The 109,412-nt window shown below is 63.3% G+C and carries 127 protein-coding genes and 1 tRNA gene (2 of these 128 running past the window's edge); 70 read left to right on the forward strand and 58 right to left on the reverse strand.

Annotated features, from left to right (window positions below; translation table 11 throughout):
- Together mutS and mutL are read left to right on the forward strand one after the other, a co-directional pair.
- Positions 1-550 carry the end of a DNA mismatch repair protein MutS gene (gene mutS / locus HKK80_RS01480; protein WP_411797839.1) on the forward strand. It extends 2,147 nt beyond the left edge of the window, so the window shows 550 of its 2,697 coding nt (coding positions 2,148-2,697); its start codon lies beyond the left edge, outside the window; its stop codon occupies positions 548-550.
- A gap of 29 nt (positions 551-579) precedes the next feature.
- Positions 580-2,247 carry a DNA mismatch repair endonuclease MutL gene (gene mutL, locus HKK80_RS01485; protein ID WP_411797840.1) on the forward strand — a complete coding sequence of 556 codons (1,668 nt, stop codon included), beginning with the start codon at positions 580-582 and terminating at the stop codon, positions 2,245-2,247.
- Here mutL and HKK80_RS01490 read toward each other — a convergent pair whose 3' ends face one another.
- The 7 genes from HKK80_RS01490 to HKK80_RS01520 form a co-directional block, all read right to left on the reverse strand.
- Positions 2,248-2,508, reverse strand: a complete 261-nt coding sequence (locus tag HKK80_RS01490; RefSeq protein ID WP_411797841.1) for a hypothetical protein — start codon at positions 2,506-2,508, stop codon at positions 2,248-2,250. It lies immediately after the preceding gene.
- Between the two features lie 326 nt (positions 2,509-2,834).
- Positions 2,835-4,511 (reverse strand): lysine--tRNA ligase, encoded by a 1,677-nt coding sequence (lysS, locus tag HKK80_RS01495; protein WP_411797842.1) that lies wholly within the window; start codon positions 4,509-4,511, stop codon positions 2,835-2,837.
- Positions 4,508-5,227, reverse strand: coding sequence for a UMP kinase (gene pyrH / locus HKK80_RS01500; protein WP_411797843.1), 720 nt, complete (start codon positions 5,225-5,227; stop codon positions 4,508-4,510). Before pyrH ends, lysS begins: the two co-directional genes overlap by 4 nt.
- A gap of 78 nt (positions 5,228-5,305) precedes the next feature.
- A complete protein-coding gene (locus tag HKK80_RS01505; protein ID WP_411797844.1) occupies positions 5,306-5,845 on the reverse strand; it encodes a hypothetical protein in 540 nt (179 codons plus the stop codon).
- 70 nt (positions 5,846-5,915) lie between these two features.
- The gene (locus tag HKK80_RS01510) at positions 5,916-6,218 is read right to left on the reverse strand and encodes a hypothetical protein (protein WP_411797845.1); all 303 of its coding nucleotides are present in this window, start codon (positions 6,216-6,218) and stop codon (positions 5,916-5,918) included.
- Positions 6,218-6,562: a helix-turn-helix domain-containing protein gene (locus HKK80_RS01515; protein WP_411797846.1), complete on the reverse strand. Its 345-nt coding sequence runs from the start codon at positions 6,560-6,562 to the stop codon at positions 6,218-6,220. Before HKK80_RS01515 ends, HKK80_RS01510 begins: the two co-directional genes overlap by 1 nt.
- A 147-nt stretch (positions 6,563-6,709) precedes the next feature.
- Positions 6,710-6,922, reverse strand: a complete 213-nt coding sequence (locus HKK80_RS01520; RefSeq protein WP_411797847.1) for a hypothetical protein — start codon at positions 6,920-6,922, stop codon at positions 6,710-6,712.
- A gap of 129 nt (positions 6,923-7,051) precedes the next feature.
- Here HKK80_RS01520 and HKK80_RS01525 point away from each other — a divergent pair, with 129 nt between their 5' ends.
- On the forward strand, positions 7,052-7,972 hold the full coding sequence (locus HKK80_RS01525) for a hypothetical protein (RefSeq protein WP_411797848.1): 921 nt from the start codon (positions 7,052-7,054) through the stop codon (positions 7,970-7,972).
- 41 nt (positions 7,973-8,013) lie between these two features.
- On the opposite strand, the gene HKK80_RS01530 is transcribed toward HKK80_RS01525, so the two are convergent.
- Both HKK80_RS01530 and HKK80_RS01535 read right to left on the reverse strand, forming a co-directional pair.
- Entirely contained in the window at positions 8,014-8,403 is a 390-nt protein-coding gene (locus HKK80_RS01530) for a hypothetical protein (RefSeq protein ID WP_411797849.1), read from the reverse strand.
- Positions 8,400-9,404: a PGF-CTERM sorting domain-containing protein gene (locus HKK80_RS01535; protein ID WP_411797850.1), complete on the reverse strand. Its 1,005-nt coding sequence runs from the start codon at positions 9,402-9,404 to the stop codon at positions 8,400-8,402. Before HKK80_RS01535 ends, HKK80_RS01530 begins: the two co-directional genes overlap by 4 nt.
- Positions 9,405-9,524: 120 nt before the next feature.
- Here HKK80_RS01535 and HKK80_RS01540 point away from each other — a divergent pair, with 120 nt between their 5' ends.
- The 3 genes from HKK80_RS01540 to HKK80_RS01550 all read left to right on the forward strand — a co-directional run bounded on the left by HKK80_RS01540 (position 9,525) and on the right by HKK80_RS01550 (position 13,782).
- Positions 9,525-10,367, forward strand: a complete 843-nt coding sequence (locus tag HKK80_RS01540; RefSeq protein WP_411797851.1) for a molybdopterin synthase — start codon at positions 9,525-9,527, stop codon at positions 10,365-10,367.
- 74 nt (positions 10,368-10,441) lie between these two features.
- Positions 10,442-11,584 (forward strand): site-2 protease family protein, encoded by a 1,143-nt coding sequence (locus tag HKK80_RS01545; protein WP_411797852.1) that lies wholly within the window; start codon positions 10,442-10,444, stop codon positions 11,582-11,584.
- A 266-nt stretch (positions 11,585-11,850) separates the two neighbouring features.
- Positions 11,851-13,782, forward strand: coding sequence for a PAS domain S-box protein (locus HKK80_RS01550; RefSeq protein ID WP_411797853.1), 1,932 nt, complete (start codon positions 11,851-11,853; stop codon positions 13,780-13,782).
- Between the two features lie 224 nt (positions 13,783-14,006).
- On the opposite strand, the gene thiL is transcribed toward HKK80_RS01550, so the two are convergent.
- On the reverse strand, positions 14,007-14,903 hold the full coding sequence (gene thiL, locus HKK80_RS01555; protein ID WP_411797854.1) for a thiamine-phosphate kinase: 897 nt from the start codon (positions 14,901-14,903) through the stop codon (positions 14,007-14,009).
- 92 nt (positions 14,904-14,995) lie between these two features.
- Between thiL and HKK80_RS01560 the strand changes: the two genes are divergently transcribed.
- The 9 genes from HKK80_RS01560 (at position 14,996) to HKK80_RS01600 (ending at position 21,212) form a co-directional block, all read left to right on the forward strand.
- Entirely contained in the window at positions 14,996-16,036 is a 1,041-nt protein-coding gene (locus tag HKK80_RS01560) for a lysylphosphatidylglycerol synthase transmembrane domain-containing protein (protein WP_411797855.1), read from the forward strand.
- A 111-nt stretch (positions 16,037-16,147) separates the two neighbouring features.
- Positions 16,148-16,603 carry a 30S ribosomal protein S19e gene (locus HKK80_RS01565; RefSeq protein ID WP_411797856.1) on the forward strand — a complete coding sequence of 152 codons (456 nt, stop codon included), beginning with the start codon at positions 16,148-16,150 and terminating at the stop codon, positions 16,601-16,603.
- A gap of 74 nt (positions 16,604-16,677) precedes the next feature.
- Positions 16,678-17,031: a DNA-binding protein gene (locus HKK80_RS01570; protein ID WP_142443304.1), complete on the forward strand. Its 354-nt coding sequence runs from the start codon at positions 16,678-16,680 to the stop codon at positions 17,029-17,031.
- Positions 17,031-17,624: an asparagine synthase-related protein gene (locus HKK80_RS01575; protein ID WP_411797857.1), complete on the forward strand. Its 594-nt coding sequence runs from the start codon at positions 17,031-17,033 to the stop codon at positions 17,622-17,624. The genes HKK80_RS01570 and HKK80_RS01575 overlap by 1 nt, the downstream gene beginning before the upstream one ends.
- Before the next feature lie 70 nt (positions 17,625-17,694).
- Positions 17,695-18,576 carry an EamA family transporter gene (locus HKK80_RS01580; protein WP_411797858.1) on the forward strand — a complete coding sequence of 294 codons (882 nt, stop codon included), beginning with the start codon at positions 17,695-17,697 and terminating at the stop codon, positions 18,574-18,576.
- A 48-nt stretch (positions 18,577-18,624) separates the two neighbouring features.
- Positions 18,625-19,020 carry a universal stress protein gene (locus HKK80_RS01585; protein ID WP_411797859.1) on the forward strand — a complete coding sequence of 132 codons (396 nt, stop codon included), beginning with the start codon at positions 18,625-18,627 and terminating at the stop codon, positions 19,018-19,020.
- Between the two features lie 76 nt (positions 19,021-19,096).
- Positions 19,097-20,395, forward strand: coding sequence for a histidine--tRNA ligase (gene hisS, locus HKK80_RS01590; RefSeq protein WP_411797860.1), 1,299 nt, complete (start codon positions 19,097-19,099; stop codon positions 20,393-20,395).
- Positions 20,396-20,482: 87 nt separating this feature from the next.
- The gene (locus HKK80_RS01595; RefSeq protein WP_411797861.1) at positions 20,483-20,785 is read left to right on the forward strand and encodes a DUF6516 family protein; all 303 of its coding nucleotides are present in this window, start codon (positions 20,483-20,485) and stop codon (positions 20,783-20,785) included.
- On the forward strand, positions 20,778-21,212 hold the full coding sequence (locus tag HKK80_RS01600) for a transcriptional regulator (RefSeq protein WP_411797862.1): 435 nt from the start codon (positions 20,778-20,780) through the stop codon (positions 21,210-21,212). The genes HKK80_RS01595 and HKK80_RS01600 overlap by 8 nt, the downstream gene beginning before the upstream one ends.
- A 60-nt stretch (positions 21,213-21,272) precedes the next feature.
- Here the strand turns inward: HKK80_RS01600 and HKK80_RS01605 are convergent, their stop codons facing one another.
- On the reverse strand, positions 21,273-22,547 hold the full coding sequence (locus tag HKK80_RS01605; protein ID WP_411797863.1) for a HEAT repeat domain-containing protein: 1,275 nt from the start codon (positions 22,545-22,547) through the stop codon (positions 21,273-21,275).
- A 297-nt stretch (positions 22,548-22,844) separates the two neighbouring features.
- Here HKK80_RS01605 and HKK80_RS01610 point away from each other — a divergent pair, with 297 nt between their 5' ends.
- Positions 22,845-23,816: an NOG1 family protein gene (locus HKK80_RS01610; RefSeq protein ID WP_411797864.1), complete on the forward strand. Its 972-nt coding sequence runs from the start codon at positions 22,845-22,847 to the stop codon at positions 23,814-23,816.
- Positions 23,817-23,843: 27 nt separating this feature from the next.
- Here HKK80_RS01610 and HKK80_RS01615 read toward each other — a convergent pair whose 3' ends face one another.
- Positions 23,844-24,554, reverse strand: a complete 711-nt coding sequence (locus tag HKK80_RS01615; protein ID WP_411797865.1) for a 5-formyltetrahydrofolate cyclo-ligase — start codon at positions 24,552-24,554, stop codon at positions 23,844-23,846.
- A gap of 299 nt (positions 24,555-24,853) precedes the next feature.
- Here HKK80_RS01615 and engB point away from each other — a divergent pair, with 299 nt between their 5' ends.
- The 3 genes from engB (at position 24,854) to HKK80_RS01630 (ending at position 26,238) form a co-directional block, all read left to right on the forward strand.
- A complete protein-coding gene (gene engB / locus HKK80_RS01620) occupies positions 24,854-25,480 on the forward strand; it encodes a GTP-binding protein EngB (RefSeq protein WP_411797866.1) in 627 nt (208 codons plus the stop codon).
- 168 nt (positions 25,481-25,648) lie between these two features.
- Positions 25,649-26,035: a DUF2178 domain-containing protein gene (locus tag HKK80_RS01625; RefSeq protein ID WP_411797867.1), complete on the forward strand. Its 387-nt coding sequence runs from the start codon at positions 25,649-25,651 to the stop codon at positions 26,033-26,035.
- A gap of 5 nt (positions 26,036-26,040) precedes the next feature.
- Positions 26,041-26,238, forward strand: coding sequence for a helix-turn-helix transcriptional regulator (locus HKK80_RS01630; RefSeq protein ID WP_411797868.1), 198 nt, complete (start codon positions 26,041-26,043; stop codon positions 26,236-26,238).
- Between the two features lie 113 nt (positions 26,239-26,351).
- Here HKK80_RS01630 and HKK80_RS01635 read toward each other — a convergent pair whose 3' ends face one another.
- The 3 genes from HKK80_RS01635 to HKK80_RS01645 form a co-directional block, all read right to left on the reverse strand.
- On the reverse strand, positions 26,352-27,398 hold the full coding sequence (locus HKK80_RS01635; protein WP_411797869.1) for a two-component system sensor histidine kinase NtrB: 1,047 nt from the start codon (positions 27,396-27,398) through the stop codon (positions 26,352-26,354).
- A 219-nt stretch (positions 27,399-27,617) separates the two neighbouring features.
- Positions 27,618-28,448 (reverse strand): sulfite exporter TauE/SafE family protein, encoded by an 831-nt coding sequence (locus tag HKK80_RS01640; RefSeq protein WP_411797870.1) that lies wholly within the window; start codon positions 28,446-28,448, stop codon positions 27,618-27,620.
- A 2-nt stretch (positions 28,449-28,450) separates the two neighbouring features.
- Positions 28,451-29,143: an SCO family protein gene (locus tag HKK80_RS01645; RefSeq protein WP_411797871.1), complete on the reverse strand. Its 693-nt coding sequence runs from the start codon at positions 29,141-29,143 to the stop codon at positions 28,451-28,453.
- A gap of 156 nt (positions 29,144-29,299) precedes the next feature.
- Here HKK80_RS01645 and HKK80_RS01650 point away from each other — a divergent pair, with 156 nt between their 5' ends.
- Positions 29,300-29,920 (forward strand): nitrous oxide reductase accessory protein NosL, encoded by a 621-nt coding sequence (locus HKK80_RS01650; protein WP_411797872.1) that lies wholly within the window; start codon positions 29,300-29,302, stop codon positions 29,918-29,920.
- 4 nt (positions 29,921-29,924) lie between these two features.
- On the opposite strand, the gene HKK80_RS01655 is transcribed toward HKK80_RS01650, so the two are convergent.
- The 5 genes from HKK80_RS01655 to HKK80_RS01675 are packed head-to-tail and all read right to left on the reverse strand — an operon-like array spanning position 29,925 to position 33,278.
- On the reverse strand, positions 29,925-30,590 hold the full coding sequence (locus HKK80_RS01655; protein ID WP_411797873.1) for a hypothetical protein: 666 nt from the start codon (positions 30,588-30,590) through the stop codon (positions 29,925-29,927).
- A 23-nt stretch (positions 30,591-30,613) separates the two neighbouring features.
- On the reverse strand, positions 30,614-30,832 hold the full coding sequence (locus HKK80_RS01660; RefSeq protein ID WP_120084387.1) for a hypothetical protein: 219 nt from the start codon (positions 30,830-30,832) through the stop codon (positions 30,614-30,616).
- Positions 30,829-32,616, reverse strand: coding sequence for a b(o/a)3-type cytochrome-c oxidase subunit 1 (locus tag HKK80_RS01665; protein WP_411797874.1), 1,788 nt, complete (start codon positions 32,614-32,616; stop codon positions 30,829-30,831). Before HKK80_RS01665 ends, HKK80_RS01660 begins: the two co-directional genes overlap by 4 nt.
- On the reverse strand, positions 32,616-33,119 hold the full coding sequence (locus tag HKK80_RS01670; protein WP_411797875.1) for a cytochrome c oxidase subunit II: 504 nt from the start codon (positions 33,117-33,119) through the stop codon (positions 32,616-32,618). The genes HKK80_RS01665 and HKK80_RS01670 overlap by 1 nt, the downstream gene beginning before the upstream one ends.
- The gene (locus HKK80_RS01675) at positions 33,120-33,278 is read right to left on the reverse strand and encodes a cytochrome oxidase (protein ID WP_411797876.1); all 159 of its coding nucleotides are present in this window, start codon (positions 33,276-33,278) and stop codon (positions 33,120-33,122) included. It abuts the gene before it with no gap.
- A gap of 106 nt (positions 33,279-33,384) precedes the next feature.
- On the opposite strand from HKK80_RS01675, the gene HKK80_RS01680 reads away from it, so the two are divergent.
- Positions 33,385-33,570, forward strand: coding sequence for a cytochrome-ba3 oxidase subunit (locus tag HKK80_RS01680; protein WP_411797877.1), 186 nt, complete (start codon positions 33,385-33,387; stop codon positions 33,568-33,570).
- Between the two features lie 65 nt (positions 33,571-33,635).
- Positions 33,636-36,059, forward strand: coding sequence for a heavy metal translocating P-type ATPase (locus tag HKK80_RS01685; protein ID WP_411797878.1), 2,424 nt, complete (start codon positions 33,636-33,638; stop codon positions 36,057-36,059).
- 307 nt (positions 36,060-36,366) lie between these two features.
- Here HKK80_RS01685 and HKK80_RS01690 read toward each other — a convergent pair whose 3' ends face one another.
- Positions 36,367-36,690, reverse strand: a complete 324-nt coding sequence (locus HKK80_RS01690; protein WP_411797879.1) for a hypothetical protein — start codon at positions 36,688-36,690, stop codon at positions 36,367-36,369.
- Positions 36,691-37,050: 360 nt separating this feature from the next.
- Between HKK80_RS01690 and HKK80_RS01695 the strand changes: the two genes are divergently transcribed.
- The 3 genes from HKK80_RS01695 (at position 37,051) to HKK80_RS01705 (ending at position 40,717) form a co-directional block, all read left to right on the forward strand.
- The gene (locus HKK80_RS01695; protein WP_411797880.1) at positions 37,051-38,964 is read left to right on the forward strand and encodes a right-handed parallel beta-helix repeat-containing protein; all 1,914 of its coding nucleotides are present in this window, start codon (positions 37,051-37,053) and stop codon (positions 38,962-38,964) included.
- Positions 38,965-39,041: 77 nt separating this feature from the next.
- Positions 39,042-39,899 carry an ABC transporter ATP-binding protein gene (locus HKK80_RS01700; protein ID WP_411797881.1) on the forward strand — a complete coding sequence of 286 codons (858 nt, stop codon included), beginning with the start codon at positions 39,042-39,044 and terminating at the stop codon, positions 39,897-39,899.
- Complete coding sequence (locus HKK80_RS01705) at positions 39,896-40,717, forward strand: ABC transporter permease (RefSeq protein ID WP_411797882.1); 822 nt, start codon at positions 39,896-39,898, stop codon at positions 40,715-40,717. Before HKK80_RS01700 ends, HKK80_RS01705 begins: the two co-directional genes overlap by 4 nt.
- Before the next feature lie 21 nt (positions 40,718-40,738).
- Here HKK80_RS01705 and HKK80_RS01710 read toward each other — a convergent pair whose 3' ends face one another.
- From HKK80_RS01710 to HKK80_RS01735, 6 genes are all read right to left on the reverse strand, one after another.
- Entirely contained in the window at positions 40,739-41,437 is a 699-nt protein-coding gene (locus HKK80_RS01710) for an ABC transporter ATP-binding protein (RefSeq protein ID WP_411797883.1), read from the reverse strand.
- A complete protein-coding gene (locus HKK80_RS01715; protein ID WP_411797884.1) occupies positions 41,434-42,207 on the reverse strand; it encodes an ABC transporter ATP-binding protein in 774 nt (257 codons plus the stop codon). The genes HKK80_RS01710 and HKK80_RS01715 overlap by 4 nt, the downstream gene beginning before the upstream one ends.
- Positions 42,204-43,388: an urea ABC transporter, permease protein UrtC gene (gene urtC / locus HKK80_RS01720; protein ID WP_411797885.1), complete on the reverse strand. Its 1,185-nt coding sequence runs from the start codon at positions 43,386-43,388 to the stop codon at positions 42,204-42,206. The genes HKK80_RS01715 and urtC overlap by 4 nt, the downstream gene beginning before the upstream one ends.
- A complete protein-coding gene (urtB, locus tag HKK80_RS01725; RefSeq protein WP_411797886.1) occupies positions 43,385-44,338 on the reverse strand; it encodes an urea ABC transporter, permease protein UrtB in 954 nt (317 codons plus the stop codon). The genes urtC and urtB overlap by 4 nt, the downstream gene beginning before the upstream one ends.
- A 3-nt stretch (positions 44,339-44,341) precedes the next feature.
- On the reverse strand, positions 44,342-45,625 hold the full coding sequence (locus HKK80_RS01730) for an urea ABC transporter substrate-binding protein (RefSeq protein ID WP_411797887.1): 1,284 nt from the start codon (positions 45,623-45,625) through the stop codon (positions 44,342-44,344).
- A 559-nt stretch (positions 45,626-46,184) separates the two neighbouring features.
- On the reverse strand, positions 46,185-46,601 hold the full coding sequence (locus HKK80_RS01735) for a CopG family ribbon-helix-helix protein (protein ID WP_411797888.1): 417 nt from the start codon (positions 46,599-46,601) through the stop codon (positions 46,185-46,187).
- A gap of 125 nt (positions 46,602-46,726) precedes the next feature.
- Between HKK80_RS01735 and HKK80_RS01740 the strand changes: the two genes are divergently transcribed.
- The 12 genes from HKK80_RS01740 to HKK80_RS01795 all read left to right on the forward strand — a co-directional run bounded on the left by HKK80_RS01740 (position 46,727) and on the right by HKK80_RS01795 (position 55,475).
- Positions 46,727-47,383, forward strand: a complete 657-nt coding sequence (locus HKK80_RS01740; RefSeq protein ID WP_411797889.1) for an energy-coupling factor ABC transporter permease — start codon at positions 46,727-46,729, stop codon at positions 47,381-47,383.
- A complete protein-coding gene (locus tag HKK80_RS01745) occupies positions 47,380-47,679 on the forward strand; it encodes a PDGLE domain-containing protein (RefSeq protein WP_411797890.1) in 300 nt (99 codons plus the stop codon). The genes HKK80_RS01740 and HKK80_RS01745 overlap by 4 nt, the downstream gene beginning before the upstream one ends.
- A complete protein-coding gene (cbiQ, locus tag HKK80_RS01750) occupies positions 47,676-48,488 on the forward strand; it encodes a cobalt ECF transporter T component CbiQ (RefSeq protein WP_411797891.1) in 813 nt (270 codons plus the stop codon). The genes HKK80_RS01745 and cbiQ overlap by 4 nt, the downstream gene beginning before the upstream one ends.
- Positions 48,476-49,276, forward strand: a complete 801-nt coding sequence (locus HKK80_RS01755; RefSeq protein ID WP_411797892.1) for an energy-coupling factor ABC transporter ATP-binding protein — start codon at positions 48,476-48,478, stop codon at positions 49,274-49,276. Before cbiQ ends, HKK80_RS01755 begins: the two co-directional genes overlap by 13 nt.
- 267 nt (positions 49,277-49,543) lie before the next feature.
- Positions 49,544-49,927 carry an urease subunit beta gene (locus HKK80_RS01760; RefSeq protein WP_411797893.1) on the forward strand — a complete coding sequence of 128 codons (384 nt, stop codon included), beginning with the start codon at positions 49,544-49,546 and terminating at the stop codon, positions 49,925-49,927.
- Positions 49,924-51,636 (forward strand): urease subunit alpha, encoded by a 1,713-nt coding sequence (gene ureC, locus HKK80_RS01765; RefSeq protein ID WP_411797894.1) that lies wholly within the window; start codon positions 49,924-49,926, stop codon positions 51,634-51,636. The genes HKK80_RS01760 and ureC overlap by 4 nt, the downstream gene beginning before the upstream one ends.
- Positions 51,633-51,959 (forward strand): urease subunit gamma, encoded by a 327-nt coding sequence (locus HKK80_RS01770; protein WP_411797895.1) that lies wholly within the window; start codon positions 51,633-51,635, stop codon positions 51,957-51,959. Before ureC ends, HKK80_RS01770 begins: the two co-directional genes overlap by 4 nt.
- Positions 51,959-52,579 carry an urease accessory protein UreG gene (gene ureG / locus HKK80_RS01775; protein ID WP_411797896.1) on the forward strand — a complete coding sequence of 207 codons (621 nt, stop codon included), beginning with the start codon at positions 51,959-51,961 and terminating at the stop codon, positions 52,577-52,579. The genes HKK80_RS01770 and ureG overlap by 1 nt, the downstream gene beginning before the upstream one ends.
- Positions 52,580-52,674: 95 nt before the next feature.
- Positions 52,675-53,565, forward strand: coding sequence for an urease accessory protein UreD (locus tag HKK80_RS01780; RefSeq protein ID WP_411798003.1), 891 nt, complete (start codon positions 52,675-52,677; stop codon positions 53,563-53,565).
- The gene (gene ureE, locus HKK80_RS01785; RefSeq protein ID WP_411797897.1) at positions 53,562-54,227 is read left to right on the forward strand and encodes an urease accessory protein UreE; all 666 of its coding nucleotides are present in this window, start codon (positions 53,562-53,564) and stop codon (positions 54,225-54,227) included. The genes HKK80_RS01780 and ureE overlap by 4 nt, the downstream gene beginning before the upstream one ends.
- Positions 54,224-54,940 carry an urease accessory protein UreF gene (locus tag HKK80_RS01790; protein ID WP_411797898.1) on the forward strand — a complete coding sequence of 239 codons (717 nt, stop codon included), beginning with the start codon at positions 54,224-54,226 and terminating at the stop codon, positions 54,938-54,940. The genes ureE and HKK80_RS01790 overlap by 4 nt, the downstream gene beginning before the upstream one ends.
- Before the next feature lie 286 nt (positions 54,941-55,226).
- The gene (locus HKK80_RS01795; protein WP_411797899.1) at positions 55,227-55,475 is read left to right on the forward strand and encodes a hypothetical protein; all 249 of its coding nucleotides are present in this window, start codon (positions 55,227-55,229) and stop codon (positions 55,473-55,475) included.
- Positions 55,476-55,480: 5 nt separating this feature from the next.
- Here the strand turns inward: HKK80_RS01795 and HKK80_RS01800 are convergent, their stop codons facing one another.
- Together HKK80_RS01800 and HKK80_RS01805 are read right to left on the reverse strand one after the other, a co-directional pair.
- On the reverse strand, positions 55,481-55,696 hold the full coding sequence (locus tag HKK80_RS01800; protein WP_411797900.1) for a DUF2892 domain-containing protein: 216 nt from the start codon (positions 55,694-55,696) through the stop codon (positions 55,481-55,483).
- A gap of 162 nt (positions 55,697-55,858) precedes the next feature.
- On the reverse strand, positions 55,859-57,100 hold the full coding sequence (locus HKK80_RS01805) for a translation initiation factor 2 (protein ID WP_411797901.1): 1,242 nt from the start codon (positions 57,098-57,100) through the stop codon (positions 55,859-55,861).
- Between the two features lie 169 nt (positions 57,101-57,269).
- Here HKK80_RS01805 and HKK80_RS01810 point away from each other — a divergent pair, with 169 nt between their 5' ends.
- Entirely contained in the window at positions 57,270-58,037 is a 768-nt protein-coding gene (locus HKK80_RS01810; RefSeq protein WP_411797902.1) for a coenzyme F420-0:L-glutamate ligase, read from the forward strand.
- Positions 58,037-59,023, forward strand: coding sequence for a 5,10-methylenetetrahydromethanopterin reductase (locus HKK80_RS01815; protein ID WP_411797903.1), 987 nt, complete (start codon positions 58,037-58,039; stop codon positions 59,021-59,023). Before HKK80_RS01810 ends, HKK80_RS01815 begins: the two co-directional genes overlap by 1 nt.
- A 91-nt stretch (positions 59,024-59,114) precedes the next feature.
- Here the strand turns inward: HKK80_RS01815 and HKK80_RS01820 are convergent, their stop codons facing one another.
- Positions 59,115-59,342 carry a hypothetical protein gene (locus HKK80_RS01820; protein ID WP_411797904.1) on the reverse strand — a complete coding sequence of 76 codons (228 nt, stop codon included), beginning with the start codon at positions 59,340-59,342 and terminating at the stop codon, positions 59,115-59,117.
- Between the two features lie 121 nt (positions 59,343-59,463).
- On the opposite strand from HKK80_RS01820, the gene HKK80_RS01825 reads away from it, so the two are divergent.
- The 5 genes from HKK80_RS01825 to HKK80_RS01845 all read left to right on the forward strand — a co-directional run bounded on the left by HKK80_RS01825 (position 59,464) and on the right by HKK80_RS01845 (position 65,721).
- The gene (locus tag HKK80_RS01825) at positions 59,464-61,299 is read left to right on the forward strand and encodes a site-2 protease family protein (protein WP_411797905.1); all 1,836 of its coding nucleotides are present in this window, start codon (positions 59,464-59,466) and stop codon (positions 61,297-61,299) included.
- Between the two features lie 61 nt (positions 61,300-61,360).
- On the forward strand, positions 61,361-62,209 hold the full coding sequence (locus HKK80_RS01830) for a TdeIII family type II restriction endonuclease (protein WP_411797906.1): 849 nt from the start codon (positions 61,361-61,363) through the stop codon (positions 62,207-62,209).
- A gap of 43 nt (positions 62,210-62,252) precedes the next feature.
- Positions 62,253-63,623: a DNA cytosine methyltransferase gene (locus HKK80_RS01835; protein WP_411797907.1), complete on the forward strand. Its 1,371-nt coding sequence runs from the start codon at positions 62,253-62,255 to the stop codon at positions 63,621-63,623.
- 74 nt (positions 63,624-63,697) lie between these two features.
- Entirely contained in the window at positions 63,698-65,227 is a 1,530-nt protein-coding gene (locus tag HKK80_RS01840) for a heme-binding protein (protein ID WP_411797908.1), read from the forward strand.
- A gap of 59 nt (positions 65,228-65,286) precedes the next feature.
- Entirely contained in the window at positions 65,287-65,721 is a 435-nt protein-coding gene (locus tag HKK80_RS01845; protein ID WP_411797909.1) for a VOC family protein, read from the forward strand.
- 3 nt (positions 65,722-65,724) lie between these two features.
- Here the strand turns inward: HKK80_RS01845 and HKK80_RS01850 are convergent, their stop codons facing one another.
- The gene (locus HKK80_RS01850; protein ID WP_411797910.1) at positions 65,725-66,183 is read right to left on the reverse strand and encodes a DoxX family membrane protein; all 459 of its coding nucleotides are present in this window, start codon (positions 66,181-66,183) and stop codon (positions 65,725-65,727) included.
- Between the two features lie 160 nt (positions 66,184-66,343).
- Here HKK80_RS01850 and HKK80_RS01855 point away from each other — a divergent pair, with 160 nt between their 5' ends.
- Positions 66,344-66,697, forward strand: coding sequence for a winged helix-turn-helix transcriptional regulator (locus HKK80_RS01855; RefSeq protein WP_411797911.1), 354 nt, complete (start codon positions 66,344-66,346; stop codon positions 66,695-66,697).
- Between the two features lie 41 nt (positions 66,698-66,738).
- On the opposite strand, the gene HKK80_RS01860 is transcribed toward HKK80_RS01855, so the two are convergent.
- Positions 66,739-67,152 (reverse strand): hypothetical protein, encoded by a 414-nt coding sequence (locus tag HKK80_RS01860; protein ID WP_411797912.1) that lies wholly within the window; start codon positions 67,150-67,152, stop codon positions 66,739-66,741.
- A 136-nt stretch (positions 67,153-67,288) separates the two neighbouring features.
- Between HKK80_RS01860 and HKK80_RS01865 the strand changes: the two genes are divergently transcribed.
- The gene (locus HKK80_RS01865) at positions 67,289-67,786 is read left to right on the forward strand and encodes a metal-dependent hydrolase (RefSeq protein WP_411798004.1); all 498 of its coding nucleotides are present in this window, start codon (positions 67,289-67,291) and stop codon (positions 67,784-67,786) included.
- Between the two features lie 3 nt (positions 67,787-67,789).
- Here the strand turns inward: HKK80_RS01865 and HKK80_RS01870 are convergent, their stop codons facing one another.
- The 3 genes from HKK80_RS01870 to HKK80_RS01880 form a co-directional block, all read right to left on the reverse strand.
- Positions 67,790-68,470: a hypothetical protein gene (locus HKK80_RS01870; RefSeq protein WP_411797913.1), complete on the reverse strand. Its 681-nt coding sequence runs from the start codon at positions 68,468-68,470 to the stop codon at positions 67,790-67,792.
- 132 nt (positions 68,471-68,602) lie between these two features.
- A complete protein-coding gene (locus HKK80_RS01875; protein WP_411797914.1) occupies positions 68,603-69,676 on the reverse strand; it encodes a glycosyltransferase in 1,074 nt (357 codons plus the stop codon).
- A 119-nt stretch (positions 69,677-69,795) separates the two neighbouring features.
- Entirely contained in the window at positions 69,796-70,764 is a 969-nt protein-coding gene (locus tag HKK80_RS01880) for a glycosyltransferase (RefSeq protein WP_411797915.1), read from the reverse strand.
- A 136-nt stretch (positions 70,765-70,900) separates the two neighbouring features.
- On the opposite strand from HKK80_RS01880, the gene HKK80_RS01885 reads away from it, so the two are divergent.
- From HKK80_RS01885 to HKK80_RS01895, 3 genes are all read left to right on the forward strand, one after another.
- Positions 70,901-72,286: a sulfatase gene (locus tag HKK80_RS01885; protein WP_411797916.1), complete on the forward strand. Its 1,386-nt coding sequence runs from the start codon at positions 70,901-70,903 to the stop codon at positions 72,284-72,286.
- A gap of 113 nt (positions 72,287-72,399) precedes the next feature.
- Positions 72,400-73,443, forward strand: a complete 1,044-nt coding sequence (locus HKK80_RS01890) for a lysylphosphatidylglycerol synthase transmembrane domain-containing protein (RefSeq protein ID WP_411797917.1) — start codon at positions 72,400-72,402, stop codon at positions 73,441-73,443.
- A 132-nt stretch (positions 73,444-73,575) separates the two neighbouring features.
- Positions 73,576-74,637, forward strand: a complete 1,062-nt coding sequence (locus HKK80_RS01895; protein WP_411797918.1) for a LolA family protein — start codon at positions 73,576-73,578, stop codon at positions 74,635-74,637.
- 374 nt (positions 74,638-75,011) lie between these two features.
- On the opposite strand, the gene HKK80_RS01900 is transcribed toward HKK80_RS01895, so the two are convergent.
- Positions 75,012-76,700 (reverse strand): ATP-binding protein, encoded by a 1,689-nt coding sequence (locus tag HKK80_RS01900; protein ID WP_411797919.1) that lies wholly within the window; start codon positions 76,698-76,700, stop codon positions 75,012-75,014.
- 117 nt (positions 76,701-76,817) lie between these two features.
- Here HKK80_RS01900 and HKK80_RS01905 point away from each other — a divergent pair, with 117 nt between their 5' ends.
- A complete protein-coding gene (locus tag HKK80_RS01905; protein WP_411797920.1) occupies positions 76,818-77,366 on the forward strand; it encodes a hypothetical protein in 549 nt (182 codons plus the stop codon).
- 41 nt (positions 77,367-77,407) lie between these two features.
- On the opposite strand, the gene HKK80_RS01910 is transcribed toward HKK80_RS01905, so the two are convergent.
- A complete protein-coding gene (locus tag HKK80_RS01910) occupies positions 77,408-77,827 on the reverse strand; it encodes a hypothetical protein (RefSeq protein ID WP_411797921.1) in 420 nt (139 codons plus the stop codon).
- A 191-nt stretch (positions 77,828-78,018) separates the two neighbouring features.
- Between HKK80_RS01910 and HKK80_RS01915 the strand changes: the two genes are divergently transcribed.
- The 3 genes from HKK80_RS01915 to HKK80_RS01925 all read left to right on the forward strand — a co-directional run bounded on the left by HKK80_RS01915 (position 78,019) and on the right by HKK80_RS01925 (position 79,639).
- Positions 78,019-78,405, forward strand: a complete 387-nt coding sequence (locus tag HKK80_RS01915) for an RDD family protein (RefSeq protein ID WP_411797922.1) — start codon at positions 78,019-78,021, stop codon at positions 78,403-78,405.
- 53 nt (positions 78,406-78,458) lie between these two features.
- Entirely contained in the window at positions 78,459-79,112 is a 654-nt protein-coding gene (locus tag HKK80_RS01920; RefSeq protein ID WP_411797923.1) for a PH domain-containing protein, read from the forward strand.
- A gap of 128 nt (positions 79,113-79,240) precedes the next feature.
- Positions 79,241-79,639, forward strand: a complete 399-nt coding sequence (locus HKK80_RS01925) for a PH domain-containing protein (RefSeq protein WP_411798005.1) — start codon at positions 79,241-79,243, stop codon at positions 79,637-79,639.
- Positions 79,640-79,696: 57 nt separating this feature from the next.
- Here the strand turns inward: HKK80_RS01925 and HKK80_RS01930 are convergent, their stop codons facing one another.
- Positions 79,697-80,491, reverse strand: a complete 795-nt coding sequence (locus tag HKK80_RS01930; protein WP_411797924.1) for a DUF6498-containing protein — start codon at positions 80,489-80,491, stop codon at positions 79,697-79,699.
- A gap of 277 nt (positions 80,492-80,768) precedes the next feature.
- On the opposite strand from HKK80_RS01930, the gene HKK80_RS01935 reads away from it, so the two are divergent.
- Positions 80,769-81,722, forward strand: coding sequence for a hypothetical protein (locus HKK80_RS01935; RefSeq protein ID WP_411797925.1), 954 nt, complete (start codon positions 80,769-80,771; stop codon positions 81,720-81,722).
- 21 nt (positions 81,723-81,743) lie between these two features.
- Here HKK80_RS01935 and HKK80_RS01940 read toward each other — a convergent pair whose 3' ends face one another.
- Positions 81,744-82,163 (reverse strand): DUF5518 domain-containing protein, encoded by a 420-nt coding sequence (locus HKK80_RS01940; RefSeq protein ID WP_411797926.1) that lies wholly within the window; start codon positions 82,161-82,163, stop codon positions 81,744-81,746.
- A 192-nt stretch (positions 82,164-82,355) separates the two neighbouring features.
- Here HKK80_RS01940 and HKK80_RS01945 point away from each other — a divergent pair, with 192 nt between their 5' ends.
- Entirely contained in the window at positions 82,356-83,528 is a 1,173-nt protein-coding gene (locus HKK80_RS01945; protein ID WP_411797927.1) for a PQQ-binding-like beta-propeller repeat protein, read from the forward strand.
- A gap of 134 nt (positions 83,529-83,662) precedes the next feature.
- Here the strand turns inward: HKK80_RS01945 and HKK80_RS01950 are convergent, their stop codons facing one another.
- Positions 83,663-85,210: a hypothetical protein gene (locus tag HKK80_RS01950; protein ID WP_411797928.1), complete on the reverse strand. Its 1,548-nt coding sequence runs from the start codon at positions 85,208-85,210 to the stop codon at positions 83,663-83,665.
- Positions 85,211-85,323: 113 nt separating this feature from the next.
- On the opposite strand from HKK80_RS01950, the gene HKK80_RS01955 reads away from it, so the two are divergent.
- The 4 genes from HKK80_RS01955 to HKK80_RS01970 all read left to right on the forward strand — a co-directional run bounded on the left by HKK80_RS01955 (position 85,324) and on the right by HKK80_RS01970 (position 88,307).
- Positions 85,324-85,449, forward strand: a complete 126-nt coding sequence (locus HKK80_RS01955) for a helix-turn-helix domain-containing protein (protein WP_411798006.1) — start codon at positions 85,324-85,326, stop codon at positions 85,447-85,449.
- Positions 85,450-85,517: 68 nt separating this feature from the next.
- Positions 85,518-86,594: an AI-2E family transporter gene (locus HKK80_RS01960; RefSeq protein ID WP_411797929.1), complete on the forward strand. Its 1,077-nt coding sequence runs from the start codon at positions 85,518-85,520 to the stop codon at positions 86,592-86,594.
- 76 nt (positions 86,595-86,670) lie between these two features.
- A complete protein-coding gene (locus tag HKK80_RS01965) occupies positions 86,671-87,345 on the forward strand; it encodes an HAD family hydrolase (protein WP_411797930.1) in 675 nt (224 codons plus the stop codon).
- Positions 87,342-88,307: a phosphotransferase family protein gene (locus tag HKK80_RS01970; RefSeq protein ID WP_411797931.1), complete on the forward strand. Its 966-nt coding sequence runs from the start codon at positions 87,342-87,344 to the stop codon at positions 88,305-88,307. Before HKK80_RS01965 ends, HKK80_RS01970 begins: the two co-directional genes overlap by 4 nt.
- Positions 88,308-88,324: 17 nt before the next feature.
- On the opposite strand, the gene HKK80_RS01975 is transcribed toward HKK80_RS01970, so the two are convergent.
- Positions 88,325-88,546 carry a hypothetical protein gene (locus HKK80_RS01975; protein ID WP_411797932.1) on the reverse strand — a complete coding sequence of 74 codons (222 nt, stop codon included), beginning with the start codon at positions 88,544-88,546 and terminating at the stop codon, positions 88,325-88,327.
- A 100-nt stretch (positions 88,547-88,646) separates the two neighbouring features.
- Positions 88,647-89,282, reverse strand: coding sequence for a hypothetical protein (locus HKK80_RS01980; protein WP_411797933.1), 636 nt, complete (start codon positions 89,280-89,282; stop codon positions 88,647-88,649).
- Positions 89,283-89,470: 188 nt separating this feature from the next.
- Here HKK80_RS01980 and HKK80_RS01985 point away from each other — a divergent pair, with 188 nt between their 5' ends.
- From HKK80_RS01985 to HKK80_RS01995, 3 genes are all read left to right on the forward strand, one after another.
- Positions 89,471-89,617, forward strand: a complete 147-nt coding sequence (locus HKK80_RS01985) for a hypothetical protein (RefSeq protein WP_411797934.1) — start codon at positions 89,471-89,473, stop codon at positions 89,615-89,617.
- A 512-nt stretch (positions 89,618-90,129) separates the two neighbouring features.
- Positions 90,130-90,591, forward strand: a complete 462-nt coding sequence (locus tag HKK80_RS01990) for a hypothetical protein (RefSeq protein ID WP_411797935.1) — start codon at positions 90,130-90,132, stop codon at positions 90,589-90,591.
- Entirely contained in the window at positions 90,588-91,247 is a 660-nt protein-coding gene (locus HKK80_RS01995; RefSeq protein ID WP_411797936.1) for a hypothetical protein, read from the forward strand. The genes HKK80_RS01990 and HKK80_RS01995 overlap by 4 nt, the downstream gene beginning before the upstream one ends.
- Positions 91,248-91,345: 98 nt before the next feature.
- Here HKK80_RS01995 and HKK80_RS02000 read toward each other — a convergent pair whose 3' ends face one another.
- Both HKK80_RS02000 and HKK80_RS02005 read right to left on the reverse strand, forming a co-directional pair.
- The gene (locus HKK80_RS02000) at positions 91,346-91,792 is read right to left on the reverse strand and encodes a Mut7-C RNAse domain-containing protein (RefSeq protein ID WP_411797937.1); all 447 of its coding nucleotides are present in this window, start codon (positions 91,790-91,792) and stop codon (positions 91,346-91,348) included.
- 36 nt (positions 91,793-91,828) lie between these two features.
- A complete protein-coding gene (locus tag HKK80_RS02005) occupies positions 91,829-92,038 on the reverse strand; it encodes a hypothetical protein (RefSeq protein WP_411797938.1) in 210 nt (69 codons plus the stop codon).
- Positions 92,039-92,228: 190 nt separating this feature from the next.
- Here HKK80_RS02005 and HKK80_RS02010 point away from each other — a divergent pair, with 190 nt between their 5' ends.
- Positions 92,229-92,813 (forward strand): LURP-one-related/scramblase family protein, encoded by a 585-nt coding sequence (locus tag HKK80_RS02010; protein WP_411797939.1) that lies wholly within the window; start codon positions 92,229-92,231, stop codon positions 92,811-92,813.
- A 6-nt stretch (positions 92,814-92,819) separates the two neighbouring features.
- Here HKK80_RS02010 and HKK80_RS02015 read toward each other — a convergent pair whose 3' ends face one another.
- The 4 genes from HKK80_RS02015 to HKK80_RS02030 form a co-directional block, all read right to left on the reverse strand.
- The gene (locus HKK80_RS02015; RefSeq protein ID WP_411797940.1) at positions 92,820-93,245 is read right to left on the reverse strand and encodes a type II toxin-antitoxin system VapC family toxin; all 426 of its coding nucleotides are present in this window, start codon (positions 93,243-93,245) and stop codon (positions 92,820-92,822) included.
- Positions 93,242-93,511 carry an AbrB/MazE/SpoVT family DNA-binding domain-containing protein gene (locus tag HKK80_RS02020; protein WP_411797941.1) on the reverse strand — a complete coding sequence of 90 codons (270 nt, stop codon included), beginning with the start codon at positions 93,509-93,511 and terminating at the stop codon, positions 93,242-93,244. The genes HKK80_RS02015 and HKK80_RS02020 overlap by 4 nt, the downstream gene beginning before the upstream one ends.
- 246 nt (positions 93,512-93,757) lie before the next feature.
- Positions 93,758-93,831: transfer RNA gene (locus HKK80_RS02025), tRNA-Ile, on the reverse strand.
- A gap of 107 nt (positions 93,832-93,938) precedes the next feature.
- Positions 93,939-94,550 carry an FxsA family protein gene (locus HKK80_RS02030; protein ID WP_411797942.1) on the reverse strand — a complete coding sequence of 204 codons (612 nt, stop codon included), beginning with the start codon at positions 94,548-94,550 and terminating at the stop codon, positions 93,939-93,941.
- 80 nt (positions 94,551-94,630) lie between these two features.
- Between HKK80_RS02030 and HKK80_RS02035 the strand changes: the two genes are divergently transcribed.
- On the forward strand, positions 94,631-96,298 hold the full coding sequence (locus HKK80_RS02035) for a DUF255 domain-containing protein (RefSeq protein WP_411797943.1): 1,668 nt from the start codon (positions 94,631-94,633) through the stop codon (positions 96,296-96,298).
- 41 nt (positions 96,299-96,339) lie between these two features.
- The gene (locus tag HKK80_RS02040) at positions 96,340-97,155 is read left to right on the forward strand and encodes a TrmB family transcriptional regulator (RefSeq protein ID WP_411797944.1); all 816 of its coding nucleotides are present in this window, start codon (positions 96,340-96,342) and stop codon (positions 97,153-97,155) included.
- Positions 97,156-97,161: 6 nt separating this feature from the next.
- Here HKK80_RS02040 and mptA read toward each other — a convergent pair whose 3' ends face one another.
- The 5 genes from mptA to HKK80_RS02065 all read right to left on the reverse strand — a co-directional run bounded on the left by mptA (position 97,162) and on the right by HKK80_RS02065 (position 102,169).
- Positions 97,162-98,094, reverse strand: a complete 933-nt coding sequence (gene mptA / locus HKK80_RS02045) for a GTP cyclohydrolase MptA (protein WP_411797945.1) — start codon at positions 98,092-98,094, stop codon at positions 97,162-97,164.
- Positions 98,095-98,189: 95 nt separating this feature from the next.
- Positions 98,190-99,221, reverse strand: a complete 1,032-nt coding sequence (locus HKK80_RS02050; RefSeq protein WP_411797946.1) for a sodium:calcium antiporter — start codon at positions 99,219-99,221, stop codon at positions 98,190-98,192.
- A gap of 70 nt (positions 99,222-99,291) precedes the next feature.
- Positions 99,292-100,362 (reverse strand): S1C family serine protease, encoded by a 1,071-nt coding sequence (locus HKK80_RS02055; protein WP_411797947.1) that lies wholly within the window; start codon positions 100,360-100,362, stop codon positions 99,292-99,294.
- Positions 100,363-100,430: 68 nt separating this feature from the next.
- Complete coding sequence (locus HKK80_RS02060; protein ID WP_411797948.1) at positions 100,431-100,844, reverse strand: hypothetical protein; 414 nt, start codon at positions 100,842-100,844, stop codon at positions 100,431-100,433.
- A gap of 80 nt (positions 100,845-100,924) precedes the next feature.
- Positions 100,925-102,169: an NAD(P)/FAD-dependent oxidoreductase gene (locus HKK80_RS02065; protein WP_411797949.1), complete on the reverse strand. Its 1,245-nt coding sequence runs from the start codon at positions 102,167-102,169 to the stop codon at positions 100,925-100,927.
- 232 nt (positions 102,170-102,401) lie between these two features.
- Between HKK80_RS02065 and HKK80_RS02070 the strand changes: the two genes are divergently transcribed.
- From HKK80_RS02070 to HKK80_RS02080, 3 genes are all read left to right on the forward strand, one after another.
- The gene (locus HKK80_RS02070) at positions 102,402-103,019 is read left to right on the forward strand and encodes a DUF6149 family protein (RefSeq protein ID WP_411797950.1); all 618 of its coding nucleotides are present in this window, start codon (positions 102,402-102,404) and stop codon (positions 103,017-103,019) included.
- 54 nt (positions 103,020-103,073) lie between these two features.
- Complete coding sequence (locus tag HKK80_RS02075) at positions 103,074-103,607, forward strand: DUF5815 family protein (protein ID WP_411797951.1); 534 nt, start codon at positions 103,074-103,076, stop codon at positions 103,605-103,607.
- 157 nt (positions 103,608-103,764) lie between these two features.
- Positions 103,765-103,989, forward strand: a complete 225-nt coding sequence (locus tag HKK80_RS02080; RefSeq protein ID WP_411797952.1) for a hypothetical protein — start codon at positions 103,765-103,767, stop codon at positions 103,987-103,989.
- 14 nt (positions 103,990-104,003) lie between these two features.
- On the opposite strand, the gene HKK80_RS02085 is transcribed toward HKK80_RS02080, so the two are convergent.
- The gene (locus HKK80_RS02085) at positions 104,004-104,159 is read right to left on the reverse strand and encodes a rubrerythrin-like domain-containing protein (protein WP_411797953.1); all 156 of its coding nucleotides are present in this window, start codon (positions 104,157-104,159) and stop codon (positions 104,004-104,006) included.
- 268 nt (positions 104,160-104,427) lie between these two features.
- Between HKK80_RS02085 and HKK80_RS02090 the strand changes: the two genes are divergently transcribed.
- Together HKK80_RS02090 and cutA are read left to right on the forward strand one after the other, a co-directional pair.
- Positions 104,428-104,604, forward strand: coding sequence for an HEWD family protein (locus HKK80_RS02090; RefSeq protein WP_411797954.1), 177 nt, complete (start codon positions 104,428-104,430; stop codon positions 104,602-104,604).
- A gap of 1 nt (position 104,605) precedes the next feature.
- On the forward strand, positions 104,606-104,908 hold the full coding sequence (gene cutA, locus HKK80_RS02095) for a divalent-cation tolerance protein CutA (protein ID WP_411797955.1): 303 nt from the start codon (positions 104,606-104,608) through the stop codon (positions 104,906-104,908).
- 16 nt (positions 104,909-104,924) lie between these two features.
- Here the strand turns inward: cutA and HKK80_RS02100 are convergent, their stop codons facing one another.
- From HKK80_RS02100 to HKK80_RS02115, 4 genes are all read right to left on the reverse strand, one after another.
- The gene (locus HKK80_RS02100) at positions 104,925-105,602 is read right to left on the reverse strand and encodes a phosphoglycolate phosphatase (protein ID WP_411797956.1); all 678 of its coding nucleotides are present in this window, start codon (positions 105,600-105,602) and stop codon (positions 104,925-104,927) included.
- A 71-nt stretch (positions 105,603-105,673) separates the two neighbouring features.
- The gene (locus HKK80_RS02105; RefSeq protein WP_411797957.1) at positions 105,674-105,970 is read right to left on the reverse strand and encodes an HPr family phosphocarrier protein; all 297 of its coding nucleotides are present in this window, start codon (positions 105,968-105,970) and stop codon (positions 105,674-105,676) included.
- Positions 105,971-106,026: 56 nt separating this feature from the next.
- A complete protein-coding gene (locus tag HKK80_RS02110; protein WP_411797958.1) occupies positions 106,027-108,762 on the reverse strand; it encodes an extracellular solute-binding protein in 2,736 nt (911 codons plus the stop codon).
- 83 nt (positions 108,763-108,845) lie between these two features.
- Positions 108,846-109,412, reverse strand: the final stretch of a protein-coding gene (locus HKK80_RS02115) for a Cdc6/Cdc18 family protein (protein WP_411797959.1). Its footprint extends 597 nt past the window's final position; only the last 567 of its 1,164 coding nucleotides appear in the window; its start codon lies off the right edge, out of view — the gene reads right to left on this strand; its stop codon occupies positions 108,846-108,848.

Consider the following 109,412-nt stretch of genomic DNA (forward strand, 5'->3'; position numbering starts at 1 on the left):
CCTCGCCATCGCCCAGGCGACCACCGAGTTCATCCACGACGAACTCGACGCGCTGACGCTGTTTGCGACCCACTACCACGGCCTGACTGATCTCGCCGACGAGCGCGAAGGCGTCCACAACCTCCATTTCGCGGCGACACGCGAGGGCGACGACGTGACCTTTCTGCATCGGGTCGCGCCCGGCGCGTCGTCGGCGTCCTACGGGATCGAAGTCGCACGGATGGCTGGCGTGCCGACACCCGTCGTCGACCGCGCCCGCGAAGTGGTGGAAACGACAACCGGTGAGGCCGCAGCTGCGCAATCTGCGAGCGACGACGCAGAACGCGACAGCGACGCTTCCGAGCCCGCAATCAACGGCACACAAGCCGGTGACTGCGACGCAGACGACGTGCTCGCCGACGCGCTCGACGGGCAGGCCCTCGACGCCGACAGCGTGGCCGCCGTGGCGACCGAGCTCCACGAGCTCGACATTGCGACAATGACGCCGCTGGAAGCACTCAACACGCTGGACGAGCTTCGCTCGACGCTGGAGGCGTCCCGAAGCCGATAAGCCACTCGGGGTGTGGCCTTCCGACACGAATGGCACCGTCGCTCACCCGGCTCGACGAGACGACCATCGCCGAAATCGCGGCCGGCGAAGTCATCAGCCGCCCGGCCCGCGTCGTGAGCGAACTCCTCGACAACGCACTCGACGCCGGCGCGAGCCGGATCGATGTCGCGGTCGACGGGGACGGCACCGAGCGGATTCGCGTCGAAGACGACGGCCACGGCCTCTCCCGCGAGGACGCCACCCTCGCCGTCGAGCGACACACGACGAGCAAGCTCCCCGCCGACGCGAGCGACGCACTGACGGCGGTCTCGACGCTCGGCTTTCGCGGGGAGGCCCTGGCCGCGATCTGCGATTGTGCGACGGTCGAACTCGTGACCAACGACGGCGACGCCGTCGGGACGAAGCTCCGCGTCGAGGACGGCGAGGCGACCGTCAGCGACGCCGCGCGCGGGCAGGGAACCACCATCACTGTCACCGATCTCTTCGCCGACCGCCCGGCGCGCCGCGAGTCGCTGGCCGGCCCCGCCGCCGAGTTCGGCCGGATCAGCGACCGCGTCGCGGCCTACGCGCTCGCCCGCCCAGAAGTCCGGTTCTCGCTGGGCCACGACGGGACGACGACGTTCACGACGACCGGCAACGGCCCACGCGACGCGCTGCTCGGCGTCTACGATGCTGACCTCGCCCGCCAGGCGACCGTGGTCGAACACGCGACCGATATCGACACCGCCGAGGGCACCGGCTCGCTCGATCTCCGGGGAATCCTTGCCTATCCATCGGTCACGCGGGCGAGCCGCGAGCACGTCCGGGTCGCTGTCGATGGACGGCCGGTCGCGGACAGCGGCCTGCGGCGGGCCGTGATCGACGGCTACGACTCGCTGCTCGCAGGTGACGACTACCCCGTCGCTGCTATCGACGTGCGACCGCCGGCCGACGCCGTCGATCCGAACGTCCACCCGGCGAAACAGGCGGTCGGCTTGCGGTACCGGGAGGCCATCGAAGCCGCCGTCGAGACGGCTGTCGGCGACGCGTTGGCGACTGCCGACGCGCGCCGAACCGAGGCTGCGGCGACCGATCTCACGACCGAACTCGACAGCGTCGACCGAAGCGATCCCTTCGCCGACCTGCGGGTCATCGGCAGCTTCCGCGAGCTCTACCTGCTCTGTGAGGACGACGACCAGTTGCTCGTGGTCGATCAGCACGCTGCCCACGAGCGAGTCAACTACGAGCGATTGCAGGCCGCTGTCGGCGACGACGCGGTGCCGACCGCGACGCTGGAGCCGCCGGAATCCGTGTCGGTGTCGCCCGCTGCGGCATCGCTGGCCGAGGCTCACGCTGACTTGCTCGATTCGCTTGGGTTCGGGATCGAGGCGTTCGGCGGCGGCACGCTACGGGTCTCGGCGGTGCCGGCTCCGTTCGGTCGCACGGCCGACGCCGCGGCGTTGCGAGCGACGCTCGACGGGATAGCCGCCGATGAGACGCCGGATGATCCGCGGGACGCGCTGCTGGCTGAGCTGGCCTGTCAGCCGTCACTGAAAGCCGGCGACTCGCTGTCGACTGACGATGCCGAACGGCTGCTGGATCGGTTAGGTGAGTGCGAGCAACCCTTCGCTTGCCCGCACGGGCGGCCGACAGTCTGCTCGATCGACGAGGCGACGCTGGCAGCCGGGTTTGACCGCGGGTCGACGCGGTTCGATTAGCTACCACGATTTGCAGTCCGGACAGACGAACCCCTCGTCGTCGCGCCACTGTCGCTCGGTTGTCGCGCCGCAGGCCGCGCAGGTCGCGCCCTCTGGCTGCCAGCGGTAGGTCGGGATCGCTGGCTCGGCCTCAGCATCGACTGGAGAATCGGCAGCGTCGTCAGCGGTGGGCTCGTCGGTATCGTCGCTATCGATGGCTTCGTCACCGTTGTCGTCAGCATCGTCGGCAGCGAACTCGGTCAGCGGACGATCCTCGCTCATCGGTCGCTGTTGGGGTGGTGGCGTACTAAAACGGCCGGTCGGCTGAGATTATCATGTTCTGGACACCAGAGAAGTTGGTACTGTCTCGAAAGCCCCGAGCCGCTCCGGTCGAGGGCCTCGCTGCGCGCCTCGTCACTCGCTTCGCTCGTTCCTGCGGTGCTTGCGTCGGCCGTCTTCCCGGAGCGACTCGCCCCTTTCAGTCCCGCCCGACTGCGGCTGCTCGACCTGCCGACGTAGGTAGGAGTGAAAAAAGCAGCGGCTTTCGGGCTGTGCACGACCCAATCGCGCTACTCTGAACAGCACTGTCGGGGCCTCCCAAGCGAGGACTATCGCTCGCGGCGGAGCCGCCCGACGACGAACTCCTGTTCGAGGTCACCGAGGAACTCGCCGAGCCGCGGCCCCTGGGTCTCGTCGAAAAACAGCCGGTAGCCGGCCTCGAAGAGGTCGCCTGGCTCGATGTCGTGCTCGCGGGCGGTGTCGTAGATCTCCGATTGGATCGTCTCGCCGTCGTGGCCTGCGGCGACGACATCGGCCAGCGCGCCGAGGGCGTCACTCGTCGCGTCGTCGAACTCGGTGTCGGGGAGGTCGGCCTGCAGCCGGTAGTTGTAGGCGTTGTCCATGCGCTCGGCCCAGGTGCGGGCCTGCTCGACGCGGGCGAGGGCGGCCTCAACGGTTGCGGCGTCGGCGTCGTCGGGGATGTGGCCCTCGTCGCGGGCCAGCTTCTCGCGGAGCTCCCGATCCTCGACCATGCCGAGGACAGCCGCGAAGGTGTACGGCAGCCGGATCGGCCGCTCGTCGGCCACATCGTCGACGACATAGGGATACGCCGCCTCGGCGAAAGCAGTCACCGACTCGTCGTCGACACCCGCGTAGTAGGCTTCCTCGAAGCGGTCGAAGTCGTCGACGAGTTGGTCGAGCCGGGAGAGATCGAGATCGCGGGCCTTCTTCGGGTGGAGCGCGAAGAAGTAGCGGATGACCTCGGGTTCCAAGAGTTCCAAGAGTTCGGGGACGGTGACGATGTTGCCGGCCGACGACGAGAGGGCCTCCCCGTTGAGTGTGAACCACTCATAGACCATCGGCACCGGCGGCTCGATACCGAGGACGTTCTCGGCGATGTCGACGCCGGAGGGCCAGGAGCCCTCGGCGTGATCCTTGCCGAACGGCTCGAAGTCCACATCCAGCACCTGCCACTGGCCGGGCCACTCGAACCGCCAGGGGAGTTTGCCCTCCCGGAAGGTGGCGGTGCCCTCGTGACCACAGCCCTCGATCGTCTCGTCGCCGACCTCCATATCGGTACAGACGTAGTCGACCGTCTCGGCGTCGAGATCGATGTCGGTGACCGTCTCAGTCAGCTTGCCGCACTCCTCGCAGATCGGATTGAACGGGACGTAGTCGTCGTCGGCCTTTGCTTGGTACTCGCTGAGTACCTCGCGGGCGGTGTCGGCGCGGTCGAGGACGTGTTTGACCACGGGATCGAAGGCTCCCTCGGCGTACAGCGCGGTGTTGGAGTACATCTCGATATCGACGCCGAGCCGCTCGGCATCGGCTGCCAGCAGCGCGGCGAAGTGGGCGGCGTAGGAGTCGCGTTCGCCGAATGGGTCGGGAATGTCGGTGTAGGGTTTGCCGAGGTTGCGGCCGAGCGCGCCGGCATCGACCTCGCCGAGGCCGACGATCTGTCCGTCGGCGTTGGCGAGTTTCCGGGGGAGTTTCCGTAGCGGGTCGCGGTCGTCGCTGGTGAAGACCTGTCGCACCTTGTGGTCGCGATCGCGGAGGGCTTCGGCGACGAAGTAGCCGCGCATGATCTCGTTGACGTTGCCGAGGTGGGCGACGCCCGAGGGCGACACGCCGCCCTTGATGACGATCGGATCGTCGGGGTCGCGTTGTTCAATCTCGTCGGCAACACCCTCGGCCCAGAAGTCGTGGTGGTCGTCGGTGGCGGTGTCGTGGGCGGTCGCAGGCGTCGGGTCGTCGGCGTCTACATCGCCCGGCTCGTCGGTGCTCATTCTGTCGTGATCCACTCCGCGGGTTCATCGCTTCCCTTGGGGATGATGTCGGTGCCGGTGTGGCTCCCGTTGAGCAGCGCGTCGGTGATATCGCCGGGGTCGGTGCCATCGAAGACGATCGCGCGCATCCCGGCGCGTTCGATCAGCTTTGCAGCCAGCAGATCGACCGGTGCCGACGAGCCCGCATCCCGGCTCATCGGGACGACCAACTCGACGAGTTCCGCCGGCGACATCGTCGTATAACGGATCGCCTCGGGATCCTCGTGGGGGTCGGCGTCGTAAACGCCGTCGGTGCTCGTCGCATACGCCAGCAGGTCGGCGTCAACGTACTCGGCGAGGCCGGCAGCGACGGCGTCGGTCGTCTGGCCGGCCATCACCCCACCCATGATCGCCACATCACCGCGGTTGAGCGCTTCGCCGGCGTCGGCGTAATCCTCCGCGGGTGTTGGGTTCGTTTTGATATCGAGGGCAGCGATCAACAGCCGGGCGTTGAGCCGGGTGGCTGCGATCCCGAGCTCGTCGAGTTCAACCTCGTTGCCGCCGAGTTCGCGGCCAGCCGCGATGTAGTCGCGGGCGACCTCGCCGCCGCCGACGACGATCCCGACCTCAAAGCCGGCGTCGACAAGCGATTCGATGGCGTCGGCGTGGGCCGCCACCTGATCGGCGTCGAGATCCGGTGCGAGGACGCTGCCGCCGAGTGAAAGGATGACCTTCATTGCCATCTGATTCCCCCGAGTCGGCCTTAAGCGTTCTCACACGGGGAGACGCGACCGACGCACAGCGGCTGTCAGACCCTATCCGTCGTCGCCGAACCGATCGGCGAGATCGCTGAACTCATCGATGACGAGGATCTCGATCGGGCTCGGCGCGCCGTCACCCCCGAGGGCGACGATGATGTGTTGTTCCTCGGTGTTGTCGACGGTGACCGTCGCCTCCCGGCTGCTGGTCTCGTTGATCGCGCTGTCGAGTTCGACCGTCACGGTGTACTCTCCGGCGTCGGTGAACACATCGCCGTACGCTGGCGTTGAGCTCGGCCCATCCGTGTCTTCCTCGTCGTCGCTGTCGCTTGGCGCGACCGTGAACGATTCCTCAAGCTGGGTGTCGCCGTTCGGATCGACGACCGTGACGGTACCGCTCCGTTCCTGATCGGTGCCGTTGAGCACGTTGACATCCTCAAGGATCGCCCCGGCGATGGCGTTCATGATGTCCATACAGCCGGCCAGGCCGGCGAGAGCCGTCGCGCCACCAGCGGCCAGTAGCCGCCGGCGGGTCGTCTTCGTGGCTGTGTGGTCGGCGGGCGAGGCGTCACCGCATGCGGGATGGTTCGGATCCATTGCTAGCGACGTGCCACTCCCACCTGAAAAACCGGGAGGGGGTGTTTCTCGGCGTGAAACACCGGTGGTTCTACCCCCGGTACAGCGAGTAGATGATGAGGCTGAGCCCGCCGATCTCGACCAGTCGGCTGGCCAGTGGCAGGACGTACGACATCAGGAGGTCATCGCCCGGCACGACCAGCGTAAACACCAGCGAGAGGGCAAACGGCGCGACGATGATCAGCCCGAGGCCGGCGGCCAGATACAGCATCCGTTGGCTATCGTTGCGCCGGTACCCCCGGTAGGCCTGAAAGACGATCAGCAGGCCAAGCGCGGCGGCGATCAGCGTCGCTGTCAACACCAGAAGATAGAGGAGGGATTCGGCGGCGACCATCAGATCCCCTCCCAGAGTTCGGTGAAGCGGTCGGCAGCGTCGGTCGGTTCCCGCGATACATCGGCCGTGAGCTCGCCGTCGGTGAGGTCGATGGCGACCGATTCCAGCGTCGCCTCGTAGCTGCTGTAGTGGTGGCCATCCTCGTCGAGTTCGGTGTGTTCGGCCAGCAGGTCGTGGTCGGTGAGGCGGTTGATCCGTCTGTACACCGTCGGCAGCGACGCGTCACAGGCCTCGGCTAGTTGGTTCGCTGACATTGGTTCCGTGCTCGTGGCGATGAGGATCGCTCTGGCGTACTCGTCATCGAGGAGCGACAACACCTCCTCGACCGGGAGCTCCTCACTCACACCCCGACCACGCCCGGCTGGCCACGTATAGGCTACCGGTCGTTTTCAGGGTCGGAAACTCGGTGAGCGATCACAGCCACAGTAGCGGTAAAACACGGAGCGTCCGGTAGGTACCGCGGTCGCCGACAGCCGACAGGTGGGTTCGATTCATTGTGACGACGGCCCCACGCGGCGGGCGAGTTCGTAAGCGAGCGTGGCGGGCAGGGTGATGGTGAGCCCGACGACGACGACCTCATCGACGGTCAGCCCCGCGTCGGTGAGCGCGCTGTAGAACACGAGGCCGCCGGTGGCGAGGACGGCAACGATGGTGGCGACGTATTCGGGCATCGTCCACGCTGGCGTTGGAGGATCGGCGGACATACGACACCGGTAGGGAGCTGTACTCCCCTCAATGTGTCCATTGGTTCCGTTGGAATACGTTCTATCGACAGTTTCTGAGCGTGAAAATCGGAGCGACACCTAAACCGATAGCGAATCGAGGCGGAAGCAATGCCCCTCCACGTTCGATCTGTTGTCGGCGACGGGCTCCGCGTGGCTGTCTCACGGAACGGAGCCGTCTTTGCGGCGGTCTTTCTCGCCGTCGAAACGCTGAGTCTGCTGTTGGTGCTTGTCGCGGGGACGACCTACGTGCCCGTCGATCTCGGCGCGGGCATCGATCCGACCGGCGGGATCGCCGCCGGCAGCCAGCTCTCGGAGCTCACCGGTGCTGCCGCCATGCTGCTTGTCGGCGCGTTCAGCGCGGTCGTCACCGTCCCGGTTTCGATCATTGCCATCCGGACGTTTGTCGCCGGTGCGACCGACGCCATCCCCGAGGCCGCGCTGTTCAACGATCTCGGGTGGGCGACCGCCCGCGGCCTCGTCGCCACCCTCTGTTATACCGGCCTCCTGTTCCTGCTGCCGGTTGCTGCCGGTCTTGGGCTTCTCGCTATCTTGTTTGGCCTCGGCGCAAGCGGGCTCTCCGGTTGGATCGCGGGGGTCGTCGGTCTCCTGTCGGGTGGGCTCCTGTTGGCGATCCTTCTGGCCGTCGGCGTCGTCGTCTGGCTTCATTTCCTCTTTTTGCTCCACGAGATCGGTGTTCGCGAGCAGGGTGTCCTCGACGCCTTCCGGGGGAGCTGGGCGACCGTTCGGGGGAGCCGGCTCGAAGTCGGCGTGCTTGCGTTTCTGCTCACGTCGCTGCGAACCGGGGTCGGCTGGTTCAGCGCGCCGCCGGTCGACGGTTCGTGGACGCTGCTGCAGGCCGTTGCCACCCCTGTGTCGCTGATCGGTTCGGCGGCTATCGGCGTTGTCACCGTGGCGATCCTCGCACGGGCCTACCGCGACCTCCGGCCCGAGGTCGATCCTGACGGGCCGTCCGGGCGGGCGGAACCGGCCGACGCCGACTCGCCGCAGGGTGAACCGAACCCCCAGTAGCGACGCCGTCGTCGGCCGTGTATTTGGCCGGCCGCGACACGCTAGCGGAGTTCCCGTGCCTGCCAGAGGATTCCGGCCCCTGACAGCAGCAGGATTGTGAGGTTGAACAGGGCCTGAAACAGCGACTGGTACGCCGGTGCGATCAGCTCGTTGATCGTCGCCGAAGCGGCGAAATAAAACCGGAGCAGCGCGATGAGCGCCAGCAACGCCAACGCGGCAACGACGAAATACCGGAGTTTGCGCTCGATATCGTCCGGGAGCCAACTGGGATCGGGGTCGTCGAAATCGTCTGCGTCGTCGAACTCGTCCGAATCATCGAACTCGTCCGCGTCGTCGAACTCGGTAGCCTCGGCCGCCGGCTGCGTATCGGCCCAGCCGTCAGTCGTTTCCTGTTCGTCTGTGGTCGTGGTGTCGTCGGGCTCAGTAGTCATGAGAGACGCCTCCGTGCGAACAGTCCGCCAAGTGCGAGCGCGAGTGCCGCGACCGGAACCCCGAAGCCGGGGGTCGCCGAGCCGCTGTCGCCTTCCATCTCCGCGCCATCGTCGGCTCCGGCCGTCGGTCGGTCGCGTTCGAAGTCACTGACTTCGAGGGCAACATCGCGGCTGGTCTCGTTGACCGCGAGCCGCTCGCTCGGATCGAGATTCACGGCCGTCCGGGTCGTATCGACGATGACGCCGTCCTTTCGCAGCACGCCGTCGATGTAGTAGTTGTACTCGCTCGGCACCGAGACGGTCATCGCCGTCTCGGCGGTTCGGCCGGGACGGATCGCGGCAACGTCGGCACTCGCGCGGTCGGCGACGAGATTCGAGTCGGCCTGCCGGACGGTGAGCTGTACGCTCACGTTTGCCGGCTGTGTCGACCCCTGATTGGTCAGGAGCGCGGTGGCATCGAGGGTGGTTCGATCACCGCTTGCCTCCCGCACCGCGACGCCGAGCGGCGGGAGCGTCCGCTCGTCGGCGAATGTGATCGGGGTGCGAGCGTAGGCAGGCACCAGTGCTTGCAGCCCGCTGACCCGCTGGCGGCCGGTGTCGACCCGCCGGCCGTCCTGATAGACGACGGTCTCGATGCGGTAGCCGCCCTCGCGGTCGACGCTGAGCGTCGCGGGGACGATCCGCTCGCGCTCGCCGCGCAACTCGCCGACCGAGACCGTTTGGGTTGTCGCCAACAGCCCCGACTCGGCGTCGATAGCCTGAAGACGAACGCTGACGTTCCGGGTCGGGTTGCCGCGATGCCGGAGCGTCGTATTGACTCGCAACTCGACCGTCTGCCCGCCGATGTCCTGTGGCTGGATGGTGGCATCGGCGATGTCGACGCGGCCGGGATCGCGCTCGGCGGGCGGCCCCGAGAGCGTGCCCGGCGCGAGGAGGGCGACGAGGAGTGCCACCACGACCACGCCGCCGGCACCGGCCGCGAGCGTTTCGATGCGATCCATACCGACCGACCCGCCGCGCCTGATAAGTGTCTTTGGGACGTTACAATCAGATTTCACGTCACCCGGTTAGAACGACGGTTCAGCTAAACACTCAAGTTCGCCGGGCGTCCGAGCCAAGGTATGCAGACGCTCTGTGTCGTCGGCGACGCGGCCGGCGCGGTCGTCGACGAACTCGTCGCCGCCATCGCCGAGCACCACGACGGCCGGATCGCCACTGTCGACTACGACGACGGAGACGCCGTCGCTGGCGACGTTGCTGTCGGCGACAACGCTGTCGACAGCGAGGTATCGACCGACGCCGACGGCCAGTTCAGCCTCACAAGTGACGGGCGGTGGGTCGGCCGCGGCGACGACCGCTCGCTTGTCGATCTCCTTGATTCGCTTGCCCCCGACTACGCCTACGCCGTCGTTGCCGGCGCGAGCCACCACCGACTGCCGACCGTCGTCGTCGGCGACACCGACCCCGAGCCGGCGAACGTCGTCGCCAACGCGCCAACCGCCGACGGCGTCGACATCGCCGCTCTCGCCGCCCGGATCGACGACTTCGGGCCACACGTTACCCTCCAGACGCTGATCGACCGGGCGGCGGCCTCGCCGCTGGCCGAGCGATCGGGGGCGATCGCAACGTTCACCGGCCGGGTGCGCGTGAAAGACAGCCCCGACGACGACCGCACCGAACAGCTCGCCTTCGAGAAGTACGAGGGCGTCGCCGCCGATCGAATGGCCGCCATCAGCGACGAGCTCACCGACCGCGAGGGCGTTTTCGAGGTGCTGATGCACCACCGCGTCGGCGTCATGGGGCCGGGTGAGGACATCGTCTTCGTCGTCGTGTTGGCGGGCCACCGCGAGGCGGCGTTTCGGACGGTCGAAGACGGGATCAACCGCCTGAAAGACGAGGTGCCGATCTTTAAGAAGGAAACCACCGAAAGCGAGGCGTTCTGGCTCCACGAACGGGGGTGCTGAGAACCCGGTGGTGCAACAGGAACGGCGGCGACGACAAGCGTTTATGCGGTTCAGTCACGTATAGCCGCCAATGGGTGACGATGGCTGAGTCGAACTCGGTTCCCCGTCCCGACGAGCTTGAGACGTGGTACCAGCTTGAGGATGTGCGGATCGACGGCGACCGGATCGTCTACTACGGCGAGCCGCTGATCCCCGAAAAACGGCTCCACCGCGAGCTGTGGCCGGCGTTTCAGGATGCGGGCTACGAGCTCAAGCTGGCCCGACGCGGTGAGGGTGGCACCGCCCTCGTTGCGATCCCCGCCGAGACGGTCGGTAGCCAGGGGATCCCGTGGACGAACATCGCACTGTTTGCGGTGACCGTCCTGTCGACGCTGTTCGTCGGTGCCACCGGCTGGTACTTTGTCCCGTTTTCGGAGATCGCTGCCAACCCGCTGGCGATACTGGAGGCGTGGCCGTTTACCGCCGCCGTCCTCGGCGTGCTCATGACCCACGAGTTTGGCCACTACGCGATGGGCCGGTACCACGATGTGACCGTCTCGTTGCCGTATGTCATCCCCTTCGTGTTCCCGTTTGGCACGCTCGGGGCGATCATCAAGATGAAAAGCCGGATGCCGGATCGGAAAGCCCTCTTCGATATCGGGGTTGCCGGCCCCATCGCCGGCCTCGTCGCAACTGTCGTTGTCACCGCGATCGGGCTCACGTTAGGGCCGGTCGAACTGCCGGCTCGGGTTGTTGAACAGTCCCAATCCGCGGAGTCGATCGTGTTTAACAACCCGCCGTTGATGGATCTCATCGCGTGGGTGCTCGGCGAGCAGGTGGTCTACAACGATCCGTCGCTTAACCCCCATCCGGTCATCATCGGTGGCTGGGTCGGGATGTTTTTCACCTTCCTCAATCTGCTGCCGGTCGGCCAGCTTGACGGCGGCCACATGGTGCGGGCGATGGTCGGCCGGCGACAGGAGACGATCGCCGCGTTGGTGCCGGTCGCATTGTTCACGGTCGCCGGCTATCTCTACTACGTCCGTGATCTCGGGCTCAACGACTCGGTTGGGCTGTGGGCGTTTTGGGGGCTGTTCTCGTTGGTCATCGCCTACAAAGGGCCAGCTGATCCGGCCGACGAGACTCCTCTTGGGCGACCGCGGCTCCTTGTCGGCATGGTAACGTTCGCGTTTGGCCTGCTGTGCTTTATGCTTGTGCCGATCCAGCTTGTCGGCTAAGAGCAGGGCGGTACTGTCGATCAGCTGATCGCATTCCTAATAGTATCGATCAGCCCCCCACGAGGTGCCGATCGAGATCGGTAGGTGGCCGCCTGCTGTGGCTCCGATAGAAGTGAGCGGCTGTAAACTGCCGCATGGTACACATTTTTGTTTGTTGCCTAGTAATTGTGATATGCTAGCATGACTTTGCGTCCCCGATGGTATCACACACGGGTCGGCAGAAATGGTGTGGAAGTTGCTGCGCCACAGCAGTTCGGAGGGGTTGTATGACAGCCCCTGACGACATGCTGGCCGCACAGCGACAGCTCACCGAGATCTTCCGACAGGCGTGCCCGTTCGATCAGAAGGTTCGTGATGCCCTCCAGCTCGGTGTGTCGTATCTCGGCGTCGACAACGGCCATCTCACCCGGATCGACACCGCGACCAACGACTGGCAGGCGATGGTCAGCACCGACGACGCCGACGGTCACACCCCGCCGGAGCTCGAACTTGATCTCCGCGAAACCTACTGTCGGCGGACGATCGATGCGGGCGAACAGCTCGCTGTCCCCGAGATCTCGGCCAGCGAGTGGGCCGACGACCCGGCCCACCAGAGCCGCGAGCTCGACTGTTATCTCGGCACGCCGATCGTTCTCGACGGGGAGCCCTGTGGCACCGTCTGCTTTGTCGCCGCCACGGGCTGTGAGCCCTTCACCGACGCCGACCGTCAGTTCGCCGACCTGCTGGCCTGTCTGTTGGAACGCGAGCTCGAACGGGAGACGGTCGCCACCGCACTCACCAATCAGACGACGCTGGCGACGGTGCTCAACCGCGTGCTGCGGCACAACCTCCGCAACGAGATGTCGGTTATCCGTGGGTTCACACAGCTCATGGCCGAGGAGCTGGAGGCCGACCGCGCCGAGAGCACCCACGCTGAGACCGTCTTCGAACATATCGATGATCTGCTGGGGCTCTCGGAGAAAGCCCGGGAGCTCGAACGGATCGTTACCGCCGACGCCGACCGTACCGCCACCGACATCGGGGCCCTCGTTGAGCGACTTGTCGACGATGTCGCCGCCGACTACCCCGAGGCGTCGATCTCGGTTGTCGCCGCCGGCTCGGTCACGACAGCCGTGCTCCCGAGCTTCGAGCGCGCGCTGCGGGAGCTGCTCGACAACGCCGCCAAACACGCCGGCAGCGCGCCGACGATCACCGTGACCGTTGAGACCGTTCCCGACGCCGTCGAGATCGAGATCACCGACGACGGCCCCGGTCTCAGCAACCAGGAGATCGACGTGTTGGACACCGGCACCGAGACGCCGTTCACCCACGGCAGCGGGCTTGGCCTCTGGCTGGCTCACTGGATCGTCAGCAGCCACGAGGGGACGATCGATGCGGTGGCGACCGACTCGGGGACGGTGATGACCGTCTCGGTGCCACGGAAGCCGGCGGCGGGTATCAGCCCGGAGCTGCCGGAGCTCACCCGGGCTCGTGACACCTACCGGGCGGCCGTCGAGGGCGCCCGCGATGCGATCATCGTCGTCACCGATGACGGCCGGATCGTCGAAGCCAACCCCGCCGCCGGTGAGCTCTTTGGCCTCGACAACACCGATCTCCGTGGGCGGGTCATCACCGAGCTGTTTTCGGAGTCAATCCCTGTCGAGGAGCTCTGGGCCGATGCCGATCCCAGCGAGCGGGCGACCGTTACCGCCGTTGACGATGCGGGCTCCGAACGCGTGATCGAGTACACCGCGACGCCGGAGATCGTTGCCGACCACCACCTGTTTGTCGGCCGCGATGTGACCGAGCGCGTCGCCCGCGAGGCCGAACTCAGCCGGAAGACACAGGCGATGGATGCCGCCCCGATCGGTATCATCATCGCCGACCATACCGCCGAAGACAACCCGATCGTCTACGCCAACAATGCGTTCTGTGAGCTGACCGGCTACGAGGAACGCGAGGTGCTCGGCCGGAACTGCCGGTTCCTCCAGACCGACGACACTGACCCCGGTCGCATCAGGCGACTCCGCGAGGGGATCGATGCCGCCGAAACGGTGTCGGTGACGCTGCGAAACCGCCGGCAGGATGGACGTCTGTTTTGGAACCACGTCACCGTCGCGCCGGTCGAGGCCGGCGGCGAGCAGCTGCTGGTCGGCTTTCAGGAGGATGTAACCGATCGGATCGACCGGCCGCTGTCACCTGACGGGGCACCGAACTGACCGGCGTATCGAGCAGCTGATCGCGCTGTTCAACCGCGTGCTGCGACACAACTCCACAGCGACATGGGGAAGATCATCGGGGTCGCAACCCTCAGCAACGTCGCCGAGACCGACGGCGACGCGAGCGGGACGAAGCGACGCTTCGGCTGCCGGCGATCACCGACGACGACACGATCGAAGCGGCGGCGCGACGACCGACGGTGCTGTTCAGCTCCCCCGACCAGTTAGCCGTGCGTATAGCCGCGATCGGCCAGCGGATCGCCGTCGGCCGTCACGCCTGCCCCGCTTTCGACAACGTGGCCGATCTCGGTCAGCGGCGTCGGCGATGCTTCTCGCACACTGTCGAGCCGCGCGGCCGGCACCGTCGCCACGAGTTCGAAATCCTCGCCGAAATGGGCTGCTGCCTCCCAGCGATCGTCGGCGTCGTCAGCGACCTCGTCGAGCGCGTCGGCGACGGGGACGGCCGCGCGGTCGATAGCGAACCCACAATCGCTGGCCTCGGCGAGTTGGTGCAGCGACCGCGCCAGTCCGTCGCTTGAGTCCATCATCGCTGTCGCCGCGCCAGCGAGCGCGCGGCCGGCGTCAACCCGCGGGGTAAACTGAAAGAGGTCGTTGGCGCGTTCGATCGCGTCGTCGTCATCCGCTGTTCCGCGCTCGAAATACCGGAGGGCGGCCGCACTCCGACCGAACGCGCCGGTGACGACGACGCGGTCGCCGGGCGTCGCGCCCGCGCGGTCGACCGATTCATCGACCGTCCCGATAGCGGTCGTCGCCACGGTGAACTCGCTGTGGTTGTCGAGGTCGCCGCCAACGTAGTCGGCACCGACGGTCTCACAGACCGCCTGCGCGCCGTCGACGAAATCGGCGAGGGCGTCGGCGTCGAAGGTGGTGTCGGCGTAGGCGGCGACCGCCGCCGTTGGGGTCGCGCCGACAGCGGCGAGATCCGACAGCGAGGCGGCGACCGCCCGCCAGCCAGCGGTGTAGCGGGTCGTCCCCGCCGGGAAGTCCGTCGTCTCGTGGAGCATGTCGGTCGTGATCGCCGTCCCCTCGATCACGGCAGCGTCGTCGCCGGCGTGGGGGAGGGTCGCCGCGAGCTGTCGGAGGGCCGCACGTTCGTCCATCGCGTTGCCGTCAGTTTTGCCGGTGGCGACAAAAGCGTGTGCTATTTGGCGGCTATCGGAGCGTTGATTGTCGCCGCCGCCGACCGCCCGGCATGGCCAGCGACCGGCTGCGGACGACGCTGCTCGGCTTCCTGCTGGCAGCGGCTATCATCGCCGCACTCGCGTGGCTCGTCGGCATCGAGGACGTGGTACGGTCGCTCCGTGAGGCTGACCGCCGCGGTGTCGCCACGGTCGTCGTGTTGGTCGCCGGCTGGGTCGCCTGCTGGGGGTTGGGGATGCGGGCGGCTCTCCGAAGCTACGGCGCGTCAGTCTCGCCGTGGACGGGGCTGTTGCTGTCGGCCGGCGCGGGCTTCGCCAACAACATTACCCCCTTTGGCAACGCCGGCGGCGAGCCGCTGACGACGCTGTTGGTCGCCGAGCGAACGGATGTCCCCTACGAGCGGGGGCTGGCGGCGATGGCCGCCGTCGACGCCGTCAACATCGTTTCCTCGGTCTGTTTCGCGCTGCTCGGGTTTGTCTGGCTGGCGGTCGACGGCAGCCTCGACGGCCAACTCACCGGCGTGGCGGGGGCCGTCATCGTCGCGGGTGTCGTCGCCGCGGTCGCCGCTCGCGCGGTGTGGCGTCGCCGTCGCGGCGTGACCGCCCGGCTCACCGGCGGCGTGGCCCGCGGGCTCGCGTGGCTGGAATCGCATCTCCCCCGGCTCTCGACGCCGGATCGAGCGGCACTCGCTCGTCGGGTTGAGGGGTTTGTCGACGATCTCGAACAGATCGCGGCCGACCGCCGGACGCTCGTGGCCGTCGGCGGCTACTCGCTGGCCGGCTGGCTGTGTCAACTGGCGGCGTTGTGGGCGGCTTTTGCGGCTATCGGTGAGCCGATCCCGCTGCTGGCTGTCTTCGTCGCAGTGCCGCTGGCGTCGGTCGCGTTGGCCCTCCCGCTGCCGGGTGGCGCGGGCGGCATCGAGAGCGCGCTGGTCGGCGTCCTCGTCGGGACGCCGTTGACGACCGTCTCGCCCGCCGTCGCCGTCGCCGGCGTCGTCCTGTTTCGCGTGGCTGTCTTCTGGCTGCCGACGACGCTCGGCGGGCTGGTGTTTGCCGAATCGGCCGTCCACTGGCTTCGGCAGTCGCGTCGGTGAGCCACTCGCAGGATCGTTCGCGTGTGATCGGTTCTCACGAAAACAGCCGGCAGACGGCGGCTGCGGCGGCGATACGATGCCTTTAAACGCGCCAAACCGGAACACGGCCCTATGGTAACTCTCTACGACGTGCCGACCGAGGAGCTCATCGAGGAGCTCACCGACCGGCTCGCCGACCGGCTCGAAACGCCGGAGTGGGTCGAGTACACGAAAACCAGCCACGACCGCGAACTCCCGCCACAGCAGGAGGACTTCTGGGAGCGACGCGGCGCGAGCCTGCTCCGGAAGGTCGCCATCGAGGGCCCGATCGGCGTCGAACGGCTCTCGACGGGGTACGGCGGCACGAAGGGCGGCTCCAACCGCTATGCGGTCGCGCCAGCCAAACAGGTCGACGGCTCCACAAAGATCATCCGCGAGCTCCTCACCCAACTCGAAGACGAGGGGCTCGTCCAGACCGCCCAAGGCGAGGGTCGCCGGACGACCGCCGACGGTGACGCCTTCCTCGACGAGGTCGCCAAGGACGTTTTCGACGACCTCGACAACCCTGAGCTCGAACGCTACGCCTGAGCAGGGAGCCGTCGTAGACGGCTGACACGAGCCGGCCGAAACCGTTTTTGGGGCTCCGCGACGACACAACACGTATGAGCAACAGCCCTGACGACGACCGACTCGAAGAACTCCGCGAGCAGAAGCGCAAGGAGCTCAAACAGCGACAGGGTGGCGAGGGCGACGCGGCCGAACGGCAACAGGCCGCCCAAGAGCAGGCCGAGGCCCAACGCGAGGCCGTCCTCAAACAGCACCTGACCGACGGGGCTCGCCAGCGGCTCAACGCTGTCGAGATGTCGAAACCGCAGGTCGCCAAACAGGTCAAACAGCAGATCGTCGCCCTCGCCCAGAGCGGCCGCGTCCAGGATCAGATCGACGAACAACAGATGAAGGAACTGCTGAAGGAACTCCAGCCGGACTCGCAGTCGTTCGACATCCAACACCGCTAATGGAGTTGGCGTTGCTGTACAGCGGCGGGAAAGATTCCTCGCTTGCAGCCCTCCTTTTGCACGAGTTTTACGACGTGCGGCTCGTGACCGCCCACTTCGGCGTCACCGATGACTGGCAACACGCCCGTGACGCCGCCGACGCACTTGGCTTTCCCTTCGAGACGGTCAGCCTCGATGAGTCGGTCGCTCACGAGGCTGTCGCACAGATGGTCGACGATGGCTTTCCGCGCAACGGCATCCAGCAGGTTCACGACCATGCCTTAGAGCAGGTTGCCGACCTCGCTGTCGACGCCATCGCCGACGGCAGCCGCCGCGACGACCGCGTGCCGACGGTCTCGCGGGCCGCAGCCCAAAGCCTCGAAGACCGCCACGGCGTCGACTACATCGCGCCGCTGTCTGGCTTTGGCCGCCACGCCGTCGACGACCTCGTGGCCGCGAACTTCGCGGTCGAAACCGGCCCCAGCGAGGAGGTACCAAAAGCCGACTACGAAGGGGAGTTGCGCGCGGTGTTGGCCGACCGCCACGGCGACGAGGCCGTCGGCGACGTGTTCCCGGCGCACGACCAGACGTACGTTCACGGTCGGCGTGAGTGACCGACGACTCGCTGAGAACGACAACCGCAGACCGAACCGTTGAACCCGCCGCCGGGCGTCGACCCAGCACATGGACGGAGGCATTGGCATCGCCGTCGGGGCCGCCCTCGTGTGGGGTGGCTACCTTTTTTATCTCAAACGTGCCTTCGATGACTACCCTGCGTCGCTGCTCACCGTCTCGATCAACAGTTTCGCGTTGGTGTGGTATCTCCCGGTCTTTCTCACGAGCATTGGGCCGGGCGGGGCGAGCGACGCGCTGGCGGCGTTTGGCGTCGAACAGATCGCGGTCGTCGCCCTAACTGCGGTGATGGTCGCCGGCGCGATGATCGCCTTCCTGCGCGCGCTGGCGGTCGGGGAGGTCTCGTATGTCGCGCCGATCAGCAAGATCGTCCCTGTCTTCGTCCTCCCGATCGAGATCATCGCCCTCGGGCAGGTGTTGACGCCGCTGGAGGTCGCCGGCGTCGTCGTCGCCACCGCCGCGGTCTACGTCGCCAACTTCCGCGGCGGCGCGCTACTCGATCCGCTCCGGCGGGCGGCCACGTCGACGGCCGCGCGGTTGGCCCTCCTGAGCGCGATGGCCTTCGCCGTCAGCGACGTGGCCAGACGGGTCGGCCTCCAGGAGTTGGCGATCCCGGTTGGGCTGTGGGTGCCGCTGTTGATCGGCGGCGTCGCCGTCGTGTTGTTGCCGGCGGCGATACGCGCGGAGACGCCGGCGACGCTTCGGGCCGATCTCCCGAGACTCGCAGCCGGTGGGCTGTTTGTCGCTGCCGGCGAAGGATTGACCAACACCGCGTTCTCGCTCGTGCCGGCGAGTATCGCCTCACCGATCATCAACACCCAAGCGGTCGTCGCTGTCGTCCTCGGCGGGCTCCTGCTGAACGAACAGCAGTTCGGGGTTCGGCTCGTCGCTGCCGCCCTCGCCGTCGTCGGCGTGACGATGATCGCGGTGTAGCATCGTCTCGAAAGGAAGAGAGATATACCCCGTTCGCCAACTGGAGCCATGTCGACTACGCTCGTTACGGTTCGGTATCCGTTGACTGCCGATAGCCACCGAACCATCGAGCGCGGGCTTGCGGGCCACGCTGACGGCGACTCGTTGATCGTTCTCCACGTTTCACTGCTCCAGAACGGCGACCGGATCAGCCGGGGAACGCTCCAGGCTGCGGTCGAAGCCGAGTTCGGCGAGATCCCCGCCCATTACGTTGTCCGCCGCGGCTACGTTCTCGAAGAGGCCATCGTCGACGAAGCCGCCAGACAGAACGCCGATCACGTGTTGGTCGGCAAGAGCAAACGCGGCCGGCTGCGACGCTGGCTCGGTCGGCTGCTCGGCCTGTATCCGGATATCGAAGCTGAGCTTACGAAGAACCTCAACACCAAACTCGAAATCGTCGACTGAGCGGCCGACGAGCGGGAGTTGGCGACGGGGCCGCCAAAGGACAGCATTCAAGCGCGGGCCTCCCAAACCGCTCGCCATGTACGACCGACTCAAAGGTTTTCGTGACTTCTACCCCGACGAGATGACCGCTCGGCGGGAGGTCATCGACACCGTCGAGGACACGGCCGCCCGTTATGGGTTCCGCGAGATCGGGACGCCGACGCTGGAGGCGACCGAACTCTACACCGACAAATCCGGCGACGAGATCGTCGACCAGCTCTACAACTTTACCGACAAGGGTGGCCGCGAGGTGACGCTGACGCCGGAGTTGACGCCGACAGTCGCGCGGATGGTTGTCGCCAAACAGCAGGCCCTCGCCAAGCCGATCAAGTGGTACTCGACGCGGCCCTTCTGGCGGTACGAACAGGTACAGCAGGGCCGGTTCCGGGAGTTCTACCAGACCAACGTCGACATCTTCGGTTCGGCTGAACCGACCGCCGACGCCGAGATCCTCGCCTTCGCCGCCGACGCACTCACTGATCTTGGACTGACGGCCGACGACTTCGAGTTCCGCGTCTCCCACCGCGATTTACTGGGCGGCCTCCTGAACGCTTTCGACGCCGAGGTTGACACCGAGGCGGCGATCCGTGCGGTCGACAAATCCGAAAAGATCGACCGCGAAGAGTACTACGGGCTGTTGCAGGACGCCGGCCTGCGGTACGATCAGGCTGAAACCTTCGATGATCTTCTTGGGACTGATGACCTCGACGACCTCGTCGCCTTCGCCGACACCGACCGCGTCGCCGACGCCGTCGCCAACCTCCAGGCTGTCCTTGAGGCCGCCGACGACTTCGGCGTCCGGGAGTTCTGTGACGTATCGCTGGAGACCGCCCGCGGGCTGGACTACTACACCGGCGTCGTCTTCGAGTGCTTCGACTCGACGGGCGAGGTCTCCCGATCCGTCTTCGGCGGCGGCCGCTACGACGACCTCATCGAGAGTTTCGGCGGCCAGCCGACGCCCGCCGTCGGCGTCGCGCCCGGCCACGCCACCCTCCAGTTGCTCTGTGAGCGCGCTGGCGTCTGGCCCGCAGAAGCACCGTCGACCGACTACTACGTCCTGAGCGTCGGTGACACCCGCGCGGTCGCCAGCGAGGTCGCCCGCCAACTCCGCGAGCGCGGGCACGTCGTCGAAAGCGACGTGTCGGATCGAAGCTTCGGCGCGCAGATGAACTACGCCGACTCGATCAACGCCGAGACGGTCGTCATCGTCGGCGAGCGTGACCTCGAAAACGGCGAGGTGACGGTGAAGGATATGGCAACGGGCGATCAGACGACCGCACCCATCGACGACTTCCCTGGTGATCTAGAGCGGCCGACCTACGAGGACTGGGAATAGGTCGGCCTCGTGTCGGTAGGCGTGTCTTGGCTTATAGGCTATAACCCAATACATTTATCTTCTATTGGTTCGTATCCAATAGTACGGATGAGCGACGGCGATGTGCTCGTTGACACGGCGACAACACTGCCTGACGGCAGACGTGTCAGGCTATTCGCTGTCGAAAGTTCGAGCTATCCCGGTGGCGTGAACTACCGGTTCCAGTATTACGATCCTGAGACTGGAGCTGAGTTCCTCCGCTACGATAATTCGCGGGTGCCGACGCACGGCGCGGGGCACCACCATCGGCACGTCTGGATCGACGGCGAGGAGTCGGTGACGGCCATCGGGTTCGTCGATCTCGAAACCCACATCACCCGCTTCGAAACGGAGTTACGAGACCATGACTGAAACAAATCCTACGGAACTGGCTGCGAACGGTGCGGAAAGCTACCCTGAGACGCTTCGCATTACAGTCGGATCGGTGGCATCAATGGTCGACGCGGCGGTTGCCCAACTCGACGGCGACGGCCCCGCGGAAGAAGCTGTTCGCGCCTTCGACAGCGTGGCCGACATCAGACAGTTACTCACCGATCGCCGGCTCGAAGTCATGCGCTCGATCATGACCGCACCCCCGGATAGCATCAGCGACCTCGCCGATCGACTCGGACGCAATTATTCGGATGTCCACGGCGATGTCGAGGTGCTTGCCGACCACGATATCGTCTACTTTGATACTGACGGCCGAGCGAAGCGGCCCGTCATCCCCTACGAACGCGTCCGCGTCGATATCGAAGTCGTCGGCGACGCCAGCAGCGAGCACGCCGCGATCTCGTGACCAACACCCAGCCGCTGTCGATCCCACGGCGGCTGTATCGCGCTGCTGTGTGGTGGCCCCTCACTCGGAGGATGTGTAATCGCTGGGATCGGCGACACGGGTATACTCGACCATCTCTTTTTTTGCCTCCTCGCCGCTGCTGTGGAGCACCGACTGGACAAACGAGGCGAGCGTATGGGCTTCGGAGTCCTCATCGACACTGTCCAGAAACGAGTCGATCTTCTCGTCGACATCGGATTGATCAAGCTTTGTGAGGCTTGCCGAGGCGATCTTCCGCAGATTGTCGTCCTCGTCGTTGAGTGCCGAAACCAGCGTGTCGATGGCCTCGGGGTTCGATGTTTCAAGCTGGCCCAACAGCCAGGCGGCGTTTCGCTGCTCTGAGCTGTGTGGTGACTCCTCGATGATCGAGGCGAACTCCTCGGAGACATCGGTCGAGATCTCCTCGGCCATCTTTTCGATCGCCTGCTGCCGAACCGCACCCCCCTCGTCGAAATCCGTTTCAGTAAACGTCGTGATGACCCCTGCTGCTGCTTCCTCGCGTACCGTTTCGTTATCGTCTTCATCCAGCTTGTCGACAACGAGATCAACCGTCTCTTGGGCCCCGAGCCGGCCGATCTCGCTGACGACATGGCCTTTGAGCTCGTCATCGGTGCTTCTGGAGGCTGACACGAGCGCCTCGTAGGCGGCATCGGTGCCGATCTGGACAAGTGATTCGACCGCGGCCTCCCTGACACGCTCCAGCTGTTCGTCGCTGACAGACTGATGAAATTCCGATCCATCGGCCCGGAGATACTCCTGGATCGGCGAAACAAACGTTTCGTCGCCGACTGTGCCGGCCGCCTCGATCGCCCGCTTGACCACCCGAAAATCGGTTTCGCGTTTGAGCACCGTCCGTAGCTTGGCGATGGTGCTTTGGCTTCTGACTCGGCTGAACCCGACGACAGCAAGATACCGCAAGGACGGTCGATCCGACGACTGCCATTTTGTGAGGATCAGCGGATACGGGGTGTCGGTCGGTGTCGACTCCGGCTCAGCCTCCAACCGCGTGATGATGGTATCGAACGTGGATTCATCAACGGTTAGCAGGACGTTGAGCACGTTGGCCCGGACGGCATCGCTCGGCTCGGTGAGCACACAGTCGATAAGCGCCTGCTGTTCCTCCGGGGTGACCTCCTCGGCAAACTCGTCGGCGGATTCAGCCAGGATCCCGGACGCCCCGTAGCGGACGTGCTGATCGTTGTGGTCTCGGATATGGCGGATCAGCTCCGCGTACTCGCCGCGATCCGCAAGCGAGTACAGATAGTCCGCCGTTCGCCGATCCGGCGACTCCGCCATTTCCTGCTGCTATGCCAGTAATAAGTAAAAAGATAGTGATTACCTGCTAATTTGTTTTAGATTGATGATTTCCCACCGCCGCTTCGACACGCTGAGACAGCTGTTGTGGTTCGGTGAGTACCTCCTGCCCGGTGGCGTCTCAGCGGCCATCCGACCGCGATCATCGACGCGGAGGCTCCCTCACGATGAGCGGACAACCGGATTGCGGGGACGGGTCTGGCTGCCACACACCCCACGAATACGCCATAGAAAGCCAAACGAACGCGCTTTTCCCTTGCCGTCGCATGTGTCCAGCAAATGATTTTCGAGAATCTCCCCACAGCTCCCCGGTCGGAGGAGCTCCTTGACAAGGCCTTCTCGCGGGCCGCCCGCGCCGGCAACGCCAAAGGCGGCCTTGAGGCCCAGCAGTCGATGCTGACCGTCGCGGTCAACATCACCTCCGACAACCTCGAAAACGTTGTGACGGCGTGGCCGGATTTCGACTACGTTGACCCCTTCTACTACGAGCTCGCCGACGCCATCGTCGATGTCGACGAACTCCGGCAGTCGCTCTCTGAAGTTACGTGGGCCAGCCGCCAGATCGATGAACTGGGCCGGGAGTATCAGTCCAAACTCCGCAAAACTGATCCTGACACCGCCCGCAAACACCGCAAGCAGGCCTTCGCCCGCATCGCCGATATCATGGACGAGATCAAAGACGACCTCCGGGCGGTCGGCGACGCCCGCGACGCGCTCAAGGATCTTCCGGATATTCGGCCCGACGAGCCAGCGATCGTCATCGCGGGCTACCCAAACGTCGGCAAATCCTCCTTTGTCAACCACGTCAGCCGCGCCTCAAACGAGATCGCGGAGTATCCCTTTACAACTCGTGGCGTCCAGATCGGCCATATCGAACGCGACCATATCCGATATCAGCTGATCGACACACCCGGCCTCCTCGACCGCCCCGAGGACGAGCGCAACGACATCGAGCGACAGGCCGCCGGTGCGATCGAGCATCTGGCCGATACGATCCTCTTCTTTGTCGACGCCTCCGGCGACTGCGGCTACCCGCTGGACGTGCAGTTGGCTCTGCGGGACGACCTCGTCGACCGCTTCGCTGACCGCGATGTTCCCGTGTTGACGATCTGCAACAAGAGCGACCGCTCGACCGATGTCGAGGCCGACGCCTATATGAGCATCACCGAGGAGGAGGGAATCGAGGAGGTGCTCAGTATGGCGGTCGACGCCGTTGGCTACGAGCCCGATCTTCCCTCGCGGGACGCCTGAAATCGGGGGCGTCACGCCGGCAACTCTCTACTCCGGCCGTAGTCGTTGGAGCACCGGAATCTCGTCGATCTTCTCCGCGGCGAGGTCGTCCCAGTAAAGCCCGTCAGGCAGATCTGCGACAGCGTTGGTCTCGACCGTTCGCGTCGGCGTCACGATCAGATCCAGCGGTACGTCGTGGCGGTCGGGCTCGATCTCGCCGTCGTCGACGACTTGGCTGTCGTGGACAGTGGTGGCAACAGTGGTGTCGTCGTCAACGCGGTCGAAGCCGCGCAGAACGGCGAACTCCAGATCGCTGAACCCCTCGCCTTTGCCGACGCGGTTGCCAGCGGCGTCGACGGCGACGCTGCCGGCGACGATGAGATCGATGGGAGGCATCGCCTCGGGATCGACGGGGACGCCGTGTTTGGCGGAGCCGGAGACCGTCGTCGCGTCGTCGATGTCGTCGACTTCCTTGGGTGCGAGTCGCAGAAACGGCTTTGGTTCGCTGAGTCGGGGGACAGCCATGTAGAGCGTTTTCCCCTCGCGGAGGGCCTGCCGGCGCACCGGCAACTGCGGGGCGTCAGGATTGCACTTGAGCGTGTCGGCGGCGGCCCACGCGTCGGTGTCGGCCAGTCGGTCGGCGGCGTCGCTGGCGTTGGCGAAGTTGGGGATGCGGCCGTGCGGCGGGAACGGAAACCGGGCGATCCCCTCGGTTTCGAGGTGATCCCAGATGCGTTCGCGGAGATCGTCTTTGGACATAGCTCAGTGTCAGCGTGATCGGTGAAAACTCCGGGTGGTCGGCACGGAATTGAACAGTTGAGATAGATTTAGAAAGCCCTCAGCACGCTCGACTCCCGGGACTCGCTGCGCTCCTCGTTCGCTCCGCTCACTGCGGTGCTTGCATCGTCCGGGTTCGCCGAGCGTGCTTCGCCCTTTCCATCCGCCAGGGATCCGGTTGATCGGCTGGCCGATCCACCTGTTTGCTTGCTCTTATTTACCTAACCTCGGCCCGGCCTGCTGAACGCAAACCGTTTCCCTGCCGGTCGCCGAAAGCGGGTATGTTCGAGGATCGCCCCGACCGTGACGACGAGATCGTACTCGTCGGGCGGTCAAACGTCGGGAAGTCGACGATCATGCGGGAGCTGACCGGCCACAGCGTCCCGACCGGCCAGAAACCTGGGGTGACACGCGAGCCGAACCACTTCGATTGGTCGGGCCAGAGCTTCATGTTCACCGACCTACCGGGGTTCGGCTTCATGTCCGGCGTCGAGGGCGAACACCGCGAGGCGATCCAGACCGACATCGTTCGCTACATTGAGAACAACGCTGAGTCGATTCTGGCGGCCGTCCTCGTCGTCGACGGCAAGAGCGTCATCGACATCATCGACCGCCACAGCGACCGCGGGGAGATCCCCCACGACGTGGAGATGTACCACTTTCTGGAGGAACTCGGCGTTCCGACCGTCGTCGCGGTCAACAAGATGGACAAGGTCGACGACAAAGATGAGCGACTCAACGACCTCTGTGACCGTATCGGCCTGTTTCCGCCGTGGCAGCAGTGGGATGAGGAGGTCATCGCACCGATCACCGCCAAAGCCGGCCGGATCGACAGCCTGCGAACCGCGCTGCAACACCATATCCGGGCTGCCAAACGTGACGAGCTGTTGCAGTTCGTAACGGCGTAGCCGACCACCCAAACGCGGGGGTGTTCGGAGTTATCCCGGCAGCCAAAGCCGAGAGCGTGCTGTGTGTCCCCGGTACCGCCGCTGAACCTCGAGCCACCAGACACCCACGACACAGTGGTGTCAAATCAACACGACTAAATGGAAAGAGAACTTTACACACGGATAGCGATGCAGACAGAACACATGCTGCCGATCGGTGTCGCCGGGCTTGGCGTGATCCTGACAGGCGTCGGGGTCACAGCCGCCACCGGCGTCGTCCTCGAAACAGGGGCGGTCATCGCGGGGATCGCCATGTTCGGTGCCGGCTACTGGTGGTATCACCGACAGTGGGAACGGGCAGATGAGGTACGGATCGACGAGCGGCTCAGACAGGTCGCCGAGCGCTCGGGGGAACTGTCGTTTCGGGTCTCGCTTGCTCTTGCGATGGGGCTGTTTCTCGCAGTCGAGGCCGACAGCGTGCCGGTGACCGCCGGCGACGGCCTCGTGTTGTTGATCGTGGGGATGGTCATCGCCCGGTTTGGGCTGTACGGCTGGGTCAGACGACAGTCGGTGTGAAACCCGTGGAAAACGATCTCACGGTGCGGCGCGCCGAGGCGGATGTCACGCAAAAACAGCTCGCCGATGCCGTCGGTGTCAGCCGCCAGACGATCAACGCCATCGAGCGCGGCCGGTATGATCCCAGCTTGGAGCTGGCCTTCGCGCTCGCGTCGTTTTTCGACTGTTCGATCGAGGCGATCTTTCAGCCCGAGTCGGAGTGATCCGACACCAGACAGTCAAACAGCCGCCGGCCGTCGGTGATCACAACAGAGCGATGTGAGGGGGACGGTGTTGTGCCACCGGGCGTACCTATCCACAGCGGCACAACCAGCGGCTACGTGTCGGCGTCGGCTGGCTCAACGACCGGGAGTTCGACGATGAAGACGGCCCCCTCGGGTTCGTTGTCCTCGACCCACACCGAGCCGCCATAGCTGTCGACAAGCGTGTAGACGAGATAGAGCCCGATCCCTGACCCCTCGCTTTCCAACCCTTTCTCGCCTTTGCCGAAGATCTCCTCGCGTTGGCTCTCGGGGACGCCCGGGCCGTTGTCGGCGACCGAAACCCGGACGGTGTCGTCGTTGCGGTCAACGCTGACGGTGACCTCCGGTACCTCCGTGTCGTTGTGTTGGATCGCATTCTGGAGGAGATTCCGAAAGACCGCATCGAGCAGCTCATTGCCGTAGACGCGCACCGATGGGATCGAGCCATCGACGTTGATCACCGCGGCGGCGTGGGCCGATCGGATCGATTCGATCTGCTGTTCGAGCGGTCGACCAAGCGCGATCGTCTTCCGGTCGTGCTGTTGGAGCATGACGTTGGCAAGATCGCGGGCCGTCGCGGTGAGATCGACCGCGTTGCGCGCACTTTCCCGGATCGACTGCAGATACTCCTCGGCGTCATCGTCGACCTTCCCCGCCAACATCTCGCTGTAGGCGACGACGATCTGGAGATCGTTGCGGATGTCGTGCCGTACCACCTGGTTCAGCAGTTCAAGCTTATCGCGTTGTTCCTCCAGTCGCTGCTGGTACTGCTGTCGATCGGTGATATCCCGACAGATGGAGACGGCGGCGGGCTCACCCTCGTAGTCGACGCGGCTCACCGACAACTCAACCGGCACCAGTTCGTCGTCGGCTCGCTGTAGCTCGATCTCATACTGGTTGGGGGCGGTATCGCCGCTCATCCGGGCGACATGGTAGCTTTCGACCAGCTCACGATCCCCCGGGGCGATGATCTCCATCTTCGAGGCACCAACGAGCGCGGTTCTCTCATACCCCGTCAGCTCACACAGTCGCTGGTTGGCGTAGACGATCTCGCCGTCCTGGGCGACGAAGATCCCGTCGTTGCTGTGTTCGACGATCGATTCGTACACCGGATCGCTCATACCCGCCGTTGTCTGGGTATGGTGATAACCACCATGGTTTGTTGGCCGACGCGGTAAAGCCGGCAGCATTGACATGATCCGCTGAGCCTTAACACCTCCAACAATAGGGCATAGATGGTCGCCCCGCTAGCCCGAGGGGAGCGACCGAGATCCGAAGTTTCGTCGTGCTTCCCCGGCTGGAGCCGCGGTTCCCCTCCCTCCGGGGGTTTCGAACACCCCTCACAGCGGCTGGTAGAACGGTACCGGCAGGTGTGGCAGTTGGATCCCCATGAGCATCAGCGCGTGTTGGAACGGAATGTATCCTAACACCAGGAAGCCAACGCCGAGTACCCGGTGGAGCTTCACCCGGGTCGACACCGACACCGACTGAAACAGCGTCCCATAGAGAAACAGCGACGGGATCGTCCCGACCCCCAGGGCGGCCAGCGACAGCGCGCCCCGAACCGGTGCGGCCTGGGCAAACGCGTACAGAAACGCCGGATACAGCAGCGGACACGGCAACAGCCCATGGATCCCGCCGAGCAGCGCGATCCGCGGGCCGCCAACGTAGTCGTCGACCCGCGCCATGAGCCGCGATTGCACCGCTGTCGTCACCGGCGTCACCAGCGACTCGCCGGGCAGCGACATAACCTGGCCGCGAATCAGATAGCTCACGCCGGCAGCCATGATGAGCACGCCGATCGTGAAGCCGACGACGATATTGAGCTCGCGGAACGCTGTCGTCAGCTGACCCGCCGAGACGACGACCAGCGAGCCGGCCAGGCCAAAGAGGCCGCCGATCAGCGTGTAGCTGACCGCCCGCCCGAGATTGAACAGCCCGTGTTGTTTGACCATCCCGACAGAGAGCCGGCTGCCACCACGGCCGCCACCGCCGTCGTCCTGGTCGCGCATCCGATCGGCGTAGGTCGTCACTAACGGCCCACACATCCCGAGACAATGGGCTCCGCCGAAGAGCCCGATCAGCAGGAAGACGCCGAGGCTCACCGGCTGGCCGGCAAGGCTGCTCGCCGAACTTGGCGCACTACAGGTGTGTTGGAGAAGCAGGCTCACGGTCAGGTATCTTGGCTATAGGCGTCCGCCACCGTGAGACTGTCGTCGACGAGCCGCTCAACATCGGGCTGTTGGCCCCGATAGGCGCGCTCGACCATCCCGTCCGGGTTGACGAGGAAGGTGATGCTGATGTGGTTGAACTCGTAGGCGTCGCCGTTGACATCGCCGATCTTCTCGTAGGCTAATCCGAGCTTCTCCTCGACAACCTGTTTGGCGGCGTCGGCCGATTCGGGTCGCAGATAGTACCACATCGGATGCTCATAGTTGATCCCCCGCCGGTCGGCGTTCGTCCGCAACGCCTCAGGGGTGTCGCGTTCGGGATCAAACGTGATCGCCACGAGGCCGATCTCGTCGGCCCGATCCGCTTCGAGCAGCCGCGCCTGCACCTTCGCAAACGAGTTCAACAGCAGGATACACTCGGCGGGACAGAACGCATAGAAGGCGGTGCAGAGAAACGGCTGCTTGAAGTCGGCGACCGAAAACGGCTCCTCGGCGAACGGATTTGGCAGCGTAATCGCCGGAAACGACTCACCGTAGGCCGGATACGCCAGCGAACTGCTCTCGGCGAGTTGGTCGTCCGGTTCGGATAACACAACGTTTTCCGGGCCGCTATCGAAGAGGCCGCCAAGACAGCCGGCTGTCGATGCACCTGCGGCCATCGCCGCGCCTGCACGGAGATACGACCGTCGATTCATTACCAATCGCTACCGTCGCAACGCGAAAGTAGCCTCTGGTGTGGGCCTCGAAGTAGCTCCGTCGCGTCTCGTGGTGGTCGCTGCCACCACCGACATCGACCGCTGTTTGATGGCCACACCAGACGGATTTTGCTCGACCGGTCCATACCAGCCGGTATGTCACACCCGCCCGATCGATCGATCCCCGACCGCTCGCTGTCGACACCGCTGTCCCGGCGGTCGATGGTCGCTGCCGGTGGTGGGCTGGCAGCCACCGCCTTCGCCGGCTGTCTTGGTGGCTCCTCGGCTGGCGGCGAGGTGCCAGCCCCAGTCTCACTCGATGAGGGCCAGGCCTGCGATGAGTGTGGGATGATCATCCAGGACTACCCCGGCCCCACCGGCCAGGTCTACTTCGAATCGCTGCATGACGACCGCGACGGCCCGGCGTGGTTCTGCAGTGGGATCTGTGCCTACAGCTATCGCTTCGACCGTGTTGAGGCGGGTGCGACGCCGATCGGCACCTATCTCACCGATTACAGCCCGATCGAGTACGACCTCAGCGACGACAGCGAGCCCTTCATCTCGGCGGCACTCGCCGCCGACACCTTCGCGCTTGAATCCGAACTGTTCGTTGTCGCCGGCAGCGAGGTGCGGGGCGCGATGGGGCCGGACGTGATCCCGTTTTCCGTCCGCGAGGACGCCGACTCGTTTGCAGCAGCTCACGGGGGGAGCGTCCGGCAAGCGACCGACGTTGACCGCGATCTGATCGACGGTATCAAGGCATCAACCGGTCGGTAGCTCCTTAGCCGGTCGCCTGCTGTCGCGCGACGACCGCGACGAGTAGTCCGAACGTCGTCACCAACGCCACCGTTGCGATGTCGTAGCCGACGGTTGCCACCGCGGTCGTCGCCTGCGTCCCACCGATTGCGCCAATGACAGCGACCAGCAACGGGCCGGTGCAACTCACACAGGAGAACACACCGAGGGCCGCCGCTCGGATCGAGCCCCGGTGGGCGGCCACAAGGGCGTAGATGACGTAGCCTAAGGCGAGATACGCGATCAGTTTGAACGGGACGATCGACAGCCGAAGCAGGCCGCTGTCATAGAGGATGATCGGCCCCCATCCCGGCGGTGCCGCATGCACCCGCAGCGGGAAGCCGCCGGTCGTCGATCCGACCAGGCCGGTGAGCCAGGCGATCATCAGCGTGTAGCCGCCGCCGACAGCGATCCCCCGCCACCGGCGCGGGCGACCCTGCACTGTCTGCCCGATCCAGACCGCCGCCGCGAGGCTGACGCTGATCCACACAACCGGATACGCCAGCGATCGTAGCTCGGTAATCGCCGCGTTGGTGCCGTTGAGATACGCCATGATCGCCGCCACGAGCATCACCACCGCGACAACGGCGGTGCTCACCGCGGTACCGACCGGCGATCGCAGCGGCGACCAGATGGATGCTGTCTGCGACATGAGAAGGGGTCGTCGACCCTTGGTTAGGATCGACGCTCGTTGAACACCATCGCCGACACCTGAAACAGCCCGACGCTCAGGCCGAAGGCGACGAACGCAACGACGATGACCGTTCCGATGAAGTACGCCGCACCGTTGGTGTCGACGCCGGCCAGCAGGCCGAGCGCGCTGCGGATCTCCCAGAGAACCACAAACAGGACGCCGCTTCCGAGCAGGATGCCGCCGGGGGAGGCGTCTCTCATGGAACCACCCCCACGATCGCCACACTCAGACGGCTGACCGCCTCAGTGACCGCAGTAACTGGATTGAGCCCTGATGCGCTCTCGATCATCATCGGTGCCGCGGAGACACCACGGTCAATGATACCACTGTCGCCGACAATACTGGCCAGCGGGAGCATGTACGCCAAGACGACTAACACCATAGCGATCCCAAACCAGAGCTTGAGATTGTCCAGCACCTCCGGTGAATCAGCCGCCGGCGACAGCGGTTTCGGGAGCGGCTGTCCGAGCCCTGTCCGCGTCGGCGACCCGGTTGAGAGTGCGATGTTGCTCACGAACAGCACCGTTGAGATGAACAGCAGGGTCGCCCCGAGGGCAAGCTGCATTCGCAGCTCGGTAATCGAGCCGAAGGAGGCGACGAACTCAAAGCCCTCGTACTGTGGCTCGGCGGTACGCCGTGGGACGCCGAACAGCCCCATGACGTGCATCGCATTCGACATCAGTGCCATGCCGACAAACCAGACGACAGTTTGGGTCAGCGCGATCGGTCGGCTGAACAGCGGTTTGTTCGTGAGCTGTGGCCACAGCCAGTAGGTCGCTGCCATGAACGTTAGGGCAACTGCTGTCCCGACGGTGAGGTGGAAGTGGCCTGGTACCCACAGCGTGTTGTGTATGAGATAGTTGATGTTCATCCCGGCGTTGATCATCCCGCTGAACCCACCGGCAGCAAACATCAGTCCGGCAAGAGCCATCCCCGTAAAGGCCGGATTTCGCCACGGCAGTGCGCGAAGCCAGCCGAAGAGGCCAGTGCCGCCGCGCTGTCGCGCGCCGTGTTCCATGCTGGCGACGACAGTAAAGGCAGTCAACAGACTCGGCAGCAGGAGGAACATCGTGTTCGTCATTGCGATCAGCTTGAACCCTTCTGCGATGCCCGGATCAACGTACTGGTGGTGGATGCCAACCGGCGTCGACAACAGGAGGAACAACACAAAGACGACGCGGGCGAGTGGGTCGCTGAACAGCCGCCCACCCGAGACACTCGGCAGCACCGTGTACCACAGCAGGTACGCCGGCATCAGCCAGAAGTAGACCACCGGGTGGCCCCAGAACCAAAACAGCGTTCGGGTCAACAGTGGATTCACACTCTCGATGAGGCCCAGCGACCACGGCAGCAGGAAGCCGACGACGGCGATCGCAATCCCGATCGTGGCGATATACCACATCAGCATCGTCGTCAACACCATAAACGTCTGCAGCGGAATGCGTTCGTCGGGATGCTCCTGTTTCCAGGCGTACCACGACCGGAACCAATCAGCCCCGGCGAGCCAGGTGCCGATGATGAAGATGGCTAACCCGCCGTAAAACAGCGGATGGGCTTGGAGCGGTGCATAGAACGTGTACAGCACGTCGGCACTCAGCTCCGTTGAGGGGACAAACCCGCCGAGAATCGCCACAACGGCCATCAGTGTCCCAACGACCATCAGGCCATACCAGGCCCACGTGTAGCGGATATCTTCGACCGGCCGATCAAGACTGCGGACAACGGCCCAGGTGAAGATCCCAACGAGGAAAAAGATGGTAAACGAGACGACCATCAGCACACCGTGGGCTGTCAGCACGGTGTAGTAGTACTGTGAATCAAGGAACCGAAACACATCGGTTCGGTGTAACCCCTGAATGATCCCAAACACCGCGCCAAGGAACAGCGCGATAAACGAGCTTGTCAGGGCAGCTTTGACGACCGATGCCTCCTGTGGGAAGCGATCAACGAAGCTTGGTGTGCCGGTTTCGAGTGCTGACCCCATTATTCGTCACCTCCGGATTCAAATTCATCCTCGGGTTGTACCACAACGGAGCCTTCCATCGTGTGGTGGCCGCTCCCACAATACTCGTGACAGACGACGCCGTACTCCCCGGGTTCATTGAAGTTGACCGTGATCTCTGCGACCTGTCCGGGAATGACCATCGTGTTGGCGTTTGTGCCGACGATCTCGAAGCCGTGGATCACGTCCGGCGAGGTAATAAAGAACGTCACCGTGCTGTTGGCCGGCACCGTGATCGGATCAGGTTTGAAGATGTACTGCTGGGCGATGACATACGCCTCGTACTCGTTGTCACCAACCCGTTCGACCCGTGGCTCGCTAAACCGTGGATCCTCATCGAGCGCGCTTGCATTGACTGTGCCACCCTCATCGTCGACCATATCAATCCCGACGGCCGTCGCGCCGTACGTGACCGTACTGATGAAACCGACGATCAGTAGGATCGCGACCACCAGCCAGATCTTTTCGTAGCTGTGAATGTTCATTTATCCCACAACCGTTAGTTCGTTGCCGAGGAACTCGACGAAGTACATAAAGACCCACATCGCGAGTAGGATCAGGAAATACACCGTGATGAGGGCCAGTGTCCCGTTTGGATCGAACTCGTCGTGGCCGAGTTCGCGAACCGTTTGTTCCTCCTCCATATCACGCCCGTCTTGTAGAATCCAACCAATAAATGTAGCGGCCGTCGCTCACTGAGTAGGAACTGGCACAAAGAGTTAACACCGATGAGAGCCAATCCCGCTCAACATGGTTTCACCACGGGTTGGCACACTGGTCGCGCTCACCGCGCTGCCGGCGATGGGATACTATGCGGTTGTCAAAGAGCAGATTGCTGTCATCTCGCTTCTCAATGTTGCGATCATCGCCGCCGCGCTGTTTATCGCCTTTGGGCCGCTGTCCGGCGATGGACAACACGGCCACGACCACGCATAACGGCCGTTGTCCGCGGCTGACCGCCGGCGTCGGTCGTCATCGAACGGCAACCGCCACACCACCGCATGACCACCTGTTCGCTCTGTGAACTGCCGACGCCTGACCCGCCGATCACCGACGAGGCTGTCGACGGTGAGTTCTGTTGTCACGGCTGTCTGGAAGTTGCGCGCTCGGTTGGCTCTCTCGAAGCGACAAGCCCGGACGACGCACGCGAGGAGCTCCGGTCCGACACCGATCCCGACGACCTCCCGGACGAGTACGACGAGCAGTATCTCCACGTTGATGGCATGCACTGTGCGACCTGTGAGGCGTTTCTCGAATCGACCGCCGTCGAGAATGACGGCGTCGGCGCGGCGACAGCCAGCTACGCGACGGACACGCTGAAACTCCACTACGATCCTGATGCTGTCGACAGCGACCGGCTGCCGGCGTTGGTTTCGGGGTACGGCTACGACGCCACCGAACGCTCGCTTGAGGAGGATTCGGCTGTCGCCGGCGATGTCGCCGTCGCCAAGTTCCTCATCGGTGGCGGCTTCTTTGGGATGATGACGATGATGTGGTATGTGCTGTTCATCTATCCGAAATATTTCGGCTTCGAGCCGCTGATCGATCTCAGCGGGTTTGACGGCCTGTATCTGTTTACCCAGCTGTGGCTGTTGGCGTCGCTCGTGTTGTTTTACACCGGGTATCCGATCCTCCGAGGGGCGTATGTCAGTCTCAAAGCCGGCGAGCCGAATATGGATCTGCTTGTCGCGGTCGCCGCGCTGGGCTCGTATGGCTACAGCACGCTGGCGATGGGGTTGGGTCGCACCGACCTCTATTTCGATGTCACCGTCGCCATCATCCTGGTTGTCACCTTCGGCAACTACTATGAGAGCCGGATCAAACGCCGGGCGTCGGATCTGCTCTCGGAGCTGACGGCGATTCAGGTCGATGAGGCCCGCCGACCTGACGGCACAACTGTCCCTGTCGCCGAGGTGCAGCCGGGCGACGAACTGCTGGTGCGTCCAGGCGATCGGATTCCGGTCGATGGGACGGTCGCCGAGGGGGTCGCCGCCGTCGACGAGGCCCTGGTCACCGGCGAGTCGATCCCGCGCACCAAACGCCCCGGCGACTTCGTCCGCGGTGGCACTGTCGTCACCGACCAGCCGCTGACGATCGAGGCCGGTGAGGACGCTGATAGCACGCTGGATCGCCTCGTCGAGCTGTTGTGGGAGATCCAGAGCAGCTCCCCCGGCGTCCAGCGATTCGCCGACAAGCTGGCGACGATCTTCGTGCCGCTCGTGTTGACGATCGGTGCGGTTGCCACGGTCGGTCTGATCGCAACCGGCGCGTCGCCGGCGGCCGCCCTGCTCACCGGGCTGACCGTGATCATCGTCTCCTGTCCCTGTGCGTTGGGGTTGGCGACGCCGCTGGCGGTCGCTCGTGGGATTCAGACAGCCGCCAATCACGGGCTGGTTGTCGCCAGTGACACCGTCTTCGAGCGCCCGATCGATCTCGATGCGATCGCCCTCGATAAGACGGGCACGCTGACGACCGGCGAGATGGAGGTCACCGAGACGGTCGCCGACGACCCCGAGGCCGTGCTGTCGGCGGCTGCCGCCCTCGAACGCGCCGCGGCCCACCCAGTTGCTGATGCGATCGTTGCGGCAGCCGCCCCGGAGACAGCGGCAGCAAACGAACACAACGAGGCGGATCGCTCAGCGATGACTGACGGCGGCGTTGCCACCGCCGGCTGGGCCGACAGCGCGGCCTCGATGGGGACAGTCGACACCTTAGAGCGCGGCGTTCGCGGCGAGGTCGACGGTGCGGACACACTCGTTGGCCATCGATCACTGTTCGGCGAGGGGGAGTGGAACGACCCCGAGGAGTATCTCACTGCCGCCGACCGCATCGCCGCGGATGGGGCGGTCGCCGTCGTCGTCGGCTGGTCGGAGACGATCCAGGGGGTGATCGCCGTCGGCGACGAGCCGAAAGCCGACTGGGAGGGCGTCGTCAGCGAGCTTGCGGCTGACGACCGCGAGATCGTCGTTCTTTCCGGCGACAACGAGGCCGCAACGCAGGCGTTCGGCGAGCATCCCGCTGTCGATCAGGTCTTTGCAGGCGTCCCACCGGAGGCGAAGGCGGCGACCGTCCGAGAGCTTCGCTCAAAGGGGCGGGTGGCGATGATCGGCGACGGCAGCAACGACGCCCCGGCGTTGGCGACGGCGGATCTCGGGATCGCCTTGGCGACGGGAACCAAGCTGGCAACCGAGGCCGGCGACGTGATCGTCGCCGATGGGACGCTTGAGGCGGTGCCCTCGTTGCTGACGATCATCGAGAAGACCAACAGCCGGATCACCCAGAACCTCGGCTGGGCGCTCTGTTACAACGCGGTGGCGATCCCGCTTGCGGTCGCCGGCCTCCTGAATCCGCTGTTGGCCGCGGTGGCGATGGGAACCAGTAGTCTGTTGGTCGTGGTGAACTCAACGCTCCGATCGCTGGACTGATCGGCCACAGGTGGTCGGAGGAGTATGACACAGCCGTGTGCGTCGTGTCGCTCTGTTCGGCTGTGGGTTCGGTGCCGCGTTTCCCACAGTCCGAGCACTTCTCAAAACCGACAAACACGGATACGTCAACCGATCGAACCTCTCAGCGTATCCCCGACAGCAACGACAGATAACGATCTGTTCTGATGAAATTGTGGGCAAGAGACTTCGGTCAACGATTGGCGAGTATTTGTTTTCCCAGTAGCGATTACGCCCGTTAGCCACGGCTTTTCGTCTGCGACGACACTGTCGGGGTACCACCGTGTGCTTACGCTACTTGCTGCCAAGACGGATTCGCTTCGAGTTTTTGCATAGCGGATTCGAGTTCAGACTGCATCGCTCCGTAAAATCGTTCTCGACCCACAGGAGTCCGGATACAGATAATGACTGTTTCACTCGTAACCTCGAAAATCGACAACTGCCACTGGTCTGTCTGATGGATCCATCTACTACGTGTCGCCGCGTGTTCGTCCTGAACGGTGGCTTTTCCCAACTCCCAACTCTGTCGGGTTAGATGAGATAAGTCGAAGGGTACCGCATCAGGTAACGCGGCACAGCCCTGATTTCCGCCCCGGTTGTTGCGGATTGCCATAGCACAATATCTGGAATCGGTCAGCAAAAATGTGTCTATTTTCAGAGTGGGCGGTGACCGCGGTTCGGAGTTTTCAAACCGGTGTCGAACAGCACACACGCACTCATGAGTATCCCCAACACGCCCCAGCCACCCTGGTGCTGAAACCGATCGCGGTTTAATACACGATCATGACCCACGACACACCGAATCAGGACAAAACGCTTCGCTGGTGTCCTCACTGTCAACTCAATGTCGAGCCAAACGATGAGCCGAACCCAACATGTCCCTCCTGTGGCCGCGACCTCTCGTAACTCGACACTGATGGTTCTTCGGATGCTATACCACACGTGCTAAGTCCGCGAGGCGATGAGTCGGGGTATGGACTGGCGGCTCCCCCGGCGGTGGAAGATCGGGCTCACGCTGTTCGTGCTCGCCGTCGTCATTCCGGTCGCGCTGTTCGGGGTTTCCGTCGACTCTGCGGCCCCGGAGCCCGTTCCCTTCCAGGACACCCGCGCGATCGGGGTCGCCTCCGCCGAGGAGATCGCTGCCGACGACACCGCGGCGATCCCCCGCGTGCAGGTGTTTTACTCACAGTACCAGTATGTCATCGGCTACTACGGGCTCCCGACCGCGCTGGCGGCGATCAATGAGCCGGCGACCCAACAGCAGTACGGCCACCCGCTGGTGACCTACGTCACCGACTACAGCAACACGGCCCCCAGCGTCGGCGACGATGGCCGGATCGACACCGAGCGACTGCCTGATTGGACGGCCGCCAGCGACGCCGTCTTCGTCGTCGACAGTGGCGCGACAACGCCGGTTGGCGAGGCGATCGTCCCGTTTAGCGACCGCGATGACGCCACCGCATTCGCCGACGACACCGGCGGGCGGGTCGTCTCGTGGTCGACCCTCGGCGAGCAGTCCTTCGAGACCGACGACGGCGCGGTTGTTCGTGACCGCGTCGCGGAGCAGCGGGCTGACGCTGACGCATGGGTGGCTGACAGAACCGAGCTCCTCGACCGAGAGCGATCGGTCACAGTCAGGCCGGACGATGACCTCCAGGCCGCCATCGACGACGCGCCAAACGGGACAACGGTCGCCGTCGCCCCCGGCCAGTATCCGGGCCCCATCGAGATCGATCACCCGATCACGCTTCGCGGGCCGGGCGCGACGATCACCGGCGACGGTGAGGGCAGCGTCGTCAGCGTCACCGCCGACAGGGTTGCGATCCAGGGGGTGACCGTCACCGGCGTTGGCAACCAAACCCGGAACCCTGATGCCGTCGCCGGCGACAGCTGGGACGCAAATATCGAACTCGGCTACGGCCACGGCGATGCCGCGATCAAAGCGACCGGCGCGAATGACTTGCTCATCGCCGACGTGACCGTGCCACACACGCCCGCCAACGGCGTGTTGTTGCGACGCAGCCCCGGCGGGGTCGTGACGAATCTCTCGGTGGCTGGCCCCGAGGATTGGCACGACGGCTTCATGGGCGTTATCGCGATGTATTCGCCCACGGTGATACAGGACTCCACAGTCACCGATGGACGCGACGGCGTCTATCTCCACCGATCGGATGGGACGATTATCCGCAATAACACGTTTCAGGACAACCGCTACGGCGTTCATCTGATGTATAGCTCCGAGACGCTGGTCGCCGACAACCGCATGGCCGGCCAGGAGTACGGGGGGATCACGGTGATGACCGATCCAACCCGCAACGCCATCGTCGGCAACCTCGTTCGCAACACGGCGACCGGCATCTCGACCAGCGGCTCGAACTCTTATATCGCCCACAACGGCGTCACCGACAGCCGGATCGGGATCACGACGACCGCGATCAACTCGCTGTACGAACACAATGTCGTGCGACATAACAATCAAGGAATGCGAACCGGCTCCGTGGTGGCGACCAGCGAGGTGACCGCTAACGACTTCATCGACAATGATCGCCACGCCGGCGCGAGTGCCGGCCCGCTGCGGGTCTGGCGCGGCAACTACTGGGAAGGAGCGCTGACGACGCCGAGCGGTCGGACGGCCGACCGGGCGTATATGCCGACCGATCCGGTCGATGGCCAACGACACCGCTCGATGGCCCGCCGGACGGTCGCCGCCTCGCCGGTATACCAGGGGCTCCGCGAACTCACCGGTTCCTCGCCAGGACTTCGATCCGGGAGCATCCTCGATCCAGATCCAGTCGAGACCCCAGAGAATCCTGAGCTTGTTGAGACAACAGCGACCCTCCACACCGACGGGCTTGCTGGCGTCTCCGCGACAGCATCACCACCCTAACCAATGATACCACTCCACAGTAGCGATGGCACCGGCACGTGCGAAGATCGCGCGCAGCACGCACACTCTCATCTCTCATGACTGACGCTGACGAAGCCACAGCGAAGGACGCACCGGGCGACAGCGATGGAGACACATCGGTCGTCACGACCACAGGACTGACGAAAGAATACGGGGGCCGACCCATCTTCGAGGGTGTCGACCTCGATATCGCCCCCGGCGCGATGACCGCCGTGATCGGCCCCAACGGGATCGGCAAAACAACGTTGTTGAAGACGCTGTTGGGCCATGTCGATCCCACCGCCGGCACGGTGACCTACACCGGCCCAGACGTGGATCGACCGATGGGGTATCTGCCACAGGAGCCGGCGTTTCGGCCGCAGTTCACCGTCAGCGAAACCGTCGACTTCTACGCCTCGTTGGTCGACACCGCCGTTGACACGGAAGCCCTCCTGCGTGAGGTCAATCTCTATGAGGCCCGAACCCGGCGGGTGTCCGCGCTTTCCGGCGGGATGCGTCGACTGCTGGCGGTCGCACAGGCCGTTCTTGGCGATCCACCAGTCGTCTGCTGTGATGAGCCCGCCAGCGGCCTCGATCCAAGCATGGCCAGGCGGGTCTTCGAGAGTCTCGCCGGGCGGGCCGCCGACGGAATGGCGGTCGTCGTCGCCTCTCATACCCTGTCGTTGGTCGAAACGTACGCCGATCACGTCGTTATCCTCGAATCAGGCGGTGTTGCCGCGGCTGGCTCACCTCAGGAGTTGATCGAGCGGTACGACGCCGCTGATCTCTGGGCGGTGTACGATGCTGTCATCGACCCGCAAGCCGGCGACGAGCCGGCGACGACTGTGGGGGCTGCTCGTCGTGGTGATGACAGTAGTGCGGAGCGAGACGCGGCGGCGTCCGATGCACCCAGTGACTCGGGAGGGCAGCCATGAGCTCGCTATCCCTCGTTACGACGTTGATCGGCCGCGAGCTCCGCACGGCTGCCCGCACACGGAGCTACTACCTGCTTGGCCTTGCGGTCGGTGGGATTCTGCTCGGGCTAACGTTCGGCGGCGGTGGGGCCGCCACGGGCTACATCCCGACTGTTGTCGATCTGCTGTTGCCACTGGAGGTGCTCGTTCCGATTGTCGCGGTCGCCATCGGCTACCGGGCGATCCCGTCGGATCTTGACCGCGGCGAGGTGGCGATGCTGGATACCTACGCTGTGTCGCCAGCTACCTATGTTGGCGCGGTCTATCTTGGTCGGGCCGCTGTGTTGTCGGCCATTGTCGGCGTCGCCCTTCTGGTCGTTGGGCTTGTCGTCGCCCTCGTCGCTGCCCCGGATACCGGTGTGTTTGCGACACACTCGGGGGTCGACTCGCCGATCCTCTTTGGGCGGTTTCTCGTGGTGACGCTGGTGTTTGGCAACGCGCTTGTGGCTGTCGTCCTCTTGGCTTCGATTGTTGTGTCCACCGCGCGAACGGCGATTGTTGCCGCGATCGCTGCGGTGCTCGCTGTCGTTGTCGGTGGTGAGGCGGCGATTGTTCTCGGTGTGCTTGACGGCGTCTTTACCGAGACGACGTTGCAGCTGGCCCTCGGGTTCATCCCAAACAGTGCCTACCGGGGGCTTGTCTTTGAGACCGTCATCGGTGTGCTGTCGGCCGGCGAGTCCGGCTACGCGTTGCCGCTGGTCAGCGCGGTTGGCCTGCTGTTGTGGACAGGTGGCTCACTCGGGGCGGCGGCCGGACTCCTGCGGTGGCGAGTCGGCTGAAAAAACCGCGGCAGCGGCCGGTTAGACGACGAGATACTCTTCGAGTTGGTCACGCTCGGAGACCGCGTCGCCGGTGATCTCGTCGACGATGGTGCCGTGATCGATCGCGTAACACCGCTCGGCGAGCCCCTGAATGACCGACAGGTTCTGCTCGACAAAGAGGATCGTCGTGCCGAACTCGTCGTTGATCTGTTTGAGATCCTCGGTGATCGACTGGACGATCGATGGCTGGACACCCTCCGAGGGCTCGTCAACCAACAGCAGGTCGGGGTCGCCGACGAGCGCGCGAGCGATAGCGAGCATCTGCTGTTGGCCGCCGGACATCGTGCCGGCGTCCTGGTTGGCGCGCTCTTCGAGGATCGGGAAGTAGTCGTAGACCTGCTCGTAGCGCGTCTCGTCGTCGCCGCCGACTGACTCGCCGACCAGCAGGTTTTCCTTGACCGTTAGATCCGGGAACACGTCACGACCCTGTGGGACGTAGCCGATACTACGCTTTGCGCGTTCGTCAGGTGAGCTGCCGGTCAGCTCCTCGCCGTCATACCGGATGCTCCCGGTTTCCGGCTCAAGCAGCCCCATGATCGACTTGAGCAGCGTCGTCTTGCCGACGCCGTTGCGACCGACGATGCCGACGATCTCGCCGTCGTCGACGGTGAACTCCACGTCTCTGAGGATCGGTGTCTCGCCGTAGCCGGCGTTGAGATTCGAGATCTCCAGGCTCATGCGTTCTCACCCAGGTAGATGCGGCGAACCTCTTCGTCGGCCTCGATCTCCTCGATCGGGCCCTGCGTGAGAACCGATCCCTGGTTCAACACGGTGACTTGCTCGGAGATCTTGCGGACGAACTCCATGTCGTGTTCGACGACGAGGAACGTCATCCCGTCGTCGTGCAGCGAGCGGATCAGCTCGGCGATATCGTCCGTTTCGTCAACGGACATCCCGGCGACCGGTTCGTCGAGGATGATAAACGTTGGATCGAGCGTGACCGCCATCCCGATCTCAAGCCGCTGTTTCTCGCCATGGGAGAGATCGCTGGCCGGCTCATCGGCCTTCTCGGCCAGTGCGATCCGGTCGAGCGTGCGCTCCAAGACGGCCTCGATATCGCGGTCAGTTCGATTCAGCGGCACCCGGAGATTTTGTTCGACCGTGAGACTCTCGTAGATGTGTGGTGACTGGAACTTGACGCTGATCCCGGCGTCCATCCGCTCGTGTGGTTCCAGATCGCTGAGATCGATCCCGTCGAAGTACACGTCGCCATCAGTTGGCGACAGCTGTCCCGTGATCAGCTCAAGCAGCGTCGATTTGCCGGCCCCGTTCGGGCCGATCAGACACCTGATCTCACCTTCCTCGACGGTGAAGTCGACGCTGTCGACGGCGGTGAGGCCGCCGAACTTCTTGGTGAGCCCTTTCGTCGAGAGGATGGCCTCGCGGCTGGTTCCGGTGGCGGCAACCGCGGGCTGCTCTCTGACGTTTGGATCCTGTGGCGTGCTCATTCACGAACCACCTCCGAACTGGGTGGGGTCTCTGTGTCGGATTGTCCAATCCCGAGCGACTGCAACCACGCCTGGATGCGTGTTTGAATCGTTACCCGGCCGTGTTCGATCCCCTCGCGGATGCCGTGCTCGCTGAAGAACACGTAGCCATCTTTGATCCCGGGGAGAATCCCCCGCGGAACCAGTAGGACTGTTGTCATCAGGATCACGCCAACAAAGACGATCGCAAACTCCGAGGCGTTAATCGAGAACCACAGTCGGAGCCGCTCGATGATGATCGTGCCGACGATCGCGCCGAGCAGCGATTCACGGCCGCCAAGGGTGACCCAGACGATGGGGATCGTCGCAAACACGAGCGAGAACACGCTCGGATCCATGTAGTTCCCCCATGTCGCATAGAGGACGCCGCCGAAGCCAGCCAGCGCGCCCGACAGCGTAAAGACAGCGAGTTTCACTCGCTTGACGTTGTAGCCGAGCATCGCGGTTCGTTCGGCATCCTCGCGGATCGCCACCAGCGCGTAGCCGTATTTGCTGTTGACGAGCACCCTTGCACCGAGATACGCGAGCAGGAGGACGCCCAACACGAACCAGTAGAACCCCGACCCGGAGAGGGAAATCGAGGCCCCCTCGACACCGAGTGCGAAGTTTCGGATCCCGGGGATGCCGTTGAACCCGCCGAGTGCGACCGTACCGATCGACCACTCCGAGCCCGCCGTCTGTGCCATGAACGTTTCGAGGACGAGCGTCACGACGAGCGTGAGGATCGCCACGTACACGTCTTGGACGCCCCCGTAGAACATGAAGTAGCCGAGGACGAACGCCGACAGCGTTGCGGCGGCGATGGCGACGGGTAAGGCGACCGTCTGGCCGAACGCCCCGCCGAGATTGAGGCTCACGATGGCGTAGGTGTAGCCGGCGATCCCGAAGAAGGCGACTTGGCCGAAGCTCAGAATGCCGGTGTATCCCCAGATGAGCGACAGCGACAGCGCGAGCAGGCCGTAAGCGAGAAACAGCGAGAACTGGCCCGCCGCATAGGAGCCCCGGACAAGCGGGTAGGCGGCCATCACGATCATCCCGACCGCGAAGGCGGCCCAGAAGGCACGGGAGTTCCCGAGCGTGTTCGGCCCGTTCAGTTTGTTCCCGATGCGTTTGAGTCGTGGTGGCAGCGTTACGTCCATCATTGCCGTTCACCCAGTTTATCACGGATCGTGTGTGCGAGACCGGTCAACCCATCCGGCAGGAGGCGGATCACGATGATCGCCGTGAGCAGCAGCGCGATCTGCCCGATGAAGTTCCCGTAGAGGTTCGAGAAGACCGCGTCGATCGTGCCGAGCACACCGCCGGCCAGCGTCGTCCCGAGCAGGACGGTCGAGCCGCCGGTAACGACCGTGACGAACGACTCGACGAGGAACGACTGGCCCATCCCCGGCACGATCGTCGCCGAGGGCGCGTACAGCGCGCCGGTCAACCCGGCGAGCCCGGAGCCGATGGCGAAGGTGACGGTGTACATCCGGTCGGTATCAACACCCATCGAACGGGCGGTTTCGGCGTCCTGAATCGTCGCCCGCGCCTGAATCCCGAACTCGGTGCGGGTAAAGACGAGGTACGCCCCACCGAGGACGGCGATCGCGGCAAACAGCAGCAGTACGCGGTACGCCGAGTAGGTGTATCCCGGAACGTTGCCGAACGGCGTGCCGATCGACTGCAGGGAGTTGCCGAAGATGATCCGGGTGCCCTGTGTCAGGATCAGCCCGAGGCCGAACGTGACGATCATCGAATCCAGGAGTCGACCGTACAGCCGCCTCACGATGGTGCGCTCGACAATCGCTCCAAAGATGGCGGTTCCAAGCGCGCCGAGTATCATCGCGACCGGCAGCGGCAGTCCGGCCACGTTGACCGACAGCGTCGTGATGTAGGCACCCATCATGATGAACTCGCCGTGAGCGAGATTGATGACGCCCATCATCCCGAAGATGATGGTGAGGCCGATCGCCGCAAGGATGATGAACGCGATGCTGTCGGCCATCTGCAGGAGCTGTGTCACCGGAACACCGATGCTGTCGAGCCCCCCCAACACGTCGCCGATGAACAGCGGGGTGAGCAGACCGGTTGCGCCGAAGCCCGATGTCATCAGTTACTCTCCTGCGGCGTCGTAGTATTCGGTTGGCGTGAACTGTCGCTCTAGCTCGCTGTCTTCGCCTGAGAGGTCGATCCCGACCGTCTCGGAGAGGAACTGCTCGGGGATCATCCGCTCGTCTTCGACGGTGATGTTGTGGTCGGCGTCGCACTTCATGACCCGCATGTTGTGGGTCATGTGGTGAACCGGCCCCTGAAGGCTGATGTCGCCTTCCGGGGATCGGTCGCCGGTGATCTCCATGCCGCTGTTCAGTACCTCCTTGACGGCTTCCTGATCGGTCGTGCCGGCCTCCTCGACGGCATTCTTGTACATGTAGATCGAGAAGTAGTTGTTGACGGACTCCTCGTTGGCGTAGCCGGCGTCCGGCCAGCGGTCGTAGTAGCGGCTGACGTAATCCTCGTTGCGGTCGGTCGGGATCTCCTCCATGTAGTTGAACCCGCCGTAGACATCCTTCAGCGCCGGTGCTTCGAGGCGTTTATGTTGGTAGCCCTGGGCCATCACGGTTGAGGTGCCCATCGGGATATCGAGGCCTGCGGAGGTTCGCTGGTTCCAGAACGAGGAGTGGTTGTTGCCGACGAGGATCGCCATCACAAAGTCCGGATCGGCCTCCTGGATGTTGCTGATCGTCGAGCCGAAATTCTGGTTCGACAGCGGGATGAACTCCTCGTTGTTGACCGACGCGCCGTTCTCCTGGGCGATGACCTTCACCCAGTCGGCCGACAGCTGGCCGAAGTTGTAGTCGGCCGCGATGGTGTAGATGTCGGTGCCGAAGTTCTCGATCATGTAGGGGACGACACTGCCGAGCTGCTGACGGGCCGTCGGGCCCATACAGTAGACGTTCTTGTCGGCGACGCCGCCCTCGTACTGGGTCGTGTAGAAGTACAGCTGATCCTCGCGGTCGATGATCGGCCGGATCGCCTCCCGTGTCGCCGAGGAGTAGCCGGCCCACAGCGCGTCGACGTTTTCCTGCTGGATGAGCCGCTCGGTGAGCTGCTGGTAGCGCTGGTTGTCGGACTGTGGGTCAGGATCGAACAGCTCGATCTGTTGGCCCATGATCCCGCCGTTGTCGTTGATCTCCTCGATTGCGAGCTTGCTGGCCCGCCACTTTGGCGTGCCGACAAGCGAGAAGTTCCCCGATTGATCCTCAAGGACACCGATCTTGATCGTGTCGCTGCCGCCACCCCCACCGCCACTACTGCCACCACAGCCGGCTAGTGCCGCGCCGACGCCGGCCGCACCGGTGGCAAGAACTGATCGTCGAGAAACGCGATTGTCACTCATTGTACATCCTCCGTGTTTCGGTTGTCATTGTGTGCATACGCAACCTGGTCAGCCGCATTGCAGTCCGTCTGTCCGTTCATATCGTCGTCTCTGTTGAGATACGTATATTATATAAATCCTTCCAATAGAAACAGAATAGGTGGATATATACTCACAATATCCTTGTTGTAATATGGGATCCTTATATTTTGGACGTGTATCGGAGTATAATACCTGAATACGCGAGTGAAATTTAGATTCGGATTATTTTGTGTTTGGTACGATTCATTCGTCGGATTCTGTTGGGTTCGGGGGTAATCCCACCGGACGGGGGTGACAGCGCGGTAGGTCGGCGAGCGGGCGACCAGTACCGGCGAGTCACCGGCAACAACTGCGATGCGCGCGCCGATAATATTCGCCGCCGAGTAACTAAGGTCGATAAGTCATCCTAACCCGGCCAGGTCAGCGGAAAGCAGCGACATCCGGGAGAACGCTACCCGGAACAATGCCACCCAGAACAACGCCACCCGAAACAACGACATCCGGAGTAGCGACACCCCGATCAAACCGCCGATGGGCCTCACCGATCAGCTTCGACGACGGTGAGTTTGACGCCGTGAACCCCTTTCAGCGGTCGAATCCGATCGAGCAGGGTTTCGATCCGCTCGCCCGGCCCGTCGACGGCGATCGATTCCAGACAGAGGTGGTCGCTGAGATGGACGTGGTGGACGGCGATGATCGTCTCGGTGAACTCGTGTTGGAGTTCGCTCATCTCGTCGGTGACGCCGCTGTGTTCGTGTTCGTAGAGGACGACAACTGTCCCGCTCAGTGTCCCCGAGAGACCGGTCTGTTGGTTGAACTCCGTGACAAACGCGCGCAGCGCGTCGCGTGTCGCCTCCGAACGGCTGTCGTAGTCGCCGGCCGCAACGACGCCGTCGAGTTCGGCGAGGAGGGCTGGCGGGAGTGTCACGCTCATCCGGTCGAGGTCGTCGCTCATAGCTCCGTATTTTCGAGCACCCGTTTAATTCTTCGCCGATCTCCTGGCGACATGGTACTGTATCGTCCAGTATTACGATTCTCTGGGGAAGTATTATTACCGTACTACACAGTGAGCCAGTCAACATGCACATTCCCGACGGCTTTCTCGACCCCCTGATTGCGGGGCTGTTCTGGCTCGGCTCCGGTCTCGCAATCGGTATCGCAATCAGACGCGCCCGCGGCGAACTCGGTGATGAACGAACGCCGCTGCTCGGCGTCGTCGCGGCAGGGATCTTCGCCGCACAAATGTTGAACTGGCCGATCCCCGGCGGCACCAGCGCGCATTTCGTCGGCGGCGCGTTCGCCGGCATCCTATTGGGTCCGTATCTCGGCGTGCTCGCTATGACGGCCGTCGTGACGATCCAGGCACTCGTCTTCGGCGACGGCGGGATCATCGCCCTCGGCGGCAACCTCTTTGCGATGGCCGTCGTTGACGTGTTGGTCGGCTACGGCCTCTTCCGAGCCTTCAGAGGATTCCACGAGACAGGAGCCGCCTTCGTCGCGGGCTGGGGGGCGATCACGGTGTCGGCGCTCGCGGTCGGCGTTGGCGTCGGGGCCTCCTCGGCGTTCGCCTACGAGTGGAGTACGACAGTGCCGATCATGGTCGTCGGCCATGCGCTCCTCGGTCTCATCGAGGGGGCGATCACCGCCGCCGTCTACGGCTACGTTGCGAACGCGCGCCCGAACCTCGTGGTCGGTCGCGTCGCCGACGACGCGCTGGCACCGGAGGTGGGCGCATGAGCGTCGCCACCGGCGACTCGTGGCTCCGTGGTGCGATGATCGGGCTTCTCGTCCTCGTCGTGCTCACCCCGGTGTTCGGCTGGGCGGCGGGCGCGGTCGGCTACGCCGAACCGCTCGAAAACGCCGCCGAAGCGACCGGAGCCGCCGACGCCGCGACCAGCGTCGTCCCCGCCATCCTGCCGGGATACGCCATCCCGGGCGTTGGCGGATCGCTGAGCACGCTCTTCGCGGCGGTCGTCGGAACCGCACTGACACTCGCGGTCGCCATCGGCGCGGGTCGCCTGCTCGAACAGTGACCGGCGTCGTCGGCCGATCGGTCGAATCGATTACAGCCGCGTTGCGCGCCGTCTTTACCGCCGAACAGGTCGCCGCCACCGACGGGTTTCTCCAGCGGCGCGATCCGCGGGTGACGCTGGTCGCCGTCGCCGGGCTCGCCTTAGCGGTGATGATCACGCGAACGATTCCGGTGACGCTCGGTTTCGCTGGACTCACACTCGCCCTCGCGTTGTTGTCGGCCGTCCCGCTCCGGCGACTGTTCGCCCGCGCCGCGGTTGTCCCGCTGGTCTCCGCGCTGATCGTCCTCCCGCAGGCTGTGTTGCTGCCGGGCGACGTGCTCGTTTCAGTGTTCGGGCTGGCGATCACCGACGCCGGGGTCGCCTACGTCGTCCTGTTTACGCTGCGGGTCGGTGTCGGCGTCGCGTTACTGTCGCTGATCGTGTTGACGACGCCGTTTTCGGCGGTCGTCGCGGCACTGCGGCAACTCCGGGTGCCGGTCGCGCTCGTGTGGGTGATCGCCATCACCTACCGCTATCTGTTTTTGTTCTTCGATGAGCTCCAGCGACTGATCTTGGCGCGGAACAGCCGGACAAAAGGGGAGGCAACGCTCCGCGGCGGCTGGCGCGACGGCCGCCGTGTTGCGGGGACGTTCCTCCTGCGAACGCTCGACCGCGGCGAGCGCGTCGGCCGCGGGATGCGGGCCCGCGGCGGGGCGCGGCCGCCGTCGCCGTACCGTCGCTCGCGGTCGGTTGACGCCGGCGACTACGCGTTGCTCATTGTCGCCGCCGTCGCGGTCGTCGGTTCGGGAGTGATTCGATGGGGCCTGTGATCGACGCTGCTGGACTGACCCACGAGTACCCGGATGGCACGCGAGCGATCAGCGAGGTGAGTCTCACGATCAGCGAGGGCGAACGCGTCGCCGTCGTCGGCGCGAACGGCTCGGGGAAAACGACGCTCCAACTCGCCCTCGGCGGGCTCATCGAACCCACCGCGGGGTCGGTTGAATACTTCGGCGAGACGACCAACGCCGAGGCCGTCCGGGAGCGACTCGGCGTGTTGCTGCAGGATCCCGACGACTACCTCTTCAACACGACCGTCCGCGAGGACATCGAGTACGGGCCGGCGCAGTTGGGCCAATCCCGCGAGACGGCCGCCTGCCGCGTCGAGACGCTCGCCGACGATCTCGGCCTCAATGGGCTTCTTGATCGCCCGCCGTTCCGGCTGTCGGGCGGCGAAAAACAGCGCGCGGCGGTGGCGAGCGTCCTCGCCTTTGATCCTGATGTGCTCCTGCTCGATGAACCGTTCGGCGCGGTCGATGCGACCTACCGCGAGCGCATCCAGCGGCGGATCGTCGACCACGAGGGGACGGTGGTGTTGTTCACCCCGTCGCTTGATCTCGTTGCGGCGATCGCCGACCGTGTGATCCTCGTCGGGCAAAACGGGGCCATCGCTGCTGACGGTGCCGTTCGGGAGGTGGTGACCGACAGATCGCTGCTGGCCGAGCAGGGCCTGCGACCGCCGCCGACGGTGCGGCTGTTCGAGGGGATCACCACCGACGACGAGGTTCCACTGACGATCGCGGCGGCCCGACAGTCCCTGCTGAATGGTGAGTTGTAGGAAACAGTTGCCGCCCGTGATTTCGTTTTCAGCCGGCGACTCCGTTTGAACTTGGTGATTGTTGGATGCGGGCGCGATAGTTGTCGCTCTTAAATTCATATATGTGATTTTATACGCTATTTTCTCTATTCTTTTTATTTAGTGCGTCTGAGGACAGTATTACTACACTGAAAGAAACGTTTTTATCATTGTTGTCCGAATCGCAGTTTGTTATGTCTGTTTGTTCACCAGCCACACTGCACTGGCCCACACGGAGGGAGCGAATCGATGAGTGAGATGGTTCCCGGCGAACTACTGACGGCCGACGAACCGGTCGAGATCAACGCCGACCGCGAGACAGCATCGGTCACCGTCGAAAACACCGGCGACCGACCCTCGCAGGTCGGCTCACATTTCCACTTTTTCGAGGTGAATCCGGCACTCGATTTCGACCGCGAAGCCGCCTACGGGATGCGGCTCGATATCCCGGCCGGCACGGCGATCCGGTTCGAACCCGGCTGTGAGGAAGACGTTGACCTCGTCGCCTACGGCGGCAACCGGATTCTCAATGGGATGGGCGGTCTCGTTGAGGGCGACCTCGACGACGAGGAGATCAAGGAAGCGGCTCTCGAACGCGCCCGCGAGCAGGGGTATATGGAGGCCAACGAATGAGCCGCGAACTCTCCCGAAAAGCCTACACCGATCTCTTTGGGGCAACAGAGGGCGATCGGATTCGGCTCGGCGATACGAACCTTCTTGCGGAGATCGAAAAGGATCACACGACCTACGGTGACGAGGCGGTCTTCGGCGGCGGCAAGACGATGCGTGACGGGATGGGGATGCAGCCCGGCACGACGCAGGCGGAGGGTGCCCTCGACTACGTCTACACGAACGTCGTTCTCATCGATCCCGTCCTCGGCGTCCAGAAGGGTGACCTCGGCGTTCGAGATGGCGAAGTCGCCGGCTTCGGGAAAGCCGGCAACCCCGACACGATGGACGGCGTCGACGAGAACCTGATCATCGGCGCGAGCACCGACGCGGTACCGGCCGACGGGCTGATCGCCACGCCCGGTGCGTTCGACATCCACGTCCACTTCAACAGCAAGGAGCTGTTCGAACACGCCCTCGCAAGCGGGATCACGACGATGTTCGGCGGCGGCTACGGCGGCGGCGCGACGACCTGTACGCCCGGCCCCGAGAACATCAAACGCTTCCTCGAAGCCGCCGAGGAGTACCCGATGAACGTCGGCTTCTACGCGAAGGGCAACAGCAGCCAGCCAGAACCGATTCACGAGCAGATCGAAGCCGGTGCCTGTGGGCTCAAACTCCACGAGGACTGGGGGTCGACGCCCGCGGTCATCGACAGCGCGCTCGACGTGGCCGACGAGGAGGATGTGCAGGTCTGTATCCACACCGACACGCTGAACGAATCCGGCTTCGTCGAAGATACCTTCGAGGCCATCGACGGGCGGACGATCCACACCTTCCACATCGAGGGTGCCGGCGGCGGTCACGCCCCGGACGTGCTCGAACTCATCGGCCACGACCACATGCTGCCGTCGTCGACGAACCCGTCGATGCCGTACACGGTCAACACGTTCGACGAACACCTCGATATGGTGATGGTCTGTCACCACCTGAATCCGGATGTTCCAGAAGACGTGGCATTTGCCGAGTCCAGAATCCGCTCGGAGACCATCGCCGCCGAGGACGTGCTCCACGACATGGGCGCGATCAGCATGATGACCTCCGACTCCCAGGCGATGGGGCGGATGGCCGAGGTCATCTGCCGGACGTGGCAGACGGCCCACAAGATGAAAGCCCAGCGCGGCCCGCTGCCGGGCGACGAGGGCACCGACGCCGACAACAACCGGATCGAACGCTACATTGCGAAGTACACCATCAACCCCGCGAAGGTCGCGGGCATCGACGACTACATCGGCTCGCTGGAAACGGGCAAGATGGCCGACATCGCCCTCTGGGAGCCGGAGTTCTTCGGCATCAAACCCAAATATGTCATCAAGAGCGGCTTCCCCGTCCACAGCGAGATGGGCGAGGCCAACGGCTCGCTGATGACCTGCGAACCCGTGATGCAACGCTCCCGGGAAGGCGCGGTCGGCAAGGCGAAAAACGCCCTGAGCACGACGTTCGTCAGCAAAGCTGCCTACGAGAACGATATCGGCGACGAACTCGATCTCGATTCGACCGTCCGCCCTGTCGAGGGAACACGGGAGGTCGGCAAATCCGACATGCTGCACAACGATTACGCACCCGACGACATCGAGATCGACGCCCAGACCTTCGAGGTCGAGGTCGACGGCGAACACGTCACTTGTGAACCGGCCGAGGAACTCCCACTCGCACAGAGGTACACGCTATGAAACTCTCACCCAAGGACAACGAACGACTCACGATCTTCATGGCGGCAGAGCTCGCCAGAAAACGCAAGGAACGCGGCATCAAGCTCAACCATCCAGAGACGGTCGCCTACATCTCCGATTGGGTCTGTGAACGCGCCCGCGAGGGCGAAAACGTCGCGGAAATACGGGAGGAGGCGACGAGCCTGCTGAGCCGGGAGGACGTGATGGAGGGCGTTCCCGAGATGGTCGATATGGTGCAGGTTGAGCCGACGTTCCCCGATGGCACCAAACTTGTGACCGTCCATGAGCCGATCCGGGCCGACACCGAGGAGCAACTCGACTGATGGGATACAGAGACGTGGCGAAGGTCGGCCTCGGCGGCCCCGTCGGCTCGGGGAAGACTGCCCTCGTCCAGCAACTCGTCCCGCGGCTCGACGACGCCGGCTACAACGTCGGCGTCATCGCCAACGACATCATGACACAGGAGGACGCCGAGCGACTCCAGGCGTCGTTCGCCGGCCGGATCGACGAGGAGCTCGTCGCCGGCGTCGAAACCGGTGCGTGTCCGCACACGGGTATCCGCGAAGATCCCTCGATGAACCTCGATAAGATCGACGAGTTCACTGAGGCCCACCCAGAGCTTGACGTGGTGCTCATCGAGTCCGGCGGCGACAACCTTGCGGCTACGTTTAATCCCGAACTCGCCGACTACTTCATGTTCGTCATCTCGGTCGCTGAGGGCGACGACATCCCCCGGAAGCGTGGGCCAGGCGTCACACAGGCCGATCTGCTGGTGATAAATAAGACCGATCTCGCCCCGCACGTCGATGTCGACCTCAACGTGCTGGAAGAAGACGCCGAGACGGTTCGCGGCGAGGAGCCGACGATCTTCACGAACTGCAAAGCCGAGGAGGGAATCGACGAGGTCGTTGACAGCATCGAACGGAGCGTTCTGTTCGCGTGAGCACCGACAGCGACGGTACCGACGGCGACGTTAACACCCCCAGCGAGGCAACCGACAGCGACGCCGATGTTGCTGCCGGGAGTGACGACCCTGCCATCCCACCGGCGTTCCGCGAATACGGCACAGAACACCTGCCGCAGTCGCCGGCGTTCGGCCACGGAAAAAACGGCGTCGCCGACCTCGTCGTCGCCCGCGAGGGCGACAACCCGACGCGGCTGATTTCGGATCTGGTGAAGGTGCCGTACCACCTGACCGGGACGCTCGACAGCGACCCGGTCGATGGGTTGACGACGATCTGTCTACAGGATCCGACGGGTGCGGTCACCCAAGGCGACCGCCAGACGCTCTCGGTCGAGGCCCGTCCCGGCTCGCGTGCGCACGTGACGACACAAAGCGCGACGAAAATCCAGACGATGAAGGCAAGCTACGCCCATCTCGACGCGACACTCGTCGCCGAATCAGGGGCCCATCTCGAATACATCCCCGGGCCGACGATCCTCAACGAGGACGCCCGCTGTCTGCAGACGACGACCGTCGACGTAGCCCCGGATGCGACCGTCATCGTCGGCGACGTGTTCGTTCCGAACGGGCTGACCGACCACGAGCCGTTCAGCTTCGACCACTTCCATAGTCGGCTGGAGGCCCGTGTCGACGACACGCTGGTCTGTGCCGACGCAGTCGATCTGCGACCGGACGAACGCGATCCACGCGATCCGGCGACCGTCGGCGAGCACGCTGTCGTCGGCACGCTATACGTCTTTGCGCCCGACAATGACGCCGACGAACTGGCCGACCGGCTGCACGACCGCCTGACCGACCACGATGTTGCGGCCGGCGCGTCAGTCCTCAAAGACGACGCGGGCGTGACCGTCCGCGTCCTCGGCGACCGGAGCGCGGACGTGACCGCGGCCGTCGAGGCCGCGTGGGACGAAGCCCGCCACACACTGCTCGGGACGGGCGCACCCCTGGAGGGTCGCGGCCGATGAAACGCGTCGATGGCGTCGTTGGCAGCGTCAACAATGACCCCGAGCTCGCCGCCGAGATCGACGCCCACGAGCAGGCGGGTACGCTGGAGACGGTCGTGCTCGACGACACCGAACGGCAGCGATCTCGGCTCCGCGTGACGACCGATGCGGGCACCGATCTCGGCGTGCTCGTCGACCAGCCGGAACTCGTCGCTGGCGACGTGCTGCTGTGCAACGACGACCGCGCCGTCGTCGTCGCGTTTGAGGAGCGAGAGGCGTTCGTCATCGAGTTCCCGGCCGCCGAGGCGGCAGTCTCGACAGGGGTTGAACTCGGCCACCGGATCGGTAACCAACACTGGGATATCGCCGTCGACGGCGCGACGATCTACATCCCGGTCGAAGCCGACCGCGCGATCATCGAGGACGTGTTGGGTTCCTATATTCCAGAGAGGGCGACGACGCGCTACGAGATTGTCGACGCCGATCGATTTATCCAGGGTGACGACGACACCGCCGCAGCCGACAACGGCGTCGATCACGACCACGCTGGCGAGCAGGGCCACGACAATCACGACCACGAGCATGAACACAGCCACGACCATGGCCACTCACACGACGATACTCACGATCACGACCACGCCGACTCGGCGACCGCGACAGCCTCGGAGGGTGAGCCGCGATGACCTCGTCTGAGGCGTTGCTGACGGCGTTGCGGCTCTCGGATTCGATGCTGCCGGTCGGCACTTACACCGCTTCCTACGGCGTCGAACAGTACCTCAACGAGGGCGAGATCGACACCGCCGACGAGCTCGGCGACCTCATCGCCGGCTATCTCCGTGGGGTGATCGGCCCCGCCGAGATCGTCGCGCTCGGTCACGCTCACCGCTCGGCGGCAGCTGGCGATCTCGACGGCGTGCTCGCGGCCGACGAACGCCTCGCGGCGGCGACGCTGCCGGCGGAGTTCCGCGACAGCTCGACGAAAGCCGGCGGGAAACTGCTGGAACTCCTTGATGAAATTGACGACGGCCCGTTTGCTGCCGCCGAGACGACCGGGCTGCTCGGCGAGTACACGGACGCCTGCGAGGCTGGTCGCGCCGAGGGCCACTACCCGGTCGTTCTCGGCGTCGTCTGCCAGCAGGCCGGTCTCGACTGCCGGGAGGCCGCACTGGTGAGCGCCTACGGCTCGGTTACCGGGCTGCTTGGCGCGGCCCAGCGGCTCGGTCGGTTCGGCCACACCGCCATTCAAGCGCAGTTGTCGACGCTGTTTCCGGTGATCGAGGAGGTCTGTGAGCAGTATTACGACGCCGAGCTGACAGCGATGTGTTCGTTCGCGCCGCTGGCCGACGTGCGAGGGATGGCACACGAACGTGCGGATCGGCGGCTCTTCATGAGCTAACGGTCGGCAGCCTCGGTGCTGTCGCATTTTTTTTTCCGATCCGGAAGCGTGGGTTCTTACTGTCCCACAGCAAAGCCCCGATGGTGGCTATGATGACAGTTACCCCCACCGAGCCCCGTGTGACGAGGGATTATCCTGAGCCACCGTTACTACTTAGCCCACCATCGAACCGCCAGTAGTCAGCCATGTACTGCCATCACCCCCGGTGCGTGAGCCCTGTTTGAGTGAGTTTCAAATTTTGGGAATCCACGTGCCGATCTTATATGTGACACAGCTATGCATGGATATGAGCGACCACCAGTCACAAACACCGGACAGCCGCATGGATCTTCTGTTCAACGCCATCGGGATCGCGCTGGTCGGCCTTTCGGCGGTCGTCCTTGGCGCAATTCTCTACACCATCCTTGGCGGCTTGTCTGGACTCGATAGCGTCAATCCAGCCATCTTCGGGACGATCCTCTTTTCTGGACTTGTCGGTGTCGCTGCATGGCTCACCAAACGGGTCACCGACCGGTCGACAGCGCGAACAGTCTAACCGGCCTATCGCTGGCAGGTGTTGATACCTAACAGCCGGTGTAGCAGGCAGAACTGCGTGACCCCGGTTCCGAAGACAACGAGTCCGACCGCAAGCAGTGCGGCCCCGACGGCGGTGCCCACGGGAACGAACTGTAGTAGCCCCAAGATCCCAACAAGCGCGACAATAGGGCCGCCAACGAGGCGGGCCGTCCGATCGAAGCCACCGACGTTTTGTTCCATACGATAACTTTGTTCCCTGCTGGTAAAACGGTTGTGTGTTAGTCAAACAATAGTACGGGCTGGATTCTTCAACACCCGCGCCAGCAACGCAGACACGTACTGCACAGTTTGTCACTCACACTCGATGCTGCGCGCTGCACCCACTGCTGCAGTGACGCTGTCTCAGTGGCTCGTCGTCGACGCCGCCGGCCGCCACTCGGCATTTGAGCGGTGTTGGGCGGCGACGAGTTCGATCCCGCGTTGATCCAACAACCCATTCTCGGTGAGGACACCCTCGATGAGATCACCGGGTGTCAGATCGAACTGTGGATTGGCGACCGTGAGATCGGCCGCACCATCATAGATCTCCTCGGGCGGCCCTTCATCGGGGTGGAATGTATCGTCCTTCGAAACCTTATCGCGTGCCGTCACAACATAGACCGGCACATCGGCCGCCTCGGCGGCGAGTGCCAGCCCGCGTGTGCCGGCCTTGTTGACGACATCGCCGGTCGGGAGGATCGTGTCGGCTCCAATGAGGACGGCCCCGAACTCCTCGCGGGCCAGCACCGACGCTAACGCGGCATCGGTCGTCACTGTCACGTCGACACCGTCGGCAGCGAGGGCCTCAGCGAGGTCAATCCCCTCGCGGTTTGGCCGGGCCTCACCGATGGTAACCGGCGCGTCAAGTTCGAGCAGTGCGTCTTTGACTGTTCCAGACCACGACAGCGTTGCGATCGGCCCGGAGAGCCGGTCGGCGGCGGTTGCGGCCGCGGCGGCGTCGGCATCGAGGGCAGCGTCCATCTCCTCGATTGCGCGGTCGTGGACGGCCGCTGGCGACTGCTCGGCACTGTTCATCACGCGGTTGACGCGGTTGGCAAGCACCGCCATGCTCGGTTGAGCGGCTTGCAGATCGGCAGCGACATCGGCCAGCGCGTCCCAGTCGTCGACGACGGCGGCTCGGTCACGAAGCACCTCCAGGGCGCGGATCGACAGCGCGGCCGAGCCATGGGCGGTGTCGGCGGCGATCGTCTCCGGCGAGGGGGCGATCTGCTGGTAGGCTTCCCAGAGCCCGGGGACGGTCTCGCGCTCGACGATCGCGGTTGGCGTCGTCCACTCGGTGTCGGCAACGTCGGCAAGCCCCGTGAGGTCGCGGCTCGGGGCGTTGAAACAGAACGGGTAGTGGGTGCGTTCCTCGCCGTCGCGGCTGACGGTCACCGGCTCACCCGCGGAGGCCAGCGGCACCTCCGGGTTTCCGGTCGCCTCGCGGACGAGGCTGCGGGCTTCCGTTGCGGCGGCCGCCGAGCCGCCCGCCGAGGGCGCAGACAGCCCGTCCCATCGGCCGGGATCAGTGTCGGCGTCGGCTGCCCGTTGGGTCAACAGCACCGCACCACGGTGTTTGAGGAAGGTGGTGACGACGTGTGTCATCAGTCATGCTTGGGGCCCCACCATACTATGCTTTCCATCTCTCTGATTTCCGAGAGGTTGTCGCCGCCGGAACGCCTAGCCCCAGCCATCGGAACGCCCGTTCCCACCCATCACCGGTGCGTTCGACCCCTATGGCCGGCCTTTTTAGCCCACACCCCCACCGGATCGTATGGAGCTGTGTACTGTCGCCGACATCCCCGAGATCGAACCGGGCGACGACCTTGCGGCGATCATCAACGACCGGGTTGATCTCCGGCCGGATGACGTGGTCTGTGTCGCCAGCACGGTTGTCTCGAAGGCCGAAGGCCGGGTTGCCGACCTCGCTGATTTCCCGGCCGGCCCACGGGCCCGCGAGATCGCCGATCGCCTTGCCGAGCTCACCGGCGACGAGAAAGACCCCCGCTTCGCCCAGGCCGTCCTCGAAGAGAGCGTCGACCTGCTCATGGAGGCACCCTTCCTGCTGACCGAGACTCGCTTCGGCCACATCGGTGTCAACGCCGGGATCGACCGCTCGAACGTCCCAGGCGGCGATCTACTGCTGTTGCCAAAACGACCCTCCGAAAGCGCGGCTCGGATCGCCGACGGCCTGCCGACCGACCGCGTCGTCGTCACCGACACCTGCGGGCGACCGTTCCGCTACGGCCAACGCGGCGTCGCCATCGGCTGGGCCGGTCTGCCGGCGAGCCGCGACTGGCGCGGGCAACGCGACCGCGATGGCCGTGAGATGGGCGTCACAGTGCAAAATGTGATCGACGAACTCGCCGCCGCCGCCAACCTTGTCGCCGGCGAGGGTGCGGGCGGGACGCCAGCGGTCGTCGCCCGCGGCTTCGAGTTCGGTGACCTCCCGGGCAGCGACAACCACTTTCGGGAAATCGAGGGCGACTACGTCCGACAGGCGTTGCGTGGCTGGTCGTACCAGGCAGGGGGTGAGGCCTGATGTTCGGGATCGAACTCACGCCGGAACACCCGATCGATCGGATCACCGACCTTGGCGTCCAAGCTGAGGCCACCGGCTACGACACGGTGTTTGTCTCCTCACATTACAACAACCGCGACCCATTTGCCGCCCTCCACCGCATCGGCGTGGAAACCGATTCGGTTCAACTTGGCCCGGGCGTTGCCAACCCCTTCGAGATCCATCCCGTCACGCTGGCCTCGAAGGTCGCCACCGTTGACGAAGCGACGGGCGGCCGCGGCATCTTCGGTATCGGGCCGGGCGACCCCTCGACAGCCCGAAACCTCGGCTTTGCCGACGACCGCGGGCTCCGGCCCGTGCTTGAGGCGTTCAAAACCGCCCAGAAGCTGTGGGCTGGTGAGCGCGTCGACAACGACGGCACCTTCGCGGCCGACGACGCTGGCCTCAACTACGAGCCACCGAGCGGCGCGGACATCCCGGTCTACGTCGGCGGCGAAGGGCCGCACATGTGTCGGATGGCCGCCAAACACGCCGACGGGCTGCTGTTCAACGGCTCTCATGAAGCCGACCTCGCGTGGGCGCGCGACCAGGTCGACAAGGGTGAAGCTGATCGCCCCGACCACCGCGGCGAGTTCGATCTTGCGGCTTACGCCTCAGTCAGCGTCGCCGCCGAGCGCGAGGCCGCCCGCGAAGCTGCCCGCCCGCCGGTCGCCTACATCACCGCGGGTGCGGCTCCCCCTGTTCTCGATCGCCACGATATCGACGGCGACACGGCCGAGAAGATCGGCGAGCAGATCAGCGCGGGTGAGTTCTCGGCGGCCTTCGAGCTGGTGACGCCGGCGATGATCGACGCCTTCTGTATGGCCGGAACGGTCGACGATGTGGCCGAGCGGATGGCCGCCGTCCTCGATCACGCCGACAGCATCGTCGTCGGCTCGCCACTCGGCCCCGATTTGGAGGATGCTGTCGAACTCGCAGCCGACGCCTACGAGCAGGCGACGAACTAATCACCGCTGTGGCGGTACGCTTTCGAGGTCAACAAATACTGGACGATCAACAACGTCTCGGTCGGCGATCGGCTTCTCTTCGAGCGGTCGGCTACTTGCTCAGCTCTGACGGGCCGCGACCGATGTTTGGCAGTGGGACGCCAAGCGCGCCAAGAACAGCGTAGCCGAAGACACCGACCGCCCCGAGCACAAACAGACTCCCGAAGGCGATCAGAACCGCTGTGATCGGATCGCCGTTGATCACCTCCTCGACGAAGACGACCGGCATCTCGATGAGGTTCGATAGCAGCCGCAGGATGAAGCCGCCGAATGCGTTCATGCCTCCCCCTTTGTGATCCCGGTATATGTGTGTTCAGGTGTCGACCGCGATCGGATCGACCGATTCGGGGTCGCGGTGAGAACCCGAATTACCTTTCCGTACCGGCCTCCAATAGCAGTCAATGAGTACGCTGTCGTGGATTCTCGCGGGAGTTGTCATCTATACCGCGGTGGTGCTCGCGGCCGACCGCCGGGGGCTGTTTCCCGATGCCGTCTCGGTCAGCGGCCCGTTGATGACGCTTCATACCAAACGCGGCCGGCGGTTCCTCACGCGGCTCGCACGGCCAAAACGGCTCTGGCGCGCGATCGGGAACATCGGTGTCGGTGCTGCCCTCGTCATCATGGTCGGTACCTTCGTGTTGTTGCTGTATCAGAGCACCCAGATCATCGAATCGCCGCCGACACAGAGCACGCTCCAAAGTCCGCAAAACGTCCTTGTGATCCCGGGGGTCAACGATTTTCTCCCGCTGTCGGTCGCCCCGGAGATCGTCCTCGGGCTGTTGATCGGGATGGTCGTCCACGAGGGCGGCCACGGCCTGCTGTGTCGGGTTGAGGACATCGAGATCGACTCGATGGGGGTCGCACTGTTTGCGCTGATCCCGGTCGGCGCGTTCGTCGAACCCAAGGAAGACGATGTCGAGGCCGCCGCTCGCGGCCCCCGAACGCGGATGTACGCGGCGGGCATCCTTAACAACCTCATCGTGACCATCATCGCCTTCGCGCTGCTGTTCGGCCCGGTTGTCGGCGCGATCGCCGTTGCCGACGGGGCGAGCGTCGGCGGCGTCTATCCAAACAGCGCGGCCGACGACGCCGACATCACCGCCGGCGACCGGATCGTGATGATCGACGACCAGTCGGTCGACTCCAACGCCGCTCTCCAAGATGTGCTTGCGGCTGCCGGCTCGTCGACCGTCTCGGTCACCCTCGCAGACGGTACTGAAACAACGGTCGACCAACGCCCGCTTGTGACGAGTATGGTCGCCGACTCGCCGTTTGCGACCGGCGGCGACAGCGAGAGCGCCGACAACAGCGGTGACAGTGGCGATTCCGCGGGCATCACCACCGACGATACCATCCGCACGGTCGACGGCACAGCCGTCCAAACAACCGCTGAGATCCGGGCGGCGGTCGCTGCGGCCGACTCGCCGGTCGTGGAGTTCACCGCCGACCCCGGCGACAGCGGCGAGACGAAACGCGTTGCCGGCCCGGTCGGCGTCATCGGTACCGTCGCTCCTGATGGGCCACTGGCGGCGACAGACGCCGAGGCGGGCGATCGGCGTGTCATCACCCAGGTCGCTGGCGAGCGAACCGTCGTCTTCGACGATCTCGACGCCGCACTCGACGGGACGACACCCGGCGAGGAGATCGAGATTGTCACCGCCACCGACGACGGTGAAACCCAGACCACCACCGTCGAGTTGACCGCCCATCCCGACGACTCAGGCACCTACATCGGGATCACCGACGCGACAGGGTTGAGCGGGATCGGTGTCGACAGCCTTGGCGTCCAGCCGTATCCCGCGAGCACGTATCTCTCGATCCTTGGCGGCGACATCGGCGATGGGATCGCGGTTGTCCTGCTGTTTCTGTTGATTCTCCCGTTTGCGGCGGTCGTTGATCCGACACTCAACTACAACTTTGCGGGCTTTGTCGACGCAAACATGGGATTTTACGAAGCCGTCGGCCCGCTGGCCGCCCTCGGCGACGGCGGCGTGTTCCTGTTGGCGAACGTGCTGTTTTGGATCGGCTGGATCAACATCAACCTCGCACTGTTCAACTGTATCCCGGCGTTTCCGCTTGACGGCGGCCACATCCTCCGCACCTCGACGGAGGCGATCGTCTCGCGGCTGCCGACGACAGCGAAGCCCACCCTCACCCGTGCGATCACGACCGGGATCGGGATACTGATGGGGATCAGCCTGGTGTTGATGATCTTCGGGCCACAGCTGTTGAACTGAGCCCGCTGGCCTCGGCTGTGGCAGCGAACCGCTTTTATTCTCTCTCCGACAGCCCTACTCGATGGCTCCACGCTTCGACCATATCGGCGATCACGAACTCGATGCGGCGACAAAACGTGAGCTCCGGGCGGTGACAGACGGCTTCTTTGCGCGACCACTCGAAAAGGCCGAACAGTTCGACTGGGAGACGTTCAAGCGCAACGAGGCGTTCAAGGCGATCATGATGCCGTCGCCGCTGTTTTGGGTATTGGCGAATTTTGAGCGAAGCTTCACCCAAAAGCTCGGCCAGCAGATGTACGAGGCATTCGGCCGGGCGGTCGCCGACACAAACGACTCGGTCGGGGCGGCGACGACACAGTACACCTGCTCCGATCTGGTGATCAGCCACGCGGCCGAAACCACAATCGAGACCATCATCGATGAGTTGGCTGACGGTGATCGGGAGACAGACTGGCAACAGGAGCAGGCGGAGATCAGTGACGTTGCCACCGACGACACCGCACGCAAATCGATCGGGACGATCACGTGGGATCTATGGGTCGAGGACTTTGAAAACGGGCGACCGCTTGCGGCAGAGATCAAGACGCCGAAACCAAACCGCGATCAGACGATGGAGTCGAAACGCCAGATGTTGAAGACCGTCGCAGCCTACAGCGATCGCGGGGAGCCAACCCCGATCTGTCGGTACGTGTTCCCGTTCAATCCCTATGGCAGCCTCGCTGATTACGAGTGGTGGCCCCCACAGGCGTTTTTCGATGTGAAAGCAAGCGACGGGATGTTGATCGCCGAGGACTTCTGGGACGCACTTGGCGGCCCGGGTACGATGGACGGCCTATTCAACTTCCTCTTAGAAGAATCCGAGGACAATATCGAGAAGCTACAGGCGTTGGCCGGCGACAAGACGCTGTAGTCCCGGGAGGCTAAATACGGGCGTCTGTAACACCGCATACGATATGCACGCCGTCGATCTGTTCTGTGGGGCCGGAGGTTTTAGTGCTGGACTCGAAGCGGCCGGCATCGATGTCGACTACGGCGTCGATATCGCCGATGACGCGCTGGCGACCTTCGCGGCCAACCACGCGGCGACCGCAATCACCCACGACCTCAGCGACGGCCTGCCTGCCGAACTTCACGACCAGGATGTCGACATCGTCTTCGGGAGTCCACCCTGTAAGGGTTTTAGCGACGCTCGCGGCGAGCGCAGTCTCGACGACGAGCGAAACCAGCTCGTGTTCTCCTTCATTCGGGCGGTCGAACAGCTCCAGCCGCGGTATGTGCTGATGGAGAACGTCGCCGGGATGACGACGATCAGCGACGCCTTTCTCGACGCGATCAAATCCGAATACGACGACGCCGGCTACAGGGTCGCCTGGGAGACGCTGAACGCCGCCGATTTCGGGGTGCCACAGACCCGCGAGCGGGTGATCTACTGTGGCGTTCGCAACGATCTGCCAGCCGAGCCATCCCTGCCTGAGGGCCCCTACACCGAACACAGCGACGGCCAACAGACCCTCACCGGCGAGCCGGTACAAAGCTGGACAATCGTCGCCGACGCGCTTGTGGACTTACCGGAGCCAACTGAGTCGGGTGAGGTTGACTTGCCGCCGCTGTCCGAGTTCCCTGATAACGCGTATCTCCGTGAAATCCGCGATGGGGCCGACACGACATGGAATCACGTCGCCAAGGAGCCCGCCAGCGACGAGGATACCCAACACATTGTCGACGCGTTGAATCCCGGCGAGATGTACCGCTCCAGTCGGTTTGGCGATCGGTACCGCCAAGTCTGGGAACTGCTCGCCCATCGGTTCAGCGACACCGAGCAGGCTGCCCTCGAATTTATCGCCCGCCATCGCTCCCGGAAGGATTTCCGCATGAGCGGGAAGTCAGTTGGGGCGGTTCCCGACGATCTCATCGCCGACCATCTCGATGCCGACAACGCGGCGGTGCAGTCGGCACTAACCCGGCTCCACGACGATGGCTGGCTCCGCACCGACGAGGACGGCGACACCCTCGGCTACGACCTCAACACGAAATCCGGGATTCGGCCGCGGTATATGCGGCTCGATCCAACGGGACAGTCGAATACGATTCTGACGACCGATTTTGTGCCACGCGATAAGCTCCATCCGACCGCAAACCGCGGGCTGTCGCTCCGCGAAGGTGCTCGTATCCAGAGCTTTCCGGACAGCTTTGAGTTTCAGGGCTCATTTGACGATATCGCCACGCAGATCGGCAACGCTGTCCCGCCACTGTTGGCACAGCATCTCGGTGCCCATCTCCAAGGGCTCGCCGAGTCCGATAGTGAAGCGACCGTTGTCGACTGATTCTCTCTGGCCGTCGGTTGCCACCTAGTGAAAAGACACGTAAGTTCCATACCCGCGTAGCGCGAACCGCAGGCATGGTCGACGTCCCGCAAACCGACGAAGGCTGGTATATGCTGCATGACTTCCGGCAGATCGATTGGGACGCGTGGCGCAACGCGCCCGAGCAAAAACGCGAGCGGGCGGCCCGTGCCGGGCGTGAGTATCTGGCAAGCTACGAGTCGGCCGCCGACAGCCCCGACGGCGAGGGTACTTCGGCGGTGTTCTCGATCATCGGCCACAAGGCCGACCTTATGATCGTCCACCTCCGCCCGACGCTTGATCTGCTCTCGCAGGCTGAACGCCAGTTCGAACGCACCGCCCTCGCCGAGTTTACGACGCAGCCGACCTCCTACGTCTCAGTCACGGAGGTCTCGGGCTACGTCTCCGACGACTACTTCAAAGGTGACGAGATCAACGAGGGGCTCCGGCAGTATATCGAGGGGAAGCTCAAACCCGAGATCCCCGACGACGAGTACGCCTGTTTCTACCCGATGAGCAAGCGTCGCGGCGAGGAGCACAACTGGTACACCCTCCCCTTCGAGGAGCGCGCCGAGATGATGAGCGGCCACGGCGCGACCGGCAAGCAATACGCCGGCGACATCGACCAGATCATCGCCTCCTCGATCGGCTTCGACGACCACGAGTGGGGCGTCACGCTGTTCGCTGAGGATCCCGTCAAAATCAAGGATATCGTCTACGAGATGCGGTTCGACGAGGCGACCTCGAAGTACGGCGAGTTCCCCGGCTTCTACATCGGCCGGCGGTTCCCGCCTGAGGATCTATTGGCCTACCTCAACGGCGAGGCGGTGCCGACAGCCGAGCATGACGACCACGGTGGCCACCACCACGGCGAGGGTCACGGTGAGGGCCACCACCACGGCGACAGCGATGGTGGCCACCACGGCGATGCCGGCGGCCACCACGGCGACGACGGCCATCACGAGGGTGACGGGCACCACGATGGCGACGACGACGCTGACGACGAGGAGATCCGCGGCCAGCTCGCGGATATGGATATCTACGCCGGCCAACCCCACGGCGAGGACGTGTACGCGACGGTGCTGTACTCGGAGGCCGACACCGAGGAACTCTTCGAGGAGGTTGAGGGGCTCCGCGGCAACTTCGAACATTACGGCACCCACGTCAAAACCGCGGTCTACGAGGCCGACGACCGCGATCGATCGGCCGTTGTCTCGATCTGGGACACCGCCAGCGCGGCCGACACCGCCGCCGGCTTCCTCTCGGAACTGCCGGGGATCGTCGAGCGCGCCGGCGAGGAATCCGGATTTGGAACTATGGGGATGTTCTACACGGTCAAACCCGACTCGCGTGAGGATTTCGTCGACAAATTCGAGACCGTCGGCGGCGTCCTCGCCGACATGGACGGCCACCTCGAAACGGATCTGATGGTCAACGAGGAGGACGAAAACGACATGTTCATCGCCAGCCAGTGGGAGTCCCAGGAGGACGCGATGGGCTTCTTCCGCTCGGATGATTTCCAGGATACTGTCGAGTGGGGCCGCGATGTGTTGGCCGACCGTCCGCGACACGTCTTCCTCGCCTAAACGGAACTGTCGCTGATCGTCTTCGAAGCGTTTTGATGCGATGACGGCCGAGCAGTACCATGGCCGAGTTGACTCCCCACCACGTTGGTATCACCGTCAGTGATCTCGATGCCGCAACCGAATTTTATCAATCCGTCTTCGACTGCGATATCGTCGCCGAGTTCAGCGTCGACGGCGACGCCTTCGCCACCGGTGTCGACATCCCTAACGCGAGCGCAGAATTCGTCCATCTCGATCTCGGATCGGTGCGGCTCGAACTCGTCGCCTACGACCCGGTCGGTGACGACCGCTCCCCGGCAGATCTCAATGACGCTGGTGCGACACATCTCGGTGTCGAGGTCGACGACGTAGACGAGTTTTACGAGTCGCTGCCGGCGACTGTTGAGACGCTCAGCCCGCCGCAGACGACCGCGACGGGGACGAAAATCTGTTTCCTGCGTGACCCCGATGGCACGCTGATCGAAGTGCTCAATCCGAACGCCGAGTCGTCGTGATCGTTAGGCGAGGGCGTACGGCCAGGCGGTCGTGCTGATCGCCAGCAGCGCGAGGGCCGCGCCGGTCATGGCGACGTTTTTCAGGAAGTTGATCATCTCACCCTGTTTTTGCTCTTCGGGTGCCGCCCAGAAGTCGTGCATCACTGGCGTTGTGACGAGGAGGAAGACGACCAGCGCGCCGGCCGCCAGCGTCGGGAGAACCCCCGCAGCGATCCCGAGGCCGCCAAACAGCAGGAGGCCGCCGCTAATAGGCACCATCAGCCCCGGTGCGGGCACGCCTTTCGCGCCGGCGTACCCCGCCATCGACTCGGCATCAAGGAAGTGGTTCAGCCCGTTGAACGCGAGGACGCCGCCAAACAGGAGTCGGCCAAGCAGAAACAGTTCGCCGGCCAGCGGCCCATCGCCGCCGAGTTGCAGTGGTGTGAGTCCGATCGCCAGTTCCGCAGCTTCAGTTACTAACATTATGCAACCAGTTGTACGGCTACAACCTATATATCGATTCCCGGACACAAACGCAACCGGGTAACAACTGTGATACCGGCACACGCCTCGTTGCCTCCAGACAGCCACGGCGGTGCGACCGGCGGAACGGTTTTGCTGATCCGGTGCCAGCACACACCTAATGGCAACGCACTCGACAGTCGAGGCGACCGACCCCTGTCCGGTCGTCGAATCGATCGAACAGATCGGCTCGCCGTGGCGGCTCGTGATCCTTCATGATCTCCAAGCGGGTGAAAAACGGTTCAACGAGCTGAAACGCTCGACAGACGCCAACTCCCGAACCCTCTCGCGGGTGCTTGATGACCTCCAGGAAACCGGCTTTGTCGACCGCCGGCTAGAGGAGGACGCCCCAGTGGCGACCTACTACAGTCTGACGGCCAAAGGGCAGTCGCTGTGTCCGGTGTTCGACGAAATCGAGTCGTGGGCCGACGACTGGCTGGCCGAGGAGGCGACTGAGGCTGCAACCAGCGACTAGGCGTCGTCGACACCGAGTGTGCCGGCGATGTTGATGCCGACCTACTCTGATTCCTGCTCGGCTGTCGCCACCTGATCTGTGGCCTCGGCGGCAACAGTCGTTGCCACGTCGCTTGGCTCGTGGGTGAGCGACACGGGATGGGTGGTGTGACGGGCATGTGTTTCGGCCCATCGCCGTGCCGGCCCCTCGTCGAGATACTGTTCGGCGGCGGGACACCGGTCGCAGTCGGCGATCCACGGGGTTACGTCATCGGGGAAATGGCCCGTGTGTCGCTTGTGATCGAGCGCGAACTGCTCGAAGGCCTGGTTGCCGGCATACAACGAGTCAAGTTCGTAGTCGAGCGCCCACGTCCGGTCGCACTGACTACACGTGACTGTCGGCGTGTTGTCGGCGGGATCGGCCTTCTCGTCGACCACCGTTTCGGGCCGATCAGAGTCGCGTGGCGGGTTCGACACGTCCCTGCTGATGTGGGCTGCCCATTTGTATCTACCGAGCCACATCGGTCGTGGGCTGCCGCCACCGACAACGGCTGTCGTCCGCTCGGCAACGAAAACCACAACGACAAAACACGACGACGAACACTGTCGCCTCATGCCGGATCTGCTGACCCACGCGCTGATCACCTACACGCTTGCGGTGGGGCTCTCCGTCCGGTATCGGTGGCTCACACCACCGTATGTGACTGTCGCTATGATGGGCGCGTTCATCCCGGATCTCACCAAGATCCGGCTCCTGGTTCCATCCTGGCAGATCGAAGCCTGGCTCGGCATCCCGTTCGACTGGGGCGCGCTTCATACCGTTGGTGGCACGCTGGTATCGGTACTGATCGGTGTTGCCCTCGTCCGCCGCACCGACCGCCGGCGCGTGTTCGGACTGCTCGCACTTGGGGCGGGTTCACATCTCGTTCTCGACTCGCTGTTGGCGTTTCCGGCCGGCCGCATGAAGTTCGTGCTGTGGCCGCTGACGACCTATCGACCCGTCTTCGATGGGCTGTTTCTGTCGACCGATCGCTGGCCCGTGGTTGTTGCCGCAGGGCTTGCGGCCTCGGCGTGGTATCTGCGATATCACCGCGGGGATTCTGCGGCGTAGAAATTAGTCGACCGGCTCGAAGCGAGCTTCCGCGGCCAGCTGCTCGCCGACGATCCGACGACCCTTCTCGACGTTCAGATCCCGGCCGCGGAGATGCCAGTAGGCCGTGAGCGCCGAGTACGCCGCCCGCTCGTGGTGGGCGGTCACGAGATAGCCATCGCCGTCGTCGCGCTCGAAGACTGTCACGTGGGTCTGCCACGTTCGCAACTGGAGTTCGAGCACGCCGAGCAGCCCCGAGCAGATCGGACCGCCGACATCGACCCAGCTGCTGACCTCTCGCCGCCCATCGGGCAGCTGCTTGTGGGACGCCAACAACCCGAAGTGGTAGCCCTCCTCGCGGAGCGTCGCCTCAAGCTCATCCAGCGAGCCATGCCAGACCCCGACGGCCTCGGCCTCGGGGCGGATCGTGTAGGTGGTGTAGAAGCCGCGGTCGTTGGCGACGCCTTCGGCGTGCGGTAACAGGCTTCGAACCCAGCGAAAACAGTAGCTGTCGACGAGCTCCTCGCCCGGTTTGAAGACGGCACCGACCGCACCCAGCACGGCGACGACGGGTGCAAGGATCGTCACCGGCTCCTCGGGGTCGACGGTATCGAGTGCGGTCGTCGTCACCACGATGTTGCGGGCTGAGGCGACCGCGGTGGCGACCGCCCGGAGGCTGACGGTCACGAGCGCGCCAAAGATCATCCCCCGATCACCAGCCGGCGGCGCGGTTGGGCCGGCTCGCCCTCGGCGAGCACTACAGCGCGGGCGACCATGCGCATATCCTCATTCGTTTCGGGACGTACATTAAGTGTTGTTCACTGTGTCGCCGCGCGGTCAGACCGACGGCGAGACCCGCTGGCGATCCTCGACGGCGGCTGGCTCGCCGCGATAGATCGCCTCCAGATCGTCGATCGTCCGATCGACCGCGAATCGTTCGACGGCGGTTCGCGTCCGGCGGTCGGTGGTGAGACAGTCCGCGATCGCTGCCGCCATCTCGTCGAGATCGCCATACTCGAAGCGCGCGCCGTTGTCCGGGCCGATCGTCTCCCGGAACGGCTGGACGTTGGCGGCGGCAACGGGCGTCCCACAGGCGTTGGCCTCCAGCGTCGACAGCCCAAGGGTGTCACAGGTCGAGGCCGTCACGAAGACATCAAGCGAACTGTAGAAGGTCGGGAGTTGCTCCCGCGGGAGGAAATCACGGAACTCGACGTTGTCGGGGGCCTGCTGTTCGAGCTTCGGCCGTGCCGGACCTTCGCCGACCAACACGTAGCGGTAATCGGGCGTTTCGTCGGCGACCCGAAGGATCTCACCGATATTTTTCTTTTCTGTCATCCGGCCGCTGTAGCCGACGATCGGCCGGGCATCGGTAAACAGCGACTCGGATTGCGGCCGAAAGGTCTCCAACTCGATGCCGACCGGCAGCTTCTGGTGGTCGACATCGCGTCTGATCTTCGAGGTTGAGGCGGTGACACAGTCAAACGACCGGAGAAATCTGGTCTCGTAGGCGACGTAGCCTTGGCCGACGACCTGTGCAAGCCCGTCGAACTTGAGCGCGCGGATCAGATACTCCTCGATCGGTGTGTGGTGGGTGTACACCGAGCGAAGGTCGTGTTTTGCCGCATACCGCCGGCCCAACAGCCCGGTCGTCGCCGGGCCGTGACAGTGGACGACATCAAGATCGGGCAGCGTCGACAGTCGCCGGAAAACTGGCAGTCGGTAGGGGGCATAGAAGGGGTTCGGCAGCGACGGCACCGGATACTCGTGTGGCCCCGGCTCGTGGCTGCTGTCGGGGTAGATGATCGAGACCTCGTGGCCGCGGGCCTCCAGCCGCTCGCGCCAGGTCTTGATCGTGTAGGTGACGCCATCGATCCCCGGAAAATAGCTGTCGGTAAAAAAGCCGATATGCATAGCGCGTTGTCGGCGTTTTGTTGTCATCCGGTTTCAATCTGCCGGCATCCCGCGGTATCCCCGCTGATCGACCGTGATAGACGGCGACCTGAGTTGGTGGTGCCCGGAGAAAATCCGGCTCACGGTGGGTCATCACCGCCGGCCACCACCGTGTCGACAAACGCGGGCGCGCCGTTGTCGTAGTCGGGTGCGACATCGCTGCCGACGTACTCCTCAACGCGGTCGATCACGCGGTCGACGGTTGTTGCCATCGAGATACCGGGCAGATGTTTGGCCTCGGCGCGTTCGGCCAGCGCGCGCTGGAACGGCAGGAACGGAAAGATCACACACGGCGTGCCGGCAACGACCGTATCCGCGATCGAGGAAAAGCCGGTACAGACGACGACATCGGCGGCGGCGGTGTACGGCGTCATCGTCGGTTTGGTCTCCCAGTCGTCGTCGCCGACGGTGCGCACGTCGTAGCCTTTCGCTTCCAGTCGCTCTCGGAGCACCCCAAAGTGGTCGCCGTGGCTACCGGGATTGAGGAGTACGTCGTACGGTTCGACCGCCTCCTCGGGATCGCCCTCCTGGGCCAGCGGCCCGACGCGGGTCGTCCCCTCGGGTGCGGGATCATCCGGCCACAGCGAGGTGACGATGATGCCCTCGGCGAACTGGAGGGAGACCTGATTGTAAAACGCCAGCGGTGGCCCCCAGACCGCCCCAAAGAGATCGGTCGTCAGATGGTCGATCCGGTAGAAGTCGATCCCGAGGCGAGCGGCGGCGAGGCCGGCAAACACGTCGTCGGTGATCAACACGTCTGGATCTTCCTCGCGGAGCCACCCGGTGACCTCACGCAGTCGTCGCACCGAGGAAGGAACCAGATCAAACAGCGTGTGTTCGAGAAACGCTTTCGGCGTGTTGCCCTCGACAGTGACAGTCGTGAGATCCGGCTGGTCGAAGCCGTTGAGATCGACGAACCGCTCGCCGGGGCCGCCGCCGCCGATCGCCACCTCGATCCCACGGGCACGAAACTCCTTGGCGACCGGGATGCTCCGGGCCGCATGGCCCGCGCCGTCACACCAGTAGACGATTGCGACCTTCTCGATCATTCGCTGGCTGTGTCAATCCGCTCCGCCCATATAAGCCGCCCGTGAGAGTCCACGCCATCCGTCGTCGGCGACACCAGCCGTGGCGACACCGACTGGGATCAGAGTTACTAATTACCCGCTGGGCGTAACCGAGGGTATGACCGAGATCACGGGGCCGAAGAACGTCGTCTTCCTCGTGTTGGATTCCCTGCGAAAGGATCGGCTCTCCGTCTACAACGACGAGATCGACTTCACCGACAATCTCCAGGCCCTCGCCGACGACGCTGTTGTCTTCGACGACGCCGTCACCCAAGCCCCATGGACACTCCCCTCCCACGCCTCGATGTTCACCGGGCTGTACCCGTGGGAACACGGGACGACCCACGCCCGGAGCTACTTCGATGGGAGCCATGAGACATTCATCTCGCAGTTCGTCGACGCCGGCTACGACACCGCCGCGATCACCTCGAACATCTGGATCACCCCACACAAGGGGATGACTGACGACTTCGATTACGTCGAGAATTTCCTCGGCACCGCTGACAACACTATCAGCCAACGCCTCTCGAAGCTCTCGACGAAGCTTTACGATTCTCTTGGGACGCTCCCAAAGCGCGTGATCGGCCGACAACTTGATCGTGCCTTCCGGCTGTTCGGCGTCGACGACTCCTGTAAATCCGCGGAGACGGTCGCGGCGGTCGAATCCTATCTCGACGCCCACCCCACCGATGAGCCGTTTTTCTGCTACGTCAACCTGATGGAGCCCCACGAGCCATACCACCCACCGGCCGACTACCTCGACACCCACGCTGTCGGCGACACCAGCCGCATCCCCCAGCGTCAGAAGGACATGTTCACCATGGACGACCCCGACTTCGACGCGCTCCGGCGGATCTACGACGCTTCCGTCGACTACACCGACGATCTCGTGGGGCGGATCACCGACAGCCTCGCTGCCAACGGCGTCGCCGACGACACCGTCGTCGTCGTGCTGTCGGATCACGGCCAAGCCCTCGGCGAGGATGACGGCTTGTTCGGCCACCAGTTCACCACGATCGATCCCGTCATCGAGACGGTTCTCTTTGTCGCCCATCCCGATCTCGACGGTGACCGCCGATCCGACCCGTTCGAACTCCGGCGGCTCCACGATCTTGTGCCGTACTACGCCGGCCTTGAACCGAAACCCGAGGACATCGTTGCCGACACGGTTCGCGGCGGCTGCCAGTTCCCCGAAAACTTCACGGGCTACATCCCGAGTGAGGGGTGGGACGACTACTACCGCAAACGCCGGTATCTCATCCGCGACGGGACGACCGTGCGAAAATCCATCGCCGAAGACGGCACGGCGCGCTACCGGGCGGTCGACCGCGAGACGGGCGAAGCTATACCCCTCACTGACGAGTTGCGTGCGGCGATCGACGACATCGACGCCGGCACCACCGCTGTCGACACCGGCGCGGACGACGACCAGCCGACCGGCGCGACCGATGACGACGCCGACGCGGAGATCCAACAGCGACTCGAAGCCCTTGGCTACCGGTGATCGTCCGTCTGATCTAAGTAGCTCGCCTGTGTTGCCCAACCCAGCAGATGAGTGTTGTTGCCCTCCACCCCACCCCACCCGCCATCGGTTCGAGCGGAGGCGATCGCTGAAACATGTCGATCCCCGGACGCACAGACTGGTCGTGGCAGGAGCTCGGCTGGTATGCCGTTGCGATCCTGCTGTTTGCCGGCCTGCTGTATTTCGCCGACATCCGTGAGTTTCTGCAGGCTCTCGGCCGCGTCGACCGCTCGACGTTTGCGGTCGCCATCGCCGTCGGGCTCTCCTCGCTGTTCGTCTGGGCGTGGGTCTGGCACCGGTTTTTCGGCCAACTGGGGATCACCGCCACCGCCGCGAAAACGGTGCGGCTGTTTTTCAGCGGCCACTTCCTGAACTCGGTGACGCCGCTCGGCCAGTTCGGCGGCGAGCCGGTGATGGCCTACATCATCGCGGATACCACCGACACGGAGTACGAGGGCGCGCTGGCGGCGGTCGTCTCCTCGGATATGGTGAACGCGGTGCCGTTTTTCACCTTCACGATCGGCGGGGTCGGCTACCTCTATCTGTTTGGCTCCTTGCAGGGGTTTCTGTTCGATATCGGCTGGATCGCCCTCCTCATCCTACTTGTCGGCGGCGGGATCGCCTACCTGCTGTGGTCGCCTGATGGGACGCTTGGGCGGGCGGCGGTCGGCCTGCTTAGGCGGATCGAACGCCGGGTGAGTTGGGGTGAGGGCGTTCTGCAGTCGCTGCAGGATCGGGTGCGCCGAACCGAGGCCCTCTTCGAGCGGGCCGGCCGGGATCGGCGGTTCCTGCTGACGACCATCCTCGGCTCCCATCTGGCGATCATCGCCCAGATCGTTTCGCTGTACGTGGTCTTTGTCGCCATGGGGCTTGAGCCAACCTTCGTCCCGCTGTATTTCATCGTCAATCTCTCGACGATCGCTACGCTGTCGCCGACCCCTGGCGGCAGCGGCACCTACGAGGCCGCCTTCTCGTGGCTGATGACGCTGTTTTACTCGGTCGATCTGGCGACGGCGTTGACCGCGGCGGTGTTGTTCCGGCTGACGACCTACTGGCCGGGGCTGCTCGTCGGCTTTCTCACACTCGTGACGCTCGATCGGCAGGGTGACACCGAGCCGCCACAGAACGCCGAACTGTAACCGGGGGTCGTCTTTCACTGCGCAACCGGCTGTGTTGCGTGGTCTGACGCATCGCAACACCTCAGCCACGACTTCAGACTCTGCAAATCGGCTCGTTCTCTTATCACCTGTGTGGCGTATGAGCCAAACGGAATGTCACAAGCACGACTGACACTCGGTGCACTTCTGGTTGCGGTGCTGGCCGTCACGGCCGGCTGTGCGTCCGCGATCAGCGGTGACCCGAACCCCGATCGTATCGCCGAACAGATGCAGCAGCGACTTGACGATATTGACACGGTGGAAGGCGTGAAAGTCATGGAAACAACCCGGGACGGTGAAACGAACACCACTGTCACCGAGTACGTCCGTCAGCCGCCGAACAACGTTCGATCCACGGTGATCGAAGGCGGACAGTACCGTGACGAGGGTGACTACCGCGTCAACACCGGTGAGAAAACCTACCGATACGACGCAAGCGAGAACACCTACACGAAGTACGACTTCGACTACAACCGTTCTGAGGGCTACTTCGATGCTGACACGATCGAGCGCGTCCTCAACGATAGCGAGGTCTCGTACAAGCGGACCGATACCGTCGCTGGTCGGGATGTCCACGTTATCGAACTCACGGATACTGAGCGAGATAGCACGGTTACGATCAAAGCGGATCAGGAACACTGGTACCCGCTGGCCTACGAGACGAGCTACAGTTACGATGGAACCACGACAACGACCTCGTGGACGCACCGAAACGTCAGCTTCAACGAGCCGGTCGACGACGAGACGTTCACCTTCGAGCCACCGGAAGGCGCGGAGCTCAAAGAGACCACCAGCCCGGACGTGACCGAGTTCGACTCGGTGAGCGCGGCCAACGAGGCAACGGCCTACGAGGTTGTCGAACCGGACATGCCGGACGGCTACACCGTTGAGTCGATCAATGAGATGGTGATCGACGGCACATCGACAACGACTCTGAGCTACAGAAACGGTGACAAGGGTGCATACTACTCGGTCTCCAACGAGTCTGTCGGTAGCGAGTCAGCCGCCGGGGCTGACGGGGAATCGGTCACTATTGGAAATACGACAGGAACGGCAAGCAGCTACGGTGAGACAACCTCGGTTAGCTGGAGCTGTGACGGTGTTCACTACTCACTTGGCGGCCAACTTACCCAGTCGACGCTGGTTGAGGCAGCCAGTGCAGTTGGTTGTGCCTGACGACGGGGAGCCGACACCGCGGAACCCCTGTCCCCTCGCGGCGTTCACACTGCCTGTGTTCCGAGTCCCATCCGAGCATGAACTGGGGTGTCGCCGCGAGCAGCTGACCATGGGACTGTTCGAACCCCCATTTCCTCTACGCATCTCGTTGCCTAACGCAACGGTGGTTGCCGGCCGTGTGGAGGCTGTCAGAGTGCTGTGTACCGGTTCGAGAACCCAGTCACAAACAGCGGCACAACGGCGTGATATGACCGCTGGCACCGATGCGTCGGCGGCAGGGGTCTCCCGTCGGATATGGGCAGCGGGGGTCGCCGACACGCCGATCTGGTAGCATGGTTCCCGCTCCGTGGGGCGTGTGCACATTGTCTCCACGGTCACCCAGCGGGGGGCACCCGAAGCGTGATCGTGGTTCCATCATCACCGGTGTCGTAGGTGATTGTGCCGTCGATCTCCTCGACAACCATCGTTACGATCCAGAGGCCGAGCCCACTGCCGTGAGCAAGAGCCTCTTCTCGACCCCGCTCAAGCACTGTCAACTCATTCGGTGGGATGCCGGGGCCGTTGTCGATGATCGTGACCACCACAGCGTCGGCCGCTCGTTCGAGTGTTACCCGAACTTCGGCGTCGGCTGCGGGATTGTGCTCGGCGGCGTTCTCGATGAGGTTTCGAACCGCGGGTTTGATATCGGGGGATGTTTCGACTGCACACGCCGGCGGACAGTCGACAACAAACGTTGTGTCAGGATAGGCCTGCTCGTACTCGGCGACCGTCTGGGTCACCAGCTCACAGAAGGCCACGGAGGTTGTGCGCCCGCGGTTTTCGGCGACATCCTTCATCACCCGCGCTTTTGTGCTGATCGAGAGCAGGTCATCGGCGGCCTCAAACGTCGCCTGAGCGTGGGCTTGCTCCGTGCCATCAAGCTGGTCGATCAGCTCTTGACTGTTTGCCTGGACGATATCAACTTTGTTGCGGATGTTGTGTCTGAGCGCGCGGGTGAGAATCTGTTTGAGGAGCGCTAGCTTCTCCTGTTGGCGACGCTGGGTGGTGATATCACGAAGCGTGATAGCGACACCTTGGCTATCCCCAAAGGAATCGAGCGGCGCGGTATACAGGCGGTGCACCCGCTTGTCGCCGTCGCGGGTGAGTGTCACCTCTGTTTCGTTCGCTGCCGGCGTCTCGACGGCGACAGCATCGATGACCGCCGCCGGCAACACCGTCTCTCCTCGGCGTCCGGTCGACAACGACTCAAACATCGCCCCCGCCGGGGCGTTGAAATCCACAACCCGCTGTTCGGGGTTCAGCACGATCACCGGGGCGGTGATCCCATCGATCACGTCGGACATGTCGACCGGCGTGTAGCCGAACAGATCGTATCGATACAGGCCAACGACATACGAGACGCCGACGCCTGTCACCGCCAATGCGGGATAGTCAACGCCGGACACAGCATACGGGATCGCCCCCTCGAACACCTCGACCAGAACCGTCCCGGTGGTCGCAAGAAAGACGACCGCGATCTGCCACACCTGCACGTAGTTCGCGGTCAGCAGCTTATAGAGGATCAACCCGGAGCCGACAGCAAACGCGGCCAACGCCAACACCTCAACGACCCCAGCGAGGGCGGTATCTTCCCACGTGACGAAGGTGAACGGAGCCGCGATTGTTGTCGGGTTCGTGTTTGTGATCGCCGCGAGTGGTGGAAACGACTCCACGGCAAGCATGCCAACGGCTACAACCGCCAGCGGGACGGCGACCGACCGTCGGGTGAGCACCGACCGGTAGCCGGCATAGACCGCAGCAAAATAAAACCAGACGAGCGTCATCAACACCTGAAAGAACTGCTCAACGAGGTGTAGCTCCCAGGCGAGTGAGAGCGGACCGACGACTCTGAGCAACACAGTTGCATTCCACGCAACGGTCACCGCGAGGAACACAAAAAACGCCTGCGCAGCGTACCGATCTCGGCGACGGTATGTCCAGACGGCACTCCCACAGCCGAGGACGCACGCGAAACTGAAAGCGAGTACGTGCCACAAAAGCACGCTGCCGGAGTCGGGGAGCATGAGACGGGATGGAGGGCGTGGCGAGTTGCCTGCGGGTATTTTCTGGAGTTTCTTAAGACCAGTCTTTTGTTGTGGTACTACTCTTTTACTCGCCGGCTCTCAATCTGATAACCGTTGGTGAGTACCCTGCGGGACGACTGCGTGATGGCCTCGCTGTGGAGATCGACACCAATCGTCCTGAGGAGTCTGTCATCGATGCTCGTGGTGATCCAACGGGCAAGCACCTGTTCGTGGGGAACTGTGGATATTCAGGACGGGCAGCCAACGATTGTCGGCACCAACGATGCTCCGTTGCTGGTCTCTGATACAGGGCCGAAAGGATTCAGCAACCAGTTGGTTCGGCGGGTCGTGAAACAGACGGTGCTGCTTGGTGTGGTACGTGTCGTCGGTGTCCTGTTTCTCGTCTACGAGCGCGTTCGTGATCGATACAGCGAACGGAGCGACCCGCCGGTGACAAAGATCCCAACGACGATCAGTACGCCGCCTACCGGTGTCGACTCCCCAAGCATTGTCACCCCGAATGCTGTGATGGCGATCCCAACCACCACCAAAAGGATCTTCCACACGCTGTTCGGCAGCAGATCAAGGAGCAATTCGATCCCGAACTCGAATACGTCATCAATCATGCCCAGGGAGTACGTCTCAATCGGACATTTTGCCGGATAAAACGCAGGGGACTGTTTCTGGGCGGGAAACCGAATCCGGTGCTACTGCCACCTGCTGAATTCGGGGCTCCCAACCGCCTGAGATCGCTGCCAGAGATAATACACACCGCCAACGGTGATAGCTGGTGTTGCAATAACGGGGATGATGAAATTGCTGAGTGCGGCAAGCGGAACAAGCAGGTACCATCGAGACGGGCTGTACGCTGTGAGGTCGGTCTTGGAGACGTACCACCAATCAAGACCAAACGAAACGACGTAGAGGGCTGTCATCGCAGAGAGCACCACCCCTGCCGCAGCTGTCGCCGCAAGTGAGAGTACTTTGATGAGTAACTCGCCATCAGAACTCGCTGGCTGAGATGGCCCAAGGATCATGAAGACAACCGCAAACCCATACAACAGGACGCCAACGAAACTGGTTGCCGCAATCCCATACCACCATCTGCTGACTGCAGGTGTCCCCATTGAATCGGGACTCAGTTTGTCGGTTATTCAATCTGCTGGCTGATTTCAAGCCCTGAAACGTGATCTGCTCCCACGCTGCAGTGCGTTTCAGCGAGTGAAACCGCTCGGATCGATTTATCCGCCATCGCCGACTGGACATTGATACCACCCTGGAGCGATTCCCCCAGCCAAAACTCACGACGAGCGGTGACGTGACCCTCCAACGAATCGTGGCCTACCTTGTCGATAGTATCCTGATCGGTGTTGTTGGGATTCCGTTCGCGCTTGTTGCATCAGTTCTCGGGAACACCGCCGGGATACTACTCACACTCGCCGGACTGGCGGTCATCCTCGTCTACGTCTTTCTGCTTGAAGGATTGATCGGATACACGCCCGGAAAATATCTGCTCGGGTTGGTCGTGGTCAAGTCGGACGGATCCCGGTGTACGGTCGGTGCGGCACTCATTCGGAATCTGGCCTGGGTTATCGATATGCTTCCGGGCGTGAATCTTGTTGCACTCGCGTCGATCTATCTGACCGACAACCACCAACGGGTCGGCGATCTGTTGGCAGATACACTGGTCGTCAAGCAGCGGTAACCACGGTTTGAACCTTCGTCAGCATTTTAGTAGACGATCGGTTCTTCATCAGTATGTCCGATTCAGCCCTCCAAGACGAGCCACGATCACGGTCGGGTGTCACCGCTGAAATAGATCTTGAATGGTTGTCACTCGAAGACAACGAAACAATTCGGTGGGCCAGTACACCGCACAAATACAGTGTTGTCCCGGGGCTCATCATCGGCATCCCACTGTCGCTCGTGTTAATCGGCATCCCGATCATCGTCGCTAGCTATCTGCAGTATACGAATACGAACTACGTTGTCACCAACAAGGGCCTCTACAGCAAGCGTGGCATTCTCTCCCGGGATGTCCAGCAGGTCGGATTCGACAAGGTGCAAAACATCTCGTACTCACAGTCTGCGATCGGGTCATCGCTCGGCTACGGGTCGGTCGATGTTAGTACAGCCGGTGGCTCCGGTGTTGAACTACAGTTCCGCAATATACCCGATCCGGCAGGCGTTCAGGAGCTAATCGGAAAAGAGATCGATTCGCGCCAGCAGGGTGAGACCGGCACGGCATCCGATACTGACGACGTGTTGGATGAGATTCTCGTTGAACTTCGCGCGATCCGCTCGGCTGTGGGTGATGAAGCCACTCTCGATACCGCTCCGGCGACTGACGCCGATACCGAGGCCAACCCAACCACGGAGTCCTCAGGAGCGTCACACCACGAAGAGCCATGAGCGAACAATGGTGGTTTCAGCGCGATGGCGAAAGCATTGTGTGGGAGGGATGCCCGCGGCTATCGGCAGCCCTCGCCGGGGTTGCGTTGGGGGTGGTGGTCGTCGCAGGCGCGCTTGTGGCCGCGATGATGGTCGATAGACGGCTAGGGGTGGTAGCACCCCTCGGAATCGGGCTTGCCGCGTGGCGACTCCTCCGGGTATGGCAGACCCGTTATCTCATCACGAGCCGCGCCCTCTGGTCGAAACGCGGTGTGATAGGGCACACAGTTCGGCGTGTTGGGTTGTCCCAAGTGCAGAATACGGCATATCGTCAGTCCCTGACCGGCTCGATCTTCGGGTACGGAACAGTGACGGTCGAAGTTGCCGGTGGTCGTGATCTAACATTCCACCGGATTGATGATCCGGAACGCGTCAGACGAATGCTCACCGACCGGCTCGGCGACACTGACTCCGAGATTCCGGGAACCACTGATCAGTGGCGGGCAGTACTGTCAGTGGTGCGAGATATACACGAAGCGGTGAGCTGAAATCGATCCCACGGATACCACATTCGGTATTGGGATCGGGATCTCGGTGAGCGCGAATCATATGCGCTCTCGAAGCGGTTGCTCACGCTGGTTCACATAATACAACCAGAGATCGATCACAAATTTGCAGGCGATAACGAGGAAAACGAGCGGCCCACGGGCCGCACTCTCAACACTGACTGTCCGGCCTTCCGCAAACCCGAATGCGATCAACAGAACCACCAATCCAGCACCAACCAGCGCGAATCCCTGCCAAAAAATCCCTTTGACAGCCATCCAGACGGTGGTTTCACGGTAGTGACCCTGATAAAAATACTCCACGATCGTTTGGCCACCGTCACTCAAAAAGACGATGCCAGCACCGGGGAGTATCCATGTTGGGGTGTCAGCTGTGTTCGTTGCGGCGACAACTGGGCCAGCAACGACGCCACCAAACCCGAACCAAATCACTGCAAGCATGGGAAGTATGAAAACGAGGGCAGGGATCGTTCCGAGATAGATGCCGACATCGGTTCGTGGAATCAAAACTCGAGTACTCAGCCATTTTTCGACCCTCGATGTCGCGTCCTCAGTCTCACTCCCAACCAAGCTGCTCGACGATACGATACGCACAATCGCCCCAGGTGTACCGGTTAAATCTTCAAGCTTATCCTCACGGTGAGGACGCTTCCCAGCAAACACGGCACGGATACTCGCCCAGAGCATAACCACACCGAGTTCAAGCCAATAAAAGAGTAACAGTGCTTTCGCGGACGTGTCAAACATCACCAATCCGATAACAGGGATCCCGTTGGCGAAGAGGATTGATACGACTTTCACGTCGGAAAAATAATATTTTAGTGATTGCTGCATTGAACGATGTTTTTAGGCTGCAGTCTCGGGTAACTTGCTCACTATCCGGCTGTTCTGTGGCCGCTTCGTGGTGGCGAATGGCGTGTCTATCATTGTCGGGCAAATCAAAGCGAAACCGGATCAACGGGATCGATGCGTTTCAGTCATTCTTTTTGAACAGCTGATTGAGTGGTGCAACATCGGTCTATTCGACAGTCACCGTAATATACGATGTGCAGTGTTTCAGATTGTGTAACAGCGGTCGATACGTAATGGGTCTCCATGCTGTACTCCTCGTATGAATTCTCTCACCCGACGCAAACTGCTGGGTGGCTGTGCAGTTGGGTTGGTAGCCGGGCTCGCTGGCTGCAGTGCTGACGCCGCCATGTTCGTCACACCCGTTGATACGCCGCAAGCAGTTGGCCAGCAGGCAACAGCATCGCCATCAACAGACCGGCCTGACAGTGATACGGCGGAGTTGGTCGCTGCTGCTGTCGCCAACGGAACAAACCGAACAGACAGTACCACCGCGCCGTATCAACCGGATCGGCCGGTTGTCTACAACGATACAGTCTACACACTCACGTGGTCGGAGGCAGCACGCGACACGTCACGCACCGAGTACAAGATCACGATGCGTACCGCTGATGACGATCGTGCGCCCGATACCGATTTTGAGGAGCTGTCTGCCGTTGATCGGAACCGTCTGGAACGATTTCCGGAGCTCATCCACAATTACGCCGAAAATCCTGAATCTGAGGTGCCAGAAGAACTGAGTTATAACATCTACTACCCCCCGGCCGAGCGTGAGCAGTCCGCCATCGTCCCCGACCCGCAGTACGACACGCTCAGTGTCGCCGGCCAACCGGTTGAGCTATCTGTTGACCCGATCACGGTATCGCTCGATGTGTATCAGTACACGGCGACCGAACGCGCGCCATCCGTCTCAGTGTTTGGCCGAGAGCTTCGTCGTGACCACCGATTCGAACTATCCGGGCTGTCAGAACCTGAACGGAAGCTCTTTGAGCGCGTCCGGTCGGACGGATCGTTCTACAAGGGCGCGTTTGACGATGTGCCGGATGGAGCATTCACACAACTCGCCGACCACTTTGTCTCCCATCCAGCGCTCATTGTCGAGAATACAACTGGCGAGTGGCTCACCCGGTATGCGGGAACAGATTACTGGGTCACGATCGATTTTGCTCTGCACGAGGAGTACGCGGAGCGACTCGAACGCGTCGAATCGCTGTGATCTCTTCTATCTGCTGTCGGATTACGATGCGTGAGCACCCGTAGACTCGGTGACAGTGTTTGCTACCCAGCCACCGATCCGACCACAGATCATGCCGAACACCGGCGAGACACTCAGAAGCATCACGACGGCAATGAGGAAGAACACGGCTAGGTTGAGAGACCACGATACAGTTGTCCCATCCGTTACAAGAAACACAGCTACTGCACTCACCCCGCCCAGAAATCCACCACGGAATCCAGCGGCACCCGGCGCTACCGAGCGAGTAACGGCGACGGCTCCGGCGAGTAGTGATCCAACCAGCATCACCCCACCACCAAGAGTCGCCTCGGAGTTTGGAAGCCAGTTTATGATGACAGTGGCGGGTAGTGCAGCAATCGTCCCGAGTATCGCAACGCGCCAGACCTGCGGAATCGAGTCGGTACGGCTGGTCGATGGCATATCTGATCGTACATGCGACAACGTATAGTACGACCCCTGATTTTCTGATCCTGAAACGGCCTGTAGAGCACCACTAAGGACGGATGAGACTGGTGGCGTGGTGTTTCAGTCGCAGAAATCTGTTGGAAGGATTAACTCTGATGCCGATTGAGCGGGACTATGCGATGGACTCGTCGTGGAGTGCTCGCGTCCATGGCCGGTGTTTGTGGCCTCTCTGGGTGTCTCGCCTCGCCCGACCGAGCCCTTCCGACGGCACCGACCGGGAGATGGAACCAGTCACGACGCGATGCACAGAACACGGCTGCTTCCGACGTTCGCGTCCCTGAACGCGGAACTCTCGCGTGGGATGGCGGCAGTGGTCGGATGCTATCGGTGGTGGCTGATCAAACCGTCTATACGGTCGACGATGCTGATGGCCTGACCGCACTCGATGCCCAAACCGGCGAGCGTCGGTGGCAAACCGCTCTCGATATCGACCCTGCGGAGCCGGTCAACGTATCAGGGGCTATTATCGATACTCAGTTGGTGGTGGCTACCACCGATACGCTTCATTCGTTCAACACTGCTGACGGCAACGAGCGGTGGAGCCGAGAGTTGCGAGGACAGGCATCGTCGATATCGACAACGGGTATCCCTGGCCAACAGCTTGGACTGATCGATTTTACGTACCGTCAGAACTACTATATCGTCGCATTCGGGGCTGAGTCGGGCGATATCAAATGGCGGGATTCTGCACTGCGGATGGGCGGACGTGGACTAGCGGTGTTTGGCGATCATGTATATGCGACCGGGCTCTCCGAGACAGCGAGAGAAGTCATACGGTGTCTTCGATTAGATACCGGTGAATTGCTCTGGCAGCGCGACATCGGAAATCAAGACCAATATTCCACACCTGTTTGTTCACCGGCAGGGGTGCTACTCGGCGAGGGAACAGATATTATCGTGTACGATCATACCGACGGAACACAGCGAGCAGCGGTTGAGTTGCCGCACGGACGGATTGGCAGTATTGCTGTTGCCGATGGTATCGCTTACGTGCTTTCGGCATCTGGTCTCTCAGCGGTATCGGTGCCGGATGGCAGCGAACAGTGGTCGCTGCGACGAGATCCAGGCCGACAGTTTGTCCGCGGCCCACTTGCAGTTGGACGTGCGGCCGTTGTCGCCCCAGTGTATATGGAATCTCTTGGCTGTCCATCAGTGGTTGCGTTCGAGACGACCGATGGAACCCAACGGTGGCAGTTTACCCTCGGTGACGACTTCTGTGGCACGATCTGGTCGCAGCCGGTTTTGGCTGACGGAGCCGTGTTTATCGATACTAATCTCCATACTGTGGCTGCTCTTGGTGATCTTTCTCCCCAAGAATGAGGGCGTGTGTTACTCTGAACCAACGGTGACCGTTGTGCTACAGCGCATCTCTACGTCGTAGAGCCCCCTTCCCAGCCTGTGACCACTGTTTCGCTGTCTTTTCTCAGTGCCGAAGCCGAACCCGTTCGGGTCGATCACAGCCAGTCGACAAAGGCGTCATCCTTGCGGCTCCGCTGGATGTACTCGCGTTGCATCCCCTCGATCGCGGCTGTGAGGTCGTCGCCGTCGGCGAGCCGCTGCCGAACCTGCTGTTTCTTCCACCCACTCGGCGTCGCCCCCGCCGACACGCGGGCGTCGATCGGGTCGAGATAGTCATCGATGGCGTCGCTTGATACCCCGCTGATACTGAGGCCGTGACGGGCGTACTCGAACAGTTCCCCGAAGATGGCGTCGCTGTCGGTCGTTCGCTCGCCGTCGGCGGTCACCCAGTGCAACTCGGCGTCGATGCCGTCGGCCGTCGCCGCATAGAAACTCGCCTCGGCGTCTTCCCACGGCAGCGACTGAATCGGGTGATCGGCGTCGACGAGCCCGCGGATCGCGCCGACGACGAGAGCTTGCAGACCGACGATGTCGGTCACGGTCGGCTGGGTCGGGATCGGACGATACTCGATCCGCAGCGAGTGGGTGTCGTTGTCGGCGTCGATGTGGTCGCCGCCGACCACACAGCGCAGCCACCGCCAGTAGGTGCCGCGTTTGTGGTCGAACTCCCAGAGCCGGTCGGCCAGCGTTTCGCGGTCGCCGTCGGCGACCCACTCTCTGAGGAACGGTGCATACGGGTCGTCGTCGAGCACGCGGTCGACGACATCGGTCGCCGTTTCGATGTCGCCGGGCACCCGGACTTTGGCGTGGTCGGTCTGGTTGACCGACTGCTCGAAGACCTCGATCCGAAGCTCGTGTGGCGTTTCGTCGACGACCGCCGCCGGATCGGCCGTATCGTAGAATCCAGCGGGCAGGAACGGCGAGTTTGTCGACAGCGCGAGCACCGGGCCGAGCGTTCGGATCGCGGTGTTGTAGTAGGCCGGAAAGTCCGCTGCCGACGGGATCTGGAGGTGCGGCTGGATCGAAGTCGCCAGCGACTCGAAGAGGATCGAGGGGAACGTGGCCTCGACACCGGGCACGGAAAACGGGATCTCGCCGCCAGCATGGCGGATGGCGTCGTTGTCGATGGCGACATAGCGGGGGTACTGCCGCATGTTGTCGGCGAAAACGACGCCGTCGCGGTCGGTTGTCGCCGAGAGGTAGTCGACTGCGCCCTCCCTCGGCGGGAGCGTCCACATCGCGTCAAGGACGATCTCGCGGTCGTGGGCGGTTGCGGCCGCCCGTGTCGCCGCGGTTCGCTCGCGGATCTCGTCGGCTTGGGCGGCGAGGCCGGCCTCGCCCAGCAGTGTCGGCTCGGTGTTGATCTCAACGTTGTGGAGGCCGAGTTCCTTGTTGGCCGCCGGCTCCTCGAAAACGGCCTCCGGCAAGCGGGCGAGTCGGGGGTCGGTCGTATCGCCATCAGCGATGGCGTAGGCTTCCAGTTCGAGCCCAACCGCGAAGTCAGCGTTGTCCATCCGGCCGTCCTCGATAGCACTCCGGAGCCAGTCGGCTTGCGCTTCGAGTCGGTCGCGGAACGTCGCCGCCGTCTCGGGGCTGAGCGACTGCCGTACCAACTCGGCAGTGCGGGCCTGCTCGTCGGTCATCACGCTGTACTCCAACCTGTGGGCGACTCAACCCGGACGGCCGGCCGTCGCTGCAGTGCTCGCGTCATTGGATATCGCAAGCGAACGGCAGGTCATGGGATAATTCTTGCTGCATCGGCGATCGGGTTCAGGTTGCCGACACGCTGGGCTGTGCGACGAGTACCGCCGCCGAACACCTCCGGAAAGCCGAGCGCAACCTCATGACCGAGTTCGTTGGGCTTGCCGACCATGACCGGTAGTGTGCCGGCGGAACAGCCGTGAGATCGATGACAGGGATCTTATATACAATCGACAATAGCTCCCTGACATGAACGAGAAACGCGCTGTCGTCGCCGCCTTCGGGATCGGCGTCGCCGCGATCGTCGGCTATCTCGTTGCCCGATTTATCGCCGCGTTCACCATCGCCATCTTTCTGTACTACTCCTCGCGCGGGTTCTACCACCGGCTCAGCCGGGTGCGGATCGGCGATCGGATCGGGCTGCCGCCACAGCTTCGCGCGCTGACAACGATCTCGCTGTTGGTTGTGCCGTTCGTGTTACTGCTCAGCTACACTGTCGTCTTGCTCGTCGTGGAGATCGGTGCCTTTGTCCAAACCTACCCCGTCTTAGAGTCGGTTCCCGACAGTGTGGCGTGGTTTGAGGGCCTCGATGAGCTTCCCTCGCTGACGCTCGATGGGATCATCGCCGCCTATCAGGCCGGCCAACTGGATGCGATTATCGCCTTCGCTGTCGACAACGCTGCCTTTGCGACGAGCCTCGTCAGCGGGCTGCTGTTGAACGTGTTTATCATCGCCGTCGTCACCTACTACCTGCTCATCGAGGGGTCGACGTTCCGGGCGTGGCTGCTGCGGTTCGATGACGACGATATCGTCCGGGAGTTTTTCGAAGCCGCCGACGCGGAGTTGGAGGCCGTGCTGTTCGGCAACCTGCTAAACGTGATCGTCATCTCGCTGATCGGTGCCATCGTGTTCATGGGGTACAACGCCGTCGCCCCCGCGGCCGTCGCGGTGCCGTATCCGGTGTTGTCCGGCGCGCTGACGGGGGTTGCGAGTCTGATCCCGGTCATCGGGATGAAGGTCGTCTACGTCCCGCTAACGATCGCGGCGGCGGTGCCGGTCATCCTCGACGGCCAGCCCGCGCTGTTGGTGTATCTGGCCGGCTTCCTCCTGTTGGCGATCGTCGTCGTCGACACGATCCCGGATATCGTCCTGCGGCCGTATCTCAGCGGTGACACGACACACGTCGGGTTGCTCATGTTGGCGTACATCTTCGGTCCGGTCGTGTTGGGCTTTTACGGCCTGTTTTTCGCGCCGATGGTGTTGGTGATCGCCCTCACCTTTGCTGACACCGCGCTGCCGCGGCTGCTCGGTGCCGACCCGGTCTGACCGCGTGGCTGGGAGGGGCCGCGTCGCAGCCCCTCACCGACGCGAGGTTTTTGTGTTGTTCGCCCCTCCGTGTGGTGTGGCATCGTTCGACGCGGCTCTCTTCGATCTTGACGGGACACTGTGCCAGCACACACAGGACACCCACGCGATGTACGAGCAGGCGTTCGAAGCGATCGGCGAACCCCCGTTCGGCGAGCCGGCGGCTCTGTGGGCGGCGTTGACCGGCCCGCCGGATCACGACGATCCGGTCGGCTACTTCGCGGCCGGCTTCGCCCGCGTGGCCGCCCAACACGGCCGCAGCGACGCTGATCCGCTCGCTCTCGCTCGCGCGTTGCGGTCGGCCATCGACGACAGCGCGGTCGGCTTCTGCCCGGGAGCCGAGGCGGCACTCGACGCGGCGGCCGCGGTCGGCCCGGTCGGCGTCGTCACGAACGGCCCCGAACGCCGCCAGCGGGCGAAACTCGACGCCTTGGGCATCGCCGACCGCTTCCGGACGGTCGTCTACGCGGCGGAACTCCCGCGCTCGAAACCGCATGCCGTGCCGTTCGAGCGAGCCGTTGGGAATCTCGGCGTCGACCGCGAGCGAACGCTGTACGTCGGTGATTCGCTGGCCTACGACGTGGCTGGCGCACAGAACGCCGGGCTGCCGGTCGCGTGGCTCCGTGGCGACGAGGAGCCCGGCGACTACGAACCGGAGTACGTACTCGACGCGCTGGACGAGCTGCCGGCGATCCTGCGGGGTGAGTCGTGAGCGACGCGCTGCTGGCGGGGCCGTTCGGCGACGAGCGCGCGCGAGCGGCGGCTGCGGTTGCCCTCGACGCGGTCACGGAGGAACCGATCGATATCGAGGCTATCACCCGCGGCAACCGCAAGCAGACGGCGATCGCGCGGTTCCCCACCCGCGGGCCGGTGGTCGTCCAAGTCGCCACCGAAGCCGCGTGGCTCCGCACCGAGGCGACACTGCTTCGGGCGATCAGAGAGCGGACGTTCGTCCCGGTGCCGCCCGTGTTGACGGCGGGCACCCACGAGGGGGTCGCCTATATGCTCACCGCCTACGTCGCCGGCGGTGACCTCCACGCGGCGTTTGCCGCCGTCGACAGCGAAACACGGCGCGATCTCGCCCGGTGGTTCGGGCGCGCGCTCGCGCGACTGCACGACGCCTTCGCGTTCGACACCTTCGGCCGGCTCGAACTCGGCGAGTCGGGGTTTACCGCGAGCCAGCCGGACTGGGAGGCGTGGTTCGAAGCGTACGGCAGCCGCGCCATCGACCGCCTGCCGGCCGCCTTCGACGATATCGCCGACGAGCTTCGGGATCTGCTCGCGGAGCCACCGGACAGCGAACCCACACCGCGGCTGTTCCCGTGGGATTTCCGCCCCGGCAACGCCCTCGTTGTTGACGGCTCGGTGACGGCTGTGTTGGACTGGGAAGCCCCGCTTGCGGCCCCGCCCGCGCTGTCGATCGCCAAAGCCGAATACCTCGTCGCCGACTGGTACGTTGACGATCCCGCACCGCTACGGGCGGGGTTTCGGGCGGGCTACGAGTCGGTGAGAGCGATGCCGGCGGTCGCCCCTGCCCACCGCGCCGTCGCCATCGCCGCCAGCGCGGTCGACTCCGCCGGCCGGGTGACCAACCCGCGGTATCCGCCGGTCGACCGCGAGGCGGCTGTCGCGTTCCACCGCGAGGCGCTGGCGTCGGTGTTGGCGACCGATTGAGGCGATGTGAGTGGATATCAGAGTGGCGATCCTCTGCCGGTGAGTGCTGCCCACGCGAACAGGCCGAACAGTAGCAATCCGATGGCGAGCAATCCGAGGAGGAACGCACGGCTCACCTCGCCGTCGTCGGCGGTGTCGTCGCCTCCGGTACCGTCACGCGTTGGCTCGCTTTCGGTGGCCGCGTCGGTGTCGTTCCGTGCGCTGTCGTCGCTGGGTTCGGTCGGTGACTCCGCGCTCATAGTGGTGGGAGGTGAGCCGGACGGATAGCCGCTTTGTCAGCCGGACGCCGCGACCCTGATCTCGCTGTCGCTGTGGCTACTCCAATGTGATCGAAAACCCCTACGTCGCTGCGCCGTCGCTCTCGGCGTTGTCGCCGGTGAGCGAGATCGTTGTTTCGAAGCGGTAGTCGCCGACCGGGAGACAGCCGTCGGCCTCGGTCGTCGCATACAGGTCGACCGGTCGGCTGCTCGACTCGCCGGCCGCGATCTCGAAGGTGCGATACTCCTCGGTCGTGGCGATCCGGTCGCTGAGCCGCCAGCAGTCGGATTCGGCGGGGTAGTTGTCGCTGGCGGGCGGCAGGAGGATTAGCGTCCCCGAGTCGGCGGTGACGTACTCGAAGTGGACAGCGCGGCCTTCGCCGACGCTGACCGCCTCCTCGCTCGTGTTGGTGAGCGTTGTCCGGAGCCGCGGGGGATGCTCGGTCGTGGCGGCCTCCCGAACCACCTCGACGGCTGGCTGGATCGGGAGCTCGGGGTCGTCGTCGGTCGCGGCGATGGTGACCCCCGGCCCGCCCGTGCCCGTGGGGCGGGTTTCGTTGCCGCCGTCGGTCGCGTTGTCTGTCTCGTTGTCGATCGGGGTGTCGGTCTCGTTGTCGGTTTCGTTGGTTTCGGGGACGGTGCCGATACAGCCGGCGAGCCCGGCGGGGAGGGCGGCCCCGCCAGCGTATTGGAGGTAGCGTCGTCGTGTTGCATCCATAGGCTGGAGGACAGCCGCGAGACATGTAACTGTATCTGCTGTCTGCGGGTGTTGACGGCGTGCGGCGAAACCGTTTAGCGCGTGTGACGGCATGTACAATCATGAACAACGTTCCGGGGGACGCGCCCGCGCGATGCCCGGCCTGTGGCCGCCCGTATGCATCCGTGAGCGCTCACAGTGGCAGTTTGATGGTGAATCTCCTCGACAACGAGCGATATCAGCGGGTCTGTTTCGAGCCCGAATCACAGGACGGCGACCCCTGTGTCTACTTCTATCATCATACCCACGAGCAAGCGGCGATCTCAAAGGGGAGCGATACGGCCACGACGGGGTGAGTGCAAAAATTCGGCTTTGTTGAGAATCACCGTGATGTTGACTAACGTTGCAAACTGATGCTGAAGATGTGAAGTGTCAACTCCGTGGTGGCCACCACGAATGACGACTCCAACCTTCGTAGTGACTATCACGCCATTTGAGTTCTTGCGGATCTCGATTGCATTTCAAGACGAGAAAATCTAAGAGTTTCCCGAACTGATCATGATCGATCCGCACTCGATCATTCGAAACGATAATAAACGGATGGTCTGTCCGAAGTTCATCTATTGCATCCTTGGCATCACCCTCATGTTCAACAGCCGATCGACTCACTAGTTCTTCTCTATCAATCGGTGTTCCCCACGTATGCTGATTGAATAACGCAGACAGAACGGCACAAATCGCATCACAATCAGCCATTGACAGTTGTTAGTCAGTATGGGTGTTAAATCACCTGTTATTACGGTAACGTCTAAAATCAATTTGTGACGAATACCAAAGCATTTTGTGACAAGAGAATAGATCAAGTAATATGGCTGGGACAGCGGACTCGGATTCGGAGCAATTGAGCGACGAGGCCGCCGAAATGAGTGAGGTTAGGCACACTAGCCCAAGTGTATGGATGGCACTCACAGGTAACGAGACGATCCCGTTAGTGGTTGATGCACTGCTTGATGCCCCACCAGGAAAAGAATTTAATAAAACAGAGTTAGCTGAGTATGCGGGAACCACACACCAATCGATCCAAAACCACATCGACAACTTGGTTGGTTTTCAAATAATTGAAGCAGTCCCTGACACACAACCGACTCGCTATCGACTCGATACCGATAGTCCCGTTGTGAAACAGCTTTTCAAATTGACTACCAATCTGGATGAAGTAGCAAGAACTAATGAGAAACTCGAAGCAAAACGAGAGGACACCCCGTCAACCCCGGCGGACTTGAATCCAAATTACCCTGGACGTAAGCGAGCTAACGAGTTCGATGTATGACTACAGACGAACGCCATGAATACCATTCCGAGACGGAATTGGCTGATCTGAATGCGGAGATTGCCAGTGATTTAGAAAAGCTTGGATTAAAACAGACCGATGTCGAATCAACAATCAAAAATGATGATAATGAGGATTCGAAATATCATATTATTACTTTCGAGTCCAGAGCTGGCCACAGATATCAATTATATACTGTCCCAGAAATTTATCCGTCAATCCTATCATTTGAATATAACCTAGCTAGACAGGTTGGTCGTGGTCTAGATGAAGCGACCATTGCTGATCTCCTAACAGACCTACCCGAGGAGTTTCCTCTTGATGTGGATGAAAAGAAAACAGAATCAGCTGGGCTTATTGCACTCTCTAACATGAGTGATGCGGAATTAGAGGAACTGAACTACCGAATCATAGATGAGGTAAACACGGATCGAGTGGATTTTGAAACACGAATGTATGAGGAGGTTATTCACTCAGTCAGGATTATGGGGGCGTTGTTCCCGAAAGAGGACAGCCATACAATCCAACATACAGAGGAAATCCAGATAGCGATCCAATCAACAGGTATCCGATTGAATCAATTTATCATGTATGCATTCTCGGGCTTGGATGGGAAAGATACTGAAGATATAACTTCTGAGGGGCCGTTATTCTGATTCCTAAGCAAACATTGTTGCTTCTCGTGTCTCCGTGATCCAGTCTTGTGTATAAAAAGTATATATGCGTAAATGGAATAACCGCAGGGGCAACCTTCTCATTGAGAGAAATTCTCAATCGTTTCTTGCACCTGTTCCCAGTGACTCCCCTTCCAGAAGAACTGCCCACAGTCACGACACTGCCAGACAGTCACCCCATCGGGTGCGTGCTCCGGTCGCTCACCCGACTCGATCGCGTCGACACGGCCGTTACAGACGCTACACCGTTCGGGCTCGTTCGGGAGGTCGATGTCGACCCCGTGGGCCTGTAGCTCGGCGAGTTGGCCCTCGATCTCGCGGTCGGTCAGCAGGATCGCGCCGTCGGTGCTGGCGGCGAGATCACGGTCGCGGGTGACCAGCGTGCGGCCGCTGGCGTGGGCACGCTCGCGGATCGCCGCGTCGGCTTCGAGATTCTCTTCTCCAGCGTAGACGGTATCGTAGCCACACATCCGCAGATAGGTGGAAAGTTTGCCAACCATCACATCCAGCAACAACTGCCGCGACATCTCACGTCGTGATCGTCGACGGTGTGCCCGCCACGGTCAACACTCGGATTCGGTGTGTGACCACTGTGGCTCCTGTGGCAGCCCCAACACAGCCTGTCGAACCGTTGTCTCGTCGAGCGCGCCGCGCAGGCGATCGCGGGCGTCAAACCCAACGGCTGGATGATGTCGGTCAGCGGGCGATTCAGTGGTCGTCTCATGGTCGGTCTCGGGGTCGTCACCCGAGCGTCGGTGGCGAACGGCGTTCATCAACAGAGTATACGACCTCTCAGAAGATAAGCGGTAGCCATGCGGAGTGAAAGTGAAAATCCTGGCAGGCTGGCGAGTTGGTGCGCACGACCGGTGTGGTAATCGTCGCTGCCCGGAGTGGGTGATCGACGCGTGCGTGAGCGATCAGTCGGTGGGTGGTTTCAAGTTCGCTCGGGAAAACAGACGACCGATGGCCCTCCACGAGCAGTACGACATCAGCGGTATCGCGTTGGACGACGACAGCTATACCGTTATTCAGGGTGTCTTCCGGAACAAGTACAAAGCCCTTGACAGCGCGGGGGAGACGGTGCTGCGGGGCAAACAGGAGTTGTTCAAGCTCAAAGAGAAGTTTCCGTTTGTCGACGCCGACGGCGAGGAGGTGTTCAGAGTCACCGCCAGCAGCATCATCGACATCGCCGGCGACTACGTCCTGTCGGACGCTGCCACCGATGAACCGGTCGTGATCCTCGACAACGACTTCTCGCTGCTGCAGGATACGTGGACGATCCGCGATCCCCAGACACGGGAGGCGTTGGCCGAGATCGACTCCCGCGGCGCAGCGGTGACGCTGGCCCGGAATCTGCTCCCGTTCGGCGAGCTGATCCCGCACAAATACGAGATCACCGATCCCGAGGGCGGTCACGTCGGCTCGATCGACGGCCAGTTCACGCTGCTCAAGGATACCTACGAGGTAACCATCGACGATGCCAGCCGCGTACCGAAAGAGCCGATCCTCGCGGCGGCGATGGTGATCGACGCGATTCAGGGCAACTGACCACGATCACAGCACGACCGTCTCGATATCGTCGATACCATCGATACCGCCAAAATCCGGATCCCCGGAATAGAGGGCGTCACAGTCGTCGTGAACGATCGCGGTGGCGAGATGGATCGCATCCGCGTACGACAGCTCCCGCTCGCCGGGGTCGTAATACTCCGCCCGGAGCTCGGCGGCGTACTCGGCGATCTCGTCGACCAATGGCAGACTCTCGATATACTCGAAATCCTGGATCGCGTTGACGGTTTCGGCCGCGGTTGCGTTGTCCTCGACACGCCGAACACGATATGAGACCTCTGCGATGACCGTTGGGGCGATGAGCCCGCCGGTATCAGCCGTGTTCGCCCGTTGGATGACGGCTTCCGCCGCCTCGGTTTTCTCGCCACTGAAGACGTATTCGAGCCAGACCCACGAATCCAGAAAGATCACGACTCCTCCTCGGTGAGCTGTGACTCCCAGGCCTGTTTCGATTCCCGGCGCAGCTGCTCGATGTCGATCTCGTGGGTCGACAGCTGGTCTTGAATCGCCCGCAGCCGCTCCATCGGCGGCTCCTTCGGTCGGACGCGGAGTGACCCGTCGTCATCGAGGATGAACTCGACTTCCGTCCCCGCTTCAAGCCCGAGTTTTTCTCGAATCCGCTTTGGGATCGTCACCTGTCCTTTGCTCGTGAGCGTGGCGTTCTCTGAAACACTCATCCTTACGCTAAATATATTCCTTACACACATAAATCTACATTACTCTCGGATGGAGGTACCCCGATTCTCGTTGGCTCTCGATGATTTCGGCAACGATGAATCGCAGACGGCGACGACCCGCGTTTGGACACCGGTTGAACTCATCCACACGAAGCGCACGCAGAGATGTGTATAACAGTCGATATCGACGGCTTCAGAGCCTCACACAAACGTTTCTACTCGGCTTACAATCGCGTGGAAAACGAATGGGCCGACACGGATTTGAACCGCGGACCTCCCGGTTATCAGCCGAGCGCTCAACCTGACTGAGCTATCGGCCCCAACGCAACTGCTCGTAGCGGGGGACTCTGTTTAACAGTTTCCTTTCGCCACCGGGGCTCCGTCAGTCGGTTTCGGAGAACACAGTTCGCGTCTCGGTGCGGGTCGGCTACGACTCGCGGCTGCTGTCGTCGTCGTTGACCTCAAAGTCGACATCGACGTACTCCTCGTCGTCTGTCGTCGACCCGCTGGCACCCAGTGGATCGTCGCTACCGGTGTCACCTGCACCGCCGGGGCCGGAGCCACCAACGTCGAACCCGCCGGAGCCGAACGGGTCGCTGTCACCATCGCCGTCCGGAAAGCCGAACGTCCAGACGTTGCCGGTGGCGAAGCCGTCGGTTTTGTTGTCGATGTAGGGGACGACCACCCACCGCTTGAGCGCGATCCGGATCGGGTATCGCGTCGGCGGCAACACCAGCAGAAACCCGATCAGGTCGGTCACGAGCCCCGGCGTGAGCAGAAACGCCCCCGCCGCGATCAACAGCCCGCCGTCGAGCAGCTCGTCGGTCGGTGCCGACCCGGTGGCGGCCTTCTGCTGGAACCGCACCAGCGTGTTGCGGCCCTCCGCGCGGACGAGGATCATCCCGATGAGCCCGGTCAGGACGACCAACGCGACCGTCTGGAGGGGTGTCAACACCCCCGAGCCGACGATGGCGACGAGGACGAAGGCGTCGACAAGCGGGATCAACAGCAACAGCGCGAGCAGGGAGCGCGTGCGCATACCCCCAGTTGCGGGCCATCGGTGATAACGTCTTTCGTCGCGGACGAAGGCCTTAGGCGGCGGCCCACCCGAGGGCGTGTATGAACGATTCGACGGCAGCCGCGGCGGCGACGGCGTCCACACGGGTCGAGTGGCGGTCGTGGGGCCCCGACGCCTTCAGCGAGGCGGCCGACACCGACACGCCGATCCTGCTCTCGCTGTCGGCGACGTGGTGTGGGGCCTGCCACGAGATGGACGCCCGTACCTACAGCGAGCCGCGTGTCGCCGCCAACATCAACGACAGCTTCGTGCCGATCCGCGTCGATGTCGACCGCAACCCCCGCGTGCGGGAACGCTACGCGATGGGTGGCTTTCCGACGACGGCGTTTCTCACACCGAGCGGCGAGCTGCTGACCGGCGCGGGTTATCTCGCCCCCGACGGGATGCGGGATATCGTCGACCGCATTCGGGAGCTATGGGACGAGAAGGGAGCCGACGCCGGCCGCGTCCCCCGCGCGCTGGCCGACGAGCCGACACCCGACGGCGATCTCGACGACCGGATCGAGGAACACATCGCCGGCCAACTCACCGAGCAGTTCGACCCCGCCCACGGCGGCTGGGGAACGGACGCCAAATTCCCGCTGCCCCAAACGATCGAGTTCGCCCTCAAACGCGAACCGCAGCAGGCCCGCCAGACACTCGATGCCATCGCCCAACACCTCTATGACACCGTTGACGGCGGCTTCTTCCGGGTTGCGACCGAGCGCGACTGGTCGGGTGTCCGCCACGAGAAGGTGCTGGAAACCAACGCCGCGCTCGTCCGCGCCTTTGCCAACGGCTATCTGTACACCGGCGAGGACGCCTACCGCGAGCCGGCCCGCCACACCATCGACTATCTCACCGACACGCTGTGGACGGGTGTCGCCGTCGGCGGCAGCCAAGGGCCCGGACAGGGCGCGAGCTACTACAGCGGCGACGCCGACGAACGGGCTGACCAGCCGACCCCCCGAACCGACCTGACCGTCTTTGCTGGCGGCAACGCACTTACCGCCGACGCCCTCCTGACCTACCACGCCTACACCGACGACGACCACGCCCGTGAGTACGCCGAGCGTATCCTCGCGGCCGTTGAATCTGACCTTATCGGCACCGACAGCGGCGTCGTCACCCACTACCGCACCGATGATGCGGTCGGCGAGACCGACCTGCTTGAGGATGCTGCTCGCGTTGTCGGGGCGTGGAGCACTGCCCGGCAGGTGCTCGGTGACGACGACTACACCGCGGTCGCAACGGCTGTCGCCGACAACGCCCTCGAAACACTGGGCGACGGCGCGGCGTTCCGCGACGGCCCCGCCAGTGGCAACGGGCTCTGTGACCGCCCGCTGCGACCCATCGACACGGGCACGGAGTTCGCCGATTCCCTGCTGGATCTCGCGGCCATTACGGGCAACGAGCGGTACCGCGAGGCCGCGACCGACGCCATTGAGGCCTTTGCCGGCGCGTGGGATCGGATCGGTGTGCAGGTCGCGGGCTACGGCAGCGTTGCCGCCCGCCTCACCGGCGGCGATCTCGTTGTCGACGTTGGCGACCCGGCGGGCTCGGATCTTCACCGCGCAGCCCTCAGGATCGCCGACCATGAGGCGGTTGTCGTGCCCAACGCTGATCGCGTTGAGACCGGAACCGCACATGTCCGCGGCAGCGACGCGTCAGCAACGACACCTGAGGAGTTGTTGGAGCAGGTCGGCAAGGCGGCTACCGAGATGAAATAAACGTCCGGTGCGTTTTTGTTACCACGCCCCGACGCCGATATATGGCGAGTCTCCGCGATCTCGGGCTGTCGGAGTATGAAGCCCGGGCGTACCGCGCGCTCCTCCGGAGCGGCCCGACAACCGCAAAGGAGTTGTCACGAACAAGCGAGGTGCCGATGGGACGGATCTACGACGTGCTCAACGGGCTTGAACAGCACCGACTCGTCCGGAGTCAGGCCGCCAGCCGGCCGAAAAAATACGTTGCCGTCGAGCCCGACGTTGGGTTGGATCGCCTACTGGAGGCCAAACAGCGCGAACTCGACGAACAGGCCGAGCAGTACGCCGAGACCGTCGAGACGTTGACGAACGATCTGGAGGCGACCGCCCCGGTCAACGGCCAGTTTTGGACGGCTGCGGTCGGCCCCGAGGAGACACTGGAACTCTTGGTTGAGCGGATCGATGCCGCTGACGATTCGTTACACATTGTCGGCGGCACCCCGGCAGCCGGCCTTGACCTCCAAAACGCAAGCGGCCGCATCGTCGACGGCTTGGAAGCCGCCTTAGCGCGCGGTGTCGACGTGAAGTTGCTGGTGACACCGGCTGTCGTCGCCAACCTCCCGGAGGAGACGATCGAGACATACGACGCACGATTGAGCGACCACGACAACTACGCGGTTCGGACACGCGACACGATCGAGGGGACGTTTACCCTGATCGACGGCGTTGAGGTCTGTTTGGAGGTGCCGAACCCGCTGGATCCACAGCAGGCGTTTGCGATGATCGATCTCAAGGATCGGAGCTTCGCGGCCGACATCGGAGAGGTCTTTCAGCCGCGGTGGGAGAATGCTGATCCGCTACACGTACCACCACAGCACTGACCGGCTTCAGGCGGTACCGTTCAGTTCGGCGCGGAGTTGCCCGATCGTGACCTCGCGTTCGGCGTGGGCGTTGTGTTGGTGGATCGATTCGTCGTTGGATTGGCGGATGTAGACGACGGCCTCGTCAGAGAGGTGATCGAACTGCTCGACGGCACCCTCCGCTAAGGAGCGAACACAGTCCTCGACGAACTTGGCGTCGGAGTGGGCGGCGAAGGTCATATGATCCTCGTCGGGGCGTTTCGCCATGTTGTAGATCCGCGCGCTCATCGCATCGCGGGCGATGTCGATGATGTCGCCGAGATCCACGTCGGGGCTCCCCTCGCTGGTGATCGTCAGCGTCGCGTGGCCGCGCTGTGAGTGGCCGGGCTGGGGAACGGTATCAAGAAACTCGTCGATGATCTCGCGTTCCACATCGAGCTCCTGGAGCTTTTCGCGGGCGCGTGATTCGGACATCCCCTGCGAGCAGGGACAGACCGTCATCCCGGTGACCTCCGCGCCGATCTCCTCGTGGGTGCCGTCGTCGGTGGCGGTCGCGCTGGCGATGATCGTCGCGGTGTTTTGGGTCGGCTTCCCGCTGGCCGGCGTTTCCTCTTTTGTCACGAGATCGGCGGTCATCTCGACGGTCGCCGTCGACGTATAGTCGTGTTTCGACAGCAGGCGTTCGGCGGCCTCCCCACAGACATCCTCGACGCGGTAGGCTTCGGCTTCTGTCGTCTCCTCTAAGATCTCGTCGATGACCTCCATGTTGCGGCTCATATCGATCCCTTTGCGGCCGCCGGGGAGATCGACAAAGACCTCGAACTCGGCCATGAGGACGATCGGCCGTTTGTCCTCGCGTGCAAGTTTGACCAGTTTTTCGACACCCGTTACGCCAACCTGACTCAGCCCGACGGCCACATCCGGCTGGGTGGCCTGGACATCGGGCAGTTGGTGACTCATCAACCTTGATAGGCGTGTCGCCTGATTATGACTTTCGGTGCCCTGAGCAGGTCGGACACAACCGTCAGCGACGACCATAGTGTGCTGCCCACCACCTACGTCGCCGCAACGAGATTGATGACGCCGATGGTCTCCGCCAGCACCCACACGACAAAGAGCCCATAGGCGACAAGCAGCGCGTACGCCTCCGGCGTTGTCAACGAGAGATCGGTGCGGAGGAACCCAAACAACAGCACCGTCGCCAGCGTGAGCACGCCAAACATCGGGACGGCGACGGCGAAGTTGATCGAAACGGTGCCGATGAGCAACACCCCGATCGGGATCGCCACCAGCAGATCAAACGTATTCGAGCCCAACACGTTGCCGAGGCTGGTCAGCCCTCTCCCCTCCCGGGCAGCCCGCACGCTGACCAGTGTATCCGGCAGGCTCGTCACTGCTGCAATGATCGTCACGCCGGCGAGAAAATCCGGAATCCCGAAGGTGTGTGTGAGGATCTCGACAGCACTCACCAACTGTTCGACGCCGACAAGGATCAACAGCAGCCCGCCGGCCAGCGTCGCCCACTGCCGACCGATCGCATCGCTGAGCTCGATCGCACCGGTGTACTCGCTGACATCCTGCCACTGAATGAAGAGATACAGCCCATACAGCAACAGCGGCAGCATCGCCAGCGGGCGGGTGACCTGTCCGGACAGGGCTGGTGCGTCAGGGGTTGGTATGTAGATCACGCCGAGGGCAAAGGTGATCAACAGCGTGGCGACGGCGACCATGTAGAACTGCGCTTCCTTGTAGACGAGTTCGCGGTTTGTTTCGAGGTTTCCGGTCGCCGCCAGCCCGGCCAACGCCGGGATGACGAGAATGTTGAAGATGGCCGAGCCGACGATCCCGCCGACGCCCATATCGAAGACGCCGGCAAGCGCGGTGAAGACAACGCTGGCAAGCTCCGGAAAGCTTGAGCCGACGGCGACGACGATCGACCCCTGGACGACCGGCGGGAGCCCGTAGTGTGCCGACAGCTGTTCGGCGGAGGATTCCAGCCAGCCGCTGCCGACCCAGATGACCGCGGTTGTGAGGACGATCATCCCGACGGCGACAGCCGGCGACGCGGGCAACAGGCCACCGAGCATTACTCTCGGCTTCCGTGTCAGGGGGGTTAATACTGTTTACTCGGTGGCTGTCACGCGTGTTTGTCTCCCCTTACAACCCGGTTGGGCGTGTCCCAAGTTCGACCTGCACCGTTTGTTCGCGTCCATCCCGCAGCACCGTTAGGTCGACTGTCTCGCCGGGGCTGGTCTCCAAGGCGAGATAGCTTCCTAACCCCTCGCTCGTCTCGATCGGTCTGTCGTCGACCGCGCGGATCACGTCGCCGCCGACGGGGACACGCTCACCGTCGACGACCGTGATCTCGCTGCTCGCTTCGAGTCGGCCGTCGCTGGGGCCGCCGGGGGCGACGCCAACGACGAGTAGCCCACGAGAGGCTGGCAGGTCGTTGACGCGGGCGACCGTCGGCGTCACGTCATCGAAGGAGACGCCCATGTAGGCGTGGTCGTAGTCGCCGGTGGCGAGCAATTCGGGGACGACCCGCTGGGTGAGCGCGGCCGAGATGCCGAACCCGATGTTGTCGCCGCCACCGGAGTTGATGACGGCGACGACATCGCCGTCGAGATCGACCAGCGGCCCACCGCTGTTGCCGGGGTTGACCGGGGCGTCGGTCTGGATCGCATCCGGGATGTCGAAGCCCGCCGGCGAGGGGATTGAGCGGTCGACACCGCTGATAATCCCACTTGTCATCGTCCCGTTGAGGTTGTATGGGTTACCGATCGCCAGCACCCGTTGGCCCACCTCTGGGTCATCGTCCGTAAACGACAGCGGGCTCGCTGCCTCGGGCACATCGTCGACAGCAAGAACCGCGAGATCGCTGTGAGGGTCGCTGCCAACGACTGTGGCGGTGCTCCACCGGCCTTCGGTGAATCTGACCGCCGCCGACTGTGCGGTGCCGACGACGTGGGCGTTGGTGATGACGTGGTGGTCGTCGTACATGAACCCGGTACCCTGGCCGTCGGTCTCGACGAGGACAACCGAATCGATCGTCGCCTCGTAGATCTCGGTGTAGTCATCCGGCGTGGCGTCCGGTTGTCTCTCATCGCTTTCGTCCGTCCCCGGTTCCGGTGACGACGTTGACAGCGGCGAGCTACAGCCAGCGAGCCCGGCGAGTGCTGCGGCCCCGCCCGTGCAAATGATCTCTCTCCGCGTTGGCTGTGCACTCATATCGGATCAATATCGGCCGTTGCTATGTGAATATCTTCTGGTCGTGTCGATCTCGTTGCTGTCGCCCGTTAGGGCCAGTCGTCGCGCGTCTCGCCCTCGAACAGTTCCTCGTCGTCGGACTCCGCGGCCAGTTCCCACTCGGCGGCCTCGGCGGCCTCCGCCAAGGGAAGATACTCCCAGCCGGCCGCCTCGGCGATCGCTTCGTCGTCCTCGGTGGTGCCGACAAAGACGTGCCGTTCGGTGTCGAACTGCTCGGCGACGTTTTCAAGACTCTCTCCAACGCCGCGGGGCCCCGAAAAGAAGTCCTGTCGCACCCGGTGTTTCCGGGTGAAGTTGGTCACGACGTAGGTCGGCTTCTCGCTGACAACGCCGACGTACTCCGTCCACTGTCGGGCATCAGTCACCACAACCCCTGGATCAGCCAGCGATTGCAGGGCCGCAAGCTCAAATGCGAGGGTCATCTCGCCGCTGCCTCCGTCCATACCTGGGGTAACCTACGGGTGCCGAAAACCGCTTCGCTTCACCGACTGTCGCCGCTGGCCGGGACTCGCCGGCGTGATCGCTACTGCTGTTGTTCCTGCACCGGTGCGATGTCGTCGGCCTCAAACTCCTCGTTGAGCAGCGTCTCGGTCTGGTCGCCGACCGGGATCTCCTCGCGCATGAGCTCCTTGTAGCCGCTCTGGGGGGCGAGATCGCCGATCAACACGCCGCCGACAACCTTGCCGTCCTTGATGGCGACGCGCCGCCACTCGTTGTCGCCGTAGGCCTGCGACACATATTCGTCGCCGATCGTTGGATGGCCAAACGAGAGGAAGGGGAAATCGAAGTGGGTGATCGAATACGACGACACCCAGCGAAAGCCGTCGCTTTCGGGCTCGATCATGTTTTTCGCGGCGATGGTGCCCTGCTCTTTGGCCGACCCCCACGACCCGTTCTGTGCGTACTCGCCGAGAATCGTATCGTAGTACCGTGTCAGATCGCCGGCGGCGAAGATGTCGTCGAGGCTGGTGCGCATATACTCGTCGACGACGACGCCGTCGTCCTGTTCGATATCGAGATCCTGCAGCAGCTCGATGTTGAAGTTGAGGCCGATAGCGATGCCGACGAAATCCGAGTCGAACTGTTCGCCGTTGGGGTCGATCGTTGCCTCAACGTGGCCCTCGTCGTCGGTCTCGAAGTGATCGACACCGCTCTGGAAGACGGGTGTGACGCCGCGTTCCCGCATCGCGTCGTGCATGATCTCCGCGCCCTCCTCGGTGAGCGCGTACCGCCACCAGCAGTCTCCGCGCATGAGGTAGTTGGCTTCGACTTCCTGTTCGCCACAGATCGCCGCGAGGTCGATGCCGAGCAGCCCCGCGCCGACGATGGTTGCCGAGTCGGCTCCTTCGATGTGGTCGCGGATGTTCCGGGCGTCCTGGAACGTCCAGAAGTGATGAACCCCGTCGGCGTCGCTGTTGTCGACCGGGAGCTGTGTCGGGGTGCCGCCGGTCGCAACGAGGAGCTTGTCGTAGCCGATCGTTTCGTCCTCGTGGGTCGAAACGGTGTGATCGTCGGGATCGATGTTTGTGACGACGGTGTTGAGCCGGAGATCGATATCACGGTCGACATACCAGCTCTCGTCGTGGATCGAAATCGGGGCCTCGGGGAGCTTGCCCTTGGCGTACTCCTTGATGAGGATCCGGTTGTAGAGGGCCTCGCCCTCCTCGGTGATGACGGTGATCTCGGCGTCCGGGGCCTCCTCCCGGAGCGTCTCCGCGGCGGAGCTGCCCGCGATCCCGTCACCGATAACGACGTACGATGCTGTCATATCCCCGCGTTCGTGATCCGGGGTAAAGGAGGTTGCTATCGACGCGGAACCGTTGACAACCGTCCATACCGTGTTGGTTCGACCGGACAAACTTGGTTCTGCCAGCCGCTGTCCGGCCGATTTCCGCCCGTTTTCATCTCGTCGCCCTCGCTTCCGACCGTTCGCTCCTGTCGACGCTGCTGTTCTCCCACGTCGTGGGCTTCAAGAGTGTTCAACCCCTACCGGTGGTACGATGAAGATCCGCCAAAATATCCGCCACTGGGCGGCGAAAAACGCGCTGACCGCGCCCGTCCTCGGCGATATTGCCAACGACAAGCTCGTCGATATGCACACCGACATCTTCCTCGGGAAAGCCGACGAGGACGCCCGCGAGGCCCGCCGCGACCACCTCGATGGCTTCTTCGATGCGACGATGGACACCTACGTCGCCGCGCTTGAAGCCGGGCTCACAGAGGCAAAAGCCCGCGAGATCACCCACATTCAGGCCAACTTCGATTTCTTCAACCACGGCTGGACGGAGATGATGGAGATCCCCGCCGAGGAGTTTGAGGAGCACTTCCGTCGCTACGAGGACTTTTTCAAACGATATGGGATCACCGTTGACGATCCGCTCGGCGAGTTCCGGCCGGTCGATGGGATCCCCGAGGCGCCCGAAACGCCCGACAAACGCGACCAGCCAGCCTACGAGAACGCGATCGCCGGCTTCGCCGACGACGTGTACGTTGAGGACGGCGACGGCGAGCTCCACGTCGGCTCCGGGGCCGCCGAACCCGCCGACGCCGATCCGCGCAACGCTCCCGGCATGAGCGACGCCGTCGACAACGCCGACACCGAGCGGGCCGATAGCTAAGTGCGATCGATCCGATAACACGGGATTTAATCTCTCCTCACCCGAAACCCATCTATGGCTACCCCACGTGTCCCGGGCGACCCCGGCGAGCAACTCGACCTCCCGTGCGGCGAGTCGGTCGCCGTCACTGATCTCGATCTCGGGATGCGCGAGTACGACTGTGACTGTGGCGCAACCCACGCTGTCGTGATGGACGTTCATCCGCCGGATCGGTTCCTCCCGGAGTTTCTGGTTGGCGTGCTCCAGGAGGCCATCCAGACCACCAGCGAGGAGATGCCGGAGTTCGGAACGCCACACCTGCTCGGCATCGTCCTTGAGGAGTTCCCCGAACAGGTCGTCTCCTACGATGCGACCGAGGAGCCGGATGTCGGCTTTGCCTTGCTTTGGCTCACTGACTTCGATTCCCGAACCCTCCATGAACGTATCGTCGAACTCGTCATCGAGCTGATGGAACATGCGGTCAGCCATGCCGACGACAGCAGCGCGCTCACCGAGTTTGAGGCGAAGATGCACGAGTTCGATGTGGCGGCGTTCGTCGAGCAGTACCGCGAGGAGCGCGACCTCGAAGCAGAGCAATTTACCCCGTAGTTGCCCGGTGGCAGCCGACAGAGTCAGACACGTTTTCGGTTGTTGACACAATTGAATATCGACGAAACCGCTGTATCACCGCCGGAGCCGGCTATGTAAGCGGTTGTCTGACAGCTGTCACACACAGATTGAAACCGTTTGCGCTGCTAGTGTGGGTATGCAGACCACACCGAGTGATTTTGACCGCGTCGAAGGTGTGCTTGCGTCCGCCGACGAGCCGTTGACCGCCCGTGAGATTCTTGCTGCTCTGGAGGATGCCGACGCCGAGACGACGTTTGACAGCCCACACCAGCTTGCGACGGTACTCGGCCGCCGGGCGAAAACCGGCGAGATCACCGTGATCGCCCAACAGCCCTACCGGTACACGCTCAGCGAGAGCTAACGTTACACCGACGCTCAGTTCCGCGGAACGCTGATGTTTTGAACCGCTCCTCCACAGGCTGGACACCGCCGTCCGCCGTCAGTCTCTTCGAGCCGCGCGCCACAGCCTGTACACTCAAACCGGGTGTCGGTGTCGACCGCCGCGTGTAAGGTTGGAAAGTGTAATGCCATACCGTCCCAAAGACGTTTGTGTATATAATCTTCACGCCCGACTTGAGCGCATATACAGAAGAATAAAAGGAATATAAATTTATTTCTTACAGTATTTCTTGGTATTGTGTTTGATTGTAATCTATCGTCTTCGGCACTGTCCGCTACCGGGGGCCGAAGCCGTCCGCTTTTGGGGTGGTTGATCGCTGTTGTGGGATTAGCCCTCGGGGGCTGCTGTGGTGCCGCAGACTGAGAAAGGGTTAACTCGATGCGGGGTTCCCGTTCAGGTATGTCGATCAGTCTCCGCCACCCCACGAAGCGCGTCTGTGAGCGGTGTGGGCGGACAGAACGCTGGGACGGAACCACCGAATCGTGGCAGGTCGACGACGACGCTGTCGGGAGCATCTACTGCATCCACGAGTGGGATATCAACGGCTCGTTTGTCCCCTTCGAGGGGCATCTGTAGGATGCCGACCGTCTACGTGACCGCCCCCGACGACGCGGCCGAGGAGATCGCCGCAACGCTCGTCGAGGAGCGGCTTGCGGCCTGTGTCAACGCGGTCGACTGCCACTCGACGTATCGCTGGGACGGGGGCGTCGAAACCGACGCCGAGACGATCCTGCTGGTCAAAACGACCGATGCGGGCTACGACCGCCTCAAAGCCCGGATCGAGGCGCTCCATCCCTACGATGTGCCCTGTATCGAGCGGTTCGACGCGACCGACACCCTCGACCGCTTTGGCTCGTGGATTGACGACACCGTCGACTGAGCACACGGGGCCCCAGCTACGCTGACGCCGACTTCACCGATTCAAGCACCGAGCGCGTTCCCTCGAAATACGACTCCGCAACCACGGTGTCGGCGGCGGCTTTCGCCCGGTCGTCGGCGTTGGCGACGGCGTACGACGCCCCTGCCGTCTCGAACAGCGACACGTCGTTTTCGCTGTCGCCGATCGCCACAAACGAGCCGGCCTCAACGCCGAGGATATCGGCGACTGCGGCCAACCCATCGCCCTTCTCGACGCCCGGTGTCTTCAGGTGGTAGGCGTAGCCGGTGTCGACGACTTCGAGATCGAACTCCGCAGCCACTTCCCGGAGCAACGCCTCGTCGGCGTCGATGCGGGCGGCGAGTTCGGTCTCCCGCCAGCGGTTCGTTGTATCGGCGGCATCCCACCCGAGATCACCGCCCCGAGCCCGAAACGTCTCGGCGGCCTGTTCGGCCCGACCGCGGTCGCCCTGGAAGCTGACCTGCCCGTCGGCACAGACGACGCCGCCGTTTTCGGCGACGACCCGCTCCGGGATCCCCAGAAAATGACAGAGTGCGACCGGGTACGGAAACGATTTGCCGGTCGCCACCACGATCGGCGCGTCCCAGGCCGGCAGTAGCTCAAAGATCCGTGGATCGATCCGGTCGTCGCGTGTTGTCAGTGTGCCATCGATATCCAGCGCAAGCGGCGGTACCATATCGCCTCTCGGCGACCCGGACAAAAAACCGCTCCGGCGTCGGTGTGTCTGCGGTCAACTCGGAGGGTGGGTTACGCTGGTGTGTCGCCGGCGACATCCGACTCCCCGGCCGGCGTCGAGATGACGTTTGCGAGTGCTTCAAGCGCGGGTTCGGCCTCCGGCCCTTCGGCGGTCAGCCGCACCTCGTCGCCACGCCGGACGCCGAGGCCGGTGACCCCGAGAATGCTGTCGGCGGCAACGGGTGGTCGACTCCCATCGACGGCCTCGACGGTGATCGTGGCATCGAAGTTGCCGGCGGCTTCGACGAAGGTGGTCGCTGGCCGCGCGTGCAGTCCATCCTCCGGGACGACGGTGACTGTTCGTTCCATGAGCGCTGTTGGGGTAGTGTCCTGTTAGTAGTCGGGGGTTATCGCCGTCGGCCGCGTTAGCGGCCCTGCTCGACGGCGTAGTTGTCGAGCTGTTGTTCGACCATCTCGCTGAGGTTGGCGAGCTCCTCCTCGGTGTCGCCGGTTTTGATATCCTCGTAGGCCTCGGCGACGAGCGTCCGTACCGTATCGAACGGCCCGATCCGCGCGCCGTTGGTCGCCGGCGTGTCGGGGCTGCCGAGCAGCTCCTGGATCCCGACCTCGTGGCCGGGGTTCTCGCGGAACCAGCCGTCGTTGCGCAGTTTCTCGACGCCCTGTTCGTGCACCGGCAGGTAGCCGGTTTCTTGGTGCCAGCGGGCCTGCTGTTCCGGCGCGGTCATCCACGCGAGGAACTCGCCGGCGGCCTCCTGTTGGTCGCGGGTTGCATCCTCCGAGACCCACAGTGATGCGCCGCCGACGATCAGGCCGACACGGTCGCCCGCGGCGGGCATCCCGCTGACCTTTGTGTCGAACTCCGCGCCCTCGATGATCGAGCCACACGAGGAGGATGAGCCGACCAACATCGCGGCTTTGCCGTCGTGGAAGGCTTCCTTGGCCTTTCCGCGGGCCTCAATCCCGGGGTTGTGATACAGCCCGCGGTTGTCCAGCCCTGTCCACCAGTCGTAGAGTTCGACGCCGGCCTCGCTGTCGTAGAACGCCTCGTCGGGCGTCCCCGCCCGGCCGTTCTGTTTGTTGACGATCTCCTGGCCCGCGCTGGCGAACCACTGCTCGACGAACCAGCCGTAGTTGGCAAAGGTGATCCCGGTGTCGGTGACGCCGGCGTTGACAAGCTCCTCGGCGGCGGCGGTGACCTTAGAGAATGTTTCCGGTGGGTTGTTCGGATCAAGTCCGGCGGCCTCGAAGGCCTCCTGGTTGATGGCTAGGATCGGCACCGAGGAGTTAAACGGCATCGAGTACAGCGTGCCGTTGGTTCGGTAGTAGCTCAAGACGGGATCGAGATAGTTGCGAAGCTGCGTTCGGCTCGGCAACACGTTTTCGACCGGTTCGAAGGCCCCGCTGTCGAGTGCCTTCGCGGTACCGATCTCGTAGATCTGCGACAGTGTCGGTGTGTCGCCGCGCTCGGCGGCATTCAGCGTCGACTCCAGGTTGCCACGGTAGCTGCCCTTGTTGGTCGCCTCGATCCGGATGCCGTCGGCCTGCTCCTCGAACTCTCGGATCAGGTTCTCCAACAGCAGGCCCTTGTCGCCACCCATCGCGTGCCAGAACTCGAAGGTGGTCACGTCGCTGTCGGCGTCTATCTGGGCGGTGACACCGCCGAACTCGTAGTTGGTTGCCAGCTCGTTGAGCGAGCTGCTGCGCTCGTCGAGCGTTGTCGCGCCGGTTGAGACCTCGGCCAGCGCCGTTGTCTGCTGTTGGACGGCGGCGGCCGCGTTTTCGGTTCGATCCGCGGTCTCGTCGGCGATCGCACTCACGTCGTCGACCATCGCCGCGGCCTCCTGCAGTGAGTTGGCCTGCTGGTCGGTCGCCTCGCTGATCTCCTGGACGCCGACGTTCGTCTCCTCGACATCGTCGGCGATCTGCTGGAAGTTCTCGACCGCGCCTTCGATCGTATCGACGCCCGAATCGATCCGATCGCGGGTCTCGTGCATCTCCTCGACGGTGGTGTCGGCCTGATCGCGGATCGTGTTCACCGACTCCTCGATGTCGCCGGCGGCTTCCTCGGCGTCCTCGGCGAGGCTTTTGACCTCGTCGGCGACGACCGCAAAGCCTTCGCCGGCCTCGCCGGCGCGCGCGGCCTCGATCGAGGCGTTGAGCGCGAGGATGTTGGTCTGGCTGGCCACGTCGCCGATGAACTCCGCGATCTCCTCGATCTCGTCGATCCGGCTGTCGAGCTCTTGGGTGGCCTCCAACATCCGGTTGGTGCGGGTGTCGATATCGTCGAGTTCGGCAAGGGCGTCGGTCGCCAGCTCACGGCCCTTCTCGCCGCGTTCGGCGGCCTGTTCGGAGGCTTCGGCGACCTCGCTGGCCGAGGAAGCGACCTCCTGGGTTGCGGCCGACAGCGAGCGGATCTCATCGGAGAGCTCCTCAAGCTGTGAGTTCTGTTTGTTTGCGTCCTCGGCGATCGCGTTGACCTCGCTGCTCATATCCTTGCTGGCGGATTTGACCTCCTCGACCCGCCCCGTCACGCGGTTTGTCGCGCCGGTCACCTGATCGCTGAAGTCATCGACCGTCTGGACGGTGTCGCTAAACTCCTCGATCAGCTCGTTGAACGTTTCGGCGGCTTCTGTCGCCTCTTCCGGCGCGTCCGATGGATCCATCCGCACCGTGAGGTCGCCGTCGGCACCCTCGGCCATCGCGTCGCTCAACTCCGCACAGAACGCTTCCAGCTCGTCGGCCCGCTCGTCGTCTTGGTTTGGTACAACCTCGCCGCCGTCGGTGGTTGCGGCGGTTGGCTGTTCGGTGATCGTGACACCATCGGTTGACTGGGTGGTGGCTGTGGCCCCCGCGCTGTCGGTGGCTGCGGACGCCGTTTCGGCGGTTGTTTCCTCACCTGTGGCTGTCGCCTCGTCGGTCGCTGTTGGGTCGGCTGTGTCCGTTTCGGCCGGTTCCTCGTCGTCGCGTTCCCACGGCAGCGAGATGAGGCCGAACAGTCCGGCCGTTGTGACTGTCGGGTCGCGCGCGAGCCACGCGAGCCCGAGGACGGCCGCAAAAAGACCGATTCGGACGCTGTTCCCGGCCAGTTTGCCGGTGCCGACCCCACACCACGGGCGAGCGGTGATCCACCGTAGACTCATACTTACGATCATTACAGTATGGTGTACATAAATGTGTGTATCGGATTATCGTGTGCAACCGCCGGTGGCCGTCCGTCGCCGTCTCAGGCCGTGTCGGTCAACGCCGTGAACACGAGCGTGGGAAACCGCGGCTCCAGCCGGGATGGGGGGCGGCCGGTCTCCGATGGCTGGTCGGCTTTCACGCGCCGAACGATCCCGCTTTCGGCCAGCTCATAGAGGATGCGCTCGATCGTCGCCCGCGAGAGATCGATCCCGTCGCTGCTGATCGCCTCGGCGGCCGCCTTAACCGACTCCCGGGCCGTCTCCGGCAGCTCGATCAGCCGCCGGACGATCCGTTTTCGACTCGTCGGCAGCGACATGACACGGCCGAGGGCGACACAGGGTTGCGGCACCGCCGCCATCCCGGTCGCCAACGCGGTCGCATCGATCGGGGTGTCGGCATCCGCGCCGACGCTCACCGCCGCGCCGAACAACGCCGCCAGCGCGTCGTGGGCGTCGCCGTCGGCCCACGCTGCGACATCGGTGAGCCCGTCGGTCGTCGTCGCCGATCGCAGCCGGCCGTTGGCGACCCGGCTGGTCAGGATCTCGATCAGCGTGTGTTGTGTGTAGGGGTCGACGTGAACCCGTTTGATCGTCTGCCGGTCGCTGAT

Origin of the sequence: Halonotius sp. F2-221B, from assembly GCF_046719765.1 — an archaeon.
Taxonomy (GTDB): domain Archaea; phylum Halobacteriota; class Halobacteria; order Halobacteriales; family Haloferacaceae; genus Halonotius.

Bases quoted from the DNA above. Each gene is read 5' to 3' on its own strand.
- mutL (WP_411797840.1), top strand. From the start codon at position 580: ATGGCACCGTCGCTCACCCGGCTCGACGAGACGACCATCGCCGAAATC.
- HKK80_RS01490 (WP_411797841.1), bottom strand. From the start codon at position 2,508: ATGAGCGAGGATCGTCCGCTGACCGAGTTCGCTGCCGACGATGCTGAC.
- lysS (WP_411797842.1), bottom strand. From the start codon at position 4,511: ATGAGCACCGACGAGCCGGGCGATGTAGACGCCGACGACCCGACGCCT.
- pyrH (WP_411797843.1), bottom strand. From the start codon at position 5,227: ATGAAGGTCATCCTTTCACTCGGCGGCAGCGTCCTCGCACCGGATCTC.
- HKK80_RS01505 (WP_411797844.1), bottom strand. From the start codon at position 5,845: ATGGATCCGAACCATCCCGCATGCGGTGACGCCTCGCCCGCCGACCAC.
- HKK80_RS01510 (WP_411797845.1), bottom strand. From the start codon at position 6,218: ATGGTCGCCGCCGAATCCCTCCTCTATCTTCTGGTGTTGACAGCGACG.
- HKK80_RS01520 (WP_411797847.1), bottom strand. From the start codon at position 6,922: ATGTCCGCCGATCCTCCAACGCCAGCGTGGACGATGCCCGAATACGTC.
- HKK80_RS01525 (WP_411797848.1), top strand. From the start codon at position 7,052: ATGCCCCTCCACGTTCGATCTGTTGTCGGCGACGGGCTCCGCGTGGCT.
- HKK80_RS01530 (WP_411797849.1), bottom strand. From the start codon at position 8,403: ATGACTACTGAGCCCGACGACACCACGACCACAGACGAACAGGAAACG.
- HKK80_RS01535 (WP_411797850.1), bottom strand. From the start codon at position 9,404: ATGGATCGCATCGAAACGCTCGCGGCCGGTGCCGGCGGCGTGGTCGTG.
- HKK80_RS01540 (WP_411797851.1), top strand. From the start codon at position 9,525: ATGCAGACGCTCTGTGTCGTCGGCGACGCGGCCGGCGCGGTCGTCGAC.
- HKK80_RS01550 (WP_411797853.1), top strand. From the start codon at position 11,851: ATGACAGCCCCTGACGACATGCTGGCCGCACAGCGACAGCTCACCGAG.
- thiL (WP_411797854.1), bottom strand. From the start codon at position 14,903: ATGGACGAACGTGCGGCCCTCCGACAGCTCGCGGCGACCCTCCCCCAC.
- HKK80_RS01560 (WP_411797855.1), top strand. From the start codon at position 14,996: ATGGCCAGCGACCGGCTGCGGACGACGCTGCTCGGCTTCCTGCTGGCA.
- HKK80_RS01565 (WP_411797856.1), top strand. From the start codon at position 16,148: ATGGTAACTCTCTACGACGTGCCGACCGAGGAGCTCATCGAGGAGCTC.
- HKK80_RS01570 (WP_142443304.1), top strand. From the start codon at position 16,678: ATGAGCAACAGCCCTGACGACGACCGACTCGAAGAACTCCGCGAGCAG.
- HKK80_RS01575 (WP_411797857.1), top strand. From the start codon at position 17,031: ATGGAGTTGGCGTTGCTGTACAGCGGCGGGAAAGATTCCTCGCTTGCA.
- HKK80_RS01580 (WP_411797858.1), top strand. From the start codon at position 17,695: ATGGACGGAGGCATTGGCATCGCCGTCGGGGCCGCCCTCGTGTGGGGT.
- HKK80_RS01585 (WP_411797859.1), top strand. From the start codon at position 18,625: ATGTCGACTACGCTCGTTACGGTTCGGTATCCGTTGACTGCCGATAGC.
- hisS (WP_411797860.1), top strand. From the start codon at position 19,097: ATGTACGACCGACTCAAAGGTTTTCGTGACTTCTACCCCGACGAGATG.
- HKK80_RS01595 (WP_411797861.1), top strand. From the start codon at position 20,483: ATGAGCGACGGCGATGTGCTCGTTGACACGGCGACAACACTGCCTGAC.
- HKK80_RS01600 (WP_411797862.1), top strand. From the start codon at position 20,778: ATGACTGAAACAAATCCTACGGAACTGGCTGCGAACGGTGCGGAAAGC.
- HKK80_RS01605 (WP_411797863.1), bottom strand. From the start codon at position 22,547: ATGGCGGAGTCGCCGGATCGGCGAACGGCGGACTATCTGTACTCGCTT.
- HKK80_RS01610 (WP_411797864.1), top strand. From the start codon at position 22,845: ATGATTTTCGAGAATCTCCCCACAGCTCCCCGGTCGGAGGAGCTCCTT.
- HKK80_RS01615 (WP_411797865.1), bottom strand. From the start codon at position 24,554: ATGTCCAAAGACGATCTCCGCGAACGCATCTGGGATCACCTCGAAACC.
- engB (WP_411797866.1), top strand. From the start codon at position 24,854: ATGTTCGAGGATCGCCCCGACCGTGACGACGAGATCGTACTCGTCGGG.
- HKK80_RS01625 (WP_411797867.1), top strand. From the start codon at position 25,649: ATGCAGACAGAACACATGCTGCCGATCGGTGTCGCCGGGCTTGGCGTG.
- HKK80_RS01635 (WP_411797869.1), bottom strand. From the start codon at position 27,398: ATGAGCGATCCGGTGTACGAATCGATCGTCGAACACAGCAACGACGGG.
- HKK80_RS01645 (WP_411797871.1), bottom strand. From the start codon at position 29,143: ATGAATCGACGGTCGTATCTCCGTGCAGGCGCGGCGATGGCCGCAGGT.
- HKK80_RS01650 (WP_411797872.1), top strand. From the start codon at position 29,300: ATGTCACACCCGCCCGATCGATCGATCCCCGACCGCTCGCTGTCGACA.
- HKK80_RS01655 (WP_411797873.1), bottom strand. From the start codon at position 30,590: ATGTCGCAGACAGCATCCATCTGGTCGCCGCTGCGATCGCCGGTCGGT.
- HKK80_RS01660 (WP_120084387.1), bottom strand. From the start codon at position 30,832: ATGAGAGACGCCTCCCCCGGCGGCATCCTGCTCGGAAGCGGCGTCCTG.
- HKK80_RS01665 (WP_411797874.1), bottom strand. From the start codon at position 32,616: ATGGGGTCAGCACTCGAAACCGGCACACCAAGCTTCGTTGATCGCTTC.
- HKK80_RS01670 (WP_411797875.1), bottom strand. From the start codon at position 33,119: ATGAACATTCACAGCTACGAAAAGATCTGGCTGGTGGTCGCGATCCTA.
- HKK80_RS01675 (WP_411797876.1), bottom strand. From the start codon at position 33,278: ATGGAGGAGGAACAAACGGTTCGCGAACTCGGCCACGACGAGTTCGAT.
- HKK80_RS01680 (WP_411797877.1), top strand. From the start codon at position 33,385: ATGGTTTCACCACGGGTTGGCACACTGGTCGCGCTCACCGCGCTGCCG.
- HKK80_RS01685 (WP_411797878.1), top strand. From the start codon at position 33,636: ATGACCACCTGTTCGCTCTGTGAACTGCCGACGCCTGACCCGCCGATC.
- HKK80_RS01690 (WP_411797879.1), bottom strand. From the start codon at position 36,690: ATGGCAATCCGCAACAACCGGGGCGGAAATCAGGGCTGTGCCGCGTTA.
- HKK80_RS01695 (WP_411797880.1), top strand. From the start codon at position 37,051: ATGGACTGGCGGCTCCCCCGGCGGTGGAAGATCGGGCTCACGCTGTTC.
- HKK80_RS01700 (WP_411797881.1), top strand. From the start codon at position 39,042: ATGACTGACGCTGACGAAGCCACAGCGAAGGACGCACCGGGCGACAGC.
- HKK80_RS01705 (WP_411797882.1), top strand. From the start codon at position 39,896: ATGAGCTCGCTATCCCTCGTTACGACGTTGATCGGCCGCGAGCTCCGC.
- HKK80_RS01710 (WP_411797883.1), bottom strand. From the start codon at position 41,437: ATGAGCCTGGAGATCTCGAATCTCAACGCCGGCTACGGCGAGACACCG.
- HKK80_RS01715 (WP_411797884.1), bottom strand. From the start codon at position 42,207: ATGAGCACGCCACAGGATCCAAACGTCAGAGAGCAGCCCGCGGTTGCC.
- urtC (WP_411797885.1), bottom strand. From the start codon at position 43,388: ATGATGGACGTAACGCTGCCACCACGACTCAAACGCATCGGGAACAAA.
- urtB (WP_411797886.1), bottom strand. From the start codon at position 44,338: ATGACATCGGGCTTCGGCGCAACCGGTCTGCTCACCCCGCTGTTCATC.
- HKK80_RS01730 (WP_411797887.1), bottom strand. From the start codon at position 45,625: ATGAGTGACAATCGCGTTTCTCGACGATCAGTTCTTGCCACCGGTGCG.
- HKK80_RS01735 (WP_411797888.1), bottom strand. From the start codon at position 46,601: ATGAGCGACGACCTCGACCGGATGAGCGTGACACTCCCGCCAGCCCTC.
- HKK80_RS01740 (WP_411797889.1), top strand. From the start codon at position 46,727: ATGCACATTCCCGACGGCTTTCTCGACCCCCTGATTGCGGGGCTGTTC.
- HKK80_RS01745 (WP_411797890.1), top strand. From the start codon at position 47,380: ATGAGCGTCGCCACCGGCGACTCGTGGCTCCGTGGTGCGATGATCGGG.
- HKK80_RS01755 (WP_411797892.1), top strand. From the start codon at position 48,476: ATGGGGCCTGTGATCGACGCTGCTGGACTGACCCACGAGTACCCGGAT.
- HKK80_RS01760 (WP_411797893.1), top strand. From the start codon at position 49,544: ATGAGTGAGATGGTTCCCGGCGAACTACTGACGGCCGACGAACCGGTC.
- ureC (WP_411797894.1), top strand. From the start codon at position 49,924: ATGAGCCGCGAACTCTCCCGAAAAGCCTACACCGATCTCTTTGGGGCA.
- HKK80_RS01770 (WP_411797895.1), top strand. From the start codon at position 51,633: ATGAAACTCTCACCCAAGGACAACGAACGACTCACGATCTTCATGGCG.
- ureG (WP_411797896.1), top strand. From the start codon at position 51,959: ATGGGATACAGAGACGTGGCGAAGGTCGGCCTCGGCGGCCCCGTCGGC.
- ureE (WP_411797897.1), top strand. From the start codon at position 53,562: ATGAAACGCGTCGATGGCGTCGTTGGCAGCGTCAACAATGACCCCGAG.
- HKK80_RS01790 (WP_411797898.1), top strand. From the start codon at position 54,224: ATGACCTCGTCTGAGGCGTTGCTGACGGCGTTGCGGCTCTCGGATTCG.
- HKK80_RS01795 (WP_411797899.1), top strand. From the start codon at position 55,227: ATGAGCGACCACCAGTCACAAACACCGGACAGCCGCATGGATCTTCTG.
- HKK80_RS01800 (WP_411797900.1), bottom strand. From the start codon at position 55,696: ATGGAACAAAACGTCGGTGGCTTCGATCGGACGGCCCGCCTCGTTGGC.
- HKK80_RS01805 (WP_411797901.1), bottom strand. From the start codon at position 57,100: ATGACACACGTCGTCACCACCTTCCTCAAACACCGTGGTGCGGTGCTG.
- HKK80_RS01810 (WP_411797902.1), top strand. From the start codon at position 57,270: ATGGAGCTGTGTACTGTCGCCGACATCCCCGAGATCGAACCGGGCGAC.
- HKK80_RS01815 (WP_411797903.1), top strand. From the start codon at position 58,037: ATGTTCGGGATCGAACTCACGCCGGAACACCCGATCGATCGGATCACC.
- HKK80_RS01820 (WP_411797904.1), bottom strand. From the start codon at position 59,342: ATGAACGCATTCGGCGGCTTCATCCTGCGGCTGCTATCGAACCTCATC.
- HKK80_RS01825 (WP_411797905.1), top strand. From the start codon at position 59,464: ATGAGTACGCTGTCGTGGATTCTCGCGGGAGTTGTCATCTATACCGCG.
- HKK80_RS01830 (WP_411797906.1), top strand. From the start codon at position 61,361: ATGGCTCCACGCTTCGACCATATCGGCGATCACGAACTCGATGCGGCG.
- HKK80_RS01835 (WP_411797907.1), top strand. From the start codon at position 62,253: ATGCACGCCGTCGATCTGTTCTGTGGGGCCGGAGGTTTTAGTGCTGGA.
- HKK80_RS01840 (WP_411797908.1), top strand. From the start codon at position 63,698: ATGGTCGACGTCCCGCAAACCGACGAAGGCTGGTATATGCTGCATGAC.
- HKK80_RS01845 (WP_411797909.1), top strand. From the start codon at position 65,287: ATGGCCGAGTTGACTCCCCACCACGTTGGTATCACCGTCAGTGATCTC.
- HKK80_RS01850 (WP_411797910.1), bottom strand. From the start codon at position 66,183: ATGTTAGTAACTGAAGCTGCGGAACTGGCGATCGGACTCACACCACTG.
- HKK80_RS01855 (WP_411797911.1), top strand. From the start codon at position 66,344: ATGGCAACGCACTCGACAGTCGAGGCGACCGACCCCTGTCCGGTCGTC.
- HKK80_RS01865 (WP_411798004.1), top strand. From the start codon at position 67,289: ATGCCGGATCTGCTGACCCACGCGCTGATCACCTACACGCTTGCGGTG.
- HKK80_RS01870 (WP_411797913.1), bottom strand. From the start codon at position 68,470: ATGATCTTTGGCGCGCTCGTGACCGTCAGCCTCCGGGCGGTCGCCACC.
- HKK80_RS01875 (WP_411797914.1), bottom strand. From the start codon at position 69,676: ATGCATATCGGCTTTTTTACCGACAGCTATTTTCCGGGGATCGATGGC.
- HKK80_RS01880 (WP_411797915.1), bottom strand. From the start codon at position 70,764: ATGATCGAGAAGGTCGCAATCGTCTACTGGTGTGACGGCGCGGGCCAT.
- HKK80_RS01885 (WP_411797916.1), top strand. From the start codon at position 70,901: ATGACCGAGATCACGGGGCCGAAGAACGTCGTCTTCCTCGTGTTGGAT.
- HKK80_RS01890 (WP_411797917.1), top strand. From the start codon at position 72,400: ATGTCGATCCCCGGACGCACAGACTGGTCGTGGCAGGAGCTCGGCTGG.
- HKK80_RS01895 (WP_411797918.1), top strand. From the start codon at position 73,576: ATGTCACAAGCACGACTGACACTCGGTGCACTTCTGGTTGCGGTGCTG.
- HKK80_RS01900 (WP_411797919.1), bottom strand. From the start codon at position 76,700: ATGCTCCCCGACTCCGGCAGCGTGCTTTTGTGGCACGTACTCGCTTTC.
- HKK80_RS01910 (WP_411797921.1), bottom strand. From the start codon at position 77,827: ATGGGGACACCTGCAGTCAGCAGATGGTGGTATGGGATTGCGGCAACC.
- HKK80_RS01920 (WP_411797923.1), top strand. From the start codon at position 78,459: ATGTCCGATTCAGCCCTCCAAGACGAGCCACGATCACGGTCGGGTGTC.
- HKK80_RS01925 (WP_411798005.1), top strand. From the start codon at position 79,241: ATGGTCGATAGACGGCTAGGGGTGGTAGCACCCCTCGGAATCGGGCTT.
- HKK80_RS01930 (WP_411797924.1), bottom strand. From the start codon at position 80,491: ATGCAGCAATCACTAAAATATTATTTTTCCGACGTGAAAGTCGTATCA.
- HKK80_RS01935 (WP_411797925.1), top strand. From the start codon at position 80,769: ATGAATTCTCTCACCCGACGCAAACTGCTGGGTGGCTGTGCAGTTGGG.
- HKK80_RS01940 (WP_411797926.1), bottom strand. From the start codon at position 82,163: ATGCCATCGACCAGCCGTACCGACTCGATTCCGCAGGTCTGGCGCGTT.
- HKK80_RS01945 (WP_411797927.1), top strand. From the start codon at position 82,356: ATGGCCGGTGTTTGTGGCCTCTCTGGGTGTCTCGCCTCGCCCGACCGA.
- HKK80_RS01950 (WP_411797928.1), bottom strand. From the start codon at position 85,210: ATGACCGACGAGCAGGCCCGCACTGCCGAGTTGGTACGGCAGTCGCTC.
- HKK80_RS01960 (WP_411797929.1), top strand. From the start codon at position 85,518: ATGAACGAGAAACGCGCTGTCGTCGCCGCCTTCGGGATCGGCGTCGCC.
- HKK80_RS01975 (WP_411797932.1), bottom strand. From the start codon at position 88,546: ATGAGCGCGGAGTCACCGACCGAACCCAGCGACGACAGCGCACGGAAC.
- HKK80_RS01980 (WP_411797933.1), bottom strand. From the start codon at position 89,282: ATGGATGCAACACGACGACGCTACCTCCAATACGCTGGCGGGGCCGCC.
- HKK80_RS01985 (WP_411797934.1), top strand. From the start codon at position 89,471: ATGGTGAATCTCCTCGACAACGAGCGATATCAGCGGGTCTGTTTCGAG.
- HKK80_RS01990 (WP_411797935.1), top strand. From the start codon at position 90,130: ATGGCTGGGACAGCGGACTCGGATTCGGAGCAATTGAGCGACGAGGCC.
- HKK80_RS01995 (WP_411797936.1), top strand. From the start codon at position 90,588: ATGACTACAGACGAACGCCATGAATACCATTCCGAGACGGAATTGGCT.
- HKK80_RS02000 (WP_411797937.1), bottom strand. From the start codon at position 91,792: ATGTCGCGGCAGTTGTTGCTGGATGTGATGGTTGGCAAACTTTCCACC.
- HKK80_RS02005 (WP_411797938.1), bottom strand. From the start codon at position 92,038: ATGAACGCCGTTCGCCACCGACGCTCGGGTGACGACCCCGAGACCGAC.
- HKK80_RS02010 (WP_411797939.1), top strand. From the start codon at position 92,229: ATGGCCCTCCACGAGCAGTACGACATCAGCGGTATCGCGTTGGACGAC.
- HKK80_RS02020 (WP_411797941.1), bottom strand. From the start codon at position 93,511: ATGAGTGTTTCAGAGAACGCCACGCTCACGAGCAAAGGACAGGTGACG.
- HKK80_RS02030 (WP_411797942.1), bottom strand. From the start codon at position 94,550: ATGCGCACGCGCTCCCTGCTCGCGCTGTTGCTGTTGATCCCGCTTGTC.
- HKK80_RS02035 (WP_411797943.1), top strand. From the start codon at position 94,631: ATGAACGATTCGACGGCAGCCGCGGCGGCGACGGCGTCCACACGGGTC.
- HKK80_RS02040 (WP_411797944.1), top strand. From the start codon at position 96,340: ATGGCGAGTCTCCGCGATCTCGGGCTGTCGGAGTATGAAGCCCGGGCG.
- mptA (WP_411797945.1), bottom strand. From the start codon at position 98,094: ATGAGTCACCAACTGCCCGATGTCCAGGCCACCCAGCCGGATGTGGCC.
- HKK80_RS02050 (WP_411797946.1), bottom strand. From the start codon at position 99,221: ATGCTCGGTGGCCTGTTGCCCGCGTCGCCGGCTGTCGCCGTCGGGATG.
- HKK80_RS02055 (WP_411797947.1), bottom strand. From the start codon at position 100,362: ATGAGTGCACAGCCAACGCGGAGAGAGATCATTTGCACGGGCGGGGCC.
- HKK80_RS02060 (WP_411797948.1), bottom strand. From the start codon at position 100,844: ATGGACGGAGGCAGCGGCGAGATGACCCTCGCATTTGAGCTTGCGGCC.
- HKK80_RS02065 (WP_411797949.1), bottom strand. From the start codon at position 102,169: ATGACAGCATCGTACGTCGTTATCGGTGACGGGATCGCGGGCAGCTCC.
- HKK80_RS02070 (WP_411797950.1), top strand. From the start codon at position 102,402: ATGAAGATCCGCCAAAATATCCGCCACTGGGCGGCGAAAAACGCGCTG.
- HKK80_RS02075 (WP_411797951.1), top strand. From the start codon at position 103,074: ATGGCTACCCCACGTGTCCCGGGCGACCCCGGCGAGCAACTCGACCTC.
- HKK80_RS02080 (WP_411797952.1), top strand. From the start codon at position 103,765: ATGCAGACCACACCGAGTGATTTTGACCGCGTCGAAGGTGTGCTTGCG.
- HKK80_RS02085 (WP_411797953.1), bottom strand. From the start codon at position 104,159: ATGGCATTACACTTTCCAACCTTACACGCGGCGGTCGACACCGACACC.
- HKK80_RS02090 (WP_411797954.1), top strand. From the start codon at position 104,428: ATGTCGATCAGTCTCCGCCACCCCACGAAGCGCGTCTGTGAGCGGTGT.
- cutA (WP_411797955.1), top strand. From the start codon at position 104,606: ATGCCGACCGTCTACGTGACCGCCCCCGACGACGCGGCCGAGGAGATC.
- HKK80_RS02100 (WP_411797956.1), bottom strand. From the start codon at position 105,602: ATGGTACCGCCGCTTGCGCTGGATATCGATGGCACACTGACAACACGC.
- HKK80_RS02105 (WP_411797957.1), bottom strand. From the start codon at position 105,970: ATGGAACGAACAGTCACCGTCGTCCCGGAGGATGGACTGCACGCGCGG.
- HKK80_RS02110 (WP_411797958.1), bottom strand. From the start codon at position 108,762: ATGAGTCTACGGTGGATCACCGCTCGCCCGTGGTGTGGGGTCGGCACC.